Source organism: Yoonia ponticola, assembly GCF_014199395.1.
Lineage (GTDB): Bacteria > Pseudomonadota > Alphaproteobacteria > Rhodobacterales > Rhodobacteraceae > Yoonia > Yoonia ponticola.
Genome location: NZ_JACIJM010000003.1, coordinates 57,160 through 171,990 on the forward strand (window position 1 = coordinate 57,160; position 114,831 = coordinate 171,990).

The 114,831-nt window shown below is 55.9% G+C and carries 111 protein-coding genes and 2 tRNA genes (2 of these 113 cut by a window edge); 60 read left to right on the top strand and 53 right to left on the bottom strand.

Features of this window, described 5'->3' with window-relative positions; all coding sequences use genetic code 11:
- Window positions 1–1,486: the 5' portion of a helicase HerA-like domain-containing protein gene (locus tag FHS72_RS05325; RefSeq protein ID WP_183526723.1), read on the bottom strand. The gene continues 56 nt to the left of window position 1, outside the view; 1,486 of the gene's 1,542 nt are visible here — the first part of the coding sequence; the start codon lies at window positions 1,484–1,486; its stop codon lies beyond the left edge, outside the window.
- A gap of 435 nt (window positions 1,487–1,921) precedes the next feature.
- Here FHS72_RS05325 and FHS72_RS05330 point away from each other — a divergent pair, with 435 nt between their 5' ends.
- Entirely contained in the window at window positions 1,922–2,605 is a 684-nt protein-coding gene (locus FHS72_RS05330) for an invasion associated locus B family protein (protein WP_183526725.1), read from the top strand.
- 53 nt (window positions 2,606–2,658) lie between these two features.
- Here FHS72_RS05330 and FHS72_RS05335 read toward each other — a convergent pair whose 3' ends face one another.
- The 4 genes from FHS72_RS05335 to FHS72_RS05350 are packed head-to-tail and all read right to left on the bottom strand — an operon-like array spanning window position 2,659 to window position 6,906.
- Window positions 2,659–3,867, bottom strand: coding sequence for a beta-ketoacyl-[acyl-carrier-protein] synthase family protein (locus FHS72_RS05335; RefSeq protein WP_183526727.1), 1,209 nt, complete (start codon window positions 3,865–3,867; stop codon window positions 2,659–2,661).
- 4 nt (window positions 3,868–3,871) lie between these two features.
- A complete protein-coding gene (locus FHS72_RS05340) occupies window positions 3,872–4,129 on the bottom strand; it encodes an acyl carrier protein (protein WP_425511109.1) in 258 nt (85 codons plus the stop codon).
- Window positions 4,130–4,159: 30 nt separating this feature from the next.
- Window positions 4,160–5,242, bottom strand: coding sequence for a UDP-3-O-(3-hydroxymyristoyl)glucosamine N-acyltransferase (locus FHS72_RS05345; protein WP_183526731.1), 1,083 nt, complete (start codon window positions 5,240–5,242; stop codon window positions 4,160–4,162).
- A 47-nt stretch (window positions 5,243–5,289) separates the two neighbouring features.
- Window positions 5,290–6,906 (bottom strand): L,D-transpeptidase family protein, encoded by a 1,617-nt coding sequence (locus FHS72_RS05350; protein WP_183526732.1) that lies wholly within the window; start codon window positions 6,904–6,906, stop codon window positions 5,290–5,292.
- A 305-nt stretch (window positions 6,907–7,211) separates the two neighbouring features.
- Here FHS72_RS05350 and mepK point away from each other — a divergent pair, with 305 nt between their 5' ends.
- The 8 genes from mepK (at window position 7,212) to FHS72_RS05390 (ending at window position 15,117) form a co-directional block, all read left to right on the top strand.
- Entirely contained in the window at window positions 7,212–7,781 is a 570-nt protein-coding gene (mepK, locus tag FHS72_RS05355) for a peptidoglycan L,D-endopeptidase MepK (protein ID WP_183526734.1), read from the top strand.
- A gap of 157 nt (window positions 7,782–7,938) precedes the next feature.
- Complete coding sequence (locus FHS72_RS05360) at window positions 7,939–10,551, top strand: peroxidase family protein (protein ID WP_183526736.1); 2,613 nt, start codon at window positions 7,939–7,941, stop codon at window positions 10,549–10,551.
- Between the two features lie 38 nt (window positions 10,552–10,589).
- Window positions 10,590–11,240 carry a DUF1194 domain-containing protein gene (locus tag FHS72_RS05365; protein ID WP_183526738.1) on the top strand — a complete coding sequence of 217 codons (651 nt, stop codon included), beginning with the start codon at window positions 10,590–10,592 and terminating at the stop codon, window positions 11,238–11,240.
- A gap of 65 nt (window positions 11,241–11,305) precedes the next feature.
- Window positions 11,306–12,544, top strand: coding sequence for a chromate efflux transporter (chrA, locus tag FHS72_RS05370; RefSeq protein WP_183526741.1), 1,239 nt, complete (start codon window positions 11,306–11,308; stop codon window positions 12,542–12,544).
- A 127-nt stretch (window positions 12,545–12,671) separates the two neighbouring features.
- The gene (locus tag FHS72_RS05375) at window positions 12,672–13,151 is read left to right on the top strand and encodes an SspB family protein (protein WP_246414511.1); all 480 of its coding nucleotides are present in this window, start codon (window positions 12,672–12,674) and stop codon (window positions 13,149–13,151) included.
- A gap of 78 nt (window positions 13,152–13,229) precedes the next feature.
- Window positions 13,230–14,621, top strand: coding sequence for a class II fumarate hydratase (gene fumC, locus FHS72_RS05380; protein WP_183526745.1), 1,392 nt, complete (start codon window positions 13,230–13,232; stop codon window positions 14,619–14,621).
- 87 nt (window positions 14,622–14,708) lie between these two features.
- On the top strand, window positions 14,709–14,888 hold the full coding sequence (locus FHS72_RS05385; protein ID WP_183526747.1) for a DUF4169 family protein: 180 nt from the start codon (window positions 14,709–14,711) through the stop codon (window positions 14,886–14,888).
- Window positions 14,878–15,117, top strand: a complete 240-nt coding sequence (locus tag FHS72_RS05390; protein WP_183526749.1) for a ribbon-helix-helix domain-containing protein — start codon at window positions 14,878–14,880, stop codon at window positions 15,115–15,117. The genes FHS72_RS05385 and FHS72_RS05390 overlap by 11 nt, the downstream gene beginning before the upstream one ends.
- Here FHS72_RS05390 and FHS72_RS05395 read toward each other — a convergent pair.
- From FHS72_RS05395 to FHS72_RS05410, 4 genes are all read right to left on the bottom strand, one after another.
- On the bottom strand, window positions 15,096–15,335 hold the full coding sequence (locus FHS72_RS05395; protein WP_183526751.1) for a hypothetical protein: 240 nt from the start codon (window positions 15,333–15,335) through the stop codon (window positions 15,096–15,098). The two genes, FHS72_RS05390 and FHS72_RS05395, sit on opposite strands and share 22 nt — an antisense overlap.
- 141 nt (window positions 15,336–15,476) lie before the next feature.
- Window positions 15,477–16,841, bottom strand: a complete 1,365-nt coding sequence (locus tag FHS72_RS05400; RefSeq protein ID WP_183526767.1) for a cytochrome P450 — start codon at window positions 16,839–16,841, stop codon at window positions 15,477–15,479.
- Window positions 16,838–18,076 carry a hypothetical protein gene (locus FHS72_RS05405; RefSeq protein ID WP_183526770.1) on the bottom strand — a complete coding sequence of 413 codons (1,239 nt, stop codon included), beginning with the start codon at window positions 18,074–18,076 and terminating at the stop codon, window positions 16,838–16,840. Before FHS72_RS05405 ends, FHS72_RS05400 begins: the two co-directional genes overlap by 4 nt.
- 66 nt (window positions 18,077–18,142) lie before the next feature.
- Window positions 18,143–18,898, bottom strand: coding sequence for a cytochrome c biogenesis CcdA family protein (locus tag FHS72_RS05410; RefSeq protein WP_183526774.1), 756 nt, complete (start codon window positions 18,896–18,898; stop codon window positions 18,143–18,145).
- 109 nt (window positions 18,899–19,007) lie between these two features.
- On the opposite strand from FHS72_RS05410, the gene FHS72_RS05415 reads away from it, so the two are divergent.
- A complete protein-coding gene (locus tag FHS72_RS05415; RefSeq protein ID WP_183527598.1) occupies window positions 19,008–19,238 on the top strand; it encodes a sulfurtransferase TusA family protein in 231 nt (76 codons plus the stop codon).
- A 172-nt stretch (window positions 19,239–19,410) separates the two neighbouring features.
- Here FHS72_RS05415 and FHS72_RS05420 read toward each other — a convergent pair whose 3' ends face one another.
- Window positions 19,411–22,350 carry an Rne/Rng family ribonuclease gene (locus tag FHS72_RS05420; RefSeq protein ID WP_425511113.1) on the bottom strand — a complete coding sequence of 980 codons (2,940 nt, stop codon included), beginning with the start codon at window positions 22,348–22,350 and terminating at the stop codon, window positions 19,411–19,413.
- Window positions 22,351–22,790: 440 nt separating this feature from the next.
- Here FHS72_RS05420 and FHS72_RS05425 point away from each other — a divergent pair, with 440 nt between their 5' ends.
- Window positions 22,791–23,102, top strand: coding sequence for a hypothetical protein (locus tag FHS72_RS05425; RefSeq protein WP_183526780.1), 312 nt, complete (start codon window positions 22,791–22,793; stop codon window positions 23,100–23,102).
- Here FHS72_RS05425 and FHS72_RS05430 read toward each other — a convergent pair whose 3' ends face one another.
- The 5 genes from FHS72_RS05430 to purC are packed head-to-tail and all read right to left on the bottom strand — an operon-like array spanning window position 23,103 to window position 27,968.
- A complete protein-coding gene (locus tag FHS72_RS05430; protein ID WP_183526782.1) occupies window positions 23,103–24,440 on the bottom strand; it encodes a sigma-54-dependent transcriptional regulator in 1,338 nt (445 codons plus the stop codon).
- A gap of 11 nt (window positions 24,441–24,451) precedes the next feature.
- The gene (locus FHS72_RS05435) at window positions 24,452–26,206 is read right to left on the bottom strand and encodes a sensor histidine kinase (protein ID WP_183527600.1); all 1,755 of its coding nucleotides are present in this window, start codon (window positions 26,204–26,206) and stop codon (window positions 24,452–24,454) included.
- Window positions 26,207–26,254: 48 nt separating this feature from the next.
- On the bottom strand, window positions 26,255–26,923 hold the full coding sequence (gene purQ, locus FHS72_RS05440; RefSeq protein ID WP_183526785.1) for a phosphoribosylformylglycinamidine synthase subunit PurQ: 669 nt from the start codon (window positions 26,921–26,923) through the stop codon (window positions 26,255–26,257).
- Window positions 26,923–27,153 (bottom strand): phosphoribosylformylglycinamidine synthase subunit PurS, encoded by a 231-nt coding sequence (gene purS / locus FHS72_RS05445; RefSeq protein WP_183526788.1) that lies wholly within the window; start codon window positions 27,151–27,153, stop codon window positions 26,923–26,925. The genes purQ and purS overlap by 1 nt, the downstream gene beginning before the upstream one ends.
- Before the next feature lie 50 nt (window positions 27,154–27,203).
- Window positions 27,204–27,968: a phosphoribosylaminoimidazolesuccinocarboxamide synthase gene (purC, locus tag FHS72_RS05450; RefSeq protein WP_183527602.1), complete on the bottom strand. Its 765-nt coding sequence runs from the start codon at window positions 27,966–27,968 to the stop codon at window positions 27,204–27,206.
- A 134-nt stretch (window positions 27,969–28,102) separates the two neighbouring features.
- On the opposite strand from purC, the gene FHS72_RS05455 reads away from it, so the two are divergent.
- A complete protein-coding gene (locus FHS72_RS05455) occupies window positions 28,103–28,417 on the top strand; it encodes a DUF1476 domain-containing protein (protein ID WP_183526791.1) in 315 nt (104 codons plus the stop codon).
- A 216-nt stretch (window positions 28,418–28,633) separates the two neighbouring features.
- A complete protein-coding gene (bmt, locus tag FHS72_RS05460; RefSeq protein WP_183526794.1) occupies window positions 28,634–29,647 on the top strand; it encodes a betaine--homocysteine S-methyltransferase in 1,014 nt (337 codons plus the stop codon).
- Window positions 29,648–29,696: 49 nt separating this feature from the next.
- Here the strand turns inward: bmt and FHS72_RS05465 are convergent, their stop codons facing one another.
- Window positions 29,697–30,779, bottom strand: a complete 1,083-nt coding sequence (locus FHS72_RS05465) for a PA0069 family radical SAM protein (protein WP_183526797.1) — start codon at window positions 30,777–30,779, stop codon at window positions 29,697–29,699.
- Window positions 30,780–30,926: 147 nt separating this feature from the next.
- Here FHS72_RS05465 and FHS72_RS05470 point away from each other — a divergent pair, with 147 nt between their 5' ends.
- On the top strand, window positions 30,927–31,631 hold the full coding sequence (locus FHS72_RS05470) for a corrinoid protein (RefSeq protein ID WP_183526799.1): 705 nt from the start codon (window positions 30,927–30,929) through the stop codon (window positions 31,629–31,631).
- A gap of 209 nt (window positions 31,632–31,840) precedes the next feature.
- Window positions 31,841–32,455 carry a DUF1638 domain-containing protein gene (locus tag FHS72_RS05475; RefSeq protein WP_183526802.1) on the top strand — a complete coding sequence of 205 codons (615 nt, stop codon included), beginning with the start codon at window positions 31,841–31,843 and terminating at the stop codon, window positions 32,453–32,455.
- A 7-nt stretch (window positions 32,456–32,462) separates the two neighbouring features.
- Here FHS72_RS05475 and FHS72_RS05480 read toward each other — a convergent pair whose 3' ends face one another.
- The 4 genes from FHS72_RS05480 to purM form a co-directional block, all read right to left on the bottom strand.
- Complete coding sequence (locus FHS72_RS05480) at window positions 32,463–32,867, bottom strand: SufE family protein (protein WP_183526805.1); 405 nt, start codon at window positions 32,865–32,867, stop codon at window positions 32,463–32,465.
- Between the two features lie 62 nt (window positions 32,868–32,929).
- Window positions 32,930–34,087 (bottom strand): ribonuclease D, encoded by a 1,158-nt coding sequence (gene rnd, locus FHS72_RS05485; RefSeq protein ID WP_183526807.1) that lies wholly within the window; start codon window positions 34,085–34,087, stop codon window positions 32,930–32,932.
- An 85-nt stretch (window positions 34,088–34,172) separates the two neighbouring features.
- Entirely contained in the window at window positions 34,173–34,772 is a 600-nt protein-coding gene (gene purN, locus FHS72_RS05490; protein WP_183526809.1) for a phosphoribosylglycinamide formyltransferase, read from the bottom strand.
- Entirely contained in the window at window positions 34,769–35,812 is a 1,044-nt protein-coding gene (gene purM, locus FHS72_RS05495; protein WP_183526812.1) for a phosphoribosylformylglycinamidine cyclo-ligase, read from the bottom strand. Before purM ends, purN begins: the two co-directional genes overlap by 4 nt.
- A 126-nt stretch (window positions 35,813–35,938) precedes the next feature.
- On the opposite strand from purM, the gene FHS72_RS05500 reads away from it, so the two are divergent.
- A tRNA-Ile gene (locus FHS72_RS05500) sits at window positions 35,939–36,015 on the top strand.
- Between the two features lie 118 nt (window positions 36,016–36,133).
- Window positions 36,134–37,018: a DMT family transporter gene (locus FHS72_RS05505; RefSeq protein ID WP_183526815.1), complete on the top strand. Its 885-nt coding sequence runs from the start codon at window positions 36,134–36,136 to the stop codon at window positions 37,016–37,018.
- A gap of 40 nt (window positions 37,019–37,058) precedes the next feature.
- On the opposite strand, the gene FHS72_RS05510 is transcribed toward FHS72_RS05505, so the two are convergent.
- The gene (locus tag FHS72_RS05510; RefSeq protein ID WP_183526817.1) at window positions 37,059–37,481 is read right to left on the bottom strand and encodes an acyl-CoA thioesterase; all 423 of its coding nucleotides are present in this window, start codon (window positions 37,479–37,481) and stop codon (window positions 37,059–37,061) included.
- A 258-nt stretch (window positions 37,482–37,739) separates the two neighbouring features.
- On the opposite strand from FHS72_RS05510, the gene FHS72_RS05515 reads away from it, so the two are divergent.
- The 6 genes from FHS72_RS05515 (at window position 37,740) to FHS72_RS05540 (ending at window position 42,710) form a co-directional block, all read left to right on the top strand.
- Window positions 37,740–40,022: a bifunctional salicylyl-CoA 5-hydroxylase/oxidoreductase gene (locus tag FHS72_RS05515; protein ID WP_183526820.1), complete on the top strand. Its 2,283-nt coding sequence runs from the start codon at window positions 37,740–37,742 to the stop codon at window positions 40,020–40,022.
- Window positions 40,019–40,762 (top strand): SDR family NAD(P)-dependent oxidoreductase, encoded by a 744-nt coding sequence (locus tag FHS72_RS05520; RefSeq protein ID WP_183526823.1) that lies wholly within the window; start codon window positions 40,019–40,021, stop codon window positions 40,760–40,762. The genes FHS72_RS05515 and FHS72_RS05520 overlap by 4 nt, the downstream gene beginning before the upstream one ends.
- Window positions 40,759–41,202, top strand: a complete 444-nt coding sequence (locus tag FHS72_RS05525) for an acyl-CoA thioesterase (RefSeq protein ID WP_183526825.1) — start codon at window positions 40,759–40,761, stop codon at window positions 41,200–41,202. Before FHS72_RS05520 ends, FHS72_RS05525 begins: the two co-directional genes overlap by 4 nt.
- A complete protein-coding gene (locus FHS72_RS05530) occupies window positions 41,199–41,612 on the top strand; it encodes a RidA family protein (protein ID WP_183526828.1) in 414 nt (137 codons plus the stop codon). Before FHS72_RS05525 ends, FHS72_RS05530 begins: the two co-directional genes overlap by 4 nt.
- A complete protein-coding gene (locus tag FHS72_RS05535) occupies window positions 41,605–41,982 on the top strand; it encodes a hotdog domain-containing protein (RefSeq protein WP_183526831.1) in 378 nt (125 codons plus the stop codon). Before FHS72_RS05530 ends, FHS72_RS05535 begins: the two co-directional genes overlap by 8 nt.
- Before the next feature lie 263 nt (window positions 41,983–42,245).
- Window positions 42,246–42,710, top strand: a complete 465-nt coding sequence (locus tag FHS72_RS05540; RefSeq protein ID WP_183526833.1) for a MarR family winged helix-turn-helix transcriptional regulator — start codon at window positions 42,246–42,248, stop codon at window positions 42,708–42,710.
- Window positions 42,711–42,768: 58 nt separating this feature from the next.
- On the opposite strand, the gene FHS72_RS05545 is transcribed toward FHS72_RS05540, so the two are convergent.
- Genes FHS72_RS05545 through FHS72_RS05555 form a run of 3 tightly spaced genes read right to left on the bottom strand, consistent with a single transcriptional unit; the run spans window position 42,769 to window position 44,896 of the window.
- Window positions 42,769–43,578: an SDR family NAD(P)-dependent oxidoreductase gene (locus FHS72_RS05545; RefSeq protein WP_183526836.1), complete on the bottom strand. Its 810-nt coding sequence runs from the start codon at window positions 43,576–43,578 to the stop codon at window positions 42,769–42,771.
- Entirely contained in the window at window positions 43,575–44,417 is an 843-nt protein-coding gene (locus FHS72_RS05550) for a fumarylacetoacetate hydrolase family protein (RefSeq protein WP_183526839.1), read from the bottom strand. The genes FHS72_RS05545 and FHS72_RS05550 overlap by 4 nt, the downstream gene beginning before the upstream one ends.
- 53 nt (window positions 44,418–44,470) lie before the next feature.
- Entirely contained in the window at window positions 44,471–44,896 is a 426-nt protein-coding gene (locus FHS72_RS05555) for a cupin domain-containing protein (protein ID WP_183526842.1), read from the bottom strand.
- 306 nt (window positions 44,897–45,202) lie between these two features.
- Between FHS72_RS05555 and FHS72_RS05560 the strand changes: the two genes are divergently transcribed.
- The 12 genes from FHS72_RS05560 (at window position 45,203) to FHS72_RS05615 (ending at window position 58,890) form a co-directional block, all read left to right on the top strand.
- Entirely contained in the window at window positions 45,203–45,997 is a 795-nt protein-coding gene (locus FHS72_RS05560; protein ID WP_183526845.1) for a cyclase family protein, read from the top strand.
- 18 nt (window positions 45,998–46,015) lie between these two features.
- Entirely contained in the window at window positions 46,016–47,581 is a 1,566-nt protein-coding gene (locus FHS72_RS05565; protein WP_183526848.1) for a phytoene desaturase family protein, read from the top strand.
- Window positions 47,578–48,024, top strand: coding sequence for a MarR family winged helix-turn-helix transcriptional regulator (locus FHS72_RS05570; protein WP_183526850.1), 447 nt, complete (start codon window positions 47,578–47,580; stop codon window positions 48,022–48,024). The genes FHS72_RS05565 and FHS72_RS05570 overlap by 4 nt, the downstream gene beginning before the upstream one ends.
- A gap of 40 nt (window positions 48,025–48,064) precedes the next feature.
- On the top strand, window positions 48,065–48,298 hold the full coding sequence (locus FHS72_RS18395) for a hypothetical protein (RefSeq protein ID WP_221235354.1): 234 nt from the start codon (window positions 48,065–48,067) through the stop codon (window positions 48,296–48,298).
- Between the two features lie 21 nt (window positions 48,299–48,319).
- A complete protein-coding gene (locus tag FHS72_RS05580; protein ID WP_183526853.1) occupies window positions 48,320–50,464 on the top strand; it encodes a thiamine pyrophosphate-dependent enzyme in 2,145 nt (714 codons plus the stop codon).
- 11 nt (window positions 50,465–50,475) lie between these two features.
- Window positions 50,476–52,026, top strand: coding sequence for an indolepyruvate oxidoreductase subunit beta family protein (locus FHS72_RS05585; RefSeq protein WP_183526856.1), 1,551 nt, complete (start codon window positions 50,476–50,478; stop codon window positions 52,024–52,026).
- A gap of 4 nt (window positions 52,027–52,030) precedes the next feature.
- Window positions 52,031–53,575, top strand: coding sequence for a phytoene desaturase family protein (locus FHS72_RS05590; protein ID WP_183526859.1), 1,545 nt, complete (start codon window positions 52,031–52,033; stop codon window positions 53,573–53,575).
- Window positions 53,576–53,702: 127 nt separating this feature from the next.
- Window positions 53,703–55,241 (top strand): ABC transporter substrate-binding protein, encoded by a 1,539-nt coding sequence (locus tag FHS72_RS05595; RefSeq protein ID WP_183526862.1) that lies wholly within the window; start codon window positions 53,703–53,705, stop codon window positions 55,239–55,241.
- Window positions 55,242–55,306: 65 nt separating this feature from the next.
- Window positions 55,307–56,314: an ABC transporter permease gene (locus FHS72_RS05600; protein ID WP_183526865.1), complete on the top strand. Its 1,008-nt coding sequence runs from the start codon at window positions 55,307–55,309 to the stop codon at window positions 56,312–56,314.
- Entirely contained in the window at window positions 56,307–57,173 is an 867-nt protein-coding gene (locus FHS72_RS05605; RefSeq protein WP_246414514.1) for an ABC transporter permease, read from the top strand. The genes FHS72_RS05600 and FHS72_RS05605 overlap by 8 nt, the downstream gene beginning before the upstream one ends.
- Entirely contained in the window at window positions 57,170–58,066 is an 897-nt protein-coding gene (locus FHS72_RS05610; RefSeq protein WP_183526868.1) for an ABC transporter ATP-binding protein, read from the top strand. The genes FHS72_RS05605 and FHS72_RS05610 overlap by 4 nt, the downstream gene beginning before the upstream one ends.
- On the top strand, window positions 58,063–58,890 hold the full coding sequence (locus FHS72_RS05615; protein WP_183526871.1) for an ABC transporter ATP-binding protein: 828 nt from the start codon (window positions 58,063–58,065) through the stop codon (window positions 58,888–58,890). The genes FHS72_RS05610 and FHS72_RS05615 overlap by 4 nt, the downstream gene beginning before the upstream one ends.
- A gap of 86 nt (window positions 58,891–58,976) precedes the next feature.
- Here the strand turns inward: FHS72_RS05615 and FHS72_RS05620 are convergent, their stop codons facing one another.
- The 3 genes from FHS72_RS05620 to FHS72_RS05630 all read right to left on the bottom strand — a co-directional run bounded on the left by FHS72_RS05620 (window position 58,977) and on the right by FHS72_RS05630 (window position 61,736).
- Complete coding sequence (locus tag FHS72_RS05620; protein ID WP_183526874.1) at window positions 58,977–60,113, bottom strand: aminotransferase class V-fold PLP-dependent enzyme; 1,137 nt, start codon at window positions 60,111–60,113, stop codon at window positions 58,977–58,979.
- A gap of 42 nt (window positions 60,114–60,155) precedes the next feature.
- Window positions 60,156–60,827, bottom strand: coding sequence for an amino acid ABC transporter permease (locus tag FHS72_RS05625; protein ID WP_183526900.1), 672 nt, complete (start codon window positions 60,825–60,827; stop codon window positions 60,156–60,158).
- 99 nt (window positions 60,828–60,926) lie between these two features.
- Window positions 60,927–61,736, bottom strand: coding sequence for an ABC transporter substrate-binding protein (locus tag FHS72_RS05630; protein ID WP_183526903.1), 810 nt, complete (start codon window positions 61,734–61,736; stop codon window positions 60,927–60,929).
- Between the two features lie 178 nt (window positions 61,737–61,914).
- Here FHS72_RS05630 and FHS72_RS05635 point away from each other — a divergent pair, with 178 nt between their 5' ends.
- The 4 genes from FHS72_RS05635 (at window position 61,915) to FHS72_RS05650 (ending at window position 65,584) form a co-directional block, all read left to right on the top strand.
- Window positions 61,915–62,580, top strand: coding sequence for a GntR family transcriptional regulator (locus FHS72_RS05635; RefSeq protein ID WP_183526905.1), 666 nt, complete (start codon window positions 61,915–61,917; stop codon window positions 62,578–62,580).
- A 22-nt stretch (window positions 62,581–62,602) separates the two neighbouring features.
- Complete coding sequence (locus FHS72_RS05640) at window positions 62,603–63,370, top strand: amino acid ABC transporter ATP-binding protein (RefSeq protein ID WP_183526908.1); 768 nt, start codon at window positions 62,603–62,605, stop codon at window positions 63,368–63,370.
- Between the two features lie 229 nt (window positions 63,371–63,599).
- Complete coding sequence (locus tag FHS72_RS05645) at window positions 63,600–64,202, top strand: TRAP transporter small permease subunit (RefSeq protein ID WP_183526912.1); 603 nt, start codon at window positions 63,600–63,602, stop codon at window positions 64,200–64,202.
- Complete coding sequence (locus tag FHS72_RS05650; RefSeq protein WP_183526915.1) at window positions 64,202–65,584, top strand: TRAP transporter large permease; 1,383 nt, start codon at window positions 64,202–64,204, stop codon at window positions 65,582–65,584. The genes FHS72_RS05645 and FHS72_RS05650 overlap by 1 nt, the downstream gene beginning before the upstream one ends.
- 76 nt (window positions 65,585–65,660) lie before the next feature.
- Here the strand turns inward: FHS72_RS05650 and FHS72_RS05655 are convergent, their stop codons facing one another.
- The 3 genes from FHS72_RS05655 to uxuA form a co-directional block, all read right to left on the bottom strand.
- The gene (locus FHS72_RS05655) at window positions 65,661–66,749 is read right to left on the bottom strand and encodes a TRAP transporter substrate-binding protein (protein ID WP_183526918.1); all 1,089 of its coding nucleotides are present in this window, start codon (window positions 66,747–66,749) and stop codon (window positions 65,661–65,663) included.
- 273 nt (window positions 66,750–67,022) lie between these two features.
- Window positions 67,023–68,492: a mannitol dehydrogenase family protein gene (locus tag FHS72_RS05660; protein ID WP_246414516.1), complete on the bottom strand. Its 1,470-nt coding sequence runs from the start codon at window positions 68,490–68,492 to the stop codon at window positions 67,023–67,025.
- Window positions 68,489–69,706 (bottom strand): mannonate dehydratase, encoded by a 1,218-nt coding sequence (uxuA, locus tag FHS72_RS05665; protein ID WP_183526921.1) that lies wholly within the window; start codon window positions 69,704–69,706, stop codon window positions 68,489–68,491. Before uxuA ends, FHS72_RS05660 begins: the two co-directional genes overlap by 4 nt.
- A 114-nt stretch (window positions 69,707–69,820) precedes the next feature.
- On the opposite strand from uxuA, the gene FHS72_RS05670 reads away from it, so the two are divergent.
- The 7 genes from FHS72_RS05670 (at window position 69,821) to FHS72_RS05700 (ending at window position 78,112) form a co-directional block, all read left to right on the top strand.
- Window positions 69,821–70,522, top strand: coding sequence for a GntR family transcriptional regulator (locus FHS72_RS05670; protein ID WP_183526924.1), 702 nt, complete (start codon window positions 69,821–69,823; stop codon window positions 70,520–70,522).
- Window positions 70,522–71,922 (top strand): glucuronate isomerase, encoded by a 1,401-nt coding sequence (gene uxaC / locus FHS72_RS05675; RefSeq protein WP_183526927.1) that lies wholly within the window; start codon window positions 70,522–70,524, stop codon window positions 71,920–71,922. Before FHS72_RS05670 ends, uxaC begins: the two co-directional genes overlap by 1 nt.
- 86 nt (window positions 71,923–72,008) lie before the next feature.
- Complete coding sequence (locus tag FHS72_RS05680) at window positions 72,009–73,034, top strand: TRAP transporter substrate-binding protein (RefSeq protein WP_183526930.1); 1,026 nt, start codon at window positions 72,009–72,011, stop codon at window positions 73,032–73,034.
- Between the two features lie 60 nt (window positions 73,035–73,094).
- Entirely contained in the window at window positions 73,095–74,945 is a 1,851-nt protein-coding gene (locus tag FHS72_RS05685) for a TRAP transporter large permease (protein WP_221235355.1), read from the top strand.
- Window positions 74,946–74,954: 9 nt separating this feature from the next.
- On the top strand, window positions 74,955–75,992 hold the full coding sequence (locus tag FHS72_RS05690; protein WP_183526936.1) for a Gfo/Idh/MocA family protein: 1,038 nt from the start codon (window positions 74,955–74,957) through the stop codon (window positions 75,990–75,992).
- The gene (locus tag FHS72_RS05695) at window positions 75,992–77,005 is read left to right on the top strand and encodes a Gfo/Idh/MocA family protein (RefSeq protein WP_221235356.1); all 1,014 of its coding nucleotides are present in this window, start codon (window positions 75,992–75,994) and stop codon (window positions 77,003–77,005) included. Before FHS72_RS05690 ends, FHS72_RS05695 begins: the two co-directional genes overlap by 1 nt.
- Window positions 77,006–77,143: 138 nt before the next feature.
- The gene (locus tag FHS72_RS05700) at window positions 77,144–78,112 is read left to right on the top strand and encodes an NAD(P)-dependent oxidoreductase (RefSeq protein ID WP_183526939.1); all 969 of its coding nucleotides are present in this window, start codon (window positions 77,144–77,146) and stop codon (window positions 78,110–78,112) included.
- A 36-nt stretch (window positions 78,113–78,148) separates the two neighbouring features.
- Here the strand turns inward: FHS72_RS05700 and FHS72_RS05705 are convergent, their stop codons facing one another.
- Window positions 78,149–79,357: a mandelate racemase/muconate lactonizing enzyme family protein gene (locus tag FHS72_RS05705; RefSeq protein WP_183526941.1), complete on the bottom strand. Its 1,209-nt coding sequence runs from the start codon at window positions 79,355–79,357 to the stop codon at window positions 78,149–78,151.
- Window positions 79,354–80,973: a GMC family oxidoreductase gene (locus tag FHS72_RS05710; RefSeq protein ID WP_183526944.1), complete on the bottom strand. Its 1,620-nt coding sequence runs from the start codon at window positions 80,971–80,973 to the stop codon at window positions 79,354–79,356. Before FHS72_RS05710 ends, FHS72_RS05705 begins: the two co-directional genes overlap by 4 nt.
- A gap of 180 nt (window positions 80,974–81,153) precedes the next feature.
- On the opposite strand from FHS72_RS05710, the gene FHS72_RS05715 reads away from it, so the two are divergent.
- Window positions 81,154–82,011: a LysR family transcriptional regulator gene (locus FHS72_RS05715; protein ID WP_183526947.1), complete on the top strand. Its 858-nt coding sequence runs from the start codon at window positions 81,154–81,156 to the stop codon at window positions 82,009–82,011.
- A 20-nt stretch (window positions 82,012–82,031) separates the two neighbouring features.
- Here the strand turns inward: FHS72_RS05715 and FHS72_RS05720 are convergent, their stop codons facing one another.
- Window positions 82,032–82,505, bottom strand: a complete 474-nt coding sequence (locus tag FHS72_RS05720) for a MarR family winged helix-turn-helix transcriptional regulator (RefSeq protein WP_183526950.1) — start codon at window positions 82,503–82,505, stop codon at window positions 82,032–82,034.
- 84 nt (window positions 82,506–82,589) lie between these two features.
- Here FHS72_RS05720 and FHS72_RS05725 point away from each other — a divergent pair, with 84 nt between their 5' ends.
- The 3 genes from FHS72_RS05725 to FHS72_RS05735 all read left to right on the top strand — a co-directional run bounded on the left by FHS72_RS05725 (window position 82,590) and on the right by FHS72_RS05735 (window position 85,279).
- Window positions 82,590–83,363, top strand: coding sequence for a DUF1499 domain-containing protein (locus FHS72_RS05725; RefSeq protein WP_183526953.1), 774 nt, complete (start codon window positions 82,590–82,592; stop codon window positions 83,361–83,363).
- Window positions 83,364–83,487: 124 nt separating this feature from the next.
- Window positions 83,488–84,720 carry a multidrug effflux MFS transporter gene (locus tag FHS72_RS05730; RefSeq protein WP_183526956.1) on the top strand — a complete coding sequence of 411 codons (1,233 nt, stop codon included), beginning with the start codon at window positions 83,488–83,490 and terminating at the stop codon, window positions 84,718–84,720.
- A 100-nt stretch (window positions 84,721–84,820) separates the two neighbouring features.
- Window positions 84,821–85,279: a tRNA (cytidine(34)-2'-O)-methyltransferase gene (locus tag FHS72_RS05735; RefSeq protein WP_183526959.1), complete on the top strand. Its 459-nt coding sequence runs from the start codon at window positions 84,821–84,823 to the stop codon at window positions 85,277–85,279.
- A gap of 39 nt (window positions 85,280–85,318) precedes the next feature.
- On the opposite strand, the gene FHS72_RS05740 is transcribed toward FHS72_RS05735, so the two are convergent.
- The 8 genes from FHS72_RS05740 to FHS72_RS05775 all read right to left on the bottom strand — a co-directional run bounded on the left by FHS72_RS05740 (window position 85,319) and on the right by FHS72_RS05775 (window position 93,242).
- Window positions 85,319–86,791: a sodium:solute symporter family protein gene (locus FHS72_RS05740; protein ID WP_183526962.1), complete on the bottom strand. Its 1,473-nt coding sequence runs from the start codon at window positions 86,789–86,791 to the stop codon at window positions 85,319–85,321.
- A complete protein-coding gene (locus tag FHS72_RS05745) occupies window positions 86,788–86,973 on the bottom strand; it encodes a hypothetical protein (protein WP_183526965.1) in 186 nt (61 codons plus the stop codon). Before FHS72_RS05745 ends, FHS72_RS05740 begins: the two co-directional genes overlap by 4 nt.
- Before the next feature lie 262 nt (window positions 86,974–87,235).
- Entirely contained in the window at window positions 87,236–88,945 is a 1,710-nt protein-coding gene (locus FHS72_RS05750) for an ABC transporter substrate-binding protein (RefSeq protein WP_183526967.1), read from the bottom strand.
- A 66-nt stretch (window positions 88,946–89,011) separates the two neighbouring features.
- Window positions 89,012–89,287, bottom strand: a complete 276-nt coding sequence (locus FHS72_RS05755; protein WP_183526970.1) for a DUF2160 domain-containing protein — start codon at window positions 89,285–89,287, stop codon at window positions 89,012–89,014.
- A gap of 30 nt (window positions 89,288–89,317) precedes the next feature.
- Window positions 89,318–90,157 carry a carbohydrate ABC transporter permease gene (locus FHS72_RS05760; RefSeq protein ID WP_221235364.1) on the bottom strand — a complete coding sequence of 280 codons (840 nt, stop codon included), beginning with the start codon at window positions 90,155–90,157 and terminating at the stop codon, window positions 89,318–89,320.
- A gap of 48 nt (window positions 90,158–90,205) precedes the next feature.
- The gene (locus FHS72_RS05765; RefSeq protein WP_183526976.1) at window positions 90,206–91,078 is read right to left on the bottom strand and encodes a carbohydrate ABC transporter permease; all 873 of its coding nucleotides are present in this window, start codon (window positions 91,076–91,078) and stop codon (window positions 90,206–90,208) included.
- Window positions 91,075–92,160 carry an ABC transporter ATP-binding protein gene (locus FHS72_RS05770; protein WP_183526979.1) on the bottom strand — a complete coding sequence of 362 codons (1,086 nt, stop codon included), beginning with the start codon at window positions 92,158–92,160 and terminating at the stop codon, window positions 91,075–91,077. Before FHS72_RS05770 ends, FHS72_RS05765 begins: the two co-directional genes overlap by 4 nt.
- A complete protein-coding gene (locus tag FHS72_RS05775; protein WP_183526982.1) occupies window positions 92,160–93,242 on the bottom strand; it encodes an ABC transporter ATP-binding protein in 1,083 nt (360 codons plus the stop codon). Before FHS72_RS05775 ends, FHS72_RS05770 begins: the two co-directional genes overlap by 1 nt.
- Window positions 93,243–93,794: 552 nt before the next feature.
- On the opposite strand from FHS72_RS05775, the gene FHS72_RS05780 reads away from it, so the two are divergent.
- From FHS72_RS05780 to FHS72_RS05790, 3 genes are all read left to right on the top strand, one after another.
- Window positions 93,795–94,559, top strand: coding sequence for a DeoR/GlpR family DNA-binding transcription regulator (locus FHS72_RS05780; protein ID WP_183526985.1), 765 nt, complete (start codon window positions 93,795–93,797; stop codon window positions 94,557–94,559).
- Window positions 94,560–94,840: 281 nt separating this feature from the next.
- Complete coding sequence (gene rnk, locus FHS72_RS05785) at window positions 94,841–95,272, top strand: nucleoside diphosphate kinase regulator (protein WP_183526988.1); 432 nt, start codon at window positions 94,841–94,843, stop codon at window positions 95,270–95,272.
- 76 nt (window positions 95,273–95,348) lie between these two features.
- Window positions 95,349–95,963 (top strand): class I SAM-dependent methyltransferase, encoded by a 615-nt coding sequence (locus FHS72_RS05790; RefSeq protein WP_183526991.1) that lies wholly within the window; start codon window positions 95,349–95,351, stop codon window positions 95,961–95,963.
- Window positions 95,964–96,275: 312 nt separating this feature from the next.
- On the opposite strand, the gene FHS72_RS05795 is transcribed toward FHS72_RS05790, so the two are convergent.
- The 5 genes from FHS72_RS05795 to FHS72_RS05815 are packed head-to-tail and all read right to left on the bottom strand — an operon-like array spanning window position 96,276 to window position 100,298.
- The gene (locus tag FHS72_RS05795) at window positions 96,276–96,761 is read right to left on the bottom strand and encodes a GAF domain-containing protein (RefSeq protein WP_183526994.1); all 486 of its coding nucleotides are present in this window, start codon (window positions 96,759–96,761) and stop codon (window positions 96,276–96,278) included.
- A complete protein-coding gene (locus FHS72_RS05800; protein ID WP_183526997.1) occupies window positions 96,758–97,513 on the bottom strand; it encodes an ABC transporter ATP-binding protein in 756 nt (251 codons plus the stop codon). The genes FHS72_RS05795 and FHS72_RS05800 overlap by 4 nt, the downstream gene beginning before the upstream one ends.
- A complete protein-coding gene (locus FHS72_RS05805; RefSeq protein ID WP_183526999.1) occupies window positions 97,510–98,346 on the bottom strand; it encodes an ABC transporter ATP-binding protein in 837 nt (278 codons plus the stop codon). The genes FHS72_RS05800 and FHS72_RS05805 overlap by 4 nt, the downstream gene beginning before the upstream one ends.
- On the bottom strand, window positions 98,343–99,248 hold the full coding sequence (locus FHS72_RS05810) for an ABC transporter permease (RefSeq protein ID WP_183527002.1): 906 nt from the start codon (window positions 99,246–99,248) through the stop codon (window positions 98,343–98,345). Before FHS72_RS05810 ends, FHS72_RS05805 begins: the two co-directional genes overlap by 4 nt.
- A 12-nt stretch (window positions 99,249–99,260) precedes the next feature.
- Entirely contained in the window at window positions 99,261–100,298 is a 1,038-nt protein-coding gene (locus tag FHS72_RS05815; protein WP_221235365.1) for an ABC transporter permease, read from the bottom strand.
- Between the two features lie 289 nt (window positions 100,299–100,587).
- On the opposite strand from FHS72_RS05815, the gene FHS72_RS05820 reads away from it, so the two are divergent.
- From FHS72_RS05820 to FHS72_RS05845, 6 genes are all read left to right on the top strand, one after another.
- A complete protein-coding gene (locus FHS72_RS05820) occupies window positions 100,588–101,205 on the top strand; it encodes a helix-turn-helix domain-containing protein (RefSeq protein WP_183527008.1) in 618 nt (205 codons plus the stop codon).
- A gap of 36 nt (window positions 101,206–101,241) precedes the next feature.
- A complete protein-coding gene (locus FHS72_RS05825; protein WP_183527010.1) occupies window positions 101,242–102,831 on the top strand; it encodes an ABC transporter substrate-binding protein in 1,590 nt (529 codons plus the stop codon).
- A gap of 67 nt (window positions 102,832–102,898) precedes the next feature.
- Window positions 102,899–104,020 carry a M24 family metallopeptidase gene (locus FHS72_RS05830; protein WP_183527013.1) on the top strand — a complete coding sequence of 374 codons (1,122 nt, stop codon included), beginning with the start codon at window positions 102,899–102,901 and terminating at the stop codon, window positions 104,018–104,020.
- Window positions 104,021–104,231: 211 nt separating this feature from the next.
- Entirely contained in the window at window positions 104,232–104,375 is a 144-nt protein-coding gene (locus FHS72_RS05835; protein ID WP_183527015.1) for an entericidin A/B family lipoprotein, read from the top strand.
- Window positions 104,376–104,572: 197 nt separating this feature from the next.
- Window positions 104,573–105,583, top strand: a complete 1,011-nt coding sequence (locus tag FHS72_RS05840) for a ligase-associated DNA damage response exonuclease (protein WP_183527018.1) — start codon at window positions 104,573–104,575, stop codon at window positions 105,581–105,583.
- Entirely contained in the window at window positions 105,583–107,142 is a 1,560-nt protein-coding gene (locus FHS72_RS05845) for a cisplatin damage response ATP-dependent DNA ligase (protein WP_183527020.1), read from the top strand. Before FHS72_RS05840 ends, FHS72_RS05845 begins: the two co-directional genes overlap by 1 nt.
- Window positions 107,143–107,269: 127 nt before the next feature.
- Here FHS72_RS05845 and FHS72_RS05850 read toward each other — a convergent pair.
- Window positions 107,270–107,359: transfer RNA gene (locus FHS72_RS05850), tRNA-Ser, on the bottom strand.
- Between the two features lie 138 nt (window positions 107,360–107,497).
- On the opposite strand from FHS72_RS05850, the gene FHS72_RS05855 reads away from it, so the two are divergent.
- Window positions 107,498–108,652 (top strand): AI-2E family transporter, encoded by a 1,155-nt coding sequence (locus tag FHS72_RS05855; protein ID WP_183527022.1) that lies wholly within the window; start codon window positions 107,498–107,500, stop codon window positions 108,650–108,652.
- 9 nt (window positions 108,653–108,661) lie between these two features.
- Here the strand turns inward: FHS72_RS05855 and FHS72_RS05860 are convergent, their stop codons facing one another.
- The 6 genes in view from FHS72_RS05860 to FHS72_RS18600 are tightly spaced (at most 52 nt apart) and all read right to left on the bottom strand, a layout consistent with a single transcriptional unit that may run on beyond the window.
- Complete coding sequence (locus FHS72_RS05860) at window positions 108,662–109,030, bottom strand: hypothetical protein (RefSeq protein WP_183527024.1); 369 nt, start codon at window positions 109,028–109,030, stop codon at window positions 108,662–108,664.
- Window positions 109,027–109,635, bottom strand: coding sequence for a M35 family metallo-endopeptidase (locus FHS72_RS05865; protein WP_183527025.1), 609 nt, complete (start codon window positions 109,633–109,635; stop codon window positions 109,027–109,029). Before FHS72_RS05865 ends, FHS72_RS05860 begins: the two co-directional genes overlap by 4 nt.
- Complete coding sequence (locus FHS72_RS05870) at window positions 109,635–110,369, bottom strand: alanyl-tRNA editing protein (protein ID WP_183527027.1); 735 nt, start codon at window positions 110,367–110,369, stop codon at window positions 109,635–109,637. The genes FHS72_RS05865 and FHS72_RS05870 overlap by 1 nt, the downstream gene beginning before the upstream one ends.
- Window positions 110,366–112,870 carry a DUF3772 domain-containing protein gene (locus tag FHS72_RS05875; RefSeq protein ID WP_183527029.1) on the bottom strand — a complete coding sequence of 835 codons (2,505 nt, stop codon included), beginning with the start codon at window positions 112,868–112,870 and terminating at the stop codon, window positions 110,366–110,368. The genes FHS72_RS05870 and FHS72_RS05875 overlap by 4 nt, the downstream gene beginning before the upstream one ends.
- Entirely contained in the window at window positions 112,867–113,916 is a 1,050-nt protein-coding gene (locus FHS72_RS05880) for a cysteine synthase A (protein ID WP_183527031.1), read from the bottom strand. The genes FHS72_RS05875 and FHS72_RS05880 overlap by 4 nt, the downstream gene beginning before the upstream one ends.
- Window positions 113,917–113,968: 52 nt before the next feature.
- Window positions 113,969–114,831 carry the 3' portion of an NUDIX domain-containing protein gene (locus FHS72_RS18600; RefSeq protein ID WP_183527033.1) on the bottom strand. It continues 253 nt past the right edge of the window, so the window shows 863 of its 1,116 coding nt (coding positions 254–1,116); the start codon falls outside the window, past its right edge; its stop codon occupies window positions 113,969–113,971.

Genomic DNA, 114,831 nt, shown 5'->3' on the forward strand with positions numbered 1-114,831 from the left:
TGCCTTTGAGTTCCTTTGCCACCACGGATGCCAATGCCCCGCCAAAGCTGCTGTCTTTGCTGGACTTGCGCGATGTGGACCGGCCACTGGTGCCAGTGCCAGTGTAGCGGCGGGCCGCTTTGAATTCGCGGTCTTTTGCTTCGAGTTGGTCTTCTTCGGCTTCCGCTTTTTCAGCCGCTTTGGCGGCGTCATCGGCGCGTTTGGCCAGAATTTCATGCGCACTTTCGCGGTCGATTGTGGTGTCGTATTTGCCTGCCATTGGCGAGGCGGCCATGATTGCTGCGCGTGCGGTGGCGGTGATCGGGCCAAGGTGCGATGCTGGGGGACGGATCAGCGTGCGTTCCACGATTTGCGGGATGCCCTTGGCGTCCAGCATGGATGTAACAGCCTCGCCTGTGCCGACCTCTTGGATCGCGGCGGCAGTGTCGAAGGCCGGATTATCGCGGTAGGTTTGTGCCGCGAGTTTCAACTCTTTACGGTCTTTTGCTGTGAAGGCCCGCAGCGCATGTTGCACGCGGTTACCCAATTGCGAGAGCACGTCGTCAGGCACATCGGCCGGGTTTTGCGTGATGAAATAGACGCCCACGCCTTTTGAACGGATCAGACGGGCGACTTGTTCGACCTTGTCCACCAGTGCTTTGGGGGCGTCGTCAAACAGCAGGTGGGCCTCGTCAAAGAAGAACACCAGTTTGGGTTTATCGGGATTGCCGACTTCGGGCATGACTTCGAACAGTTCGGACAACAGCCAGAGCAGGAAGGTTGCATAAAGCCGCGGGCTACCCATGAGTTGGTCGGCCGCGAGGATGTTAATGATGCCGCGCCCGTCGGTGTCGGTCCGCATCAGGTCAGCGAGATCAAGTGCAGGTTCGCCGAACAGGGCTGTACCGCCTTGGTTCTCCAGCACGAGAAGCTGGCGTTGGATCGCACCTACAGACGATGTCGCCACATTGCCGTAGCGCAAGGACAGATCGGACGCATGTTGCCCGACCCAGACCAGCAGTGATTGCAGATCTTTCAGATCCAGCAGCGGCAAGCCTTCTTCATCGGCCACGCGAAAGGCGACGTTCATCACGCCCTCTTGCACATCCGTTAATTCCATCAGGCGCGACAACAGCAACGGCCCCATTTCAGCGACGGTCGCACGGATCGGGTGGCCTTGTTTGCCAAAGAGATCCCAAAATGTGACAGGGAATTTGTCGTATTGCAGGTCCAAGCCGATGGTGGCCGCCCGTTTCATAAAGGCGTCGTGCAGTTTGAAATCAACCGAACCAGCAGCCGCAAGGCCGGACAAATCACCCTTCACGTCCGATAGGAACACCGGCACGCCATTGGCGGAAAACCCTTCGGCCAAGATTTGCAGCGTCACCGTTTTACCAGTGCCCGTAGCCCCCGCGATTAGCCCATGCCTGTTGGATTTATCCAACAACAGCGATTGCGCCTCAGCGTAGTCTTGACCACCGCCACCAATGAAAATTCCGTCAGACATGCGCTGCGTGCTCCTTTTTCTGTCGCGTCAAAATACATTCTTAACGTCTTTGCGCTAGGTCTAATGCACACACTGTCATCTTACCCCTCCCACGATGTGCAGCGTCACCTCCCTGTCAGACTTGCCGTGCCTTCGGGTACGGCATTTTTGGCCCGCCTTCGTTTTACCATTCGGCTCACAAATCCGTCGTATTTCGCAAAGTAACCTGTTGACGTAGCACAAACCCTTCCCTAAATTTCGCTCAATAAGTCGGCAAAGTCCGACAGGGAGATAGCGAAAGAAGGGTCCTTGCGTGCAGGGGCCCTTTTCTTATGGGGTTTGCACAGTCTCGTTCAGCTAATCAGCAGTCCTTTGCCACCTGCGACAGATTTGACCCTGACAGTTGCGATTTCGCGTGTTAACTCGTGACAAACTACAAACAATGGACTGATTTTCATGTTGAAGACCGCTACACCGTTATTGATTGCCTTGATGTTGGCGACACCTGCTTTCGCACAGGAAACCGCCACAGATGACACCACAACCGAGCAAGCTGCGCCGGAAACACCGGAAACAGCAACCGAGGCTGAAGCCACACCAACAACCGACGCTGATCCAGCTGACGGTCTGTCGCTAGGCTCGCCGCTGGATAACGCCGAAGCACCGACCGTTGCTGATTTGGCGATTGGTCAGCCGTATGTGCGTGGCGAATCCGGTGATTGGTTGTTCCGTTGCCTGAAAGCCGAAGAAGGCACTGACGATCCTTGCCAGTTGTACCAACTTTTGAAGGACAGCAGCGGCAATTCCGTGGCCGAAATCAGCCTCTTCCCACTCGCAGGCTCTGGCCGTGCAGCAGCGGGCGCGACAATCGTAGCCCCGCTTGAAACACTGCTGACACAGCAATTGACTGTGGCTGTAGATGGCGGTGCGGCACGTCGCTACCCGTTCACATTCTGTAACACTGCAGGCTGCGTGGCGCGTGTTGGTTTTACGGCAGAAGAAGTGGCCCAGTTCAAACGGGGCAATGCCGCGACCATCACAATGGTTCCAGCAGCAGCACCAGACGAGACAGTTGAATTGGCTGTGTCCCTGTCCGGATTCACGGCTGGCTACGACGAATTGGCCGCTGCGGCACAATAAGATCACCTTGTAAGCTATTGAAAGCGCCTTCAGTTTTACTGAGGGCGCTTTTTTTATGCGGTGCGAAGTGCGATCACTGCGTTCAGCCCGCCGAAAGCAAAAGCGTTCGAAATCGCCACGTCCACCTTGGCCTCGCGGGCCGTGTTTGGCACCACGTCGAGCGCACATTCGGGGTCCGGTTGTTCGTAGTTGATCGTGGGCGCAATCACCCCGTCGCGCACTGCCATAATGCAAGCAAGCAGTTCCACAGCGCCGGTGCCGCCGATCAGATGGCCGTGCATCGATTTCGTGGACGAGATCATCAAATCATCCGCATGCGTCCCGAACACGTCCCTGACAGCCGCGCATTCCGTCTTGTCGTTGGCCGCCGTCGCTGTGCCGTGCGCGTTGATGTAGCCCACGGCATTGGTCGGGATTTGTGCATCTGCCACGGCGCCCGCAATCGCCCGCGCGGCACCCTCTTTGGACGGCATCACAATGTCAGAGGCGTCAGAACACATTGCAAAGCCTACAACTTCGCATAATATCTCAGCCCCCCGCGCCATGGCGTGATCGCGGTCTTCGAACACAAACACGCCCGCGCCTTCGCCCTGTACCATGCCGTTGCGGTTGGCCGAAAACGGGCGGCAGCCGTCCTTGGACATGACGCGCAGCCCTTCCCAGGCCTTTATCCCGCCAAAGCACAACATCGACTCTGATCCGCCTGTGACCATCGCCGTGGCCATGCCGCAGCGCACCATGTTGAAGGCTTGACCCATCGCGTGATTGCTTGACGCGCACGCCGTGGCAACCGTGAACGACGGGCCGCGCAGGTTCCATTCCATCGACACCTGCGACACCGCAGCATTGTTCATCAGTTTTGGCACGATGAACGGGTGAACGCGGTTCTTGCCTTCTTCGTAAACAGCGCGAAAGTTTTCGTCTTGGGTGGTCAGGCCACCGCCGGACGTTCCCAGAATTACGCCGGATTTATCGCCAAGCGCTCCGTCAAACTGCAAGCCTGATTGCCCAATCGCCTCACGTGCTGCGAGCAGTGCAAATTGCGTAAAGCGATCATAAAGCGTGATCTGTTGGCGGTTGAAATGTGCGGTTTCGTCGTAATCGCGCACTTGCCCGCCGATCTTGATCTGCAAGCGGTCCACGTCGCGAATATCCAACGGGCCAATGCCGCAACGCCCCTCGCGCATCGCCTCTAGCGTCGTGGCAACATCGTGCCCCAGCGGGTTGATCGTGCCGGCACCTGTGATGACAACGCGGCGCATCCGCTTAGGCCTGTGCGGCCACAAGGCGCTCGACTGCTTTGACGATGGCCGCCACTGACGAGATGTCGAAATCGCTCTCTGATGGTTCGTTCGCATTGAAAGGCACGATGATATCAAAGGCTTCTTCGATACCAAAGATACTCTCAACAAGCCCCATACTGTCGATCCCCAACATTTCCGGTGTGTCGGTCAGTTTGATATCGGAGGGGTCCATCAAGGCTTGTTCGGCAATGATTGCGACGACTTTGTCTTGGGTATTCACGGGCAAGTCCTCGGGTATTGGTGTTCGCTGTTATGTATCATCGTTCGGTTTGGAAACAAGTTTGCGACGGCCCGCATCTTTTGCCTCGTTACGTAAACTGCGTTGCTCCGCCCGAAAGGCCAGCATCGGTTTTGCGGGATAACCCATCATAAATTGACCACGAGGTGTATCACCCAGCACAATCGCGGCGCCACCGAGCAAGCAATCGGATCCAATAGTAATGTTGTCAGCAACACCAGATTTTCCTCCCAAAATAGAACGGTCACCAATCACAGCAGAGCCCGCCACAGCCGTTTGCGCGCAAAGCAAGCAATTCTCGCCGACGATCACGTTGTGCCCGACTTGGACCAGATTATCGATCTTGGTGCCGCTGCCGATGCGCGTCGGTCTGATTGTGCCAGCGTCAACGGTCGAATTTGCGCCGATCTCGACATGATCGCCCAGCACGACGGACCCAAGCGAATGAATGCGGTGCTGTGTGGCGTCATCAATAGCCTCAAACGGAGTTTTGCCAAGCGTCCGCCTGCCCGTTTCGGCAATAGACGGCATCGCTGTGACAAAGGAAAACCCGTCCGCACCGATCACCACATTTGGTTGCAAAATCACATGATCGCCAATGACAACATCGCGACCAATACGCACGCCGGGATGCAGGATGCCTTGCGCACCGATCTGCACACCTGCACCGATGCTCACGAGTTCAGCCAACAGCGTATCCTGCCCGATCACCGCATCCGCGCCAATCACGCAGAACGGTCCAATCGTCACGTTCGCGCCGATCTTGGCGGCAGGATCAATCACCGCCGAGGGGTGAATCCCCTGCCCGACCAATGGCTTATCCATCATTTGCGTGAGAACGGACATCGCCAACCGCGGGCGCGGCACAACAATCGCCGCCTGCAACCCCAAGGCTTGCCAATCCGCATCGGCCCAGACAACTGCCGCTTGTGCGGCACTGGCCGTCAATGCATCGGCGTAGCGTTTCGACATTGCCAGCGCCAGATCATCCGGTCCCGCCATGCTAGGCTCGGCCAACCCAGACACGACAACACCACCATCCCCAAGAACGTCAGCGCCCAATGCGCGCGCAATATCAGCTACGGTTTGTGTCATCTTGTCCTGCCCCTTGGCCCACCATGTAGCGGGCCGTTCAGACAGACTTAGCCTTGAACGCCGGGAACAGCCACCCCTTCGCGGGTCAGCGCGTTCCAGATTTTACGGTCGCGGTCATAGATATCGCGGCGGAATTCAAGCTGGCCGGAATTACTTGTGAACGCAGTCCGGTAGACCAGATGCACTGGCACAGGTTGCTCTAGGTTCAAGCGCGACTCGTTGCCGGACCGCAGAAGCCGTTGGAACAGACCTTCGGGATCATCCGTTTGCGGCGTCAAAAGCGCATATGCAAAATCAAACGGGTCATTCAAGCGGATACAACCGTGGCTAAAGGCGCGAACTTCGCGGCCAAACAGGCTTTTGGCGGGCGTGTCGTGCAGGTAAATATTGTATTGGTTCGGAAACATGAATTTCACGAGGCCAAGCGCATTCGAATTCGACGGAGGTTGCCGCATCGAGAACGGGAACGTCCGCGCCGTGTAGCGGTTGAAGTCGATGTTGGACCGGTTCACAGTGCGGCCATTGCGATCTGTAATCAGCAATTGACCCGCAGCGCCCGGATTGCGCTGCATCTGCGGCAAGTACTCTTTGGTGACGATTGAACGCGGAACGTACCAACTTGGATTGATGACCATATGGCTCATGACGTCGGAAAACTCTGGCGTCGCGCGGTCAGCCGGTGTGGCCCCAATTACGGAACGGGTCGTGAAAGTCACCTCGCCGAAATCCACAATCTGCGCGGAATAATCCGCTAGGTTCACCCAGATATGGCGGTCGCCTTTGTCTTGGTTGAACCAACGCTCACGCTCCATCGCGACAACGATAGACTGAAGCCGTTCACTGATCGGGCGGTTCAATTCTGCAATGGTGCTTGGGCCAGCGGTGCCGTCGACTTCTAGGCCGTGACCACGTTGAAACGCCTCTACGGCTGCTACGATCTGCGCATCATAAGACGCGGTGACAGAGCGATCCAGGTATCCCATCGCGACCAAACGGTTGCGCAATGCGATCACATCAGGTCCAGTTGATCCGACCTCAAGTTTCTCGGCATTGACGACTGGACCCCAACCGCCATTGGCTTGCAACGTCTCTAACCGCAGTTTCGCGGCGATCAAACGGGTGTATTCGGGTGAGCTGGGCGGCAATGACCGCAGGAATGTCGTCGGGTTGCTGTTGCGGAATTCGGCCAACAAATCGAGACGCGGGGTATAGACAACTTCACGCACGATCAGCGGGTCTACGGATTTGGGGCGTAGGACGCCGGATTGCACATCGCGGGCGTATTGCAGGAATGTCTTAGTCAACAAAACTTCGATAGCGCCGAGTTCAGCTGGCGTGCGAGCAGACTGCATTTGAGCAATCAACGCGTCCACATCATAGCGATTGGTTGGCAGCCCGTGGTGGCCCGCGTTTTCCAAGGCAGACAGCAACGCATTGCGGTGGCCAACAGCAGAATCGCCGCTCCAGATGCCTTCAAAACTGCGCGCACGGTAGAATGCGGCAACATCTTCATCACGCGCAGCGGTTTCCGCGACAGCCTGACGAAATGCAGTGACCTGTGCGTGCGCCATCGGGGCAGCAACTGTTCCCGCCATTAAAGCCAGACCAGCAACTAAACTAAAACTGCGCAATTTTGCGCCAGCCACATTGACCAAATGACCCATCGAATTCCCCAAAACGTTTATCAAAAGCAGTACCTTGCACGAGTAAACACAATATATAGTGGGTGTCTAATCACGCTTAGAACAGCACGGCACGCCCACCAATAGCCTGTGCCTCAACCGCAACAGTTCCATATTACCGTGTATAATTGGCCGATTTTCGCCGATTTTGGGTTTGTTAACCCTGTCTTGCTACAAAGCACTTGGTTGGGTGCCGGGATTGTGACATGTATTGCGAGCAACTGGGGGAACAGTGCATCGTTGGCGAAAAGCCAACACAGATCGAGCGACGGGACAGGCGCATAGATATGACTAAATTAACAACCTCGGGGATGACCCGGCGTGGCGTGTTAGGCGCATTTGCAGCAACAGCTGTAGCAGCGGCACCCACCTATTCCAATGCAGCAGGCTTTTTACGCGGTGGTGGCGATGTCCGCCGACTACGTATGTATTCAGGCCGTACCGGTGAACGTATGGATACGATTTACTGGATCGAAGGCCAGTACATCGGCGAAGCCCTTGCTGAAATTAACACGTTCATGCGTGATTGGCGGAATAACAAAACCATCAACATCGACGTGCGGAACGTAGACATCATGGCCGCGTCATTGCGTCTGTTGGATGTAAACGAACCCTACATGTTGTTGTCGGGCTACCGTTCACCAGAAACCAACGCGATGCTGCGCAGCCGTTCATCCGGCGTTGCGCGCAACTCACTTCACATTCAAGGCCAAGCGGCTGACCTGCGGTTGGAAAGCCGTTCAACCGCGCAAGTCTCTAACGCGGCACGGTCTTGTGCGGCTGGTGGCGTTGGCCGTTATTCCGGTTCAAACTTCGTCCACATGGATTGTGGTCCAGTCCGGTCTTGGGGCGGTTAACCTTTCTTAAGAAACAGACCGATTAAAATGGCCTGATTGTCCGCAAGATGCGCGATAATCGGGCCTTTTTTATGTTTTATCTACCTTTGAGCATTCACAGAATCGTGAGACTAAGGACAAGTGTTAACAAGTTGTGACCTGTCCCATGCCCTTTGTTGTGAATAAAGACCCGCTTATCCGCCTGACCGACCCGAACTACGCTGATGGTGTAGGCTCCGTGGTCCAAGGCACCGATCCCGTCGATATTTCGGCCACGCTGTTCGATCAGGACGGCGACATGCCGAACACTGCGGGGCTGAGCAATATGTTCGTCGCATGGGGTCAGTTTCTGGACCACGACATTACGCTCTCGCTGGAAAACCACGCCGAACTTCTGACGGCCGACGGGCTCGTCGCACCTTTGGAGAGGTCCGAATACGTCATCGGCGAGGATGGCGCACGGGTGCCGACAAATGCGTTGACGTGGCAGATTGATGGCAGCCAAATTTACGGGTCATCATCCGAGCGGACCAATGATCTACGTAGTTTCGAGGGCGGCAAATTGCGGATGTCGGACGACCCCACCTCTGACAAAGGGTTAATGCCGACAGCCGACCCTGACAGCTTTATGGCGGGCGACATCACCTCTGACGATCCGGTATTTTTGTCTGGCGACATTCGCGCCAACGAAAACCCAGCGCTTGCATCCGTGCACACCGTCATGGCCCGCGAACACAATTATTGGGCTGAACGGCTGGCCGAAGCGCATCCCGATTGGACCGACGACCAATTGTTCGACAGCGCCCGACAGATCGTTTCTTATGAAGTGCAATCAATCACTTATAACGAATGGCTGCCGCATCTGCTAGGCGACGCTGTGGGCGACGACACAGGCTACGATCCCGATGTGAACGGTCAAATATCGGTCGAATTTTCCACTGCCGCATTCCGGTTCGGCCACACGATGGTGTCCAGCACCCTGCCCCGTATCAACGACGATGGCAGCGATACCGACGAAGGCGATCTAGCGATCATGGATGCGTTCTTTAACGCTGAGCCACTAAAATCAGGTGATCTGGACGCGATTTTGCGCGGGCAATTAACTAGTTCTGCGCAAGAATTCGATACCAAGGTCGTGGATGATCTGAACTTTTTCCTCTCATCGCCCGCTGGCGTATCCGGCTTTAGCCTTGTCGCGTTGAACCTGTTGCGCGGCCAAGATCACGGTTTGCAAAGCTACGTGGACACGCGCGCCGCGCTGTTGGGCGATATTGATCCGGACACCCTAGACCCGCTTGATTTCTCGATCATCACCAGCGATCCCGCGCAGCAGGCAGCGCTCGCCGAAGTTTACGACACCGTGCATGACGTCGATCTTTGGGTTGGCGGTTTGGCCGAAGACCCGATTGGCGACACGCAATTCGGCCCGATGTTCACCTACATCGTGAGCGATCAATTCACGCGGATCAGGGCTGCCGACCCCGAATTCGGCCAGCTCGATCCGGCCATTGGCGCTGATATCATCGCCGAGGTGAAAAGCAGCGGATTGAACGACATCATCATGCGGACCACAGGTGTCGATGCGGTGCAGGACGACCCGTTTATAGCAACGCCGATGAACTTGGACGATGCCGACGCGCCCGAAAAGACGGTGTTCGACGACGACTTTGATCTGGTATCGCAACACATCGTTAGCGACGTGGAAACAGGTGCTGGGAATGACAGCATCACAATCCGCGGTGGCACGATTGTTGATGGTGACGTGCATCTTGGCAGCGGCGACGATGATTTCACGCAAACCAGCGGCACCGTCACAGGTGATGTGCGCTTGGGCAGCGGCGACGACACGGCTTATCTCGGTAGCGATGGCGAGATTCTGGGCGATCTGTTTGGCGGCAGCGGGAATGACACGATCACCGTTGACGACTTTGCCACTATCGCACGTATTCGCGCTGGCGCGGGGGACGATACGGTCGAGATTGGTGAAAATACCAGCACGCCGCATGTGCAATTGGGCAGTGGCGATGACGTTGTTACGGTGAACGCAGGCGCGGATATCGACATTATCAAAGGCGGCAGCGGCACCGATACGCTGGACGTCAAAGGCAGCCGTTTCCGTGTGGATTACAAAGACGGCAATCCTGACACGCATGACGGCGAGATCGTGTATCTAGATGCTAACGGCGTTGAGACTGGTGACAGCTTCGCCTTTCAAAGTGTTGAAAACGTGACATGTTTCACCGGTGGATCTTTGATCCTGACGCCCGATGGTGACAAACCTATCGAGACGTTACAGGTCGGTGATGCGGTCATCACACGCGATCATGGCGCACAAGCGATCCGCTGGATTGGCACCACGACTGTCGCGGCCCACGGCGATCTTGCCCCGATTTCATTCGCTGAAAATGCGCTTGGCACACATGCTGCTTTTGACGTGTCGCCGCAGCACCGGATGTTGCTGTCAGGCTGGCGTTGCGAATTGGCAAGCGGCACAAAAGAGGCGCTCGCGCCTGCGAAACACTTGATCAATGACACCACAATTCGCCAAATAGACCGCGACCGCGTGACCTATATCCATCTCGCGTTTGACCAGCACGAGGTTATTTGCGGCAACGGCGCATGGTCGGAAAGTTTCCACCCCGGATCAATGGCGCTCGACACGTTATCCGCCGCCACCCGCGCCGAATTGTTCCGATTGTTCCCGCAGGTCGCCGTGAACCCGATCAACTATGGCCCGTCTGCCCGCCCGCAAATGAAATTCCACGAAGCGCGGATGATCCTGCCGTCTTAAACTGTTGCCAAACAGGTCGCAGCTTTGCACGATGAGGCATGAAAATCCTTGGCCCTATCGCCGCATTTATGATCGCCGCAGCGCCTGCGTTTGCCTGTGATACGGCGTTGGTGCTGTCGATTGACGTATCAAATTCCGTCGATCCGGCAGAGTACCGATTGCAAGTGGACGGCATGGCGGACGCACTGCTGGACCCCGAAATCGTCGATGCAATGGTCGCAGGCTACGTGGCAATCGCGGTGATGCAATGGTCAGGCCAAGATCGCCAAGAGACCAGCATCGCGTGGCGACAAATTCGCTCGGCTCTGGACGCCGAACGCCTGTCAGTCGATGCCCGCCTTATTCCGCGCGCCTTTGTGTTGTCCGACACCGCCCCCGCCGAAGCGATGTATTACGCCGTTGACCTGTTCCACAGCGCCCCCGATTGCAAACGCCGCGTGATCGATATTTCGGGCGACGGTACGGCAAATGCTGGTGCTGACCCTGCCCGCGCCCGTCAATTCGCACAGCGCAACGGCATCACTATCAACGGCATCGCGATTGAATCGATGGGCGTCGCGATCACGTCCTTTTTCCAGCGTCAAATCATCACCCGCGACGGATTCGTGATCACGGCTCGCACGCACCGCGAATATCCTGATGCGATCCGGCGCAAGATCATCCGCGAATTGAGCCAAGCCCTAGGTTGACGCGATCAGCAGGACACGGCACTTATCCACCTAAATCTTTTGTTCACTGACATTTCAGGCCCGTGATGACCCCAACCTACACCGAGTTGACCCGCGTGTTTGGCCGCATCGGCCTGTTATCTTTTGGCGGTCCCGCCGCCCAGATCGCACTGATGCATAAATCATTGGTCGAAGAACGCGATTGGCTGACCGAAGACCAATTCCTACGCGCCTTGTCGTTCTGCATGCTACTACCCGGCCCCGAAGCGATGCAATTGGCGACCTACGCAGGTTGGCGTAAACGCGGCATCATCGGCGGGCTGCTCGGCGGCGGATTATTCGTGCTTCCCGGTGCGATTGTGATCATGGCGCTGGCCCTGCTTTACGGGGCATACGGGTCGCTGCCATTGGTCCAAGCCGTTTTCCTTGGCGTGAAAGCAACCGTCGTGATCATTGTGATTGAGGCCCTGATCAAGGTTTCAAAACGGGCGCTGAAAACGAAACTGTCAGGATGGCTCGCTGCGTTCGCCTTTGTCGCATTGTTCTTTTTCGCGCTGCCGTTTCCTCTGGTCATCGCTATCGCAGCGATCATCGGCGGGCTATCCACATCGGCCCAAACGACCCCGACCACCACAAAATTTCCATGGCGCAAAAGCACCAGCATCGTCGTGATCGGTTGCCTGCTTTGGGCGGCCCCCTTTGCATTTATCACCCATCCGATTCTTGCGGACATCGGCGCGTTTTTCGCGTGGCTTGCAGTGGTGACGTTCGGCGGTGCTTACGCGGTGCTGGCCTATATGACCCAAGCCGTCGTGGGTGATTTTGGCTGGCTGACCACGGCGCAAATGATGGACGCGCTTGGCCTCGCAGAAACCACCCCTGGCCCGCTGATCCTTGTCACGCAATTCGTCGGCATGATCGCGGCGGTGCAGGAAGGCGGCACCGCACTTGCGCTGATCGCGGGCGCGTTAACCTTGTGGGTCACGTTTGTCCCCTGCTTCATCTGGATTTTCGCGGGCGCGCCGTTGATCGACTGGCTAGAGCAACAACCAAGGCTGAACGCAGCACTCGCCGCGATCACCGCCGCTGTTGTTGGCGTCATTGCAAACCTATCGGTCTGGTTTGCCCTGCATGTATTTTTTCAAACCGTTACGCCATTTTCTGCCGGCCCGATAACCAGCCTTTTACCGGACCTGAGCACGGTGCAACCCGTGGCTGTGGCCCTTGCTATATTGGCTGGATATCTGCTTTTGATCCGTCACCTAAACCTACTTTGGGTGCTATTCATCTGTGCGACAATCAGTGCCGTGGTCGCAATGATCTGACTGGATCGCAGGCCACCCCTTTCATCCCACTTCGAATCCCGTATGCTGGATGCAACATTATGACACAAAGGACGCGACACCCGTGACCCGTACTCCTGCTTCACGCACCATTGACTATGGAAACCTGATGCACCGGGCCATGCGTGGCCTGATCCAACAAGTTCTGACTGACATTGCCGAAAACGGCCTGCCGGGGGACCACCACTTTTTCATCACCTTCGACACGATGCACCCCGATGTAGAAATCGCGGATTGGCTATCGGATCGTTATCCGGGTGAAATGACCGTCGTGATTCAGCATTGGTTCGACAACCTCGACGTCACCGACGAAGGCTTTAGCATCACCCTTAACTTTGGCGAAAATCCAGAGCCGCTGTATATTCCGTATGACAGCATCCAGACCTTTGTTGATCCATCCGTCGAATTTGGGCTGCGGTTTGAAACCCAGTCCGAAGAGGAAGATGATGACGACGATGCCGATGACACGGATAACATCGACACCATTCCAGAGGCCCCGATGCAAGAAATGGTCGAGCCCGAAAAAGATGATCCGGCCACCGAACGCAAAGACGCTGATGTCGTCAGCCTAGATCAATTCCGTAAATAATAGCTTTCAGGCTTGCCGAGGGTCGCTTTGCGGCCTAATCGGTATACAACCGCATACTTTACATTATTGGAGCGTCCCATGACTGCCACCCGTACTGAATCCGACAGCTTTGGCCCATTGGAGGTCCAAGCGGACCGGTATTGGGGCGCGCAAACACAGCGTTCGATCATGAACTTTCCGATTGGCTGGGAAAAACAGCCCGTCGCCATCGTCCGCGCATTGGGCGTGATCAAACAAGCCTGCGCCACTGCAAACAAAGCACGCGGCAAGCTCGATGCGAAAATCGCCGACGCGATTGTAGACGCCGCATCCGAAGTGGTCGCAGGCAAACTCGACGATCACTTCCCGCTGGTCGTCTGGCAAACAGGCTCTGGCACACAATCAAACATGAACGCCAACGAAGTCATCTCAAACCGCGCAATTGAAATGCTTGGCGGCACAATCGGCTCCAAAGATCCGGTGCACCCCAACGATCACTGCAACATGGGCCAGTCGTCAAACGACACATTCCCCACAGCAATGCACATCGCCGTCGCGACCACAGCGCACGACGTTTTGCTGCCAGGTTTGGCCAAATTGCACGCCGCACTTGAGCAAAAACAAAAAGAATTCGACCACATCATCAAGATCGGTCGGACCCACACAATGGACGCCACGCCGCTGACATTGGGCCAAGAATTCTCGGGCTACGTACATCAGGTCGCCATGGGCATCCGCCGGATTAAACAAGCGTTGCCAGCGATTTACGAACTCGCGCAAGGCGGTACAGCTGTCGGCACCGGCCTGAACACACCTGTTGGCTGGGGCGAAACTGTCGCGGCCGAAATGGCTGAAATCACCGGCCTGCCCTTTATCACAGCACCCAATAAGTTCGAGGCGCTTGCAGGTCACGATGCGCTTGTTGAAATGTCCGGCGCTTTGAAAACTGTCGCTGCCAGCCTCTACAAAATTGCCGCCGACATTCGCATGCTGGGGTCAGGCCCGCGCTGCGGCTTGGGCGAGTTGATGTTGCCAGAAAATGAGCCCGGTTCATCCATCATGCCCGGCAAAGTGAACCCGACACAGGTCGAAGCTATCACCCAAGTCTGCGCCCATGTCATGGGCAACGACGCGGCTGTCGGTTTCGCCGGATCGCAAGGTCACTTTGAATTGAACGTGATGAAGCCGATGATGGCCTATAACGTGTTGCAATCAATGCAGCTTATCGGTGACGCATCCAGCGCCTTTACCGATAACTGCGTGTTGGGTATCACTGCAAATGAAGAGCGGATCGAAAAACTGATGCGGGAATCGCTGATGTTGGTCACGGCATTGGCCCCGACTATCGGCTACGACAACGCAACAACGGTTGCGAAAACGGCGCACAAAAACGGGACCACGTTGAAGGAAGAAGCCATCGCGCTTGGTTTCGTCGATGAAGAAACCTTTGAAAAAGTCGTGCGCCCAGAAGATATGATCGGGCCGAAATAAACGGCTTGCGGCAATACGACCGCACTGTCATCTCTGAACGCGCGTCCCTGATTTTAGGGGCGCGCGTTCTTACTTTGGGGCACCATCATGACGATACCGATTAACCTGAACAAAGCTCGCAAGGCTAAAGCGCGTACCGGCGACAAAGCACAATCAGATGCCAATTCCACCAAATTTGGCCGGACGAAGGCGCAGCGTCTGTTGGAAGTTACCCAATCAAAACAGGCCTCTGCGCGGCTCGACGCGTTGAAATTCGATGACGACTGAATTGTTCAGCGGCAGACCCGTGAAACGGTCGCTCACGCTTGCGGGGCACCGTACCAGCGTGTCGCTAGAAGATATTTTCTGGAATGCCTTTCGCGACATTGCCACGCGGCGCAGTCAACCAATCAACGACCTCGCGCGCGAAATCGACGCGCAACGCGGCGATATCGGCTTGGCCTCAGCGATACGGGTATTCGTGGTGCGCGACCTTCAGGACCGCCTGCCAGAATGATGCCCCTGCAGGATCAAAGACGCGCTGTCCTGCTCTAAGCGCACGTGTGACAATTGGTAATCTCGCGCACTATTTGGCGTCGACATCACGGGGTCCGGTAAACGTTTCACATATGTCCGCGCATAAAGCGCCTGTTCCGACGTCGCCCCGATCAACCGAATACGCTGACTAATTCCAGTTAACTTGCCCAAAATACCCTCTGAACTACCTACTAACATACATATTCCTAAACGTCCGTGCGGCACCGAAGTGTCGCGGCTTTCACTAAACGCAGCTTTTTAGTTGCAGCTTAGTTTTAGCGCCCCGACTCTCAAAAATCGGTTAACGCAGCACCGAATTACAAAAATAAATAAACGACGCTAAAGCTCCTCAGACCGTGGCGTGATGCGTAGCCAAATCCCGTCTTTTGATCGCACCGTCAGATGCGCGACTGGCACTGGCACGCGTTCTTCAACGATTTCAAAGCGATACGCCCGCACCAATTGCGCCAGCAGCACCACACCTTCGATCATGGCAAAGCCCGCGCCCGTGCAAACCCGCGGCCCTGATGAGAATGGTAAATACGCCTCGCGTTGGCATTTCTTGCCGTTTTCCGTGGCCCATCGCGTCGGATCAAAGCCATCAGGGTTGTCCCAAAGCCGTGACTGTCGATGTAAATGCCAAGGCGAAACAACGACTTGCGCACCAACCTTAATGTTACGTCCTCTGAATTCTTCGGGCTTCGTAGACTCGCGTACCATCATTGGCACGGGCGGATACAAACGCAGCCCTTCGCGAAACACATCCCGCGTTTGCTTCAGCGTCGAGAGTTTTGAGAAATCTTGTGTTATTTCAGCGGCTTCTGCGGCGATCTTATTCTGCCATTCGGGATACATTGCTAGTAAATATAGCGTCCAAGCCAGTGCAGATGCGCTGGTTTCGTGTCCCGCCAAAAAGAAAATCGCGACCTGATCGACCATTTCCGGAACATCGAACTTCTCACCCGTTTCGGGATCAGCTGTTGTCATAATTTTCGTAGCAAGATCATCGGGTACTGGCCCGTTCTTAATCTGATTTAGGCGATCTTGGGTGAGCGTCGTGATCAGCGCACGGATAGATTTCGCGGCCTGTTTTGTGTCCTTACGGAAAAAGCGCGGCATCCATGATGGCCCCCTCACGAATGCAGCCAAATTCAAGATCGGTTGAGTCCGCTGATACGCTTTGAACTCGTGAAAAACCTTTGTTGCAGTCTCGTTTTCAATCGGAATGGAAAACAACGTCCGAAAGATAACATCGGCTGCAGCGTGGCTTGTTTCGGATTCAATTTCAAAAGGTTGCCCATCGGCGTGTGGAGCAAGACGCGCAACAGCCGCCTCGCCTGATGCCCAAATTGCAGGGAACGTGTCACGCAGGCGCCCGCCTTCGAATGCAGGATCAATGATGCGGCGTTGCCGTTTCCAAACGTCACCGTTGGTCAAAAACACCGAGTTGCCAAGCAAAGGACGCAGCCCCGCGCCGATGCGGTCTGATTTTGGGAAATCATCGGGGCGTTCGTGTAAAACCCGTTTGATCAACGTATGGTCATTGATCAAATAACTCTGGAAAAACGGGGTCTTAAACTCTGCCATCCATGCGCGGTACAGCTTTGCGGGTTGCGCTGAAAGGATGTCTGCGCGGAACAATTTTAGGTAGCGCCACAGTGACACGCGATCGGGCCGCGACGGGGGTTTTGGCGGGAGCGTCATTGAACTGACGTGAATTTTGACAAGGGTTGCGTGATCCGGCTTTGCGATGGCGCACGGTCGCGGTAGCGGTCTGCCAAGGTGATTGGGCCGCAGGTGATCTGGAAATAATCGAAGTCACCTGGATTATCAAAGGCGCATAAGTACTGGAAATGTAGGCGAAAATACCGCCAGCGTAATGCCTTCCATGTCTCGGGCTTGAGGGTCTGCGTAAAGGCCGCAGACACGACCAGTGGCCAGCGTTTGTCTGCAGGCGCGACGCCAGACACCGCCACGGGATCGCAAAGCGCAAACGCGCAGCCGTCGCCGGGGGCTGTTACGTCGACCCATGTCAGCGCGTCTTGCGTACTGAGGAACGCGAGGTCGCCGCGCAACCGCTTGGCTTCGGGTAGGAACGACACCATCGGGACGACTTGACCCAGCGATAGGAACCCGAGCGATGGACCGTTTGCAGGCACGCGGCCCGCGCGGATTAGATCGGCGAGGATCGACACGCTGAGGTGCGCGCCGGATGAATGGCCGACCACCAGTACTTCGTCCACATCCGTCTTGAATGCCGCTGCGATTTGATCGGCAAATACGCTCATCCGCTCTTCTAACAGAGGAGGATTCGCACCCTTCCAACGTGCAGAATAAGAATAGTCGTGCATCAGGTAATAGGCGAAAAACTTTCCGTCTTTGGCTTTGAACCAGCGCATGAGCCAGATGAATGCAACTAGTCCAAGCCCTAGCGCCGCCCACGAGACGACCTGCGTGGCAATCACTAATGATCCCAACCAGACAAACGCCTTGAAAACTAAAAGAGCGAATGCGATCGAAACGAGCAGTTGCAATAGCAACATACCAACCGGATAAAGTGCTGCAATCACAGGGCCTTTGCGCATTTTCATCAGCCGCCCCAAGGCACCTGTCGTGACATAGGTCCACGCGGTGCGGGTCAGTTGCCAGTAGGTCGCGGGGATCGAATTGGACATGCTGTCGCGCACGATATCGGACCAGAGCAGCACGTCGATATTAGCCTCGACAGACTGGTCATCAATCGTGGCCGCCGCGTTCCAGCCAAAGTTTTTCGCCTTCAACTTCGGCGTGATGCCTATTTCGTAGCCGCTGATTTGCGCTTGGGCTGCACCTTCTTTGCGGTATAGCTCGCGGTAGCGGCGCGGATGGATAGGGTCGTAGCCAGGAATATAGAAAACCTTGCGCCGTTTGACCTGTTGTGAACCTACATTACTCGTCATATTTTGCCTGTTATGCTGTCGGCGTTTTGCAAAGCATAGCGGGTAACTTCGGCAAAAATAAGCCTTTTAGCCGAAACTGGCGAGTGCGGGAAATGCTTCTAGCATCCAGTAGCTCATTGCTGCGAATTGTCCGGTGATCATCATCAAGCCGACGGTCCACAAGAGAAGGCCAGAGGTGCGTTCGATCCGTTCCATATGGCGTTTCATCCACGCCATCACGCCTTTGAGACGCGGGAAGAATGCGGCGACCAGCAGGAATGGAATGCCGAGCCCAAGCGCGTAGAACGCAAGCAGCACGGTGCCGCGTGTGACGTCTGCTTCTGATGCTGCAAGGCCAAGGATCGTGCCCAGGATTGGTCCCAAACATGGCGTCCAGCCAAAGGCAAACGCGAGGCCCAAGATATAGGCCCCCATCGCCGAGCCGCCTTTGTCACCGATGTCGACGCGGGCTTCGCGGTCGAGAAAACCGATGCGGAACACGCCGACAAAATGCGCCCCGAAGATCATCACGATCACGCCAGCGATCATCAAAAACCAGTCTTGGAATTGTAGAAACGTGCGGCCTAGTGCAGAGAATGCGAAGCCCAACAGCAGGAACACCGTGGACAGGCCAAGCACAAAGAACACCGCCGCCAGCAAAACGCGCCTACGCGCCGCGCTGTTGTGATCCATTTCGCCCATCGACACGCCGCCCATATACGCCAGATACGGTGGCACAATCGGTAACACGCAGGGCGACAGAAACGACAACAGACCTGCGGAAATTGCGATCAGGATCGCGGGTAACAGGGTCGCATCGAGGATAAGGGTGGCTTCTAACATGTGGCGTGGATCTCCTTGGCACATGCCTACGCGGCAAAAGCGGCGGCGTCACGATGTTGCTCGTCACAAGTCTGTGGACTTTTTGAAACATCAGACCTAATCCATGCGCATGACAACACCAGATCACACGCTCGACGCCCTTGGATTGCTCTGCCCCCTGCCCGTACTGAAGGCGCGCAAACGCCTGTCTGGCCTGACGTCTGGGCAGATTTTAGAGATGATCGCGGATGATCCGGCGGCCATAATTGACGTGCCGCATTTCTGTGCTGAGTCTGGGCATACGTTGTTGGAGCAATCCGAAAACAACGGTGTTTTAACCTTCACAATCCGCTGCAAGTAACGATTTTTCGCGAAAAATCGCGGGCTTGGCTAGGTATGTGATTCGTCGCCGAACTTAAGGAATGGGCGGTTGTTTCGGGCGTTGCGATTTTTCGCGAAAAATCGATGGGCTCACAATCGTCACCGTCCAAAGAAAAATGGCCAGCGCGTGATGCACTGGCCATTTTGATGTCTTAGCGGCCTAACGACCACCAACCTTTGCGTTTCGGCTTATCGGGATCGTCCGCTTCGGCCTCTGGCGCTGGTGTTGGCTCAGGTTGTGGAGCCGGCTCTGGCGCCTTTTCTGCGACCACTTCTGGTTCCGGTGCAGGAGTCTCAACCACTGGCGCAGCATCTACGGCTGGCGCTGGCGCTTCAACCGCGGGTGTTTCGGCAACAGGTGCTTCAGCCACTGGTGTCTCGACCGCTGGTGCCTCTTCGACAGGCGCTACCTTTTTCGCACGGCTGCGGCGTTTCGGCTTTGGCTTTTCCTCAGCTTCTGCCGCTTCGACTGGTGCAGATTCTTCCGCAGGTACAGCCTCTGTGCCTGCCTCAGCAGTCTCTTCTACAACCACAGGCTTTTTCGCCCGACTACGCCGCTTCGGCTTTGGTTTTTCCTCTGCTACGGGTTCGTCCGTCGCTGGGGCGTCTTGCGCAGGCGCATCAGCTGTCGTCGCATCCGTTTCAGCAGTCGCCGCATCAGTTTCAGCCGCGTCCACCTTTTTGCGCGAACGCCGTGTGCGTGTCCGCTTTGGCTTGTCTTCGGTCGCAGGCGCATCGGTCGCCGCGTCAGTCACAACTGCATCACCATCTAAGGACGCATCAGCTACGGCCGGAGCCTCGCTATTATCGCCATCAGTGTTTTGCGTATCAGCATTCTGACCTTCTGCGTTCTGGCTATCCTCGGACTGGTTTTCACCATTCTGAGCGTCGCCGTTACCGCCGCCACCCCGCCGCCGCCGACGCCGACGCCGCTTGCGCCGTGGTTGGTCTTCGGCAGAATCTTCGGAGGTCGCATCACCAACCGCTTCGGATTTGGTCGCTGTCGTTGCTTCTGTTTCTGCGTCATCCTCGTCGTCGGTCATACCCAACAATTCGACATCATCGTCGTCGTCCATCATCACAGACGACACCACTACTGGTGCGGCCTCTGGGACAACGCGCGTCGCCGTCTTGAACTTTTCAATCGCGAAGTCAGGTGACGTCAGCGACATGTCACATTCGATCCGCACGGACATGCCGTGGCGGGCTTCGATATCACCGATATGTTCGCGTTTGCCGTTCATCAAGAAGTTGGCGATGGCGATAGGTGCGCGCACCAGTACTTCTTTGGTGCGGCCGCGCGTGCCTTCTTCTTCGAGGGCGCGCAGGATCGACAATGCGACGTTATCGTCAGACCGCAGCAGACCCGTGCCGTGGCAATGCGAACACATCTGTGTTGTCGCCTCAAGCATACCCGGACGCAGACGTTGGCGCGACATTTCCATCAGGCCAAAGCCGGAAATCCGACCGACCTGAATACGGGCGCGATCCGTCTTGAGTTTGTCTTTCATCCGCTTTTCAACAGAGATGTTGTTGCGGCGTTCGTCCATGTCGATAAAGTCGATGACGATCAAGCCAGCCAAGTCACGCAAGCGCAACTGACGCGCGACTTCATCAGCGGCCTCAAGGTTGGTTTTCAACGCGGTTTGCTCGATCGAGCCTTCCTTCGTTGCACGACCAGAGTTCACGTCAATCGCGACAAGCGCCTCTGTGATCCCGATCACGATGTAGCCACCGGACGGCAATTGCACCGTCGGGTTGAACATCCCACCGAGGTAGGTTTCGACCTGATAGCGCGCATAAAGCGGCAGTTGCTCGCCGTAGTGTTTCACGTTTTTGGCGTGCGACGGCATGATCATTTTCATGAAGGTCTTGGCTGTTTTATAGCCCTCTTCACCAGCAACGATCACTTCGTCGATGTCTTTGTTATAGAGATCGCGGATCGAGCGTTTAATCAGATCGCCTTCCTCGTAAATCTTTGCAGGTGCAATAGATTTTAGGGTCAGTTCGCGGATTTGTTCCCACATCCGTTGCAGGTATTCGTAGTCGCGTTTGATCTCGGCTTTGGTCCGTTGGGAACCCGCAGTCCGGATGATCAGACCTGCGCCTTCTGGCACGGTCATGGAATTTGCGATTTCTTTCAGTTTCTTACGGTCAGCAGCGTTGGTGATCTTGCGGGAAATTCCGCCGCCACGTGCTGTGTTTGGCATCAGCACACAGTAGCGACCAGCCAGCGACAGATAAGTCGTCAGGGCAGCGCCTTTGTTACCGCGTTCTTCTTTCACAACCTGGATCAAAAGGATCTGGCGTACCTTGACCACTTCTTGGATTTTGTACCGCTTTGGACGTGGTTTACGCACAGGGCGGACTTCGTCGGTGTCGTCTTCTTCAGCAACGCTTTCGATGCTGTCGTCTTTGGAAGTGGCGTCTTTGCCCGTTTCCGCGTCGTCATCATCGTGGTCGTCGTCAGAATCGTCATCCTCGGATGCGTCTTCGTCTGATGAAGTGTCGTTAGAAGGCGCGTCTGCCACAACTGCATCATCCACAACCACCGCATCTTCTGCGTCATCATCATCAGCGGATGGTGTCTCTACTGGCGTTTCTGCGACCAATTCCATCGGAGAAGAGCCTTCTTCGCTCTCGTCGTTCTCGTCCAGATCAATCGTTTCCATCCCGCTGACTTCGGCAGTTGCTACCGCATCATCGGACACAGCATCAGCAGCCTTCGCACGACTCCGGCGGCGGCGTTTTGGTTTTGGCTTTTCGTCGTCCTGTTCTTCGGATTCAGCCTTGAGGCTTTCCGCATAGGCTTTTTCTTCAGCGAGCAATGCTTCGCGGTCAGCCACAGGGATTTGGTAATAGTCAGGGTGGATTTCGGAGAACGCGAGGAACCCGTGGCGATTGCCACCATAGTCCACAAACGCGGCCTGCAACGACGGTTCAACCCGTGTTACTTTGGCGAGATAGATGTTCCCAGCAAGCTGACGCTTGAACTGGCTCTCGAAATCAAACTCCTCTACTTTGTTTCCGTCTACGACAACGACGCGGGTTTCTTCCGCGTGCGTTGCATCGATTAGCATTTTCTTCATGATATCCATTCGCACATTGCAAAAGAGCGTCCCCCGGGGGGGCAAGCGTCCTTATGATGTGTCTGATGTTGGCGATGTGCGCGTAAGCGTCGACACGGCCCCTCGGGGCACACAGGTCGTTGCTTGTATATGGCGCGCTTTGCATCGCGTTGGTCTCCGGCATCGCGATTGTGCGACACCCGTTCAAGGCCCGTGCGGTTGATGTGATCTCTTGCCCAGGGCGTTATGTTGGCGTTTCCGCCAAATCAGCTGATCAGATATGGGGCGCATTGGCCCCGATCTACCTGTCAGAGAATCTCACCGGGGTCACAACGATCCATCTCGTGGCACTCCCGTATGCCATATATAGTGTGGCATCGTTACAAATTACAATCACAAAGTATACGAAGTCGTTACATCTGAACCGAACACGCACTTTTATCCACAGGACAGAGAGCTATAAAATGAAACGTATCTTAACGATTTTCGGTATTTGGCTGTTACCGAACGCGGCACAAGCGGGCTGTGCGAGCTTTCTTGAGAATCCCGATGACGCACCTGCGTATCAGATTTGCTATGGGGATGCCTGTGACCTGACGACGCTGGACTACGCCTGCCCTAATGTCACCGATTACCGCGCCCAATATGCGATTGGCTGGTCGGTGCGGTGCACCATCACCGCCGGTCAGGACGTCGGGGTGCGTCGGTATTTCTGGCAGGACCGGCCTATTGATCCTGCCAAATATGATTTCATCACGATAACCGAAGTCGACTAATCAAGCCGCCAGATAATCCGAACGCTGCAAGCCGTACTTGGCCATTTTCTCGTTCAAAGTCCGGCGTGGCAGGCACAATTCGTCCATCACAGCAACGATTGACCCTTTGTGGCGGCGCATTGTGTTGTCGATCAGCATCCGTTCAAACGCTTCGACAAATTCCTTGAGCGGTTTGCCTTCGGTTGTCATCGCGGGTTTCACCTCTTCGGTGTCCGACATCAACAGCGACGCGATTGACCCTGTGCCACGACGGTTCTGAAGCACCGCGCGTTCGGCCACGTTAATCAGTTGACGCACATTGCCCGGCCAAGGGGCCTGCAACAATTGTGCCGCTTCTTGTGCTGTGACTTCTGGCGCGTCACAGCCGTATTCATCCGCGAACTGCTCGCCCAGACGGGTAAACAAGGTCAGGATATCTTCGCCGCGCTGGCGCAATGGTGGGACCGTGATCCGCAAGGCTGCAAGGCGATAGAACAGGTCAGGACGCAGCACGCTTTCGCAGGTTTTGTCCTGCTCTTGCAGGTTACAAATCGCGACAATACGCGTTTCGGCTGGTGTGCCTTGCTCGTTGATCGCAGTCAGCAAACGGGCTTGAAGCTTGTCTGACAGAACCTCGACATCTTCCAACACAAGCGTGCCGCCACGTGCAGCTTCAATTGCGGGGATCGGCTCGCCTTCGTCAGCAGGGCCGAACAGACGGCGGCCAAGACTGTCCTCATCAAAGGCAGAACAGGACACGAGGTTGAACATCTTCGACGCCCGCGCCCCAACAGCATGCAGCGCGTGTGCCACAAGCGTTTTGCCCGTACCCGTTTCGCCCTCAATCAGCACATGACCATCAGCCTGACCCAGATCGAGAATGTCTTCTTTCAGACGTTCCATCACCGGCGACTGACCAATCAGTTTCTTGATGATCGCAGAGCCATCGGACAATTCACGACGCAGCACGCGGTTATCCAGCGTCAAACGCCGTGCGTTTGTGGCGCGTTTCGCTAGTTCCGTCATCCGGTCAGGGTTGAACGGCTTTTCAAGGAAATCAAACGCACCAACGCGCATCGCCTCAACAGCCATTGGCACATCGCCATGACCCGTGATCATGATGACAGGCAAAGAGCTGTCGACGCCTTTGAGTTTTTTCAGGAATTGCATCCCGTCCATACCCGGCATTTTGATGTCACTGACAACAATGCCCGGAAAATCGGGCGTCAGCGCCTTCAGCGCATCTTCGGCGCTGGCGTAAGTTTCCGTGTCGAACCCAGACAGTGCCAACCACTGGGAAATCGACTGCCGCATATCTTTTTCATCATCAACAATGGCGATCTTCATGGCCTTGCTCATCGGATTATTCCTTATTCTGCCGCAGCTATCTGTTCTTCATAGATAGGGAGCTGCACCTCAAAAACAGCCCCCCCCGCCACTGCATTTCGCGCAGTCAGGCGTCCGCCAAGGTCGTTTACGATCCCGGATGAAATCGCAAGCCCTAGGCCAACGCCATCGCCGGGCTCTTTGGTGGTGTAAAATGGTTCGAATAACTCGTCGAGATTATCAATCCCCTGCCCGTTATCGCGGACCGTCAGACTGACTGTGTCGCCGGCCGCGAGGATGATCTCAATCGCAGGGTCATCGGACAATTTTGTGGCGTCCAATGCATTGCGCAACAGGTTGATAATCACCTGCTCTAGCCGTAGCCGGTCCCCCATGATCATCACAGGTCCGGACGGCAATGTGCGGGTGATATCGACGTCGCGGGTTTTCAACTGAGGCTCCATCATCATCAAGGCAGACGACACCGCAGCCCTTGTATCCACAGGTTCAAACGCATCACCGCCTTTGCGGGCGTATGATTTCAACTGACGGGTAATCGCCCCCATGCGGTCGATCAGATCATCGATGCGTTGGAAGGATGACAGGGCCTCATCGGGGCGTTTGCGTTGCAGCAACAACCGCGCCCCCGCGAGATAGGTTTTCATCGCAGCGAGCGGCTGGTTCAGCTCGTGACTAACCGCCGCTGACATCTCGCCCAAGGCCGCCAATTTTGACGATTGCGCCAGCGTTAATTCCGCGACCTCAAGCGTCTTTTCAACCTTCTCGCGTTCGGCAATTTCCCGCTGCAGTCGTGCGTTTAATGCGCGCAACTCTGCCGACTCGCGTTGAAAAAAGATCAGGCGCGACGTGGTTTTGCGGTTGGACAGCCAGAACATCAGCGCCAGCAAGATCGCGAATCCCATCACCTCGATGGCGAGAACGCCGTTCACCTTTTCGCGGACCGAACTGTAGGTCGTGAAACTGACCATACGCCAGCCTTGGAAAGGCACACGGATTTCGCGGCGCAGCACGGCCTCGCCGCCCAAGTAGATATCAATCGGCGGATCAGCCCATTCTTGGGTCGCCTGCAGCGCTCGTTCAATTGCGGATGGCGCAGATTGACGCGACAAGGCATCAGCCTCTTGCAAGCCACGCCAGCGCGGCTCTGTTGCCAGAATGATGTCGCCCTGACTGGTGGTCACGAAGACAGCGTCCGACACCCCTGCCCAGCCGCGTTCCAACTTGGCCATGTCGACCTCGACGGTGATGACACCCAGTACCACGCCGCTGGCTTCGATCTTGCGGGAATAGACAAAGACGTAGCCGCCCGCCTCGCGTGCGGCCACCGTGAACGTCGTGGCATTACTGCGCAAAGCATTCACAAAATAAGGTTCTGATTTGTGGATTTCAGCAATCTTGTTGCGATCAGTCGCCGCGACCGTACGCCCATCGCGATCCAGCAACATCAAAGACGCCGCCCCGATTTCGTCCACAAACGACAACAACCGCTGCGTGGACAACGAATAGTTGCGATCCTGCAAAGCGGTGATCAGTTCAGGGTCACGCGCCAACAACTGCGGGACAATGGAATTGCGCTGCAACTCGCTCATCAAGCTGGCCACATAAAGCGTCAACCGCACCTCAGCCCGCGTGTTTGTGCTGGCCGTAAAGCGCTGCGTCAGCAGATTATTCGTGACGGAAATCACGACAATCGCCATCACACACACCGCCACAACAGCGATGCGAAACAGCCAACGGTCCGGACGTTTGGGTTTAGAAGAGGCAGCAGCTTGCGTCATAAGCGCAAGTCTAGGACGGGTCATGATTTCCTACAAGCGACCACGCGATCACGCGGCGGTCAATTGCCCAAGCAGGCCCGCGAACAGCGCTTTACCGTCAGTCCCACCGTGACCTGCGTCGACGGCACGTTCCGGATGCGGCATCATACCCAGCACGCGACGGTTCTCGGACAACACACCTGCGATATCCGCAACAGAGCCATTCGGGTTCTGCGCATAGGTAAACGCAATCCGGTCCTCGCCTTGCAGCACAGCCAGCGTTTCGGGATCAGCAGTGTAATTGCCGTCGTGATGGGCAACAGGATAGTTCACCACATCCCCTTTGGCGTAGCCTTCGGTAAAGGCGGACGCTGTTGTCGCAACCTTCAAGCCAACGGTTTTGCACAGAAATTTCAGACCTGCATTGCGCATCAACGCACCCGGCAGCAGGCCCGTTTCGGTCAACACCTGAAACCCGTTACATACACCAAGCGCATAGCCGCCGCGCTCAACATGCGCGACAATTGCCTGTGAGACAGGGCTTTGCGCCGCAATCGCACCACAGCGCAGGTAATCGCCAAACGAAAACCCACCGGGCACCGCAACCAGATCCACACCTTCCGGCAACGTGGCATCTTTATGCCAAACCATGCTCACATCCGCACCCGCAGCCTTCAGGGCCACGGCCATATCCCGATCACAGTTGGAACCAGGAAAGACGATAATGGCGGCGCGCATCACAGCACCTCGACGCGGTAGCTTTCGATCACCGTGTTCGCGAGCAGCTTTTCGCACATCTCGCCAATCGTGGCCTCAGTTGTGCCTTCGGCCAATTCCAGCTCGATCACTTTACCCTGACGCACATCTTCAACACCAGCAAACCCCAACGTGCCTAGCGCGTGCTTTACAGCAGCCCCCTGCGGGTCCAACACACCGTTTTTCAACATCACATGCACACGGGCTTTCATCGGCAGGTCCTCATCTTCATTTCGCTATAACAACTCAAACGGCGCACCGCTTAATTGATCAAAGTAGGCTTCGTTGGCGCGTGGGTCACGTTGGTCGGCAGAACGCCGAGACGCTTTGCGACTTCGGTATAGGCATCAGCCAAATCGCCCAAATCCTGACGGAATACGTCTTTATCCAGCTTTTTGCCCGTCTCGATGTCCCACAAACGGCAGCTATCCGGGCTGATCTCGTCGGCCACAACCAAACGTGGGAACTCGTTATCCCAGACACGGCCGATCTCGATTTTAAAGTCGATCAGTTTGATACCAACACCGTACATCACACCGGACATGAAATCATTCACCCGCAGCGCCATGCTGACGATATCGTCCATTTCCTGCTGGGTCGCCCAACCGAAAGCTGCGATATATTCTTCTGGCACCAGCGGATCACCCAGCGCGTCGTCTTTGTATGAAAACTCAACGATCGGACGCGGCAATGCCATGCCTTCGGCAAGACCCAGACGTTTCGCCATCGATCCTGCTGCAAAGTTGCGCACGATGACTTCCAGCGGAATAATCTCGACCTGACGGATCAACTGCTCGCGCATGTTCAACCGTTTGATAAAATGTGTGGGGACGCCGATTTGGGTCAACCCGTTCATGAAATACTCGGACAGACGGTTGTTCAACACGCCTTTGCCTTCGATCACCGCCTTCTTTTCGGCATTGAATGCGGTCGCATCATCCTTAAAATACTGGACATAGGTGCCTGGTTCAGGACCTTCGTACAGAATTTTCGCTTTGCCTTCGTAGACCAGTTTGCGACGTGCCATGCCAACATTCCCCGTGTCACACCGCGCAGCGCGATGCGTCATAGCGCGCCTCATAATCCAAGCACCCCTTGCGAGCAAGCCCGCGTGACGTCATATCAATGACAACGACAGTATAACCGATCAGAGGAATTGCCATGTCTACCTTTAAAGACCGTGAAAATGCATTTGAAAACAAATTCGCCCATGACGCAGAAATGCAGTTCAAAGCCGAAGCCCGCGCCAACAAGCTGTTGGGCCTTTGGGCGGCTGACCTGATGGGCAAATCCGGTGACGATGCGGCGGAATATGCAAAAGAAGTCATCAAATCCGATTTCGAAGAAGCAGGCCACGAAGACGTCTACCGCAAAGTCTCCGGCGATCTGGGTTCAAAGGCAGACGAGGCCACAATCCGCGCGAAAATGGCGGAATGCCTGATCGAAGCCAAAGCGCAGTTGATCGACGAACTTTAAGCCTCGCTTTCAGTCTCAAACATCTTAAATGGCGCAGCCCGACATGGATGCGCCATTTTTTTTTTTTGTGGCCTGTACGCGGCGGCCCCTTCATGCGCATTGATACAGCACCTCATAATGTTCAGTACAAAATTTCAGTTGATCCAATCTGTCGCCCGTGACATGCCCCGCTGACATTTCGCGCAGCCGCGCCACAAACCCAAGGCGGAGACCATCATGAACAACGCATTCGCAACATTGCTCGCTGAACGTGATTGGCTGCTCGCCGACGGCGCCACCGGCACTAACCTTTTCAACATGGGTTTGGAAGCAGGCGAGCCTCCAGAAATGTGGAACGTCGACCACCCCGACCGGATCAAAGCCCTGTATGAAGGTGCGGCACACGCCGGATCCGACATTTTCCTGACCAACACCTTTGGCGGCAACGCGTCACGCCTGAAGCTGCACAATTATCAGGACCGCGTGTTCGAATTGAACAAAGTCGGCGCTGAGATTGGCCGCGAGGTCGCAGATGCAATGGACCGCAAAGTGATCGTTGCGGGCTCTGTTGGCCCGACAGGCGACATCATGGACCACATGGGCGGCACGCTGGCCCACGCATTGGCCGTTGAGATGTTCCACGCCCAAGCCGAAGGCCTGAAAGCAGGCGGCGCGGATGTGCTGTGGGTTGAAACGATTTCAGCTGCCGAAGAATACAAAGCGGCCGCCGAAGCTTTTGCGCTGGCCGATATGCCGTGGTGTGGCACGATGAGTTTTGACACCGCTGGCCGCACCATGATGGGTGTGACGTCTAAAGAAATGACCAAAATGGTCGGCAAGATCGACCACGCACCGCTCGCTTTTGGCGCAAACTGTGGCGTTGGCGCGTCCGATCTGCTGCGCACCGTGCTTGGCCTCGCCTCTGGTGCGCCCTTCCCGTTGATTGCCAAAGGCAACGCAGGCATTCCGAAATTCCACGACGGTCATATCCACTATGATGGCACGCCGGAATTGATGGCCGATTACGCGATCCTTGCCCGTGATTGCGGCGCGAAAATCATTGGCGGTTGCTGCGGGACAACACCAGACCACCTACGCAGCATGCGTGCGGCACTGGAAACTCAACCGCGCAAAGAGACGCCAACCTTGGAGACGATCACCCAAGCGATGGGTGCGTTTTCGTCCGAATCAGACGGCACAGACGGCGCAGGTCCGGTGCGGGCAGCACGGCGCGGTCGTCGCAAAGGGTAATCCCAAAATTTCGCGAAATTTTGTACGATTTTTCTAGAAAAATCGGCCCCTAGAACAATTGCAGTTGATCGCCCGCTTTGGGCGGCACTGCGAATAAATCCGTCCGAAGCTGCGGCAAACTGCGGTCCAGCCCCAGTTTCCGCGTGATCAGTTGAAACCGTTGTTTCATCAAAGCGGCCCATTCACCCTGCCCCGTCATGCGCGTGCCAAAAGCCGGATCGTAATCCTTACCGCCATGTAATTCACGCACCCGCGCCATAATCCGCGCAGCGCGGTCTGGATATGTCTCAGCCACCCAATCACGAAATAGCCCTGCGACCTCTTGCGGCAAGCGCAACATGATCGACGACGCAGCCACAGCACCCGCTTTGGCGCAGGCGGTCACAATCGCTTCTAGTTCGTGGTCGGTCAGCGCGGGGATCACAGGCGACACCATCGCGCGGACGGGTATCCCTGCCTCTGACAGCCGTTGGATCGTGCGCAATCGTGTGGCGGGCAGTGGCACACGCGGTTCCATCGCGCGCGACGTCGCATTGTCCAAAGTCGTCACCGAAATCCCCACTCGCAACAGGCCGTTAGCGGCCATTGGTGCGAGAATATCAATGTCGCGTTCGATCAACGTGCCTTTTGTGATGATCGCAACCGGATGGTTGAACGCCGACAACACCTTGAGAATCTCGCGCATGATTTTGCGGTCCCGTTCGATTGGCTGATACGGATCGGTGTTCGAGCCGATCGCGATGGTGTCGGGCACGTAAGACTTCTTGGACAATTCCGCCCGCAGCACCTCTGGCGCGTCAGGGCGGGCAATGAGTTGCGTCTCAAAATCTAGCCCCGGTGACAGGCCTAGATACGCATGGCTCGGGCGGGCAAAGCAGTAGATACAGCCATGTTCGCAGCCGCGATAAGGGTTAATCGTGCGGTCAAACGACAGATCGGGCGACGTGTTTCGGGTGATCACCTTGCGCGGGCGTTCATCCGTGACTGTGGTGCGCAGAACCGGCAATTCCTCGTCACGCGGCCAGCCGTCATCCACCGCCTCACCGCTGTAACGGTCATAGCGATTGTCAGGATTCGTCAGTGCCGCCCTGCCAAGGGCGCGGTGTTTGGGTTGGACCGGATGCTCTGCCATGCCTGTCACTAGAACATTAAGGGAACGTTAGCAAGAAAAGGTCGGGATTGTTCATAATCATGTCGCGAAATGTTCAATGGAATTTAGTATCTTAGCGCATTAGTAAGACGTATAGGGCATTGTGCCAGATATTACCGGAGACCTCCCATGTCCGACGAAGACGAAATCATCCTGTCAGAACTCAACGACGAAGACCTTGTCGCGCAGATGTTTGACGATCTGTATGACGGCATGAAGGAAGAGATCGAGGAATCGGTTAACATCCTGCTGTCGCGCGATTGGGCGCCCTACCGCATCCTGACCGAAGCGCTGGTTGGTGGTATGACTATCGTGGGCCACGATTTTCGCGACGGTATTTTGTTTGTGCCAGAGGTGCTTTTGGCCGCGAACGCGATGAAAGGTGGGATGTTCATCCTGAAACCTTTGCTCGCGGAAACAGGCGCACCACAGGTCGGCAAGATGGTTATCGGCACGGTCAAAGGCGACATTCACGACATCGGCAAGAACCTTGTTGGTATGATGATGGAAGGCGCTGGTTTCGAAGTCATCGACCTTGGTATTAACAACGCCGTGGAAAGCTACCTTGAGGCGTTAGAAGCAGAATCGGCTGACATTTTGGGCATGTCCGCCCTGCTCACCACCACCATGCCTTACATGAAAGTCGTGATCGACACGCTGATCGAAAAAGGCATTCGTGACGATTACATCGTGCTGGTCGGCGGCGCACCGCTGAACGAGGAATTTGGTAAAGCCATCGGCGCAGACGCCTATTGCCGAGATGCGGCTGTGGCTGTTGAGACGGCTAAAACCTTCGTCGCGCGCAAACATAATCAAAGCGGGGCAACGGCTTGATTGAATCCCCCTCAATCTGACTTCATAGTTAAAGAGTCCTGGGGGGGACATATCATGCCAACAACACTCTTTGCTATTATCCTCATTTCAGTACTGATCGCGGGGGGCATCACAGCCTTTGCGATTAGTCTCGCACCAGCATCCACGGTGATTCCGATTGCGCTGGTCGCGGCTTTTGGCGTCAGAATGATTCTACGCCACAGACTACGATGATACCGGCGGCGGATCCTAAAGCGGGGCGCATTCTGCTGCTCGCTTGTGGGGCGCTTGCGCGTGAAATACTCGCGGTAAACCAAGCCAACGGTCTCGACCATCTCGACCTGCAATGTCTGCCCGCGATCTATCACAATCACCCCGAAAAGATCGTCCCAGCGGTGCGTGACGCTGTTGCAAAATATCGCGGGTCTTACGCTAAAATATTTGTGGTTTACGCAGACTGCGGCACTGGCGGACAGCTGGAAACAGCCTGCCGCGATCTCGGCGTCGAGATGCTGGCAGGACCACATTGCTATTCGTTTTTTGAAGGCAACGCCGCATTCGCAGCAAACGACGAGATCACGGCGTTTTACCTCACGGATTTTCTGGTCCGGCAATTCGATTCGTTTGTCTGGGAACCACTGGGTTTTGCCAAATATCCGGCGAAGTTCGACGTGCTACGGGACATGTATTTTGGGCATTACACCAAGCTTGTGTATCAAGCCCAAACCGATGACCCGTCCCTGACGCAGCTTGCGGAAACGTATGCTGGGCGCCTACAGCTACCGTTTGAACGACGCTTCACAGGCTATGGCGATCTGGAAACAGAGTTAACGGGCCTGACCTAAAGGGTCTCTAACCAGCCGCAACCAGTTGAATACGCTCAACCATTGCCCGCACGCCATTCGAGCGTTGCGCTGACAAGTGGTCATTCAATCCCAAGCGGCCCAATTCGGCATTCGCATCAATCTTGGCCACATCGCCAACCGGAACACCGGTATACAGCGCCTGCAAAACCGCTATTAGACCTTTCACGATCATCGCGTCGCTATCACCGTCAAAGTAGAATTTGCCGTCAGCGATCCGTGGCTGCAACCACACTTGGCTGGCACATCCATCGACCTTGGTTGCGGGCACTTTCAACGCGTCGTCCATCGCGGGCATCGCTTTGCCCATGTCGATCACATGGCGATACCGGTCTTCCCAATCGTCGAGAAATTCGAAGGTTTCTGCAATGTCTTCAAAGGCTTCCGTCGCCATGTTCATGTTCCTTCTGCAGCCTTTGGTCTAGGCCGCATCTGCCTGTTCGTCCAGCCTTTGCGTTATAACTCAACCGGAACAACCTTTTGCCCGTCAACTTTGAGCCCGATTTTGCCTTCGCATAGCATGATCGCGTCGCGGCCAAACACCTCTTTGCGCCATCCGCTTAATGCGCTCACGTCGCGTTGACCTGCAGCCAGAGCATCCAGATCAGCCGCTGTTGCTATTAATTTTGGCGCGACACCTTCGCCTTCGGACTTGGATTTCAGCAGAACGCGCAGCATGTCTGCGATTGCCGGGTTCACTTGCAGCTTTGTCCGGCTCGCATCCGGCTTTGGCAATGCGTCGTTTGGCAATTCCAAACCGACCTTCACAGCCGTCAAAATGCCCTTTGCGATCTCGCCTTTACGGGCATCACGCAACAACAGACGTGAACGCCCAAGGTCTTGTTCTGATTGCGGTTTTGTTGATGCAAGCTCGACCAGCGCGTCGTCTTTGTAGACACGACTACGCGGAATATTCCGTTCTTGTGCAAAAGTCTCGCGGAACCGCGCCAATTCGCGCACGATACCAAGAAAACGACCCGCGTTGTTGCGTGTTTTCACACGCTGCCACGCATCATCAGGGTTCGCTTCGTAGGTCGCCGGATCTTGCAAAATGCCCAATTCTTCTTGGACCCACTTTGCACGGCCCGATTTGGCCAATTGAGCGGACAGAAATTCGTAAATATCACGTAAATGCGTCACATCAGCGACAGCATATTGCGCCTGCGCATCCGTCAAAGGACGGCGTGACCAGTCGGTAAAGCGTGATGATTTATCCAAATCCGCCTTCGCGATTTTACGCACAAGCGTCTCGTAACCAACCTGTTCACCAAAGCCGCACACCATCGCAGCGACTTGCGTGTCAAACAGCGGTTCTGGAATAACGCCTTGATCCACATAGAAGATTTCGAGATCCTGCCGCGCTGCATGGAATACTTTAACTACGCCGTGGTCGCGGAACAAATCATAAAGCGGCTCTAGCGATAATTCGCCAGCCAACGGATCGACCAGAACGGCGTCGTTGCCCGCCTCGTCTTGATAGGCCAATTGCACCAAACACAGCTTGGAATAATAGGTCCGTTCGCGCAAAAACTCTGTATCAACAGTCACATAAGCCCGCTTGGCGGCCTCTTTACAAAACGCAGCAAGATCGTCGGTTGTCGTGATTGTCTTCATGTGAGCTGATCTCTTCTTTGTCAGTCTTTGGGTGCCGCCCAGGATGGGTGCCTTGTACTACGCGATCATGGAACGGTTGAAAAGGTCAACCCCCACCGAGCATCACAGGCGTCGCGTCACCCGATGCAAACCGTTTTAAAACAGCGGGATAGAGCTGGTGTTCAAAGGGTAGAACCCGTGCGGCCAGATCGTCTGGCGTGTCGCCTGCCAGTACAGGCACGCGGGCTTGACCCAGAACGCGGCCACCGTCCAATTCACCTGTGACCTCGTGTACTGAACAGCCGTGCTGCGCATCGCCAGCCTCTAGGGCGCGGGCGTGGGTGTGCAAACCTTTGTACTTTGGCAGCAACGACGGATGAATGTTCAGCATCTTTCCGGCCCAGCCAGCGGTGAATTCCGGTGTCAAAATCCGCATGAAACCAGCGAGACAGATGATGTCCGGCTTTGCGGCCTCAAGCGCCTTTTGTACTTCTAATTCAAAGCCATGCCGGTCGTTCTTAAAGTTACGGTGATCGACCACAGCCGTCGCAATGCCCATATCGCGGGCCGTGTCCAAGCCACCCGCATCGGGCCTGTTCGACAACACCAGACAAGGCCGCGCCGGATAGTCGTCCGTCATAGCACGCGCCAGCGCCACCATGTTCGAGCCGCCCCCCGAAATCAGGATCGCGACCCGTTTTGTCACAGCAGCGACCCAGTGTAGCGCACGCCCTCGCCTGCGGTCACGGCGCCGATCACGGACACTGTTTCACCAGCCGCCGTCAGCGTGGCCTTGGCGGTCTCGACTTGATCCGCCGGACAGATCACAACCATGCCCAGACCAGAGTTAAATGTCTTGAGCAACTCGGCCTCGGCCATGCCGCCTTCCGCTGCCAACCAATTGAAAACAGGCGGCAATTCCCATGCGCCCAGATCAATATCGGCGCCCAATCCTTCGGGCAGAACACGTGGTAGGTTTTCCGTCAAACCACCGCCTGTGATATGGGCCAGACCGTGAATAGAGCCCTCTTTCACAGCCGCCAGCGTCGATTTCACGTATAGACGCGTCGGCGCAAGCAGCGCCTCGCCCAGTGTCCCATCACCCCATGGGCAATCGTCGGACCATGCCAACCCGCTTTTTTCCACGATCCGGCGCACCAGTGAATAGCCGTTCGAATGCACACCGTCAGAGGCCAACCCCAACAGCACATCGCCCGCGCCCACACCGCGCGGCAGATCGCGGCCTCGTTCCATCGCACCGACTGCAAAGCCCGCGAGATCAAAGTCGCCATCGTGATACATGCCCGGCATTTCCGCCGTCTCACCGCCGATCAACGCGCAACCGGATGCTTCGCAGCCTGCCGCAATACCGTTAATAATCCGTGTCGCCGCGTCGAGCTCCAACTTGCCCGTCGCGAAATAATCAAGGAAAAACAGCGGCTCTGCCCCCTGACAAACCAGATCGTTCACACACATCGCGACCAGATCAATCCCGATCGTGTCCACATTGCCCGTATCAATCGCGATCCGCAGCTTGGTGCCAACGCCGTCTGTGGCCGCTACCAGAACCGGATCAACATAGCCCGCGTCCTTTAGGTCGAACAACGCGCCAAAGCCACCAAGGCCGGCCATCACGCCGCTGCGTTTGGTCCGTTTGGCTGCTGGTTTAATCCGCTCAACCAATGTGTTGCCCGCGTCGATGTCAACGCCCGCGTCCGCATATGTCAGGCCGTTTTTGCTGGTCATGTGTCGTCCCCCAAGGATTTGCGCCTGCGATAGCCCAACATCGGACAAGGCGCAAACATTTCTAGGATCGGGTGTGCCGTTTTCCATCTTGACCCTTGCGGCCTGTCTGATACCTCAAGCGTCGGGGGGCCTGTAGCTCAACTGGTTAGAGCAGAGCGCTCATAACGCTTTGGTTGCGGGTTCAAGTCCTGCCGGGCCTACCATTTCCCTATTGCTGACGGCGCGTTAGACGTTCGTTGACAGACCGCGTCGCGTATCGAATAACTTGGCGTAGCGATGCTGTCGGATGTCGCCCACGTTGGCGCATACATAGGAAATCGCATGACCACACAAATTGCTACTGATCGCGGCGCGAACCTGCTTGGCAGCATGTGGATGATCTGCGCGATGGCGCTTTTTGCCGTTGAGGACTCGTTTCTTAAGATTGCGTCAACGGTCCTGCCTGTCGGTCAGATCTTGGTTATCTTTGGTCTTGGTGGTACTATCGTGTTTGCTGGTTTGGCGCGCCTGAACCACGAGCCGTTGTTTGTCCGCGATGTTGTGTCCCGCCCGATGCGTATCCGCGTCGTGTTCGAGATCGCAGGTCGGTTGTTTTACGTCCTCGCTATCGCGTTAACCCCGTTGTCAGCCGCAACTGTGATCTTACAGGCTACGCCGCTGGTCGTGGTCGCGGGTGCTGCGTTGGTGTTTGGCGAAAAGGTTGGATGGCGCAGGTGGACTGCGATCTTTATCGGGTTAATTGGCGTTGTCGTCATTATCCAGCCGGGCACCGATAGTTTTTCCGCGTTGTCGATTTTGGCGATTATCGGGATGATCGGCTTTGCCGGCCGCGATCTTGCCAGCCGCGCAGCCCCTGCGACGCTGAGCACATCCATCCTCGGGCTATACGGATTTCTGGCGGTTATGGTCGCGGGCGGCCTGTTTTCGATCTGGCAAGGTGCCGCGTATATCTACCCCAACGTGTCGACGATGCTGCATATGTTGGGGTCAGTCATCGCGGGCGTCGCCGCTTATTCTTGCCTGATGAAAGCGATGCGTACTGGCGAAGTGTCCGCCGTGACGCCGTTTCGATATACAAGATTGCTGTTCGGAATCACATTGGGCGTGGTGCTATTTGGCGAAAAACTCAGCCCTGCGATGATCTTTGGCTCTGGCTTGATCGTGTTTTCCGGCCTGTTCATTCTCTGGCGCGGCAAGCGGCGGTAACGAGAGGCCACCTCCCGAAACCGACCGCTACATCTGTTTGTTATTCAGGCGCCATTTCAGGGTGGAGATACCGTTCCAGCCCTGCACGGCAATCATCTGGCCACGGGTGGGATTTATGGTCGGTTGTCGAGGTCATCACAATCAACTGCTCAATCGTCCAAATCACGTCTTCACCGACTTTGACCACGGTATAAAGGTCCAGCGATGCCCGTCCGATTTTGCGCACATGAACGTTAAAGTCCAAAATATCGCCGTAAACCGCAGGTTTTTTAAACTCGATGTTCATTTTTACACTAGGCAAACCCAGCTTGCGGTCGAACATCAGTTCTTTCCACGTCACACCAAACGACGCGAACATGGCTTCGTTTACGTCAACGAGATATGACAGATAGGCAGGATGGTACGCGATCCCGGTCAGATCGCAGTCCCCAAATCGCATTGGCTTAGAAATTGTAAAAGGCATTGGCGTTCCTCTTTGTGCAACCGAAATCAGCTGAGTTGGTGTAAAGTTAAAATTGTTTATGCTTAAAGCGAAACACCATGTCAAACTCTAACCGGTCCGACCACCCTGCCCTTATGCATCAGGAATATGTGACAAAAGGGCTTAGATCACATTTCGGCACTGTTGAGCATTGACAGATCACAGGCTCCAATTTAACTTCATATTTAAAGTAAATGGCAGCCCCAAGGGTGGAGGCCATCCAGCAAAAAGGTGACGGCAATGAAAATAGCAATTCTTGGTGGCGGCCCCGCGGGTCTGTACTTCGCGATTTCAATGAAGCTGCGCAACAAAGACCACGACATCACCGTCTTTGAACGCAACCGCTTTGACGACACCTTTGGGTGGGGAGTGGTTCTGTCGGACGAAACAATGTCCAACTTTGAAGTGAACGATCCGATCAGCGAAAAGATGATCCGCGATAACTTTGCCTATTGGGATGACGTCAAGACAGTGCGTGGCGACGAGGAAATCACCTCTGGCGGGCATGGTTTCTGCGGCATTGGCCGTAAGAAATTGTTGTTAGTGCTGCAAGAGCGGGCGCGTGAACTGGACATTACGCTGTCTTTTGAAACCAACATGACCGAAGAGTCGATCGCAGAGCTGAAGGTATCGCATGACTTGGTTGTTGCGGCCGATGGCCTGAATTCCAAGGTACGGTCGGTCTATGCCGATCAATTCAAACCTGAAATCGACATGCGTGAAAATCACTTTGTCTGGCTTGGCACACATCAAAAATTCGACGACGCTTTCACCTTTATCTTTGAAGAAACCGAGCACGGTTGGGTTTGGGCGCACGCCTATCAATTCGACGACGACACAGCGACGTTCATCGTGGAATGCGGCCCAGAGACCTACAAAGCGTTTGGGTTCGACACCTTAGATCAACACGACAGCATCGCTCTGTGCGAAAAGATTTTCGCGAAACACCTCGGCGGCCACCCGTTGATGACCAACGCGAACCACATTCGCGGCTCTGCTTGGATCCAATTTCCACGAGTGACCTGCGAAAACTGGTATTTTGAAAATGTCGTGCTATTGGGCGATGCGTCTGCGACGGCGCACTTCTCAATCGGGTCTGGCTCAAAGCTGGGCATGGAAAGTGCTATTGCGCTGGCCGACGAGTTGGATTCCGACAAGCCCGTTCAAGAGGCCCTGCAGACATACCAAGACGAACGCAAATTGCAGGTGTTGCGCGTGACCTCCGCCGCACGGAACTCCACCACGTGGTTTGAAGAAGTTGAACGCTACCTGACGCTCGACATGATGCAATTCAGCTATTCTTTGCTGACCCGCTCTCAGCGGATTAGCCACGAAAACCTGCGCCTGCGCGATCCCGAATGGATGGCCGAAGCCGAAAGCTGGTTCCAGAAAAAAGCAGGCAGCACCTCTGGTCGTAGCCCGATGTTTGCGCCGTTCACGCTGCGCGATATGACGTTAGAGAACCGCGTCGTCGTATCCCCGATGGCCCAGTACAAAGCCGAGGACGGCAACCCAACCGATTGGCATTTTGTGCATTACGCCGAACGCGCCAAAGGTGGTGCGGGTCTGGTCTTCACAGAAATGCTATGCGTCTCAAAACAAGGCCGGATCACGCCCGGTTGCCCATGTATCAGCGAAAACCAAGTACCAGCATGGTCACGCTTGACCGACTTTGTTCACGCGGAAACCCCTGCGAAAATCTGTGCCCAGATCGGCCACGCAGGCCGCAAAGGGTCCACACGTTTGGCATGGGACGGGATCGATCAGCCGTTGGAAAGCGGCAACTGGGACTTGTTATCCGCCTCTGCGCTGCCATTGATGGATGGCAACCCTGTTCCCAAAGCAATGGATCGCGCGGATATGGATTTGGTCAAAGACCAATTCATCGCATCCGTCAAAGCCGCAGACGCCGCAGGTTTCGACATGATCGAAATGCACGCGGCACACGGGTATCTTTTGGCGTCGTTCATCTCGCCCGTCACGAACAAACGCAGCGATGAATACGGCGGCACGTTAGAAAACCGGATGCGGTTCCCGTTGGAAATCTTTGCCGCGATGCGCGCCCATTGGCCAGAATCCAAGCCGATGACAGTGCGTATTTCGGCGCACGATTGGATGGGCGACGACGGTATCCACCCCGAAGAAGCCGTTGATATCGCACAGATGTTCAGTGATGCGGGCGCGGATGCGATCAACGTGTCGTCTGGTCAGACCGACAAAGCGGAACAGCCTGTCTACGGACGCATGTTCCAAGTGCCGTTCTCGGACCGTGTGCGTAACGATGTTGGCGCCCCTACTCTGGTTGCGGGTAACATCTACGAGCCAGATCACGTCAACTCGATCTTGATGGCTGGTCGTGCGGATCTTGTGTTGCTGGCGCGACCGCATTTAGCGGACCCTTACTGGACGCTGCATGCGGCTGTTGAACTTGGTGACACGGATCAGACGTGGCCTGCCCCATATGAAGGCGGTCGTCGTCAGGCGAACTCTTTGGCCGAACGCGCCAAGGCGATGTCATCATGAGCCTGAAAGGAAAAACAGCCTTTGTCACAGGCGGTGGATCGGGCGTCGGCGCGGTCATCGCACTAGAGCTTGCCAATGCTGGTGCTAAGGTCACGATCTGTGGTCGCCGCATCGCACCGCTAGAGGCCGTTGCAGCAAAGCATTCAAATATCTCAGCAGTCGTCGCGGACATCACGGATGAAGTGGCGATTTCAACCGCCATCGCAACCGTGTCCCCAGATATCGTGATCGCCAATGCGGGCGCATCGGAAAGCGCGCCGTTTGTGAAAACCGAGTTGGACGCCTTTGAACGGATGATGAAAGTCAACGTAACAGGCACCTTTTTGACTCTGCGCGAAGGGGCAAAAGCGATGAAGGGCAAGCCGTGGGGCCGTCTGATCGCGATTGCCTCAACCGCTGGCCTGAAAGGCTATCCATACGTGGCCCCCTATGCGGCGGCGAAACATGGCGTCGTGGGCATGGTGAAATCTGTGGCCCTTGAGTTGGCACGCAAGAACATCACCGTGAACGCGATCTGCCCCGGCTTTCTGGACACGGAAATGACCGAACGGTCCATCGCCAACATCGTGGAGAAAACCGGACGTAGCGTGGAAGCGGCCCGCGCATCGCTGGAAGAAACTAACCCGATGCACCGCCTTGTACCGCCCGAAGACGTCGCCAAAACGGTGCTTTGGCTCTGCTCTGACGGCTCTGATATGGTCACAGGCCAAAGTATTTCAGTGTCTGGAGGTGAAACATGAACGACGTCTTCACGATCCGCCGTCAGGTCGAATTCAACCATTGCGACCCCGCAGGTATCGTCTTTTATCCGCGCTATTTCGAAATGATTTCGTCCGCGACCGAACGCTTTTTCTCGGATGCGTTGGACTTTAGCTGGGCCACTATGGGTCTCGTTGATGGTTTTGGCACGCCGATGGGCAATATCGAGACGCGGTTTTATGCACCGTCCCGCCTTGAAGACTGGCTCACGATTTCGATCACGGCCAAACGTGTTGGAACGTCGTCGCTGACGCTTCAGATCGAGTGCCATTGCGAAGACGAACGCAGGTTCGCCTGCAAAGCAACGCTGGTCCACGCAAACATCCAAACCGGAACATCGCACCCGTGGCCTGACGCGCCACGCGCCGCGATGACCCGCTATCTTCTATCCGTTAATTCTAATCAGGAAGACCTCTCATGACCGCTTTAACACCACATATGTTTCTACAGCCAGACGGCTGGGCCCCTGCAAAAGGCTATTCAAATGGCGTGATGGCAGAGGGAAAGCTGATTTTCACTGGCGGACTTGTCGGTTGGAGCGCGCAGCAAACGTGGGAACACCTCGATATGGTGGGCCAGTTCCGCCAGACCTTAGAGAATATCGTGGCTGTTCTGGAAAGCGCTGGCGCTGGCCCTGAACATCTGGTGCGTCTGACGTGGTACATCACGGACAAGCAGGAATATAACGAAAACCTGCGTGCTTTTGGTGCTGCATATCGCGATGTGATTGGTCGCCACTTTCCCGCGATGGCCGTTGTGCAGGTCATCGCCTTGATGGAAGACGAAGCCAAAATCGAAATCGAAGCCACTGCGGTCATTCCGCATGACTGACCCAGTTCAGCGGCCAGACAGCGCGCCGGTTCTCATCACGATGAGTTCATTTGAATCCGTGACGCCGCGTGGCGCTGTCACGGGCGCGTGGATTATGGGCCAGCTTGATCGTGCGGCGGGCCTTGCTGGCATGAAAATATCGGGCGGCGATGCGTTGATCTTGTCGATCAAAGAGCTGACGTTTCTTGCAGTTCTGCCAGCGGGCGTAGAGTTCGCAATCCATAGCGAGTTGACGCGCAAAGGGAATTCGTCGTTTACGGTTGCCCTGTCGGGATGGGCTGACGTTAAAGGCGAGTCCATCGGCATTTTCCGCGCCGATGTTGTACTCGTTGCTGTCGATGACAATGGTCGTCCGCGCAAGCTGGCTTAGGTCACGGGCGCTCTCGCCACAGGCGCACAACCGCTTGAAGGTTCAACCTCGTCACCGGCGGATAACCTGTGCAGTTCGCAGCGTTGAGACTACAGCGATATTGAAATACCGTCATTAGGTCAGTCCTGATGGCGGTATTTGCATTTGGCGAGTCAACACGCACAAAAAGCGACCTCTATCTAAATCCACCTTTGGTCTTTATCTTCAGTATGAAAAATTGATATATAAAGTAAATTTTATTGCGCATACCCAGAGGCATTTCGATGAACACTGACTCAAAAACCGAAATCACCGATGATAATCTTGCACGCCAACGGCTACGCCTCTGGTTGCAAATGCTCAAAGCGACGCGCCACGTCGAAGGTGTGCTGCGCGATGAATTGCGGTCTGGCTATGATACAACATTGCCGCGTTTTGATGTTCTTGCCACACTACACGCAACGCCTGAAGGCATGAAGATGAGCGAACTTTCCACGCATCTTGTTGTCTCGAACGGTAACGTCACTGGCGTCGTGGATCGTTTGGTGAGCGAAGGTTTGGCCGAACGCACAAATATGGAAAGCGACCGCAGAGCGTTCTTGGTACGGATCACTGAAAAGGGCCGTGTTTTGATGGACGAAATGACAGCTAACCATCTGGAATGGATCGATAAACTGTTTGCGGATGTGACCGAAACCGACGCGGCGCGTGGTATTTCGATTATGCTAGATATCCGCCGGAAATCTTAAGCGCATAAAAAAGCCCCCCGTTCATCAAAACGGAGGGCTTTGGTTTTAGGTTAGCGCATTAAAGCAGCCCTGTTTCCTTCGCGACGCGACGGTATCCTGCCCCCGCCGTAAAGCCGCCGTCGATCACAAAATCTTCGCCTGTGATAAACTTGGACCCGTCGGCTGCGAGGAACAGCACGAGTTGCGCCACTTCGTCTGCTTCGCCCGCGCGTTGCGCCGGCGTCATGCTGATCATCGGACCCAGATGCGGGGACGCGCGGTTCAGATCGGTCACGATCAAGCCTGGGCAGATCGCGTTCACGCGAATACCATCGTCCGCAAATTCCATCGCCGCTGTGCGGGTCAAGCCACGGATCGCCCATTTCGACGAGGTATAAGCAGGATCGTAATGGCCGGAAAACGCGCTGTTTGAGGAAATGTTAACGATACTTCCCCCACCGGTTTCCGCCATCAATGGTGCCGATAATTTGGTCCCGATAAACGTTCCGGTTGCGTTCACATCCATCACCATGCGCCATTCCGCGACGGTCATATCGCGAATGATTTTACGGTTAATAATGCCCGCGTTGTTCACCAACACGTCCAAACGGCCAGTCCATGCGCGGACGGTGGCAAGTGCTGCGACCCATTCGTCTTCGGATGTGACGTCCAACTTGAAGAACTGCACGGATTTTCCGTCGCTCTGCAGGCGTTCGGCTAGTGCTTTGCCTTCGTCTTCCAGCACATCGCAGATCAGAACTGATGCGCCAGCCGTCGCCAAAAGCTCGACCTCAACCGCACCTTGTCCACGCGCACCGCCCGTAACAATCGCGGTTTTACCTGCCAGATCGGTCAATGCTGCTTTGGTTTTTTCAAAATCGACGCTCATGCTTGCACCATCAATTGACGCTGTTCGCCCAAACCACTGGCCCCAAGCGTGACAACTTGGCCTTCTTTCAAGAAGGTCGGCGGTTTCATCCCAAGACCAACACCCGGAGGTGTGCCCGTCGCGATGATGTCACCTGCTTCAAGTGTCATGAATTGCGAGATGTAGTGGACCAGATGTGCAACGCCAAAGATCATCGTTTTGGTGTTGCCCGTCTGGCGACGCTCGCCGTCTACATCAAGCCACAGGTCGATGTTTTGCACGTCCGCGATTTCGTCTTTCGACACCATCCACGGACCAACCGGACCAAACGTGTCGTGGCTTTTGCCTTTGACCCACTGGCCACCACGTTCGGATTGGAAGCGACGTTCAGAGACGTCGTTAATCAGCGTGTAGCCCGCCACATAGTCAAGCGCGTCGTCTTCGCTGACGTATTTCGCACGTGAACCAATCACGATTCCCAGCTCGATCTCCCAATCGGTCCGGTCTGATCCGCGCGGGATTTCCACGTCGTCATTTGGGCCGCAAAGCGCTGTTGTTGCTTTGGAAAACAACACAGGTTCGGCGGGTGGTTCTTTACCAGTTTCGCGGGCGTGGTCGGCGTAATTCAAGCCCACGCACAGGAATTTGCCGGGCCGCGCCACAGCGGACCCGATGCGCGGTGTGCCGTCTACTTTTGGCAGGCTCTCGACATCAAGTGCCGCAAGTTTAGCCATCATATCAGGCGCAAGCGTCGTCCTATCAATGTCCGCGACGACCCCGGACAGGTCACGCATCTGGCCGGACCCATCAAGAATGGCAGGACGTTCAGAGCCCGCAGGCCCGTAGCGAAGAAGCTTCATCAAATCTACTTTCGTATGGCTTCCGACGCTGGTGCATCGGAAGCGCGTTAAAATCAGGGGCGACGGTAACCTTCGAGGGCTTCGTCCGGCACATCAGGCAAGTTGGTGACAAAGTTGTCAGGCGTGCGGCAGGTCAGCCAAACCAATTCGTCCGTGATGCTCATGTTCACTTCGACATGCGGCATGAAGGGCGGCACAAAAACAAAATCGCCTTCGAACAGGTCGATAAATTCTTTGTAGTCATCGCCAAAGTAGATGCGACCATGGCCTTTGAGAACGTAGCCACCGGTTTCGGCTTCGTCATGGTGGTGTGGCGGCGAACGGTGGCCCGGCTCATTGCTCACACGACCGAACCACAGTTTTGTCGCTGGGGTGTGTTGCGGGCTAACACCCGATTTACGCACGCATTCGCCTGACTGCAAAGTGCTGTCATCAAGCTCTTGAGAGCGCGTTACTACCGGTACAACTTTATCGGACATCATATATCTCCCTGAATTTCGACGCAGCACCTCTGCCGCTATACGGCAACATAGCCAGAATATACTTTAAACCTCAACTTATTTATTTTCACCTCAGCCGACGCGGGCAAGCGGACTTCCCAAGAGTCTTTAAAATATCAACAAACTTGCCTGTTATTTGTGCTGATATGCAAAAATTATATGCATTTGCAGTCAGTTTGAGGCTTGGCGTACTACAAATTAACTTTGTACTTGAAGAATATTTATATATGTATTTGCATATAACTAAGACTCAGTCACTAAAAAATGAGATCAGGGAGCCTCAATATGACCAGCCAAACAACACTCGCAAACCTTGCCACCAGCCTCTTGGATGGCTCGATCAAAGTGGTCGATTGCAGCGGCCCGCTTGGCCCTGACACACCATTGCTAAAGCTGCCGCCAGAGATCGCAGACGACACGCCAAAAATCGAAATTCACGAGATTTCCAGATACGGTGATCGTGGTCCATTCTGGGCGTGGAACTGGCTCAAGTTGGGCGAACACTCTGGCACGCACTACGATGCACCACACCATTGGGTCACAGGTAAAGACTACCCAGACGGCTCTGTGGACACCATCGCACCACAGAACTTTGTAGCGCCTGCCAACGTCATTGATTGCTCGAAAGAAGCAGCCGCTGATCCCGATTTCCTACTGACAGTAGACCACGTCAAAGCATGGGAAGCAGAACACGGCGAGATCAAAGAAGGTGAATGGGTCCTGATGCGGACGGACTGGGATCAATACAACGACGACGAAGTCAAATACCTGAACGCAGATGAAACAGGTCCACACACACCTGGCCCGAACGCCGAAGTCATCACCTATTTGATGGAAGAGAAAAAAGCGCTGGGTTGGGGTACACAATGTATCGGTACAGACGCGGGTGCGGCTGGTGGATTTGAAATCCCGTTCCCTGCCCACAACCTTTTGCACAAGCACAACCGCTACGGCCTCGCGTCCCTGACGAACCTGAGCGAACTGCCTGCTAAAGGCGCGATCCTGATCACTGCACCGCTTAAGATCGTCAAAGGCACCGGATCACCGATCCGCGCTCTTGCACTGATCCCCGCGTCCTAAAGTTCGGAGACACAGATCATGACCGCACCCATCGATATCGCCATTATCGGCAGTGGCATTAACGCGCTGACGGCTGGGGCTATGCTTGCTAAATCCGGCAAGAAAGTCGCGCTGTTCGAACGCGAAGCTGTCGCGGGTGGTTGTATGCGGTCAGAAACACTGGCCGAGGGGGTCACTTACGATCCCCTCGCCACCACCTTTGTTCTATGGGTGACGGGTGCAGCGCATGGCGCATTGGCAGACGACCTTGCACGGCACGGCGTCGAATTCTGTGCGACTGACACGCCCACGGGTGTGCTGCTGCCGGACGGGCGTGCGCTGACATACACAACGGATCGCGCAGCTAATGTTGCGGCGTTTGATGCGGTTGAAGCCGGAGACGGCGCGCAGCTTGCCCGTGATCTTGATAATTTCGGAGCCGATGCAGAGTTACTTTTCGGCCTGATGGGCGGCGATCCTTGGTCGAAATCAACCACAAAACTGCTGGCGAAAGAAACGTGGAAACGCAAACCACGCGGTCTGGCCACAACGATGGGCGGCGCATTGCAATCGATGCGCGGCTGGCTTGAGACGTCGTTTGAAAATGACCTGACCCGTGCGCTTTGGGCGCCGTGGTGTCTACATGCGGGCCTCGGACCAGAGGCCGCGTTTTCGGGTCAAATGGGTCAAGTCATTGGATTTGCTCTAGAAGCCGCAAGCGCCCCGATCGTCAAAGGGGGCGCTGCCAATATGGTCCGCGCTTTGTCCGCGATTATCACGGAAAACGGTGGTGAAATTCACACGTCGTCCGAAGTGGCAGAAATCACGATCATCAACGGCGTGGCCAAAGGTCTGAAACTGTCCAACGGCAAAGAAATCGCAGCGGGCGAAGTGCTGGCCTCTGTCACGCCAAACCAACTGTACGAGACGCTCGCGCCCACACCAGCCAAGCAAGAGGACTTGCGCAAATACCGCTACGGCAAAGGTAATTTCCAACTGCACTACCATCTTGATGGTCCCGTAAACTGGAAGACCGCTGGCCTAGACGCGGTGCAACTGCTGCACATCACACCGGGTTTGGATGGCGTATCAAAGGCTGGCAACGAGGCCGAACGCGGGTTCTTGCCGGATGTGCCAACGATCTGCGTCGGCCAACCAAGTGCTGCCGATCCAAGCCGCGCACCCGAGGGCCAAAGCGTACTTTGGTTGCAGATGCCCGAAGCCCCGCGTCACGTCAAAGGCGACGCACGTGGCACATTGGACATCCCCGAAGACGGCCAATGGACTGAAGCCCTGCGCGAAGCATATGCAGACCGCGTCGAGGCCATCTTGGCCGATCATATCGACGGCTTTGCAGATCAAATCCTGACGCGCCGGGCCATATCGCCTGCCGACCTGCAGGGCTACAATATGAACCTTGTCGGCGGCGATCCTTATGGTGGCGCATGCACGATTGAGCAATTTTTCCTCTGGCGCCCGTTTGCAGACACGGTCCGCCACGCAACTGGCATCAAAAACCTCTACCACATCGGCGCATCCACACATCCGGGTCCGGGATTGTCTGGTGGCTCGGGCTATCTGACCGCAAAGGAATTGGGCGCATGAGCGTTGGTCCCGAAGAGTTAGAAGCCTTTACCCCCTACCTCATGAACCGGATCATGGCGCGGTATAACAAAGGCGTTGAATCCGAACTCAAAACCGCTGGCGTATCGGTCGCACAGATGCGTGCGCTTGTGGTCTTGGCGGATAATAGCCCCTGCTCGATTTCCGAACTTTCGGTGCTGACAGTGATCAAACAATCCACCCTGTCGCGCACATTGGACACGATGGAAAACGCAGGGCTGATCAAACGCGAAGCCCAAGACGACGACAGCCGCATCCGCATGATCAGTCTCAGCGACGCTGGCCGCGCGGCCTACGCCACAGCATGGCCCGCAATGGTGGGCATGCGCGAAACCATGCTCGCCAGCCTGTCGGATAAGGAACGCGAAACGCTTAACCAACTGTTGTTACGTATCTTTTACGACATTCGGCACCACGACTTCTAATTCCGAAAATTCAAAAATCACCCTCAGCAAGGACACTGCAATGACACAGATTTCATTCCTAGCAGCACTCTCCCTTTCCGCACTTCTACCCGTCCTTGCACAGGCAGAGCCACTGCGCGGCGTCGATGATATCGACCTGACAGCTGGGCAATCCATCACCTATTTCTCGACGCCTTGGGGCCTTCAAATGGAAGCGATCAGCTATCCCGAAGGCATGGCCTACCAGGCCACAGCACAGACCACGCTGTGGACCAATCGCGCCACGTCGCAATAACCCGCTTTAAGGAGACCACAGATGGCCGAAAGATCATTTGCGAAAGAAGTTCAGAAACTCAAACAGGGTCAAGGTGATACCTTTTCCGGCGAGGGCATCCTTGCGATCACCAAGGCGCTGTTGGAAAATGGCGTCGGGTATGTTGGCGGCTACCAAGGCTCGCCGATTTCACACCTGATGGACGTATTGGCCGACGCCGAAGAAATCTTAAGCGAGCTTGGCGTCCACTTTGAAGCGTCCGCAAGCGAAGCAACCGCGACAGCGATGCTGGCCGCCTCCGTCCACTACCCAATTCGCGGCGCTGTCACGTATAAATCCGTGGTCGGCACAAACGTGGCCTCTGACGCTTTGTCGAACCTTGCGTCTGGCGGTGTCACTGGCGGTGCATTGATCATCGTCGGCGAAGACTACGGCGAAGGCTCGTCGATCATGCAAGAGCGCACCTACGCCTTTGCGATGAAGTCTCAGGTCTGGATGCTAGACCCGCGCCCAAACCTGCCCGCGATTGTCAAAGCGGTTGGTGATGGGTTCGAGCTGTCCGAAATATCGAACACACCAGTGATGCTGCAAGTCGGCATCCGGTCTTGCCACGTCCACGGTAACTTTGAGGCCGCTGACAACAAACGCCCACCGATGACCGTGTCGGATGCGTTGGAAAAGCCAGCCCGCCAACTTGACCGCATCGTGTTGCCGCCAGCCACATACCTGCACGAAGAAGAAAAGCTGACCAAACGCCTGCCTGCTGCCAAGAAATTCATCATTGAGAAAGAGATCAACGAACGCTTTGGCAAGCCCGACGCCAAAGTTGGCCTGATCCTACAAGGCGGCACCTATAACACCGTCATTCGTGCGCTGAACCGTCTGGGACTTGCTGATCTTTACGGCGACACCGACATGGACATGCTGGTGCTGAACTGCATTTATCCGCTCGTCGACAGTCAAATCATGGACTTCTGCGAAGGCAAAGACGCGATCCTTGTCATTGAGGAAGGTCACCCGAACTACGTCGAACAGCAGATTGCCCACATGCTATACAAAGGCGGAAAATCCGTCACGCTGGAAGGCAAAGGCAAGTTGCCGATGGGCGGCGAATATACCGGACAAGTGATGGTCGACGGGATCGGCGCATTCCTGACTGAACACGCCCCGTCCCTGTTACCTGTCGCAAAAGTCGTCACCAACGAAGAACCAGTGGCGATCCCTGATCTGTCGAAAACATTGCCTGCACGGCCACCTGGTTTCTGCACAGGCTGCCCTGAACGCCCGATCTTTGCGGCCACAAAGTTGGTTGAAGAAGAATTGGGCGAACACCACATCTCGTCCGACATCGGCTGCCACTTGTTTTCGATCATGCCTCCATTTGATCTTGGGGCGACCACGATGGGCTACGGGCTTGGGCCTGCGTCTGCTGCGGCGTTCCATAACGAGAACCCCAACGGACGACGCTCGATTTCCTTCGTGGGCGATGGTGGTTTTTGGCACAACGGTCTGACAAGTTCTGTCGGCAACGCTGTGTTCAACAAATCCGACAACGTTATTGTTATCGTTGATAACTTTTATTCGGCAGCAACGGGCGGCCAAGACATTCTGTCGTCCCGCGCCACCAACAAAACCAAACAAACCCAAAGCTCTATCGTGGATGCCTGTAAAGGTATGGGCGTCAAATGGATCCGCCAGATTGATCACACCTATGACGTGACCAAGGTCCGCGATACGCTGAAAGAAGCCCTGACAACCGAAGAACGCGGTCCCAAAGTCATCGTGGCCTCGTCCGAGTGCATGTTGAATAAACAACGCCGCGTGAAACCGGAATTGGCCAAAGCCGCCAAAGACGGCAAACGGGTTGTGCGCCCACGGTTCGGCGTCGACGAAGACATCTGCACGGGCGACCACGCCTGCATGCGCCTGTCCGGTTGCCCATCATTGTCGGTGAAAGACACCGGCGACCCGTTGCGCGATGATCCGGTCGCGGCAATCGACCAGACATGTGTTGGCTGCGGAAACTGCGGCGAAGTGGCCGATGCGGCCGTTCTTTGTCCGTCATTCTTCCAAGCCGAAATCGTGTCGAACCCAAGCACGGGTGAGCGTCGTCGCGCCAAGCGTAATCAAAAAATCATCTCTTGGCTGCAAGGCCGACGAGACGCCAAGCGCGTCGCCTTTGCATAAGGAATAGCCACATGAACGTTCAGAACAAACCTATCATCGCACGTCGATCAGCTGGACCAGACGGCGAGAAAATCATCACGCTCGCAGCTCTGGCTGTGGGCGGCCAAGGCGGCGGTGTGCTGACCAATTGGATCGTGGCCGTGGCCGAAGCCAACGGTTTCCGTGCGCAATCGACGTCGGTTGCGGGCGTGGCCCAACGGACTGGTGCGACGATCTACTACGTTGAGATGTGCCGCGATACGGGCCGCGCACCGATCTTCTCGTTGTCGCCCTCCATCGGTGACGTCGATATTCTGATGGCATCGGAATTGATGGAAGGCGGACGCGCGATCATGCGCGGGTTCGTGACACCGGGCCGAACGACCTTGATCGCATCGACGCACCGCATCGCGGCCATTTCAGAAAAAACCACACCCGGTGACGGGCGCATCGACGGGGCCGAAGTGATCGCCGCTATGGGAATCGCCGCTGATAAAGTGGTGGCGTTTGACATGGAAACCGTCGCCAAAGAAGCGGGTTCGGTGATTTCATCATCCTTGCTTGGGGCGCTTGCGGGATCAGGTTCCCTGCCCTTTTCGCGCGAAAGTTTTGAAGACATTATCCGCAAGTCAGGTCGCGGCGTAGAGGCCAGCTTGCGGGCCTTTGGCGATGCCTATGAGATCGCAAAAGGCACCAAAGCAGCGCCGCTTCCCAAGGAAACGACCACGGTGGAATTGCCGACGCTGCACATTCCCGAAAAATTGAAATCCAAATGGTCCGCACTCGAAAGCCGTGTTCAGGCGTTGCCCGAGGCGGTGCAAGAGATGACCGCTTTGGGTGTCCGCAAAGTCGTGGACTACCAAGACGTTGACTACGGGGCCGACTACCTGACGATGGTCGAAAAGGTCGCAGCATTGGACACAGCCCCTTATGATCTAAGCATCGCCGCTGCCAAATATTGCTCGCGTGCGTTGTGCTATGACGACATCCTGCGCGTGGCCGATATCAAGACACGGGCGTCACGGCTTGAGCGGGTCAAAAACGAAGTCGTCGTCAAAGACGATCAGGTTTTGATGGTCACTGAATACTTCCACCCACGCTTTGAAGAGTTCGCAACGACCTTGCCGCGTCCGTTGGGCAAATGGCTGCAAAACCGCAAAAGCCTTGAGACGCTTTATTCCAAGTATTTTGACAAGGGTCGCCGTGTACGGACGGATAGTCTTGGCGGGTTCCTGACGCTTTGGGCTGTGTCGTCGCTGCGTCCTTATCGTCGCGGGCTTTTGCGGCACGCGAGCGAAATGGCCCATGTCGATGCGTGGTTTAAAACCGTGCTCGACGTGGCACAAAATGATCCCGAACTGGCTGCGGAAGTTCTGACAAATTACCGCCTGATCAAAGGGTATTCCGACACGCACGTCCGCGGCATGTCGAAATTCGCACGGGTCATGGGCGCATTGGACTTGCTGCAAGGCCGCAAAGATGCCGCCGATTGGATGCGCCGTTTGCGGGTCGCCGCACTTGATGACGTGAAAGGTGACGCTCTTGATGGCGCACTGGCCACCGTCAAAAGCTTTGCAGGGTAACACCATGACCACACCTATCATTATCATCGGATCAGGCATTAACGGACTTGTCGCGGCGGCCGATCTTGCGGCACGCGGCAAATCCGTGCGCGTGTTGGAGCAAGGACCAACACCCGGCGGAGCCGTCCGCACCGAAGACTTAACCTTGGACGGTTTCCGCCACGACGTCGCGGCGATGAACCTGTCGATGTTTGCTGGATCAGGGTTCATGGCCCGCCATGGCGCAGAGATGGCCAAACACGGGTTAGAGTTTGTTCCCATTGACCGCCCCTTCGCCCAAGCGCTAGAGCCGGGCGATCATGTCGGTGTGACGATGGACGTCGATGAAACGCTTAGCAGCTTTCACAGCGACGCGGACAAAGCGACTTGGCGTACCTTGATGGCGGCCTTTCCCGAACGCGCAGGCGTCGTTGGCGGATTGCTATCCACACCAATGCGCCGCTTGCCGCTGGCTAAATTTTTGTGGAAAACATGGCGGGAGCAAGGGACTGCCAAATGCCTTGAGATCGGGCAGTTCCTATTGAGCTCACCGCGCAATTGGCTTGATGAAACTTTTGAAGACCCGCGCCTGCGCACGGCCCTCTCAACATGGGGTATGCACCTCGATTTTGCACCAGACATCGCGGGCGGCGCGATCTTCCCCTACCTCGAAGCAATGGCCGGTCAGGCGATGGGCATGGTTATCGGCAAAGGTGGCGCTGATACTGTGACCCGCGCGCTGGTCGCTATGATTGAAGCACATGGCGGAACGGTCGAATGCAACGCCGATGTCACGCGCATCATTCACAAAGACGGCAACGTCACTGGTGTCGAAGTCAACGAGAAAATCATCGACGCGTCCTTGGTTTTGGCAGGACTTGCACCGAAACACCTAACCCGTTTGACAGGCCCCACAGCGCAGCCGCGTTTTGACAAGGGCATGGAAAACTTCAAACACGCACCGGGCACGATGATGATCCATCTTGCTCTCGACAAACAGGTGCCTTGGATCGCAACCGCGCTCGAAAAATTCGCCTACGTGCATATCAGCTCAACCATCGACACGGCAGCAAAGACGTATGCGCAGGCTGTTGCAGGGCTTTTGCCCGAAACGCCGTTGTTGGTTGTCGGCCAGCCAACCGTGTTTGACCCTTCTCGTGCGCCAGATGGTCAGCACACGCTTTGGGTGCAGGTCCGCGTGGTTCCTGCCGACATCAAAGGCGATGCAAAAGGCGAAATCAGAGCCCTTGATTGGGGCGATGCCAAAGTGGCCATGGCGGAACGCGCCCTCAATATCATTGAGCAGCAAGCCCCCGGTTTCAAGGACACCATTCTCGCCAAACACGTCGTGTCGCCGCTGGACCTAGAGGCGGGAAATCCGAATCTTGTGGGTGGCGACCAGATTTGTGGCTCGCATCATCTAACCCAGAACTTCTTGTTCCGGCCATTGCGCGGGTTCGCGGATGGGCACACGCCGATAAAAGGGCTGCACATGATTGGTGCCGCTTGTTGGCCAGGTGCTGGAACGGGTGCAGCATCCGGATTCTTTGCTGCACAAAACATCAAATGACAAAAATGCCCAACTAAATGCGTTCTCATAGCTATTTTTGCTTTAGTTATGAAATTTTATACTTAAACTAAAAATCACAAACAGAGCCCACAATCGGGCCATTAGATCACCAACGGGAGTATCACGTATGACCAAGACCACTGACTTCACACGACGCGGGTTTCTGGGAACCTCTGCCGCCGTCACCGCATTTTTTGCGAGCGGTGTGCCGCTATCGGCACAAAGTGCGGGCGACCTGACCATCGCCTACAACGTCCCCGTGCAAAGCTGGGACCCGACAACCGGACCAGCGGCCGTAAACCCTGCCCTGCAGTCCGTTTACCTCGCCGTTTTTGACCGCTACGTCGGTCAAGCACCTGACTTGTCATTCACACCTAGCCTGCTGACCGAATGGGGCTTTAACGACGACAAAACCAAGATTTCGCTGACCGTCCGCGAAGGCGTCAAATGGCACAATGGCGACGATTTCACACCAGAAGACGTGGTTTGGTCGTTAGAGCGTGCAAGCAACCCTGACACCGGCAATCCGATGCAGTTCGTCTGGTCCAAAATCGGCAACTTTACGATTGATGGCAACGTCATCACGGGCGACGTTCTGGAATTTGAACCCGCTTTGTTCAAATGGATGGCGTTCCTGACGGGTCACATTTTGCCTAAGAAATACTACGAAGAAGTCGGTTCCGAAGGGTTCGAAAAAGCCCCAATCGGCACAGGCCCGTATATGGTCGATGCGTTCGAGCAAGGTGCGTATGTCCGCCTGAAAGCCTTCCCCGACTACTGGGGTGACGCGCCAGCCTTTGAAACCGTCACAATCAAATTCGTATCGGATTCCGCATCACGGGTCGCCGAAATCGAGTCTGGCAACTCTGACGTCACATCCAACATTCCTTATGAAGAATATGACCGCTTGATCGCCAAAGACGGCCTATCAGGTCAGGCTGTGCCCGTCACAGACATCGGTATGATTTTCCTTAACGATATCGACGTCATGTTGGACAAAAACGTCCGCCTTGCAGCACATCACGCCATCGACAAAAAGCTGATCATTGATCGGTTGTTGCGCGGATACGGCGTGCCATTGGCCACGCTCGAAGCACCGGGATACGCGGCTTACGACGACAGCATCACGTTCGAATATGATCCTGAAAAAGCGGTCGAGCTGTTGGCAGCGTCCGGCTTCTCTGTCGAGAACCCAGTGACGTTCAAAATCCAGACAACACGCGGTTTCAAGCCTAAAGACTATGAGATGATCCAAGCGATTGTTGGTCTGTGGCGCAAAGTCGGAATCGAAGCCGAAATCGAAGTCTACGAGATCGCAAAGCACTACGAATTGCGCGCGGCAGATACGCTTGCACCCGCCGCATTCTACAACTGGGGCAACTCGATTGGTGATCCATCCACATCAACCGGATTTGCAATGTTTGGACCATCGCCGCATGCGGTTTGGGACAGTGCTGATTTGATGGACAAAATCGGACCCCTCTTTGTGGAAGCGGATGAAAACGCACGCATCCAAGGCTACAAAGACGTGTCGCGCTACATCGCAGAAGAAGGCTACGTCATCCCGCTTTTGCAATACGTAATGCCGATTGTTTACAATTCCTCACTTGATCTCACGCCATACACATCTGGCGACTTGCTGCCCCAGGCGATCTCGAAAGCCTGATCTGCACGCAGTTAACCTTCGGACCGCTTGGGTGCGGTCCGAAGCCCTATTTGAATGAGAAATCAATGCTCCTCAAAAACGTCTTAGTGCGTCTTATCACGACTGCGATCACGCTTTTCGGTGTGGCTGTTGTTGTGTTCGTCCTTGTGCGTGTGGCCCCCGGCAATCCGATTGCGATGATGCTGCCCCCCGGTGCCACCCCCGAAGATATCGCCAATCTGTCAGCACTCTATGGCTTTGACAAAAGTATCTTTGAGCAATTCGTGATCTGGCTCGGCGGTGTGCTGCGCGGCGATTTTGGGACGTCAATCACGCTGCGCCAACCCGTCGCTGAATTGGTCCTTGGCCGCCTACCCGCCACGCTAGAGCTGTCCACGATGGCGCTGTTCATCGCCTTGGGCCTTGGCGGGACCGTGGCTGTCATCGGCGCACGTAAACGCGATACGGCCACCGAAGTCGGCTTGGACTTAACCAGCGGCGCTGTGCTGTCGATACCCGATTTTCTATGGGGTTTGATATTCGTGCTGCTATTCGGCGTCCTCTGGCCAATCCTGTCGATTTCGGGCCGCATAGATCCACGCATCGAATTTGATTTCACCACCAACTTTTACATTTTCGAAGGGCTGATCCGTGGTCGCTTTGACGTCGTGATGTCCACCCTTTCACATATGTTAATGCCTGCCATGTCACTGGCCCTGCCGCTAGCAGCAATGATCGCGCAACTGCTGAAACAGAACCTGAAAGAAGTGTTGAACCAAGACTACACCACCCTTGCCCGTGTGCGTGGTTTCTCGGAAACCAGCGTGATCTTACGCGAGGCCTTGCGCAATGCAGCCTTGCCCACATTGGCTCTGGTCGGCGTGCAGTTCACGTTCCTGATCGGTGGCACCGTGATCGTCGAGCGCCTTTTTGCCTTCGAAGGCTTGGGCAATATGGCCATCGACGCGGTGATCAATCGCGACCTGCCGCTGATCCAAGGGATCGTGCTGCTGTTCGCCGCACTGTTCACCGTGATCAACTTGCTTGTTGATCTGTCCTACACACTTTTGAACCCGAGGTTGCGCCATGGTTGATGCGACAATGCCCCTTCGCCGCCGACGGTTTCGCGTACGAAACCTGCGGTTCTGGATACCGTTAACGTGGATTATGATGCTGGTGCTTGCGGCACTTTGTGCGCCTCTGATCGCACCGCATGATCCACTGGCCCAAGATCTGTTTCTCGAACGCCTGCCCCCGTTTTTCATGGATGGCGCAGAGCCGGGCTATTGGCTTGGCACCGACAGCTTGGGTCGCGATGTGCTGTCTCGGATGATTTACGGCGCACGTATCGCCCTGTTCGTCAGCGTGATTGCTGCCGTGAGCACGGGCATCTTCGGCTCGACCCTCGGCTTGCTGGCTGGCTACTATGGTGGCTGGTGGGATCGCGTGATTTCACGGCTTGTCGATATCTGGATGGCTTTTCCGCCCGTTCTATTCGCCGTGCTTTTGGTCGCCGTGATGGGCACAGGATTGACGTCGGTGATTGCGGCGATTGCCCTGATCGACTGGACCCGCTTCGCCCGCGTGATCCGCGCCGAAACGATGGTTCAGGCGCATATGGACTACGTCGACAGCGCCCGCATCGGCGGTGCACGGCGTTTCACGACGCTTGTTAGCGAAATCCTGCCCAACGTCATGCCGTCGATCATCGCGCTATTGATGCTGGAAATGGGGATCGCCGTGATCGTCGAGGCAATCCTGAGCTTTGTGAACCTGTCGATCTCGTCCGACGATCCGACATGGGGATCCATGATCGCCGAAGGACGCGGCGCCATTCATTTCGCATGGTGGGTGCTTTTGTTCCCGCTGATCACATTGTTCCTCACCGTCCTTAGCTTTTCGACGCTTGGCGAGGGCATTAAGAAGAAATTTGATCCGGTGCTCAGCTCATGACAACACAACCCCATGAAAACACGCTGGAAATCCGGCAACTGAACGCGACGCTGCCTAACGGGATGCGACTGCTGCGCGATGTGTCGTTAACCTTGGAGCCGGGTGAAGTCCGCGCCCTTGTCGGCGAAAGTGGTGCGGGAAAATCGATGATTGGTAGGGCCGTTTTGGGCATTCTGCCAAGTGCGGTTGTCCATAGCAGCGGTGACATCCTACTCGAAGGTCAGTCGTTGAACGCGATGCGCCCCAAGACGCGCCGCAGCATCGTCGCCAAGATGTCGGCGCTAATCCCGCAAGACCCGCTGACGGCGCTGAATCCCGTCCGTAAAATCGGGCCACAAATCACCGATCCATTGGTTCGCATCCATCGTTGGAGCCGCGACCGTGCGTTAAAACGGGCGCTGGAATTGCTGGAACGGGTTCATATCCGCAATCCTGAACGGGTGATGAACAGCTACCCGCACGAATTATCCGGTGGGATGCGGCAACGTATTTTGATCGCGGCGGCATTTGCGCCCTCGCCCCGCTTGATCGTCGCGGACGAGCCGACAACTGCACTTGATGTGACGGTGCAAAAACAAATCCTAAAGCTCATCCGCGAGCTGCAACGCGAAACCGGCACGGCCGTTTTGTTCGTCACACACGACATGGGTGTGGTGGCCAAGATTAGCCAGAAGGTCACCGTTCTGTTTGCGGGACGCGTTCTAGAAGATGCGCCCACAGAGGCGATTTTCAACGACGCGGCGCATCTTTATACGCGCGGATTGATCGCAGCAACGCCAACGCCAAATGCCACAGCAGAGCCGTTTCGTCCCGTGCCACAAGACCTGATCGCGCAGCTTCAGCGTGACACACAGGCAGAGGACGTGCGATTTTACCAAGGGGGCCGCAAATGACCTATTCACCGAAGCCTCCCAAACCGCCCCTGTTTTCGGTGCGCAATCTGCGTCTGTCGTTTCCCGATCACGCGCATAAACCGCTATTCGGTGCGGCACCGCGTATCGAAGTGTTGAAGGGTCTTGATCTCGACATTCCCGAAGGGCGCATCACCGGTATTGTTGGCGAAAGCGGCTCGGGTAAATCCACCTTTGGCCGCGTATTGGTGCGGCTGCTTGAACCTGACGCTGGTGAAGTGCTTTTTGACGGTCAAGACATCAGCACCATGGACGAAAATGCGCTGCGCCCTTTGCGTCGCAATCTGCAAATGATCTTTCAAGACCCGATGTCGTCGCTCAACCCACGTCACAAAGTCTGGCGCATCATCGCCCAGCCGATGAAACGCTACAAATGCGGCGGCACCCGTAAAGATGCGGAGAACGCATTGGAAAAGGTTGGCTTGCCTGCTGATTTTGCCGACCGTTATCCGCACGAATTGTCAGGTGGCCAGCGCCAGCGCGTCGGCATCGCCCGCGCGATTGCGCTGCAACCACGATTTATTCTGGCGGATGAAATCGTGTCTGGCCTTGATGTGTCCAGCCAAGCGCAGGTGCTGTCACTGCTGCAAAACCTCGCGCGGGAAATGGGTCTGACGATTGCCTTTATCAGCCACGATCTGTCGGTGATCCGGCATTTGTGCGACGAAGTTATCGTCCTCAATCACGGTGAAATCGTCGATTGCGGCCCCGTCGAAGAGGTGTTCAGCAACCCTCAATCCGACATTACGAAATCATTGCTCTCGGCCATTCCGCGCCCTGAGATTGATGAAAGCTGGTTTGACTAGCTTTACGACACGACCACTCACCACTCACGAAAAAAGCGAGCCTTGCAGTTAGCAAGGCTCGCTTTACTTTTTGCGATCCGCGAGGATTAACGCAGTATGTCTGCCAGCGCCGCCAAGGTGCGTTTCACACCATCAACGGTCGTAATCGGACCCGGTGACATGCGCAGCGTTTGGCCACGGCAATCCATGTAAATCTGCTGCTCGCGCAATTTCTGCACAACCTCTGCAGCCACGATATGGTCCGGCAGCGACAGCATCAGGCTACCACCACGGCGATCAACCTCGCGTGGTGTGGCAAGCGTCAGACCAAGGGCTTCGAGCCCTTCAAGCAACATCGCACAAAGGTTTTGGTTATGCGCAATAAAGGCGTTCGTGTCCTGCTTCATCCGCCATTCAAGAGCCGGAAGGCTGGCAATTGCGGACAGCGTGGACGGTGTGCCGTTGTCAAAGCGCCGCGCATCAGGTGCAAACGCAAACTTGTCCAGATCCCACGAGAACGGGTTGTCTTGTGAAAACCACCCGCGCAGGTCCGGCTCGCAAATCGGCATCAGTTTTTCGGCCACGTAAAGGATACCCGCGCCCGGTGTGCCGCAGAGCCATTTCAGGCTTGTCGAGATCACAAAATCGACCTCTGGCGCGCTGACGTCATACGGCAAAAGCCCCGCGCCTTGCGTGATATCAACACCGATCAAGCTGCCCATTTTGCGGCCATGTTCCACAAGACGTGGCAGGTCGCTGCGGTGCGAGGTGGTCGAGCTGATCCATGTCAAAAGCGCCAGTGCAACATCTTCGTCCCATTCCGCGATCATGTCGTCTTCTTCGATCCAATGCGCACCTTGGCGCAACGGCACGGTTTGCAAGGTAAAGCCGTAGCGGTCCGCCAAACCTGTCAGCAGGAAATGGATCGATGGGAAACCATCCTCGGCGACAAGGACTTTTTTACCGACAAGCATCTCGCGTGGCAGCGATCCAATCAGTGTCATCATCGCGGATGTGACGTTCTCGGCGGTGGTAAGCGTGCCTTTGGGTGCGCAAATCAACTCGGCCCAAAGGTCGATGAATTTTTGTCGTTTCGTTAAGATATCGTTCCACTGCCCGTCGTTATTCGCAGACCAGCTTGTTGCGAAGGACGTGAGCTCTTTCGCCAAATCCGCTTCTTTATCAGGATAATGGCCGATGGAATGGTATAGTAGATAGGCGTCGCCACCGTTAAGTGCGGACATATTCTTTCTCCGTAAAACTAGATGTAGAGGGGGCGCTGGACCTTAGCGGTAGCCGCGCCTGTAATGCTGTTCGAGCCAACTGGTGAACCGCACCATCGGCCAAAGGATCGCGATATAGATCAACGCGGCCAGCAGCAGCGGTGTCGGGTTCGCGAACAACGCTTGCGCGTCGGTTGCTTGCTTTAACAAATCACCCATGGTCACTACGGACGCGAGCGACGTGTCCTTCATGATCGCCACGCAATAAGACGCGAGCGGCGGGATCATCATCCGCAAGGCTTGCGGCAAAATCACTTTGCGCATCATCGTAAAGAACGACAGCCCAAGAGCTTCAGAGGCTTCGAATTGGCCTTTTGGCACGGCTTCGATCCCTGCCCGCACAACTTCGGCGGTATAAGCCGCGAGCACCAGCGAGAGTGCAATTGTTGCGGCGAGGAATGGTGGGAACACGATCCCAGCAAACGGCAGCGCGTAATAAACGAGGATCAGCACGACCAATACCGGAATGGCCCGCATGATATCAACGAAAAGGATCGCGAGCAGCTGAAAAGGTCTTGGCGCATAAAGCCGAACAAGACACACCAGCACCCCTAGAATACCGCCACACACAGAGGCCGCACCGCCCAGAAGCAAGGTGTTTACAAGACCGCGCATCAAGATCGGAAAAGCCCGCTTCATGACATCGAGGTTGAAGAAAATTTCAAAGATTTCCATTGACTGCACGAATGCCTTTCCTGCTATCTTCGGTGGTTTTGAGGTGGTGTGGGGCCGATTGACACGTGACTAAACGCATCGCCCCCACACCGTTTTGGATCAGTTAGCCGATGTCGGGATCGGAAGTGGTGTCACGGTCAGGCTGTCAGCCGCAGGTGCAACGCCGAACCATTTTTCGTAGATCGTAGCCATCGTGCCGTCCGTTTTCATCTCGGTCAGCGCATCGTTGAACGCTTCGAGTTTTTCGGAATCTTTCGGCATCATGATCGCAAAACGGTCGCCGGTTGCGACTTCGAGAGCGACTTCAAGGTTGCTCAGCTGTGGCTGTGTGAAGGCGTAGCGCAGGCTGACGATGTCGTTTACAGCGACGTCAATGCGGCCATTGCGCAGGTCTGTCAGCATGTTGGCGGTGCTGTCATAGCTGCCGTAGGACGCGTAACCGATTTCGTCTTCGCGCTCTTTCAGCCAACCTTCTGGGAAGGATGTCGCGATTGAGCCAACTTTGAGGCCGGCCAGATCGACAAGGCTGTCGATCTCGGATCCTTCTTTGGTGCCAAAGCCTAGCGCGCCTGAGAAGTAAGGCTGTGTGAACGATTGTGCTTCAAGACGTTCATCGGTGATGGTCAGCGACGAGACAACAGCGTCCACACGGCGCGATGCGGTTGCAACGAAAAGTGCGCGGAAATCGAGACCGCTGATTTCGAGGTCTGCATCAAGGCGGGACGCGATTTCGGTGATGATGTCGATTTCAAAACCTTCAAACTCGCCCGCTTCGTTTTTGAATTCCCAAGGCGGGTTTGCGGGGTAAGAGCCGATTTTCAATGTCTCTTGCGCGCTCGCGCTCAAGCCAGAGAAAACAGTCATGATTGCAGCGGTAAAGCCGATGAGGTGGCGTGTTTTAAATGTCATGGGTCGTTCCCTGTTGATGGGTTGGCGGCGCGATTTGAGGTTTTGCGCTCTCCATGATGATACGCACGTTGCGTATACGATTTCAAACATTTTATTTAAGGTTAAAGCTTTTTACTGGATATTTTTGCAGAAACGATTAATCTAACAGCATAAACAGTATACGAATTTAAGGTCATTCATGTCCAATCAGCCGAAACGCCACATCAAAGACGTCATATATGATGAATACTTGGGCCGCATTCAGCGCGGAGAGTTGACGCATGAAGACCGACTCGTCGACACAACTGTCGCTTCCGAATTCAACGTCTCTAGGATGCCCGTGCGCGACGCTTTTATGCGGCTCGCCCATGAAGGGTATCTTGCCAGTTCTACGCGCGGCTTCACCCTGCCCGAACTGACGCACCGCCAGATCCTAGAGATTTTCGAATTGCGCAGATTGCTGGAACCTCGCGCGGCGGCGCTTGCGGCTTATGCATTGACGGATGAAAACCTTGCAAGCTTGGAACACGCCGTTGATCTGTCGGAAAGCACCATCGCGTCCGGTGACATTGCACTATTGTTTAATGCCTCGGAAATGATCCGCCGCACGTGGCTGTCTGCCGTTCCCAACATCGAACTTCGCGACACCATCTTGCGATATATGGCGCAAATTCAAGCAGTTCGCATGGCGACCCTGCATGACACCGCCTCGCAACGCACGCTTGTCAGCCTTCACCGTCAAATGCTGACCGTGTTCAGCAGCCGCAAAGGCGTTGACGTCGAATTGCTAATCCTGCGCTTCGTGCTTGCTGGCGAAGAAAGCTACCTACGCGCCCACAGCACACGCGCCGAAACCGCCCCTTAACCTCTCCTTAAAGGCCCCGCCCATGACCAAACAAACGACAAATATCATCAGCGACGACGCGGCGATCCGCATCACGAACCTTAACAAATGGTACGGCGACTTTCACGTCCTGAAAGACGTCAACCTGACCGTTAAACAAGGTGAACGGATCGTGATCGCAGGCCCATCAGGGTCAGGCAAATCAACGCTGATCCGCTGCATTAACCGTCTTGAGGTTCACCAAAAGGGCGAGATTTTCGTGGACGGGATCGAGCTTACGTCGGATGTGAAGAATATCAGCAAAATCAGGTCAGAAGTTGGCATGTGCTTTCAAAGCTTCAACCTTTTTCCGCATCTGACCATTCTTGAGAACTGCACGCTCGCGCCAATGTCAGTTCGCGGCCTATCACAAACTGAAGCCGAAGAGATCGCCATGCACTTCCTTGAAAAGGTGCGGATCAGCGATCAGGCGATGAAACATCCCGGACAGCTATCGGGCGGCCAACAACAGCGCGTCGCGATTGCGCGGGCTTTGTGTATGAAACCCCGCGCGATGCTGTTTGATGAACCGACATCCGCGCTTGATCCAGAAACGATCAAGGAAGTCCTCGACACGATGATCACGCTCGCCGAAGACGGCATGACGATGGTTTGCGTCACACACGAAATGGGCTTTGCCCGCCAAGTGGCTGACCGCGTGATCTTTATGGACAAGGGCACGATTGTTGAAGAAAACACGCCAGACGAGTTCTTTGACAACCCGCAACACGAGCGGACACAACTATTCCTGAGCCAGATTTTCGGACACTAGGATTTAAAGCAAATGCGGCGGGCATTCTAGCTAGCCGCATTTAGCCCCCACCTCGCATACCGCCCCCTATCGTAAAGTTCGGAATGTCAGGCCAGCCACCGCATCGCGGCCACACATTATATTCTCCGCCAAAACGCCTGCGCCATCTGCTAAGTGTTTCCGATATGAATATTGTTAATCTCAAAAATATGTGAAAATAAAAACCGATTGAGGTCTGGGGGAGGTATCGATGCAGGCTATAGCGACGATAGTGCTTATTATCAGCACTTTGAATACGGTGATCGGGCGCGTTATGTCCTGGATTGCCCTTGGCATCGTGATTGCCTGCTTTACCGTTGTGGTGCAGCGCTATCTTTTCGGTGTCAGTTATTTGTGGCTGCGCGATCTGTATATCTGGTTGAACGGCGCGATGTTTACCGGTGTTGCAGGCTACGCACTCGCACGCGGCGATCATGTCCGCGTTGATATTTTCTACCGCCCCGCGAGCATTCGCCGCAAAGCGATGATTGATCTGTTCGGCGTGGTGGTGTTCCTCGTCCCGTTTATGGTGATCGTCGCGCTTTACTCTTGGCCATTCGTCACGCGGTCGTGGTCCTACTGGGAAGGATCATCAAACGTCGGCGGCATGCCGGGCCTCTATGTCTTGAAATCCTTTATCATCGTGTTTGCCGTGCTGGTCCTGTTGCAAGGGGTCGCAATGGCCCTGCGCGCCGTATTGGTATTGGCCGATCGCGAACATCTGCTGCCCGAACACCTGCGCTATCCGGCGAATGTTGATGTCGCTGTACACACCGCTTCCCCTAACAAAACCGATCACGAAGGAACGCTGTGATGGATCCTGTTCTGCTTGGTGAGCTGCTCGCCAGTCTCATGTTCTTTGGCATCATCGGATTCCTGATGCTGGGCTTTCCGGTGGCATTCTCGCTTGCCGGTGTATCGCTATTGTTTGGTCTCTTGGGTTGGTCGCTTGGTGTTTTTGATCCGTCGAACTTTGGGAGTTTGCCCAACCGTTACATCGGATTTATGTCGAACGAAGTGCTGGTGGCCGTGCCGCTGTTCATCTTTATGGGCGTGATGCTGGAAAAATCCGGCATCGCTGAACAACTGCTGCTGACGATGTCCAAACTGTTCGGCAATCTGCGCGGCGGACTTGGCCTGTCGGTGGTTCTGGTGGGCGCGATGCTTGCCGCGTCAACGGGCGTGGTTGGTGCTACGGTTGTGACGATGGGTCTGATTTCACTGCCTGCGATGCTACGCGCAGGCTATGATCCCAAACTTGCCACAGGCGTGATCTGCGCATCCGGCACATTGGGCCAGATCATTCCGCCATCGACTGTTCTGATCTTCATGGGCGACATGTTGTCCGGCATTAACGCGCAAGTGCAGATGGAAAAGGGTAACTTTGCCCCCGTTCCGGTGTCTGTCGGCGATCTGTTTGCGGGCGCATTGCTGCCCGGCGTGCTGCTTGTCAGCCTTTATGCTGGTTACGTTATCTTCAAAGCGATCACCGATCCGGCAAGCTGTCCTGCGACGCCAGTGCCACCCGAAGAACGCAGCGGCCTGCTGCGCGAAGTCATCGTAGCCTTGATCCCGCCGCTGTTGCTGATCCTTGCCGTTCTCGGGTCTATCCTCGGCGGTATCGCCACCCCGACAGAGGCCGCATCCGTGGGCGCTGTTGGTGCGATGCTTCTCGCGTTTTTGCGGTGGCGCATGTCTTTTGCGATCCTGACCCAAACGGTGGTGGCGACGGCGACGATCACGTCGATGGTGTTCATCATCTTGTTCGGCGCGAGCGTGTTCTCGATCGTGTTCCGTCTGATGGGCGGCGACAATTTGGTGCATTCCGTACTGACTGGCCTGCCCGGTGGTGCGATGACGGCGATGATCGTGGTTATGATTATCATGTTCGTGCTCGGGTTCATCCTCGACACGTTTGAGATCATCTTCATCGTGATCCCGATCACAGCACCTGTTCTGCTGGCGCTGGATATCGACCCGATCTGGCTTGGTGTGATGGTTGGTGTGAACCTGCAGACGTCGTTCCTGACGCCACCTTTCGGGTTCGCGCTGTTCTATCTGCGCGGCGTCGCCCCAGACAGCCTGCCGACAAGTGCCATCTATCGCGGCATCATTCCGTTTGTGATCTTGCAGCTGATCGCGATCTCGTTGCTGTTCGCGTTCCCGCAGATTGTTCTGTGGTTGCCACGGGGATAAACGTTGCATCCTAAGCGACAAACAAAAAAGGGGCGGCCAATTCATTGGCCGCCCCTTTCGACATCCAGAGACTGGATTAGATGGTAAAGTACTTGCGACGTGCTTCAACAAACGCACCATCAGTGCCTTCAGTACGTACACGCATGATGTTGAGCGCTTCGATAAAGCTCTCGGCGGTACGCTGTGTCAGTGTATCGCTCGACTCGCGCAGGCCAGTCAGAACTTCTTTCGCAGCTTCAGCACCTGCCTGAATGATTTCTTCAGGGAACTGACGCACGTTTACGCCGTGATCTTCGACCAGCGTTTTCAAAGCGCGTGGATCGTTGGCCGCAAAGTCGGACGCAACCTGATCGTATTCCGCCTGAGAAATATCGCGGATCAATGCCTGAAGGTCTTCTGGCAGCGCCTGATACTTGGCTTTGTCCACAACCAGCTCCGTTGCCAGACCCGGCTCAACGAAAGATGGGAAGTAGTAGTTTTTAGCAACCTGATGGAAACCAAGTGCGAGGTCGTTGTATGGCCCCACAAATTCCGCAGCATCAAGCGTACCTGATTGCAGCGCTTGGAAAATCTCGCCAGCCGCCATGTTCGTTACACTTGCGCCAAGCTTCTCCCAAACTTGACCACCCAGACCAGGTGTACGGAAGCGCAAGCCCTGCACGTCATCCACACCCGTCAGCTCGTTGCGGAACCAACCGCCAGCTTGTGTGCCCGTATCACCGGACAAGAAACCCTGCACGCCGAACTGGTCATAGATTTCGTCCCACAGCTGTTGGCCGCCCATGTGGCGCACCCAACCTGTCAATTCACGTGATGTCATGCCGAATGGCACACCCGTGAAGAACGACAGCGCTGTGGATTTGTTCTGCCAATAATATGCAGCACCGTGGCTCATTTCAGCAGAGCCGTCGATCACAGCGTCAAGCGACTGCAATGGCGGAACGAGTTCACCAGCAGAGTAGACTTGAATAGTCAGGCGACCGCCTGATGCTGCCGTGATCCGGTCGGCCAGACGTTGTGCGCCAACACCCAGACCCGGGAAATTCTTTGGCCATGTGGTCACCATGCGCCATGTAATGTTGCCCTGTGCCACGGCTGGCGCGGCAAGTGCGGCAATCCCTGTGCCTGCCAATGCTGATCGAGTAATAAATTTACGTCTGTCCATGTGTCGCCTCCTCGCGATTTATCTGTCTGTAGGTATAATTTACCTCCCAGAATAGAGCCCACAACAAACCCGCAAAGCATTCAAAAGTCCAGACAGTTTGGCGGTGTTTAGCGGCCTAAATGGGCGATTTTGATACAGGCCAAAACACGCACTTGCGAACTGGTTTCAGACGCGCGCAATCGACATACGTTTTGGGCGCGAGCACGCCTTTTTCGCGCCGTTCAATCGGCAGGTACGAACGTAAATCGCGAGCCTATTCTTAGCTAAACCCGTTCAAATGTCGCTTTCAGCCAGAATGACCGCACCAATACCCTTATCCAGAATGTCGCCCAAAATGGCAGCGACGGTCTCGCGCCACTCTGCATGCTCAACCAAGGATCTTGGTACAAATTGAAGGTGTTCATGCAAAGCCGCCGAGATACGTTCACCATCGCGTGGCACATCAGCCAGCACGGTCTTGATTTCAGCCTCACGCGGATCACGTAAATCGTAAGATTTGCCCGCCTCATCCACACCAAGTGCATACCGCATCCAAGCGGCAGTGGCCAAAGCAAACGGACGCAAGCTTTGTCCCGCAGCTATCGCATCCATCGCTGGGGCGAAAATCCGTTGCGGCAGTTTTTGCGTACCGTCCATTGCGATCTGATAGGTCTCATGGGCAATCGCAGGGTTCCGGAACCGCGCTTCTAGATCATGCGCATAGGTTTCAAAATCAATCATCGGTAACGGCTCTAGCGTCTGTGCCGCCGCTTGCAAATGACGCTGCACCACCTTGGCAAGCGCCGCGTTCGCCATGACGTCCCGCACATAGCGATGCCCCGACAGGAACCCCGCATAGGCCAACATCGAATGCGCACCGTTGAGCATCCGCAGTTTCATCCGCTCGAACTTATCGACATCATCCACAAAGATAGCGCCGCCATGTTCCCACGCAGGACGCCCTTGCGGGAAATTGTCTTCGATCACCCATTGGGTGAACGGCTCGGTTTCAATGGCGCACAGGTCGCTGCATCCCGTCAACTTTTGCGCGTCCAACAGCGTCGCATCGCTTGCCGCGGGTGTAATGCGGTCCACCATGCTTGACGGAAATGCGACGTTTCCGTCGATCCAGTCAGCGAGGCCAGCATCATAAAGACGCGCGAAGCCGACGATGCCACCTTTCAGAAATTTCCCGTTGTCGGGCAAATTATCGCAGCACAAAACGGTGAACGGATCGCAGCCCCGCGCCCGCCGTTCAGACAGCGCCACAGTCAGCAGCCCAAGCACGCCGCTGGGCGCGTCAAGATTGGCCAAATCTGCGGCAATCACTGGATTATCAGTATCCGGACCGCCCGTCGCACGATCAATCCCGTAGCCTTTTTCAGTGACGGTCAACGTGACAATCCGCGTCTCTGGCGCACAAAGGACTGCGAGCGTCGCCGCCGGATCAGCCGCAATCGCCTTTGCGATAGACCCGATCACGCGGCCTGTCACACCTGCCTCGTCGCGTTCTAGCAGCGTGTAAAGACAGTTCTGTTCCTCTAGCGCATCAACCACCGTGCGGCTGCGCAGACCGACACCCGTGATGCGCCAATCGCCACCGTCGGCTGCCAACGCGGCGTCGGTCATTGCCGCCTGATGGGCGCGGTGAAATGCGCCTAACCCCAAGTGGACAATCCCGCATCCATGCGCGGCAGGATCATACGCAGGTGGTACAGCAGCACCAGAAATGTCGTCCAAATGCGCAAGTCGTTTCATACTCATAGCCCGCCCCTTACATCAGTATGCGTTAACGCCGTAATGATCCCGCGCAATTCCGCCAAGCCCTTGAGCCGCCCAATCGCGGGATAGCCCGGTTGTGCTTTGCGGCCCAGATCATCAAGAATATCTTGCCCGTGATCTGGCCGGAACGGAATAGACGCATCACCCCGCCCGTCAGCGCGACGCTTGGCTTCTTGTTTCAGCACGGCAGCGATCAACGTCACCATATCGGTATCACCTTCCAAATGTCCGGCCTCATAAAAACTGGTCTGCACGGCATCGCTTTCGCGCTTCACGTTACGCAAATGCAGGAAATGCACGCGGTCGCCCAAGCGCTCCATCATTCCCGTCAGATCATTCTCAGGCCGCGCACCCAGCGAGCCAGAGCACAGCGTCACACCGTTCGCCATCACATCCACAGCATTCAACACGTGGGTATAGTCCGCCTCGGTTGACATAATCCTCGGCAAGCCGAGCAACGTCGTCGGTGGATCGTCGGGATGGCAGCACAACCGCATGCCAAGTGACTGGGCGACGGGGGCAACTTCGGATAGGAAATCAACGAGATTGGCGCGCAAGCCGTCTTCGCTTAGGTGGGCATATGCGGCTAGATGATAACGCAGATCATCGAGCGAAAAATTCTCGGCAGCACCGGGTAGACCAAAGACGACATTGCGCACCAGACCTTCGATCTGGCTTGCGTCCATCTTTGCAAAAACGTCTTTCGCAGTGGCCACAACATCATCAGGATAGTCATCCGCGGCACCGTCGCGGCCAAGGATATGAATATCAAAAGCCGCAAAAACGGGCAGTTCAAACCGCATACAGGTCGCCCCGTTTGGCAGCGCATAGGCCAGATCCGTGCGGGTCCAATCCAAGACTGGCATGAAATTATAACAGACGACTTCGATACCTGCCGCATGAAGGTTATGCAGTGATTGCTTCCACGCCGCGAGGTGTTCGCGCCAGTTGCCGGTCTGCCGTTTGATGTCTTCCGAGACTGGCAGGCTTTCAACAACATCCCACGCCAGACCAGACGGTCCACCCGCAGATGTCGTTGCAATTTCACGCTGACGCTGCGCGATTTCTGCGGGCGACCACGCAGTTCCGGTGGGTATGTGATGCAGCGCAGAGACGACGCCTTGGACGCCAGCTTGCAACATAGAATCAATGGAAACGAGGTCCTTGGGACCAAACCAACGCCAAGTTTGCTTCATCTGCATCCCCTTTTCAGACTGTGACTGCGCGTCAAAACTTGCTGCATGACTACCATACAAGTTTGCTGTTGACTAGTATGGTGCATATCTTGCACGATTACCTGGGGGGATAAAATGAACCAAAGCTTGACGACCAAACCCACTGCGATTGATCCAACCCGCGCCGTGAGCCCGCAGCTGTTCACCTGCCTGCGCGACCGTATTGTGCGCAGTGAACTTGAGCCGGGCACCCGCCTGTCCGAAGTGGACGTGGCTACATTTTACAACACCAGCCGCCAGCCCGTGCGCGAAGCATTCATCAAGCTTTCCGAAGCAGGACTGATCGACATTCGCCCCCAGCGCGGCAGCTTTGTCAGCCGTATTGATATGGACTCGGTTCTGGCGGCGCAGTTTGTACGTGAAGCCGTCGAAGCCGATATCGCGCGGGTCGCCGCAGATTGCGTGACGGACGACATGCTGGCCGATTTGGACGCCAATCTGATCTTGCAACGCGACTGCGCCGACGGCGACGCACCCGCGTTCATGGCGCTGGACGAAGCGTTTCACCTGATGATTGCGGTCATCGCGGGACAAGGCGCGGGCTGGGCTTTCTTGGACGGGTTGCGCACACAAATGGACCGCGTCAGGCATCTGACCGCCAGTCAATTCCCGCTCGAAATCCTGGTCGAACAACACACACAGATCGTCGACGCGATCAGAGCCCGCGATGCTGATGCGGCCGAGCAGAAGATGCGCCAACACCTGCGCCGCGTGCTGAATGACATTCCCACTGTCGCCGCCGCTAAACCAGACTTTTTTATTGCGAAGGACACGTAATGGACGCCGGAATTTTACATCCAGACAGACTTTTTCCAGCCGATCCTGCGACACGGACTCTCGCACGGGACCTGTACAAATCAGTCGAAACCCTGCCCATCGTGTCGCCGCATGGACACACCGATCCGCGTTGGTGGGGCGAGAACCCCGCGTTCAGCGATCCAGCCGCTTTGTTTGTGACACCAGACCATTATGTGACACGGATGATGATCAGTCAGGGCGTCAGCTTTGAGGCGCTTGGCATTGGCGCAGATCGCGAAAAAGATCCGCGTAAAATTTGGCAGACATTCGCAGATCACTACTACCTGTTTGCAGGCACGCCCTCTCGCATTTGGGTAGACGACGCATTAGCCCGCTTGTTTGGTGTCACTCAGCGGCTTGGCCCTGACACCGCCAACGACATCTACGACGCAATAGCAGAGCGTTTGCCCAACCCCGACAACAGCCCACGTGCGCTTTATGACCGCTTTGGAATCGAAGTGATCGCGACGACAGACAGCGCGCTGGACGATCTGGCATGGCACGCAGCCGCGCGAGATAGCGACTGGACCGGACGCGTGGTGCCGACCTACCGCCCCGATGCCGTCATTGATCCAGACACACCGAATTTCGCGCAGAACTTGGAACGGTTGACCGAAGTGTCCGGTTGCGACACATCCACATACGCGGGCTACCTTGATGCCCACCGCGCACGTCGCGCCGCCTTTATCGCGATGGGGGCCACGGCAACCGATCACGGCCACCCGACGCCACTGACCGCCGACCTACCGCAATCGGATGCGAACGCGCTGTATAACCGTGTGCGGATTGGCAAGATGGTGGCAGGCGACGCCGAATTGTTCCGTGCGCAGATGTTGACTGAAATGGCACGAATGTCGCTCGACGACGGGCTTGTCATGCAGCTTCATGCGGGTTCGATGCGCAACCATGCGGCGCAGGTCCGCCAAGACTACGGCCCTGATCGCGGCTTCGACATTCCAATTCCCGTCAGCTTTCCTGTGGCCCTACAACCGCTGCTGAATGCGGTGGGCATGGATCCACGTTTGACGCTGATATTGTTCACCTTGGACGAGACAACTTACGCCCGCGAACTTGCCCCGCTGGCAGGTGTCTGGCCGTGTTTGCGGCTGGGGCCGCCTTGGTGGTTCCACGACAGCTTTGAGGGCATGCGCAGGTTCCGTGAGACGGCGATGGAGACGGCAGGCATCTATAATACGGTCGGGTTCAACGACGACACCCGCGCCTTGTGCTCCATCCCCGCACGCCATGATGTGGCGCGGCGAGTGGATAGCGGCTGGCTTGCCGAGATGATCGTCACACACCGCCTAGACGAAAACGAAGCCTTTGATATCGCAAAACTTTTGGCACACGATCTTGCGATCAAGGCCTACCGCTTATGAGGGATTAACGACTTCGTTCGGCGCAAGTTGAACGTCAATTCTGATGCAGGGGGTTCCGTGCTCAGAGAAAACCGAGGGAGAGAGACATGACCATTAAAAAATCTACGTTTGCACGCCGCAGTGTGTTGCAGTTGGGGGCTGCTGCACTTGCGACGCCAGCACTGACACGTGCTGCTTGGGCGCAAGAAAAATTCGTTTGTAAAATCGCGCACTCAGAAGCGATCGGGTCGCCGTTTACCAATGCGTTCGACAAATGGACGACGATGCTGAACGAGCGCAGCGATGGCCGCATCGACGCGCAGCATTTCCCAGCGAGCCAACTTGGAGGTTTGGCGCAACTGTTGGAAATGAGCCGTATCGGTACGATCCAAGTCACCGCAGCCGGTCCCGACAGCGAAGAAGCCATCGCGCCAGAAATCGCCGCAACCGCAGGTGCACCGGGCTTTATCTACAAAAACGAAGCCCACGTTGACGCCGTTCTGCAAGGCGACATCGGCCAAGAGATCAGCCAGATCGCACGCGAGAAAACTGGCGTTGAATTCATCGCTTACGGCGAGGTTGGCTTCCGCCACCTGTTGACCAAAGAACCGGTCACGGATTTGGCAAGCCTGCAAGGTGTGAAGCTACGCGTACCCGAAGTCCGCATCTGGGTGGATTTCTGGAAAACGCTTGGCGCGAACCCGACACCCCTTCCCTATTCCGAGCAATATTCAGCCCTGTCCACGGGCGTGATCGACGGGTTGGACTCGGATTACTTCTCGGTTCTTGGGTTCAAGTGGCACGAGCAGGCGAAATACATTTTGCCGACGTACCACTGGTTCCTGCCAAAAGCGATCCGCATGAACGCGGCTTGGCTCGATAGCCTGCCAGACGACCTGCAAGAGCTGTGCCGCACATCGGCTAAAGAAGCCTTTGAAGAGCAGCGCACAATCAACCGCGCAGGCGCCGATCAAGCCTTGGAAGACCTCAAAGCCGCAGGCTGTATCGTCAGCCCGTTCCCTGCTGAAGAAAAGGCCAAATGGGAAGCAAAATCCGCTGGCCTCTTCGAAGAGTTCGGCGCGACGAGCCCTGAAACCGCTGCGATGATCGCGAAGATCCGCGCGCTCGGCTAAATCAAATCGTGACTGCCCCACGGCACCGCCATGGGGCAGACCACGCTGAGGAGAGAATTTTTGGACCACGTATCCCAGACAGATAATGCGCCTGCGCTGCCTTACCGTTTGCTTGCCAAACTGTTGGAAAACACGGCTGTTGTGCTCATGTTAGGCGCGACTGGCGTTGTCGTTTTGCAGGTGTTTTGCCGCTATGTTTTGAATGCCTCGCTGCCATGGCCCGAAGAAGCCGCGCAGTTCTTTTTCGTCTGGGCCGTGTTCCTTGGCATGGCAGTTCTGACCTTTCGCAACCGCCACATCGCTATTTCGCTATTCGTGCCGCAATTGTCGGCAAAATCACAAGCCATGCACCACGCCTTCGTTAAAGTGGCGACTGCGGTTGGCTGTATCGTTCTGGTGGTCCACGGCATCGACTTTATGAACCGCGCGATGCAGGTCATGCCTGCCCTGCGCGTGCCTTTGCGCTACTTGTTTATGGCCGTGCCCTTTGGCAGTGCGTTGACGCTGCTGTTCCTCACCGCCCCCATTCCGAGTTATCGCTGGTGGAGCGGGCTTGCATCGCTCATAGCTGGCCTCGTGCTGTATTACGCCCTGCGTGAAGGCGGCAGCATGTTGTTTGGGGGTTCCAGCAGCACCACGATTTTGATGATCGTCACGATGCTGTTGATCTTCGCCGAAGTCCCGATTGTTTACGCCTTGGTCATCGGATCGTTTGCGGGTCTCACCCCGATGCCGCCCTTGATGCTGGTCACTGTCACGCAAAACATGTCGGGCGCGTTGAATTCCTTTACCTTGCTGGCAATTCCATTCTTCATTCTGGCCGCTGCCGTGATGAACGTGGGCGGCATCACTGTGCGTATCGTTGACTTGGCCTATCATCTGGTTGGCCATTTCCGTGGCGGTTTGGCGCAGGCCAATATCGTGACAAACGTTATGCTCGCAGGCGTTTCGGGATCATCCACTGCGGACGCATCTGCCACCGCAAAACTGCTTGTGCCGGAAATGGTCAAGCATGGGTACGGTCGGTCGTTTAGCTGCGCATTGACCGCCGCCTCATCAACCTTGGCCAACATGATCCCGCCGGGATTGGGCCTGATTATCTACGCTGCATTGGCCTCTGTGTCGGTTGGTGCATTGTTTGTCGGCACGATTGTTCCGGGCATCATGGTCGCCCTCGCGCTGTCGTTTGTGGCGTGGGTCATTTCGGTGCGCAAAGGCTACGGCGGCACCAAAGATCGCTCTAGCCGCTCCGACAGATGGAAGTCGTTCTGGCTGGCAACCCCTGCACTATGTCTGCCCGTGATGATCGTGGGCGGTGTGCGTTTCGGGATATTTACCGCGACCGAGGCCGGTGCGATGGCGTTTGTCTTTGCCCTGTTCTGTGGCGCGTTCATCTATCGCGGCCTGTCTGCCAAGAACCTATCAGAGGCCTTCCGCGAAGCCGTGGAAGACACCGTGGCCGTCGCCGTCATCATCGCCGCTGCCTCGCCTTTCGCATGGATTTTGACGTTTGAGCAAACACCGCAAAAAATCGCGGAATGGCTTGCAGCACTGACAGGCAACAAAATCTTCTTGCTCTTGCTAATCAATCTCCTGCTGATCTTCGTGGGGCTGTTTATCGAGATGATCGCCGCGATGGTGATCCTAGTGCCGATCCTTGTTCCCGTCGTCGTCGCCGCAGGTGTGGACCCGCTGCAATTCGGGATTATCATCGTCATGAACCTCGTGATCGGCGCATTGACCCCACCGCTTGGCGTGCTGGTGTTCACCACAGCCCGCGTCGGGGGGGCTCCGTCAACCTCGGTGTTCCGCGCTATCTTGCCCTTCATCGGGGCGCAGGTTGTCGTGCTGCTGCTGGTCACTATGATCCCACAAATCACACTTCTGCCGATCCAGTTGTTCGGGCCTTAAGGAACCAATATGACAGATAAACCAATCGCCAACCTCGCCGTCATCGGCCTTGGCATGGCTACCAAACCGCATCTGGATGCACTGGCTGAACTGCGTGGCAAAGTGAACGTATCCGGCGTCTTCAACCGGACCCGCGCCAAAGCAGAGGCCGTCAGCGAGAGTTTCGGTTTTCCGGTCTTCGACAGTATCGATGCAATCGCTGCCGACCCGCACACCGACGGCGTTATCATCGCGACCCCGCCCAACCAAAGGGCAGACATCGTGACCAAAATGGCCGCAGCGGGCAAACATATCTTGATGGAAAAACCCATTGAGCGCACGTTGCAAGCGGCCAAAGACATCGTCACCGAATGCGAATCCCACGACATCACCTTGGGGATCGTGTTCCAACACAGATTGCGCCAAGCATCCCTGCGGTTACGTGCATTGATCGAACAAGGCGCGCTTGGCGATCTGGGGCTCGTCCGCGCCGAGATTCCGTGGTGGCGCGATCAGGCCTATTATGACGTTGCAGGCCGCGGCACCTATGCACGCGACGGCGGCGGCGTTTTGATATCGCAAGCAATCCACGTGATGGACCTGATGCTCAGCCTCACTGGCCCCGCTATATCGGTACAAGCCCTGACCGCCACGACACGTCTGCACGACATGGAATCCGAAGATTTCGCCACGGCGGGCATCGTCTTTGCCAACGGCGCGGTCGGCTCGGTTGTGGCCACCACCGCCACCTACCCCGGCGAGCAAGAGCGACTGGTGCTCGACGGCACCAAAGGCACGGCAATACTCAACGGCGGCCAGCTCACGGTGACATGGCGCGACGGTCGCACGGAATCCGTAGGCGACATGTCAGGCACAGGCGGCGGCGCTGATCCGATGGCCTTTCCGTGCGATTGGCACCGCGATGTCATCGAGGATTTCGCCCGCGCAATCCACGACAAACGCCAATCCAGCATCACAGGCCGCGAAGCATTGCGCGTGCATGCTCTGATCGAGGCGATGACCCGTTCAAGCGCCACCAAAACAACCGTAGAGGTCGAAAACGTCTGATGGAGAATGTTCGCTTTGCCGCTCTCGGGATGGACCACCGCCATATTTACGGCATGTCGCAAGGCATGATCGACGTCGGCGCACAGCTTGCGGGCTGGTGGACTGACGGCGATCCGCAGCCCGTTGCGGGGTTCATAAAGCGGTTCCCCGACGCGCCGCGTGCGGACAATTTGGACGACATCTTGGATGATCCAAGCATCACGCTGGTTCTGATCGCGTGCCGTCCCGATCTTCGCGCAGATTTGGCGATCAAAGCGATGCGCGCGGGCAAAGACGTGATGGTCGATAAACCGGGCTGCATTTCACTGGACGAAGTGCAGCGTTTGCGCGCGGCTGTGCGTGAGACAGGCCGTATCTGGTCGGTCAATTTCTCGGAACGGTTCGAAGTGCCCGCCGTGACCGTCGCCACCGACCTCGTGCGCAGCGGTGCCATCGGCGAAGTCATCCACACCACGGGTCTCGGCCCCCACCGCCTGAATGCACCTAGCCGCCCCGACTGGTTTTTCGACGCTGCGACCTACGGCGGCATCCTCACCGATATCGCTTCGCATCAGATCGAACAATTCCTGCATTTCACAGGCCACGAAGACGCCGAAATCACCATGGCGACCGTCGGAAACCACGCCAACCCCGCGCACCCAAAATTCGAGGACTTCGGCACTTTGGCGCTACGGTCCGGCAACGCACAAGCCTTCATCCGTGTCGATTGGTACACGGCCGACGCGCTACCCAACTGGGGCGACGGGCGCTTGTTCATCACAGGCACCGAAGGCAGCATCGAGCTGCGCAAATACGTGGACGTCGATGGACGGCCTGGCGACAACCATTTGTTTTTAGTCAACAAAGACGCATGCAAGCACATCGATTGCGCGAATGCCGAGCTGCCGTATTTCAAAAATCTGCTGAACGATATGCGTGACCGCACCCATACCGCCTGCCCGCAAGAACGCACCTTCCGCGTATGTGAACTGGCGATTGAAGCACAGGCAATGGCGCTAGATGTAAAGCGTTGACGCCAAAACAGCATTACGACGCCCTTCAAGCCCTAGGAAAACCACCCCTCAGGGTCAAAATAAATTGATTTATATGAACCACCTGTTCCAGCATTTTTGCATGTAACCAAGGCATGTAATGTGATGGAGCGTGATCGTATGAAAATCGGATTTGTAGGGCTTGGCAACGTTGGTGGGAAACTCGCGGGTAGCCTGTTGCGCAATGGCTATGATCTGACTGTGGTTGATCTTAATCCCGACCTCGTGGCGGGCATGGTCGCCAAAGGCGCAAAATCTGCGGAAAACCCTGCCGCATTGATGCGTGATTGCGATGCTGTGATCACCTGCCTGCCGTCTCCAGCCGCCTGCGCTGTTGTTCTCAATGACATGTTGCCCTTCGTCACAGACGGCAAAATCTGGATGGAAATGTCCACGACAGAAGCCTCCGAAGTCAAAAGGCTTGCTGATCTTGTGATCGAAAAAGGTGGTTCTGCGATTGAATGTCCTGTCTCGGGTGGTTGTCACCGCGCGGATACCGGCAATATTTCAATCTTTGCAGGCTCTGACCGCGCCACGTTTGAGCGCATGTTGCCGATGCTCACGACCTTGGGCCGTCGCGTTTTACATACCGGCGAAATCGGCACCGCATCGACCTTGAAGGTCATGACGAACTATCTGGCGACCGCAAATTTACTGACCTGTTGCGAGGCGCTGGTCACGATGAAGGCCGCTGGCATCGACATGAATACGACGTATGAAGCAATGAAAATCAGCTCGGGCACGTCATTTGTGCATGAAACGGAAAGCCAGTTGATCTTGAACGGATCTCGGGATGTGTCGTTCACGATGGATCTGGTCAAAAAGGATATCGGCCTGTTTCAAAAGATCGCAGAAGCCGCCAACATCCCGCTTGAGATCAGCCCGCTGATGGTCGCGATTTTCGACGACGGGATCGCGAAATACGGCGAACGGGAACTTTCGCCCAACATCATTCGCCGACTTGAAGATGCGACTGGATTGGACGTGACCGCCCCCGGCTTTCCTGCCGAATTGATCGACGACGAGCCAGAAGAACAAGGCTATGAGGTCATTCCAACAGGCCTGACAAAACCCGTGCTTGCGGGCTGACCCGATCTCAGCCCGACGCATTTCCCGCACCGTGCCCTATGGCGTCACCGGATATTGCGCCATTTCGAGATGCAACGCGTCGTCGGTATAGGGCATTTGCGCGATTGCGTCGTCGTCCAATTCCAGTCCTAATCCGGGGGCTGTTGGTGGGATGATGTACCCTTGGTCCCATGTGATTTCGCCCTTCACAGCGTTCATGTAGGGGCCTTCAAATGTGCCGATACTTTCGAGGATCAAAAAGTTCGGGCTGCATGTGGCGATCTGAATATTGGCTGCTGCCACGACAGGCCCGCAGTAAAGATGCGGTGCGATTTGCGCGGATCGCGTTTCGGCCATCGACGCGATTTTCTTGGCTTCAAGTAGCCCGCCAACCCGCCCGAGATTGATCTGCAGGATCGAGGCCGCGCTGACCTCTAACATCCGCGCAAATTCGTGCTTGGTGCAAAGCCGCTCGCCTGCCGCGATAGGGATCGAGGTGAAATGTGCAACTTGCGCCATATCAGACGGGTTTTCTGGCGGGATAGGTTCTTCGAACCACAACGGGTCAAATTCTTCGAGGGCACGCGCCAGCCGCTTTGCCCCAGAGACCGTGAATTGGCCGTGTGTGCCGAATAAAAGATCAGCACGGTCCCCGACAGCGGCGCGGATATCTTTGCAGAATGCGACGCTGCGGGTGATATCCTCAAGGCGCGGTTGGCGGCCATCGTAGATCGAAAACGGCCCTGCCGGATCGAATTTCACGGCTGTGAACCCTTGTTCCACCATACCTGCCGCCACCTCTGCGGCGATTGTGGAATCGTTATAGGCGTTGGGGGTATTGGGGTCAGGATAGACGTCGCCGGACGGTGGGTAGACGTAGGAATAGCTGCGCAAGCGGTCATGCACACGCCCGCCGAGCAATTCGTAAACAGGTAGGTCAGCGGCCTTGCCGATGATATCCCAGCACGCCATTTCAAGCCCGCTAAAGACGCCCATCACGCTGACATCGGGCCGCTGGGTGAATCCCGCACCGTAGGATTTGCGGAACAGGGATTCGATGTGATGCGGATCGGCCCCGTCAAAATGACGACCAAACATGTCGCGTGCCATGGCGCAGCAAACTTGGGGGCCAAAGGTCGCGTTGTAGATTTCGCCAACCCCAGTGATCCCGCAGGCCGTGGTCACGCGCACAAAGATGAAATACCGCCCGCCATGGCGCGGTGGTGGGTTGCCGACCACAAAGGTTTCTAATTTCTCCAGGTTCATCGCGCGTCCTCTAATATCAGATCAGCAGCACGCATCGCCAACATCATCGTGGGCGCGTTCGTGTTGCCTGAGGTAATGTTCGGGAAGGCAGACGCATCTGCAACCCGTAACCCAGAAACCCCATGCACACGCAACTTTGCGTCTAACACGGAGTCGTGTTTGCTATGCCCCATCCGACAAGTGCAGCACGGATGATAAACGGTCGAGGCCCTTTGCCGAAAATCGTCGAGCAAGGCCGCATCATCCATGACCCGCAAGTCCGGTGCTTTTGCCGCTGCCGTCACTGCTTGCAAACTGGCAGTTTGGGCAAAGCGTTGCAGCGTCCTGCCAGCCCGCACGGCCGCTACGCGGTCCTCAGCTGTTGATAACGATTGCGGCGTAATACAGGGCGCATCTTGGGGCATGGTCGAGGTGATCTCTATTGATCCTGTGCTGTTCGGGCGACACGGTTGGGCGGAAATTTGATAACCTGCAGTATGGTCCACCACTGCGGCACCGGTTTTGGAAATCGTATAGGACACAGGGTTAAAATAAAGCTGCAGGTCTGGCACGTTGCCACGTGGATCAGACCGGACAAAACCCCCAACTTGATTCACAGGAACGGCAAGCGGGCCAGTGCGGGTCAACAGGTAACGCAAGCCCGCCAGCAAACGCCCAGCCCTGCGGCCAAATATAGTGTTCAATGTCGCCTGATTGGCAAGGAATTGATAGGACACCGCGAGGTGGTCTTGCAGGCCCTGCCCGACCTGCGGCAGGTCTTGCTGCACAGATATGCCGTGACTGCGCAAAAGGTCGGCGGGGCCAAAGCCGGACAGTTGCAGTAACTTTGGCGAGTTGACAGCTCCCGCGCAGAGGATCACTTCCCTTCGCGCTGTTGCCTGTCGCTGTTGACCGCCGCGATGGAACAAAACGCCAGTGACGGTGCCGTCCTCGCATGTCACGCGGTCGACGTCGGCATTGCACATGACATGCAGGTTTGCCCGACGCTGGGCTGGTCGCAGAAAGGCGTCGGCAGACGACCACCGTAACCCGTTGCGCACGGTACTGCGGTAGTAGCTGATCCCGCCTTCAACATCGTTGTTCATATCGGGAATAACGGGATGACCAGCATCACGCGCAGCATCGAGAAAATGCTTTGAGAACGGGGACATCTGGTCTGATAAATCCGACACGACGACGGGGCCATCGCCCCGCATCTGTAGACCTTGCGGGGTGCAATCCGCATGGCTCTCGCATCGGTCATAAACGGCACGCACAGCATCCCAATCCCAACCCTGCGCACCTGCACTGGCCCAATCATTAAAGTCATGCGGCAACCCGCGCACATAGGCCATCGCGTTGATCGAACTGGACCCACCAACGACCCTGCCTCTGGGCCAGGACATCACACGCGCGTTCAACCCCGGATCAGGTGCCGTGTGATATCCCCAATTCAGCAGGGGATTTGTGACGTTGATCGCGTAGCCAAGCGGTACTTTGACCCAGAACCGTGCATCGCTGCCACCACTTTCCAACACAAGAACCGTGTACTTTCCGCTCTCGCTGAGACGGTTGGCAAGAACACAGCCTGCGGACCCTGCCCCGACAATCACGTAATCAAATTCCAAGACTTGCATCACACTGGCCCGTGTTCGTTTGGCTCTCAACTTGGCGCGCCAAGCGGGTGCATTACAAACAACAATAACTGCCCCTAAGGGGTGCAAATAATTACCCATCACCGATTGATAGGTAAAAGAAATGCGGGCATCATTGACGTTGAAAACCAAAGGACGCACACCATTCGACCTCTTCCGCATATGAATTGGCTGCGCACCTTCGAGGCTGCAGCACGTCATAGTTCGTTCGCAGCAGCGGCGGATGAACTTAACCTCACGTCCGCCGCCGTGAGCCAGCAGATCAAATTGCTCGAAGAAACGTTGGAAGTTAAGCTATTCAAACGGCTGCCCAAAGGGGTCGAACTGACTGATATCGGACAAGCCTACGCCCAGCCTGTGCGCACGTCATTCCTTGATCTGCAAACCGCAACAAACGGTTTATTCGCGTCAAAACAGAAAACGACATTACGCATTCGCGCCTCGATTTCGTTTGGCGTGCTGGTTCTTGCACCGCGTCTTAACGAATTTCGCGCGTTGCACCCTGAAATCGAGATTATCCTGTCAACGACAATCTGGTCAGATCGCATGAGCGACACCACGATTGACGTCGATATCCGGTACGGCACCGGCGACTGGGCCGAGCAGGATATTTGGCCGCTGCCCCAAGGCGACGCAACGCTTGTTTGCAACCCAAAGGACGCGGCACTGTTGCAACGTGACCCGTCACGTTTGAAAGACGCGGATATTGTACCGATCATTGGTTCTGAAAATGATTGGCCTGCGATGTTTCAAAAGCTGGGATTGGACGGTCAGCCACCGCACCCTTGGATGCTGGTCGATTCATCGCTGTTGGCACTGGAAACCATCGCGCGCGGCCGCGGCATCGCGATCGTGAACCAGATGTTTTCAATGGCGCATATCGAACGCGGCAATCTGGTCGAACCCTTGAGACAGGCTCTCAAACCCCAGAACAATTTCTATACCGTCGCTCAGCCAAACCCGAAAAAGCGGCAACAAATCACGCTTTTCCATGATTGGCTTAAGACGATCACCGGATAGGTGCCGCGCATATGGCTCGATTACGTGATCCCACCACCATCGCTGGATTGATCAAGCGTTTTCGCTGGCGGTTCCCCACCCAGCCCGTCGCGCAGTTGCTGCGTCAGGTCGGTCAGCAGCGCAGCATTTTCCGCGCCTAACCTATCTTCGATCAAGCGATCAATATCGCGCCACGCGGTGTGGATATCCGACAATAACCCCTGCCCGCGTGCGCTTAATCTCAGGATGTTGCTGCGCGTTTCGTTTGGATCGACCTCGCGCGAAATCAGGCCCGCGTCGATCAAGCGCGTCGTCATCGTGCTCATGCTGGCGGGTTTGATGTTGAACGCCCGCGCCAAATCCGCCTGCGATGCAGTACCCGCCCGCCCCAGTGCATCCAGCATACGCGCCTGACGCGGTGGAATCCCCACGTCAGCAAGACGTTGGCGTAACCGGTCTTCGATCAAGGCCGCCGAATGGAGCAGGAAATGCATGTTGAAATCGCGTGTTGTCATGGCGATAGTTAGTATGCTAACTCAAACCTCAAGTCAATCGACGACAACAGCGATGGCACGCAGTTCAACAATCAAGAGAATGACATGACACACACACAGGGCAATGGCCCGCAGCAAAAAAGCACGTCGATTTTCGCTCATGTTGGCAAGCTGGCGCTAGTCGTCGCGATCTTAGCGGTCGCGGCCAACCTCTTGATCCTGTTCGGTGCAAAGCTCGGTCTGTGGGCCCCGATTAAAGGCTTCGGCTATTATCGCACCTACTTTAACCTGATCGCATTCATCGCTGTCGGCGTGGGCCTTGCGGGCTTGGTACTCCATCTTATTCGAAAAGAGCGCAGCGGCACCGTCTTCTCCGTGATCGCGAGCCTGTTGGGGGCCATAATGCTTGCGCCGCTGGTCTGGGCCACGCTCGACCCGCCCGTGCGTGCGCCCCCAATTCATGACATCACGACTGACACAGAAAACCCGCCGGAATTCCTTGTGCTGGATGACACCCGCGCCGGAGCGTCGAACACGCTCGTGTACAGCGGCGATGAAACCGCAGCCATGCAACAGGCCGCATACCCATTGATTGCCCCAATCATATCGGACCTGACGGCTGCGGACGCATTCACCCGCGCCCTCAGCATTGCTGAAAACATGGGTTGGAATGTCGTCTCATCCACGCCCGACGCCCTGAGGTTCGAAGCAACCGCGCGCACCAAAATCTTTCATTTTGCAGATGACGTTGTGGTCGTTGTCACGCCGCTTTCTGATGGTAGCCGCATTGACATGCGCAGTGTGTCGCGTGTCGGACGCAGTGATCAAGGCGTCAACGCCAAACGTATCCTCGCCTTTGCAGATGCATTCAACCAATAATCACTGGCTCGCAACGCGCCGCTTTTCCTGCTCGCAGTTAGATTAAGAATACGTCACAAGCCACTGACAGATAACAACTATACCAAACGTCGCACCCTCAAGCGTGTCAGACAGGACAGAAACGATGAATGTCGAACAACCCGTTCTTGGCCGTAAAGGCACGCTATTTCTACTGATCGTACTCGGAGCATTTCCGCCCCTGACGATGGACCTGTACCTGCCCGCGCTGCCTCAAATGACCGAGACGTTTTCGACCAGCCACAGCCGGATCAACTTAACGCTTGGCGCTTACATGATCGCCTTTGCCGTTGGGATGCTGTTCTGGGGACCGCTCAGCGAACGGACTGGCCGCAAGCCCGTGTTATTCGCCGCTTTGGCTCTTTATATCGTCGCGAGCCTGTTGTGCGCGGCGTCGTTCGACGTCGAAGCACTGATCGCTGCCCGCATCATCCAAGGCTTTGCCGGTGGCGGCGTCACCGTTATCGGAACTTCGATTGTTAAAGATCTCTTTGACGGACGAGAGCGTGAACGTGTCATGGCAACCGTCATGTCCTTGGTGCTTATCGCGCCGATGGCTGCACCGATCTTGGGGGCGTTCCTACTCAAAGTTGCGTCTTGGCACATGATGTTTGTGTTCTTGGCCATTTTTGGCAGCTGCGTTTTGCTGTTTGTCACGCAGTACCGCGAGACCCTTGCCGAGAAATCAACAGGTCACTTCCTAAGATCATGGAACCGCCTCGGCGTCGTATTGGTGAACCCAAGGTTCGCATATCTGCTCGTTATCTTTTCGCTCGCCCCTATGTCGCTGATGGCGTTCATCGGCATCTCGTCTTACGTCTATGTCGACGGGTTCGGCATGTCAGAGCAGACGTTCAGCTTTATCTTTGCGTTCAACGCAGGTTGCGCGATGATCGGACCAACACTTTACTTACGACTAACGCGCGTATTTTCCGTGCAGAACGTCATTCTGGCCTGCTTCGCGATCATCTTGCTTGGCGGAGTCGCAATGCTGCTCTGGGGTGGCCTGTCGCCGATCATCTTCGCGGCCATCGCTGCATTCATGACAATCGCTGTGATCGTCGTTCGCGTCCCCGGGGCGAATTTGCTGCTCGACCAACAACAACGCGACACCGGATCGGCGGCAGCACTGATCCAGTTCAGCGTCACGCTCATGGGTGCCGCCGGCATCCAGATCGTGACGCTCAACGCGCAGAACCTCGTTCATAACTACGGGGTCTTGTTGGTTTCAGTCGGTACGGGCTGCACGGTGCTGTGGCTGTTGGTCAAAAACAGGCCTTTCGTCGCGGACAAAGTCTCGCAGCCGTTTAAAACGGAAGCTGTGTTAGAACGCGCCTAATTTCCGCACAAAATGAAGTGGTTGCGTTGGGCGCGTTGATGCACCAGTTTGCGGGACTGTCCGCAATTAAGAAAGTCTACGTATCTATGGCTGGTCGAGCATGAAAATTGTGTTGGTAACCCCCGAAATCCCGTTCAATACAGGCGCAATCGGGCGGACCTGTGTTGCGCTGAATTTGGAACTTATCCTGATTAAGCCTTACGGGTTTTCCTTGGATGAAAAATCGGTGCGGCGGGCCGGAACGGATTACTGGCAATACGTAAATCTGACCGAATATGACAGTTGGCAGTGTTTTCTGGACGGCGAGAAACCTGATCCGGACAATCTGTTCTTCTTTGAAGAACACGGCTCACAGACAGTCTACGATCCCGACTATCCATTGGATTCATTTTTAGTATTCGGCTGCGAATCCAAAGGTTTGCCACCGGAAATACTCGACGGGATGGATAACCGGATATTCAGCCTGCCGATGCTTGATACACGTGTGCGATCGCTCAACCTTGCAAATGTGGCGACAGCCGTTGTCTATCAGGCGATGCGCAGCCATTTGGGTGGATGACACGGTATCCAGCACCTTTCCTTGGTACGCTCACTGAGATCAACTCGACCGCTTCGAAATCACCGCTGAAGCGACCTGCATAAATTCATCCGCGTGGGCGGTGTCTGCTTTGGTCGCCAGACTAACCCCGATGAACAGTAGCGTTGCGACAGGTAGCCCGACGATGCCTGCGCTTAAACCGAACAGAGAATTGCCTGTGAGATACATGGTGACGACCACGATCACGCTGCCGACAATGGACGCAAGCGCGCCTGCCCCAGTGCCTCGCCGCCAGAAGAACGCGCCGACTGTTGCTGGGACCGTTAAGACAAGGCCAACCGACGCACCGACGGCCAGTATCGCGATCATACTGAACTCCATCCACGCGAACGCCAGCGCCAGTAACGAGATCACTGGGATAACCAACTTGCTGATCCCAAGCTGGCGCAGATCATTTTGAGTGCCGCCCAGATTGCCAAAGACGTCGCGTGCGAAAATAGACGACAGCGTCAACAGGATGGAATCGATGGTCGACACCGCAGCGGCAAGGATACCGACCATGACAATCACACCCAATACCGGCGGCACCATGTCGGACGACAACAGCGCCGAGGTCGCCAGATCGGGTCGCTCAAGGTCTGGGAACGCCACCACAGCAGCAAAGCCCCACAGCACCGAAACCAACGTGTAAACGAGGCCAAAGCATAAGAATATCAGCAACATCCGCCGCATCGCGCCTAGCGACGAGGGCATGAATAACCGCTGGCTGACTTGCGGATTCGAGATCGAGAAAAAGACCCACGGCAGCGATAACCCTAGAAAAGTGGTAAAGCTAAAAAATCCCGGTCCAGGCACGCTGAGCATCTCGGGTCGCGTCTCTGACAGGCTGGCAAACATGCCGCTAAAACCACCGAGCTTGGACACCACCAACACCGTCACCAAGACAGCCGCGATAATCATCACCACGGCCTGTAGGCTGTCGGTCCACATCACCGACCGGATACCAGCGACATATGAGAATACAATAGCAAGCAGTGTGGCCACGAGAATACCAATTCCAAAGGGTATCTCGCCGCCCGTCATGCCCGACAGCAGATATCCGACACCCGCAAGCTGAACAGCCGAGTAAGGAATAAGAAAAACAAGGCTCACTAGGCCCGCCGCCACCGCAACCCAGCGGTTCGCATAGCGCGCGCCCAGCATCTCATAGGGGGATACAAACCCGTATTTGCGCCCCACCGACCAAAAACGCGGCCCGAAAATAGCAACCAGCGAAACGCCAGCGAAATAGATGATCTCGAACCCCAGTGCGCCGACACCGCCGCGATACGTGAGCCCCGCAAGCCCCACCATCATGAACGCCGAATAGGTCGTGGCAGAGTAGGACAAGGCGGACACAACGCCGCCCATCTTACGGCCACCCAGAAAGTAGTCCGTCATCGATGATGACGTCTCAACACGCGATAGATAGGCGACAAAAAGGGATAGCGCGACGTAGATCACCACGCCCCAAATCACGAGCGACAGCGTCATTGATCGTCATCCTTAAATCCGGCTGTTGCCAGCATGTTCAGCACGATCACGGACACGCCGACAAGGGTCCAGAACAAAAAGCTGCCGTGCCATGTCTCGACCGATTGCAGCAAAAGATAAGGCACCGCGAAACAGGACACGATCAGCACCCCGATGAGCGTGAACGAGATTTTGCGCAGCATAAGGACGGTCCAGTTCTGTCATTCCGTGTGGCGTGCAACATCAGTGGTTAACCCGCATTCCACAAGAGAAATGTGTTTGTCTGCACCTGCGATGGCAGCAATTTTTACGTCGCAATCAATCTTGATGACCCGTCCCGACGTCGCGCTCTGCGCAATTCCGAGGCTGCAGGTCGTCACAAATGCCCCGCCGTTTAGACAAAAAATCGGGGCGCATCACTGCGCCCCGACCCGTTTCATCCCATAGTAGGACTATTTTAGTCCCTTACTGGGACCAAGAAGATACGAGTTCGTCGTAGCCGATTGTTTCCGGCGCTTCGTTCTCGTCAGCAAGTGCTGGCTTCGGTGCGCCCGGCTGTTCAAGCCAGTAAGACGCATCCTGCTCTTCGTTCATGACTGGACCCAGATCACCTTGGATACCCGCACGCTCTAGACGTTCCATCACGCTTTCCATGTCGAGGCACAGCTGGTCCAACGCCTCTTGCGAGGTTTTTGCACCAGACATCGCATCGCCGATGTTCTGCCACCACAATTGCGCCAGCTTAGGATAGTCAGGCACGTTGGTGCCGGTTGGCGACCATTGTGTCCGCGCTGGCGAGCGGTAGAATTCAACCAGTCCGCCCAAGTTTGGCGCACGATCTGTGAAGTGATCGGAATTGATCGTTGAATTGCGGATAAAGGTCAGACCTACATCCGACTTCACAACGTCAACGGTCATCGACGTGACAAACTGGGCATAGAGCCAAGCTGCCTGCGCACGATCCACAGGTGTGGATTCCATCAGCGTCCAAGACCCAACGTCCTGATAACCGACTTTCATGCCCTCTTCCCAATATACGCCATGCGGGCTTGGGGCGAGGCGCCATTTTGGCGTGCCGTCTTCGTTCATCACAGCATCAGACGCCACGAGTGGTGCCACAAATGTCGTATACATAAACATCTGCTGGGCAATGTTACCCTGCGCAGGCACTGGACCTGCCTCAGAGAAGGTCATGCCCATCGCCGAAGGTGGCGAATATTTCTGCAACCAATTGATCGCACTATCAACGGCGTAAACCGCAGCAGGCGAATTTGTGGCCCCGCCGCGCGCCATACACGCACCGACAGGCTGGGAATTTTCGTTCACACGAATACCCCATTCATCAACGGGAAGCCCGTTTGGTTCACCAACGTCGCCCATACCCGCCATGGACATCCACGCATCAGTATAGCGCCAGCCAAGCGATGGGTCTTTTTTGCCGTAATCCATGTTGCCGTAAACTTCGACACCATCAATCTCGCGACCTGTGAAGAATTCAGCGATGTCCTCGTAAGCGGACCAGTTGACCGGAACACCCAGCTCGTAGCCGTAAGCGTCTTGGAAATCGGCCATGATCTGTGGATCTGTGAACCAATCATACCGGAACCAATAGAGGTTCGCGAACTGCTGTGTCGGCAGTTGATACAATTTGCCATCCGGCGACGTCGTGAACTCGGTCCCGATGAAATCATCGAGGTTCAGCGTCGGTGAAGTCACGTCAGCGCCTTCGCCAGTCATCCAGTCTGTCAGGTTGCGCACTTGGCCATAACGGATGTGCGTCCCGATCAGATCACTGTCGTTGACGTAGGCGTCGTAGATGTTTTCGCCGGACTGCATTTGCGTTTGCAGCTTTTCGACCACGTCGCCTTCACCGATCAAGTCATGCGTGACTTGGATACCGGTGATCGCTGTGAACGCTGGTGCCAGAACCTGCGATTCATACTCGTGCGTGGTGATTGTCTCGGAGACCACGTTGATCGACATGCCCTGATACGGTGCGGCCGCATCGACAAACCACTGCATTTCGGCTTCTTGATCTTCGCGCGTCAGTGTGGACACGCCCTTGATTTCGTCATCAAGGAATTGCATCGCGGCGTCCATATCGGCAAATGCCGGACCCGCAAGCAATCCGAGGCTAAGCCCCAGTGCCGTGGATGATTTCATTAAGACGTTCATTAGATTTCCTCCCATGGATTGAACGTTTCGTAGTCCCGCCAAGTATGCGGGGTCGTGCAGGCTTGGCTAAACCCAGCGGAAAACCGCAGCGGCGTAGCCAAGACAAACGAGTAGCGCGTAGGGTTGCGGACCAAAGCCCAGTCCCAACCACGCAAGATTGATAAACGCGGAGCCGAGCAGCGTGATGAACAACCGATCACCGCGCGTCGTCTCGATCCGTAGAACCCCGACACGCGGGGTTTCTGGGAACTTGATCGCCAAGACCGTAAAGGTGATCAGCAACACCGCGATAAAACCGAAAAACGTCGCCGTCGGCCATGTCCATGCCATCCAGTCAAACATCTTGTGTTCCTTTCAAGATAAGCCCGCGCATTAAACCCGTCCCAGGGCAAAGCCCTTGGCGATGTAATTTCGCACGAAGTAGATCACCAACGCACCCGGAACGATTGTCAGCATGCCAGCAGCCGCCAGCACCCCCCAATCGACGCCAGCCGCACCAACAGTCCGTGTCATTGTGGCCGCGATTGGTTTGGCATCAACCGAGGTCAGCGTGCGTGACAAGAGCAGTTCGACCCACGAAAACATGAAGCAGAAGAATGCAGCCACGCCGATACCTGACGCAATCAGAGGCGTGAAAATCTTGATGAAGAACCGCGGGAACGAATAGCCGTCGATATAGGCGGTCTCGTCGATTTCCTTGGGCACACCGCGCATGAACCCCTCTAGGATCCAAACAGCAAGCGGCACGTTGAACAGACAATGCGCTAAGGCCACAGCGATATGCGTGTCGAACAGGCCGATGCTGCTATAAAGCTGAAAGAACGGCAGCGCGAAAACGGCGGGCGGTGCCATACGGTTGGTCAGCAGCCAGAAGAACAGATGCTTGTCACCCATAAAGCTGTAGCGGCTGAACGCGTAGGCCGCCGGCAACGCCACCGCGAGGCTTATGGCCGTGTTCAACACCACGTAAATCAGCGAGTTTACGTAGCCCATATACCAACTCGGATCGGTCAAAATCTTGGTATAATTCGCAAGTGTGAAATCACGCGGCCAGAACGAAAACGTCCCAAGGATTTCCGCGTTTGTCTTCAAGCTCATGTTCAACAGCCAGTAGATCGGCAGCATCAAAAAGATGAGATAAAGCGCCATAACCACCATCGACCCCGAAGGCCTGATGCGGCGCACAACTTTACGCGGGCGCTCAATGGTCATTTTGCGAGGCTCAACGCCACCTACGTCAGAGATTGTCGTGTTGGCCATCTACTTGCCCTCTCTTTTGTCGATCGTCGTCATCACGGTGTAGAACACCCATGAAATCGCCATGATCGTCAGGAAATACATCAAGCTGAACGCGGCAGCAGGTCCAAGGTCAAACTGCCCCAACGCCATTTTCACGAGGTCAATCGACAGGAACGTCGTCGCATTGCCCGGTCCACCGCCCGTGACCACAAAAGGTTCGGTGTAGATCATAAAGCTGTCCATGAACCGCAGCAGAATAGCGATCATCAAAACGCCCGCGATTTTGGGCAATTCAATAAACCGGAACACGGCCCAGCGGCTGGCTTGGTCAATTTTGGCGGCCTGATAATACGCATCAGGGATCGAGCGCAGACCAGCAAACGCCAGCAATGCAACAAGCGACGTCCAATGCCAGACATCCATCACAATAACCGTGATCCAAGCCGCAAGCGTGTTTTGCGTATAGTTGTAGTCAATCCCGATCGCATCCAGCGTATAGCCCAACAGGCCGATATCCACGCGGCCAAAGATCTGCCAGATCGTGCCCACGACGTTCCACGGGATCAACAATGGCAGCGACATCACAACCAGACAAAACGAAGACCAGAACCCTTTTTTGGGCATGTTCAGCGCCACAAAAATACCAAGCGGAATCTGGATCGCCAGAATGATGCCAGAGAACATCAGCTGTCGGCCAAGCGCATTCCACATCCGCTCAGAGTGCAGCATGTCATCGAACCAATCCAGACCAGCCCAGAAAAACTGGTTGTTGCCGAACGTGTCCTGCACCGAATAGTTCACCACCGTCATCAGCGGGATCACAGCCGAAAAGGCGACCAGCACCAGAACTGGTAAAATCAGGAACCATGCTTTTTGATTGACTGTCTTGTTCATGATGCGCCCTCTCCCGATGCTGCGATCCGCCAGTCGTTGACGTAGACGTTGACCCCTTCGGGCGCGAAAGTGATGCAGTTTGTATCGCTCGCGACGGCTTCGCCTTCGGCTGCAATCGCGCTGATCTCGGTGCCTGCCACATCAAGACGCACAATGCGGTGCCGCCCCACGTCCTCGATACGCTTGATCGTGGCGGGGATACCTGCGCCGTTCGACCCAAGGCGGATAAATTCAGGACGCACACCAATCTGCGTCTTGCCCGCCGCGACATAGGCCCCGCCCAAATCCACAGTCGTTCCAGCAATCTTTGCCTGCGTGCCGTCGATTTCGGCATCAAACAAGTTCATCCCCGGCGATCCGATGAAATACCCCACAAATGTATGCGCTGGGCGTTCAAACAACTCTTGTGGCGTCCCGATCTGCACCACGCGCCCGTCGTGCATGACCACCACTTTGTCGGCAAACGTCAACGCTTCGGTCTGGTCGTGGGTCACGTAGATCATCGTGTGCCCGAAATCGCTGTGCAGCTTTTTCAACTGCGTGCGCAATTCCCATTTCATATGCGGGTCGATGACTGTCAGCGGTTCATCAAACAGCAGCGCGTTCACGTCTTCACGCACCATGCCACGGCCCAGCGAAATCTTCTGCTTGGCGTCCGCCGTCAGACCGCGCGCCTTGCGGTCCAGTTGGGATTCCATGTCGATCATCGCCCCGACCTTTTGGACCAAGCGTTTGATTTCAGCCGCATCCATGCCGCGGTTTTTCAACGGAAACGCCAGATTTTCACGCACGGTCATGGTGTCGTAAACCACCGGAAACTGGAAAACCTGCGCAATATTGCGATCTGCTGTAGGCGCTGTCGTGACGTCCTTGTCATCAAACAGCACACGGCCTTGCGACGGGATCAACAGGCCGGAAATGATATTCAGCAACGTCGATTTACCGCAGCCAGACGCGCCCAGCAACGCGTAAGCTTCACCGTCGGTCCAGTCGTGGTTTAACTCTTTGAGCGCAAAATCGTCTTCGGTTTTGGGTGCCGGCAGATACGAATGTGCAAGGTTATCAAGTGTAATTTTGGCCATTACGCGGCCTCCGCATATGGTGCGCCCGCGACAAGCTTGCCGTCCTGCGCAAACAGATAGATGCGCGTAGGATCAAGATAGACGGTCAAATCACGCCCAAGTTCCAGATCACGAACGCCGTGAATAAGTCCGACCCAGCGATCATTTCCATGCTGAAGATGAACAAAGGTTTCTGATCCGGTGATCTCTGTGACATTCAACGATGTCTCAAACTGGATCGCCGATGGTGCGTTTTCCAACGACAAATGACTTGGCCGGAAACCAGCCTGATACGACCCGTCCGGCAGGCCCTGCCCGATACCCTTCGCGCTAAATTCGCCGCCCGCATGGCGCATGACGTCGCCCTGTTTCTCGACCTGCAGGAAATTCATCGGCGGATCGGAAAACACACGTGCTGTCGTCGTGTCGCGGGGCTGGCGGTAAACTTGGGCGGTTGGACCAAACTGCGTCACGCGGCCTTCCCAAAGGGTCGCGCAATTACCACCCAACAGCAATGCCTCTTCGGGTTCAGTTGTCGCATAGACAAAAATACTGCCGGATTTCTCGAAAATACGCGGGATTTCAGCACGAAGTTCCTCGCGCAGTTTGTAGTCGAGATTTGCCAGCGGTTCGTCAAGCAGGACAAGCCCCGCGTTCTTGACCAGCGCACGCGCCAGCGCGCAGCGTTGTTGCTGTCCACCCGACAACTCAAGCGGCTTGCGATCCAACATCGGTGACAACTGCATCAGATCAGCCGCTTCACGCACACGGGCGTCGATTTCGGCCTTGTCCAATCCCATCAGCTTTAGCGGCGACGCGATATTGTCGTAGACCGTCATTGACGGGTAATTAATGAATTGCTGGTAGACCATCGCAATCTTGCGATCCTGAACACGTTGACCAGTCACGTTTTCACCGTTCCAGATGATTTGCCCCTTGGTTGGGTGATCCAGCCCCGCCATCAATCGCATCAATGATGTTTTGCCCGATGACGTCGGCCCCAAAAGCACGTTCATTGTGCCTTTTTCCAGCGTCAGATCGGTCTCGTGAATATGGGTTTGTCCATTCACGACATGGGTAACGCCCTTTAATTGAAGTGCCATGGGTCGTTCTCCTGCTATCGCTATTGCATCAGTGGTGCGCGGTGCATGTCGCACGCAGTGTCGTCATCTCGTCGCGGTGCACAGTTGAAACGTAACCACGGCATGACTTTGTTCAAAACCCTAAACCTAGGCGTGTTATTTTCAAACCGTATTTCTGCACCGTATGACGTGACAGATCGGTTCGGCCCCGAAATATGAGGGATTTCCACGAATGGTGCATTGCGCCTCTGCCCTGCGGCATCGACAGCAAAGCCGCCATCGTAGACGCCATGATTGACGATCAACGCATCTATGATGCCCTCCCTGTGCGACACGACGAATCCTCCCAAATGCGCGTAGTGACACCCTAGGCAAAGAGGCTAAAAAAGAACAAGGATAATGTTCGTTTTATTTCGTTTTCAAAAATTATAATACAAAACTCAGGGTTCAGCTTGGATTTCAGCCCTATTTCGCCGTTTTTTTATCAACGAAAGCCCATTCTCGGCCTCTTTGGAATGAATTGACGAAATTCCGAAAATATAGAATTATGATGATCACCAATGAAGGGCCGACATGTCACAAACGATCCGCCACCCCGAAATACTCGAAATTACCCGCAAAGTTGGTAAGGTCACAGTCGAAGGGTTGGCCGCGCATTTTGACGTCACGCTACAGACCATCAGGCGCGATCTCAAGGATTTGGCAGAGGCGGGCCGCTTGGAACGGGTTCACGGCGGTGCGGTGCTGCCATCAGCCACCACGAACATCGGCTACGAAGACCGCAGGCGATTGAATGCAAACGCGAAAACGGCAATGGCCCGCGCTTGTGCCGCGCAAATCCCCGAGAATTGCACGATTTTCCTGAACATCGGCACCAGTACCGAAGCCGTTGCACATGAATTGTGCCATCACCGCGACCTTCTGGTTGTCACCAACAACATGAATGTCGCCAATATTCTGTCGCAGAACCGCGATTGCGACGTGATCGTAACGGGTGGCACATTACGCAAGTCCGACGGTGGGTTGATCGGCGACGTCACAACAAACATGATCCGCCAGTTCAAATTCGATATCGGCGTCATCGGGTGTTCGGCGCTTGATCTGGACGGCGATATTCTGGACTTTGACCTTCAGGAAGTTGGGGTCAGCCGGACAATTCTCGAACAATCTCGCAAGACGATCCTGATTGCGGACCACTCCAAATTCAAACGGGCGGCGCCTGCACGGATCGCATCGCTGGCCAAAATCGATACATTTGTGACTGACCGTCCAGTGAACGACATTTTGGATAAACGGTGCGCACAGTGGGAAACCGAAATTCTGGTTGCTGGCGCATAAGCCGGACCCCGCGCGTTCATTGGTGTAACGATTGACTAATACTGGGTGGATGCCTAGCGTTATCACCATGATGGTTCATACAGATCAGTTCCGGTTTCCACTGCTCAACCGCCCGCGTCCCCGGGTGGTCTAGGGCTAGACGCGCCTGCCTGACCTTCTGGGGTTTCCTTACAATTTAAAACTTGGGTCACGCGATATCCGCGAGGGGCCAAACTTACGTTCAACACCCTGCCCTTGGCGGTGTTCCGCAATCCAATCATTCAACATAAAGAGTTCATGCCATGTCGACACCTTCTGAGACCAGCAAAAAACTAACCAAGCTGAACCCCAAAGTTGTGATCAGCAGCGCTGACCTGACCCACCTCGAAGACTTGGCGGACAGCATGATGCGGCGCCAGCCAGCCCTTGCGGATCGCCTGCTCACGGAAATCAGCCGCGCCCGTATCGTAGACGCCACCAAAGTGCGCGGCGACGTGGTCACGATGGGCAGCACCGTCACCTACCGCGACGAAACAACCGCGCAGGAAAAAACCGTCACGCTGGTCTACCCCGAAGATGCGGATATCGCGCAACTGCGCGTCTCGGTTATGACACCCATCGGGGTCGCCTTGCTGGGGCTATCCGAAGGTGCCAGTTTTGACTGGGACACGCTGAACGACCAACGCCGGATTCTAACGATCCTGAAAGTCGCACAGCCCGCGATAAACACCTAATGACAGCGCACATGCCACGTGCACTCAAACGGCGCATGACCTACAAGGCAGACTTTAACATGGCAAAAATCAGAATATGAAACAGGTTGCTCGGGAACTGCGCATTGATTTCGCAGGCGGCGCGGTTGCGCATCGGTTGCGTTTTGGTGGCGGGCGCGGACAACCGCTGGCCAAAGCGATGGGATTGCGCGACGGCAAGACGCCAACGATCGTTGATGCGACGGCGGGCCTTGGTCGCGATTCATTTCTGCTGGCGTCGCTCGGTGCGCAAGTCACGCTGATCGAGCGGTCAGAGAAAATGCATGCATTGTTGGCTGATGCCATGGACCGCGCTGCAAAAGAAGGCGGCGAGCTTGGTGAAATTATCGGACGCATGACACTGCTGCTGGGCGACGCAAAGGACCTGTTGCCCCAACTCACCACAGATGCGGTCCTCATCGACCCAATGCATCCCGTGCGCAAAAGTTCGGCCCTCGTAAAGCTAGAATTACGCCAAGTCCGCGACATTGTCGGTACGGACGACGACGCGCCAGAACTGATGCGCCTAGCACTAAAAACGGCAGGGTCCAGAGTCGTGCTGAAATGGCCTGCAAAGGCCGATCCCATCGCGGATATCGAAAAATGCTCTTACCAGATATTCGGAAAAACCACGCGCTATGATGTTTGGACCGTGGGACAGAATAAACAATAGCGACGCCGATAAAACCTTATTCAAGCAGCGCCAATTTACCCCGCAGACAATCTCTCGTCATCAATGATGAAGTCTCACGCCACGACCTCATGGTCTGGATCACTGCAAGTCTCTGCCGCGCGGCATATGATCGACGATGAACCGAAACCACGCTTTTCGTGACGTGTCCGGTGGCAGCAGTCATTCATTTGACTCGCGACGTCGTTCGCTCGGCTTTGACGTTAAAAAATATATCCCAGCCCGAACGCCCTCGCCCAAACAACCACACTCAAAAGCGCAGCTATTTGGGCAAGTCACTCGCTGGATTAACGGTCAGTCTGCTTGCGCAAATCGAAGTGCGGCCTTGGCTGGTCCCGACAGGATATCTTGGGTTTGTGTGACGCGCTCGGGGGTGTAGTAGCCTTCTTCGTGCAAAATATTGACCGTTGCTGCGAGTTCACCGTCGATCAGGATTGGAAGGTTAATGACCGAACCGCAACCCAATTTCCCGATCAGTTCGGAATCTGGAAATACCTTAGCAATGTCTTCCAAGGTATTGGCGACGAAGGTTTCTTTGCGCTCGTGAACCTGTTCAAACCAGCTGTTGATCGTGATCGGTTTTGTGCCGGATGTCGGATAATTCTCGGCGTCATCCGTATAGGCGCGGCGGGCCAGCATTGCGTCCATGTCGACGGTCATCACTGTGAACAGTTTCGCGCCGACGGTGGCTTTGGCCAAAACGCACAGCGCCTCAAAAGCTTCGGTTTCTGTTTTGGCTGAGGACAGTGCAGTCTCAAAATTGGTCAGAGCGGCGTTCATAAGGTTTCCTTGTATTTCGGGTTTCCGCCGGATGCGGCGTAAAGCGTTTGTGTGTAGGGATCGGTGAAACTGCCATCGTGCAAGGCCGTGGCTGGTGCGATTTCCACCACCCGACCCTTGTTCATCACGGCCATGCGGTCGCACATGAAACTGACCACGGGCAGATTGTGCGTCACCATCAGATAGGTCAGCCCTTGCTCGCGGCGCAAGCGTTTGAGCAGGTTCAGAATTTCAGCTTGCACCGACACGTCTAGCGCAGATGTTGGCTCGTCGAGCAGCATCACTTTGGGTTCCAACATCAGCGCCCGCGCGATTGCGACCCGTTGGCGTTGGCCGCCTGACATCTGGTGCGGGAACCGGAACCGGAACCGTTGATCCAGACCAACAGCCGCCAGCATGTCGATCACGCGGGCATTGCGGTTGCCCAATCCGTGGATCATCAAAGGTTCTGACAACACCGTATCAACTGATTTGCGGGGATGCAGTGACCCGTAAGGGTCTTGGAACACCATCTGGCAACGGGTTGCGAAATCGTGGTCTACTTTGTGGCCTCGGGGCGCCCCGAGCAGCGAAATCTCACCAGTCCAATCAGGGGCAAGCCCTGCAATCGCCTTGAGGACGGTGGATTTACCAGAGCCACTCTCGCCAACCAGCGCAAAGCTCTCGCCCTCGGCCACCTCGATATTCACGCCTTGCACAACCTTGGTCGTGCCATAGGAAATATCGAGGTTCTTAAGTGAAATCGCGCTCATGTGCCGCTCCATGCTGTGCGATCCAACACCGGAAGTTCGTCGCGGGTTTCTTCCATCTGGGGAACCGCTGCCAATAGACCGCGGGTGTAGGGATGCGTGGCTTTGTGCAGGTCGCGTGCATCGCAGCTTTCGACAACTTCGCCAGCGTGCATCACTAAAATTCGGTCGCAATAGCGCGCAACGAGGTTCAGGTCGTGGGAGATCAGGATCAATCCCATCCCCTTATTTTTGACGAGCTCGTCAATTAAATCAAGCACTTGGGCTTGTACAGAGACATCCAGCGCCGATGTCGGCTCGTCTGCGATCAAAAGATCGGGCTGCGGGATCAGCATCATCGCGATCATGATCCGTTGGCCCATGCCACCCGACACCTCGTGAGGATACATTTTGACGACACGCGCGGGGTCATTGATCCGCACGGCCTCAAGCATCTCGATCACCCGTGCTGCAATATCTTTACGGGCAATGCGTTCATGCGTCTTCAGCGCCTCAGCGATCTGATCACCAATGGTCATCACAGGATTAAGCGAAAATTTCGGGTCCTGCATAATCATCGAAATCCGTGCGCCGCGCACCTTGCGCATGGCGCGTTCGGACAACGCCTGCAGATCATCCCCGTCGAACATCAGCTTATCGGCAACCTGCCGGCCCGGACTACGGATCAACCGCAAAATCGCCCGTCCGGTCATGGATTTGCCAGAGCCACTTTCGCCGACAATCCCCAGACGTTCGCGGCCCAGCGTGAACGTCAGCCCTTTGACGACATCAACGCGCCCAGCGGGGGTCGGGAAACTGACCCGCAGATTCTCCACATCAAGCAAAGTGTCGGTCATGATTTGCCCTCCTGTTTAGGGTCCAGCACATCGCGCAGACCATCACCGAGAAAACAAAACCCAAGAGACACAAGGATAATGGCAATACCGGGCATCGTCGCCACCCACCATTGATCAAGGATGAACGTGCGACCACGCGAAATCATCGCACCCCATTCTGGCAACGGCGGCTGTGCGCCCAGCCCCAGAAACCCAAGGCCAGCAGCTGTCAGAATGATCCCCGCCATATCAAGCGTGACGCGCACAATCATCGACGAGGTACACAGCGGCAGCACATGGCGCATGATGATCCGTGTGTGCGACGCACCCACAAGCCGTGTCGCGGCGATGAATTCCGAATTGCGAAAGGTCAGCGTTTCAGCCCGTGCGATACGGGCATAGGCAGGCCAAGACGTAATAGCGATCGCGATAATCGCGTTCTCAATTCCAGGCCCGAGGGCTGCAACAAAGGCGAGTGCCAAGATCAGTTTGGGCATCGACAGAAACACATCGGTCACGCCCATCAGCACCTTATCGGTCCAGCCGCCAAAGTAGCCTGATACGGCCCCGATGATCAGGCCCAAAGGCGCAGAAATTATCGCAACCAACGCGACAATCATCAGCGTAATGCGTGCGCCATAAATCACGCGGCTCAGAATATCGCGGCCCAACTCGTCGGTGCCCATCCAATGCGCGGCAGAGGGTGGCAACAGCCGTGCGCCCAAATCCTGCCCTAGCGGCGAATGCGGCGCGATCCATGGTGCGAACAATGCCGCAAAGACCAGCACCAACAGGATGATCGCCCCAACAACGGCCAGCGGGTTGCGCAGCAACGCTCGCAGCATCCGGTAGCTGTTGCCGAGGTTGGCCTGCATCCGCGACTGCGGTGAATCGTCAAGTAACCAGCTTTGCATGTTTGTCATGTCGCAGATCTCCTAGCGGCTACGCGGGTCAAGGATGCGGTACAGAACATCCGACATCTTGTTGATCAGAATGAACACGGACCCGATGACCAACGTGGCCCCCAGCACGGCATTCATGTCGGCATTCAGCAGGGCCACGGTCAGATAATTGCCAATACCGGGCCAGCTGAACACGGTTTCAATCATCACCGACCCTTCGAGCAGCGCCGCATATGACAGACCGATCACCGTGATCAACTGCACACGGATCGGGCGAAAGCCATGCACCCAAATGACACGCCATTCGGACACGCCTTTGACGCGGGCGGTGGTGATATATTCCTGCCCCAACTGATCCAACATAAAGCTACGGGTCATTCGCGCGATATAGGCCAGTGAAAAGAACCCGAGGATCGTCGCAGGTAAAATCAAATGGTCCAACGCATTCCAGAACACGTCCCAATCGCCGGACAATGCGGAATCTACCAGCATCAGACCTGTGCGCTGTTCCACCAGCCCCTCGTAAAAAATATCAACGCGCCCCGGCCCCGACACCCAACCGAGCGTCGCGTAGAACAGGACAAGTCCCACAAGACCCAGCCAAAACGCAGGCACCGAATAGCCCAGCAATGCAAAAACACGGATAATTTGATCCACCCACGTTCCCTTGCGTGCGGCAGCCCAGACGCCCAGTGGCACGCCCAACCCTACGCCAATCGCAATCCCCAGCGTCGCCATTTCCAGCGTCGCAGGGAACACCCGCGCAAGGTCGCTTGCAACAGGGCGGTTCGTCGAGACAGACCGCCCCAAATCACCTTGGAACACGTCACCGACGTAGTTTACAAATTGTATGATCAGCGGGCGATCCAGTCCCATCGCAATCTTGGCGATATCGTATTGCTCTTGCGTGGCACGGTCGCCGACAACAGACAGCACCGGATCAATCGGGATGACGCGACCAATGAAAAACGTGATCGCCAGCAGCCCGACAAACGTGAGCAAGGTGACAATGACAAATTCGACCGTCGCGCGCAGGATTGCCCAGAACCGTCTGCTGGTGATCATCTGCATACTCATGGGCGCGGCCTTTCGTGATAGTTGGCAAGCCTCAGATGGCCGGCGCCACCGGTTTATGGGTTTCTCACATCATTTTTCACCCCGTTCTGACACGCCAAAGCGCACAACAGGGATCGAGATTCCTGCGCACAGTTGGAAACATTTTTTATCTGAATGCAAATAATTTTTTGTGTTGCACAATAATTTTTTTTCTACAAAGCTGAGATCAGCACTGTGACACCCCCCTCGGATTCTTGATCCCATGGGTGCGCGCTAGACGGCTAACATTGACGACAGGACCACAATGAGCACGACACCAGACAAAACCGGACATCAACTCGGCGCGAAAATCCGCAAGCGCCGCAAGAAGCAAAACCTGACATTACAGGCTTTGTGTGATGCCTCCGGTGTTTCTGTGGGATACCTGAGCCAAGTGGAACGTGACAATGCGACACCGTCTTTAGGAACCTTGGCACAAATTGCCGACGCATTGGGTGTGCGGCTGGAATACTTCATCGCTTCTCACAAGCCGACAGATGGACTGACCCGTGAAGATCACCGCCCGCGATTTGCTTTGGCGAATTCGTCACTGACTTACGAAGCTCTTGCCACAGATTTTGCAGGCTCTGAATTGTCGAGCTACCTGCTTCATGTGCCCGTCGGATATACTTCCGAGGCCGTCAGCCACGAAGGCGAAGAAATCATCTACGTCCTTGAGGGCGAGATCCAACAGACACTTGGCGATCAGGTTTTTCTCATGAAAACAGGAGATTGCCTGCACTATAGCGGCGAGACGCCCCACACGTGGAGCAATCCGTCAGACATACCGGCGCGTATTCTTTGGACCGGAACGCTTACGGTGCTTAGCCGCATTGGTGCGGCCAAACACCCGAAATTACCCGATGAACCAGAGGCGGTTTAACCGTCCATTTAGCTAAAACCCAACAAGGAGATTTCCGTGAAACACCTAAAATCCACCCTCATGGCAAGCGCGCTGATCCTGCCGCTCGCGGCACCTGCCGCGTTTGCCGAAACGCCCGACGGCATGCTCGTCGTCGCCCAGAACATCGACGACATCGTCGCCATTGATCCGGCACAAGCCTACGAATTCACGTCCGGCGAACTTGTCACCAACCTGTATGATCGCCTGATCCAATACGACGCTGAAGACACAACCGTTCTGGCCGCGGGCCTTGCGTCAAGCTGGGAAGCAGACGACGACGCCAAGACCATCACATTCACACTACGTGACGGCGCAACTTTTGCGTCCGGCAATGCGGTCACACCCGGCGACGTGATCTATTCCTTGGGTCGTGTGATCAAGCTGAACCTGACACCTGCGTTCATCCTGACGCAGCTTGGTTGGACGCCTGAAAACGTCGACACCATGATCACAGCCGAAGGCAACACCGTCACTGTCAAATACGAGGGCGATTTTTCGTCTGCATTCGTGTTGAACGTGTTGGCATCGCGCCCTGCCTCTATCGTTGATAGTGTTTTGGTCGCAGAAAATGCCGTCGATGGCGACTGGGGCAACGCATGGCTGAACGAAAATGCTGCGGGTTCCGGCCCGTTTGTGCTTGATAACTACTCCCCTGCCCAGTTGATCCGCCTGAGCGCCAATGAAACATATTTCAACGGCGAACCGGCCATCGAAAGCGTCATCATTCGCCATGTTGCAGAAGCCGCGACACAGCAATTGCTGCTGGAACAAGGCGACGTTGATCTGGCACGCAACCTGACACCTGATCAGATCGCGTCCCTTGATGATGACGGCATCAAAGTCGAAACCTTCCCGCAAGCCGCCGTGCATTTCCTGTCGTTCAACCAAAAGACAGACAGCCTGACTGACCCCGCGATCTGGGAGGCTGCGCGTTACCTTGTTGATTACAAAGGCATGACCGACACGATCATCAACGGTCAAATGGAAATCCATCAGGCGTTCTGGCCAAAAGGCTTCCCAGGGTCCTACGACGAAACGCCGTTCACCTATGATCCGGAAAAAGCCAAGCAAATCCTTGCGGATGCTGGCATCGAGACCCCGATCACTGTGACGCTTGACGTGATCAACGCCCCACCCTTCACCGATATGGCGCAATCGTTGCAGGCTAGCTTTGCCGATTCAGGGATCAACTTTGAAATCCTGCCCGGCACTGGTGCGCAAGTAATCACCAAATACCGCGAACGGACCCATCAGGCGATGTTGCTGTATTGGGGCCCAGACTTCATGGACCCGCACTCAAACGCCAAAGCGTTTGCGTATAATTCCGACAACTCTGACGAGAACTATGCCGCGACAACAACATGGCGCAACGCATGGGCCGTTCCTGACGAAATGAACGCCCGCACAATGGCTGCTTTGTCAGAGGCTGATCCGGAAACACGTCTGGAAATGTACCGCGAGCTGCAACAAGACGTGCAGGAATCCTCGCCGATCGTCATCATGTTCCAAGCGGCCTATCAGGTTGCAATGGACGAAGACGTCACAGGTTACGTGAACGGCGCGACATCTGATTATGTCTACTACCGCCTTGTAAACAAAAACTAAACAAACTCAGGTCGCCGCAATCGTGGCGGCCTGAACACCCTTTTTCCTATATTTTCCGGAGCCTATCGTGAACACGCCTGCCCTGACCCAATCCCGCCTGTCCAAACTCCGCACGCGGATGGCCGAGACACAAACCGATCTTGTGGCGTTAGGTCCGTCCAGCCATATGGCGTGGCTGTCAGGTGTACATCCGCATGGCGACGAACGCCCTGTGATGCTACTGGTAGCCCAAGACTATGCCGGTTTCTTGATGCCTTCTCTGAACGGTGCCGCCGCACGCGACGCTACAGATTTGCCGTTCCACGAATGGCGCGATGATGAAGGCCCCGAAGCCGCCCTGACCGATCTGCTCAAAGCCGCGTCAGCCACAGGGTCCGGGCTGTCCGTTGTGCTGGATGAAACCATGCGGACCGATTTCGCCTTGCGGCTTCTGGATGCGATGGACGCGCCCAAGCGTCGCTTTACCGATGATACCGTCGCCCTGTTACGCGCCGCAAAAGACGACGCCGAATATGACGCGATCAAAGCCGCGCATGTCTTGAACGACGGCGCGGTGCAAGCGGCCTTTGCCGCCTTACGCGAAGGCATCACAGAGCGCGAAATCGAAGGCGTGATCAACGCGCATTACAAAGAAAACGGCGCAACGCTGGAATTCTGTTCGGTCTGTTTCGGCGCATCAGGTGCGTTCCCGCATCACTACTCGGGCGACACCAAGCTGACCGCCAACACCGCGATCTTGCTCGACACGGGCTGCCGGCTGAACGGCTACCCGTCCGATATGACCCGCTGCGGGTTCTTTGGTACACCCGACGACACCTACACCGAGGTTTTCAACGTCGTTGAGCAAGCCGTGCAAGCCGCGCTCGCAATCGCCAAACCCGGCGTCTTGGCCCGCGATATCGACAAGGCCGCGCGTGACGTCATCACAGCGGCTGGTTACGGCGACAAATTCCTGCATCGCACGGGCCACGGCCTCGGCATTGATATCCACGAGCCACCCTATATCGCTGCAAATTCCGACGTCGTCCTGAACGAAGGTAACGTCTTTTCAATCGAGCCGGGCATCTACCTGTCAGGTGAATTCGGCGTGCGGCTGGAAGAAATCGTGATCCTGCGCGAAGGCGGCCCCGAAATCTTTTCGGACATGCCGCGCAAGCTCGTGCAGGTAAACACGGACGGGGCCAGCTAAGGTTTGGACCGCCGCCCCTTGGATATCAGCGGTCACTTGCATGATTTCTTGGGAACGGCAGAGCGCCTTCCCTAAAATCATCCAATCAACTGGGGCACGGCTTCAAAACAGTCGTGCCCCAACTCCGTTGCCCAAGCGATATACGCCAAAAGCGGAACTGAATCGGGTGCTGTGACGTTAGTAAGTTGTAACTTCCAAAAGGAACGCAACCATGACTATCGTCCGTATCTCAGCATTCGTTTTTAGTTTAGTCACACTTGTCGCCTGCGAGACCATTGAAGGCGCGGGACAAAACCTGTCATCTGCAGGCAGTGCCATCAGCGATGCAAGCAACGAGGTTCAGCAGGACCTCTAGGCCCAACCACGTTGCAGTCACGATCCTGCTCGCCCGTGTCGATGATGCAAAAGCCTCTGACCGATATTCGCGTATGATTAGGGCTGTGACAGTGATCGCCCGACAAATCGCATCCGACCACGGGATGAGATTTTTGAAATATGCGTGTGGCTCACCCCTTAGAGAAAACGCACGATTGACCAAGGTACAATGCCCTCATGAGCACCGCATCCGATCTTTTAGAAATCAGACCTGAAGGGCTATATTGCCCGCCGGGCGGTTTCTACATTGATCCGGTCAAACCCGTGGACAAAGCACTGATCACCCATGGCCATGCGGACCACGCGCGGGCGGGCCATGGCGCGGTCATGGCGACGTCCCAAACGCTTGATATCATGGCGATCCGCTACGGCGAGGACTTCACAGGCAGTCGCCAAATCGCCAACGGGGCGCAAGTGGTGAATGACGTCAGCGTGTCCTTTCATCCGGCAGGACACGTGCTTGGTTCAGCGCAGATCAAGATCACCCATAAATCAACCGGAACGGCTGTGATAACCGGCGATTATTCAAGGCAGCCCAATCCGGCGTGCGCCCCGTTTGAGCCCATACCCTGCGACATACTCGTGACCGAAGCGACCTTTGCCCTGCCCGTGTTTCGTCACCCCGACCCGTTGGGTGAAATCGCGCGGGTTCTCGCCTCAATCGAGGCGTTTCCTGACCGTGCCCACTTGATCGGGGCCTACGCGCTCGGCAAGGCACAGCGCGTCATCATGCTGTTGCGCATGGCGGGATGGGACGGTCCGATTTTCATCCACGGTGCGTTGCAACGGCTTTGTGATTACCACATCAGCCAAGGCGTACCTTTGGGCGATCTACGCCCCGCAACGATTGATCGCGGCAAGAAATCGGATTTCGCAGGTCAGATCATCCTCGGGCCACCCTCCGCATTCGCGGCAACTTGGGCGCAACGGTTTCCCGATCCGGTGATCTGCTTTGCAAGCGGTTGGATGCAAGTCCGCGCACGCGCGCGTCAACGCGGCGTCGAGCTGCCGCTTATTATCTCCGATCACGTCGATTGGCCGGACCTGACCCAAACGATAACCGAACTGAACCCCGCAGAAACATGGGTTACTCACGGACGAGAAGACGCGCTTTTGCGCTGGTGCGAACTGCAAGGACGCAAGGCCCGCCCGCTTCGGCTGTTAGGGTACGAAGAGGAGCAGGACTGATGCGTGCTTTTGCAACTCTTCTAGAACGGCTGGCCTTTACCCCTCAGCGCAATGGTAAGATTATCCATCTCAAGCAGTATTTCGCCGCAACCCCCGATCCGGCACGCGGACTGGCACTGGCCGCGATCACGGGCGATCTGGGACTGAAGGCAGTGACGCCGTCGCTATTGCGTGGCTTGGCGGCAGAGCGGGTCGATCCGGAACTATTCGCGATGAGCTATGACTTTGTCGGCGATCTGGCCGAAACGATTGCGCTGATCTGGCAACCTGCGTCGACCACCACCGATGTACCACTACCCGAATTAGTCGACGAATTATCGAACACACCGAAATCCCAACTGCCCGCACGCATTGCAAATCGGCTCGATACGATGTCCGCGAATGACCGCTACGCCTACCTTAAACTCGCCACAGGTGGTTTGCGCGTTGGCGTATCAGGTCGTTTGGCGCGGATGGCTTTGGCGGATTTTGGCAGTTTGCCGCTCGCCGAAGTTGAAGAAATCTGGCACGGGCTGACACCTCCTTACGCAAATCTGTTCGCATGGGCTGAAGGCGGCGAAAAACCCGAGGCAGCGGCGCACGCCCCGTTTCGCCCTGTCATGTTATCCACCCCCACCGACCTTGCGGCCCTCAACGGGTATGACCGCGCAGAATACGTCGCAGAATGGAAATGGGATGGCATCCGCGTGCAAGCTGTCAGTGACCAAGGCACCCGCCGCCTTTACACCCGAACAGGCGACGACATCTCGGCGGCATTTCCCGATATCATAGATGCGCTCGACTTCGACGGCACGCTGGACGGCGAATTACTGATTAAGCGCGACGATATCATCGCACCTTTTGGCGATCTGCAAAAACGGCTCGGGCGCAAAACCGTAAGCCGCAAGATGCAGGAAAGCCACCCTGCCCACATGCGCGTCTATGACGTTCTGATGTGGGAAGGCCATGATTTACGCGCGCTTCCGTTCGCAGAGCGGCGCGGGCAAATGGACCAGATCATCAAAACCATCAACCAACCGCGCATAGATCTATCGCCCCTGCTCGATTTTGCCACATGGGACGATTTGGCCGCATTACGTGCGGACCCGCCCGACGCCGTCATAGAAGGTGTGATGATTAAACGCCGCGACAGCCCGTACCTTGGCGGGCGCATGAAGGGTCCGTGGTTCAAGTGGAAACGCGACCCAATGCTCATTGATGCCGTTCTGATGTACGCGCAACGCGGGCACGGCAAACGGTCCGGTTTCTATTCGGATTTCACATTCGGTGTCTGGGACGCCGACGCCCTTGTGCCAGTGGGCAAGGCGTATTTTGGATTTACTGACGATGAACTCAAAGAACTGGACCGCTTTGTCCGCAACAACACCACCGAGACCTTCGGACCCGTCCGTGCATTGAAACCTTTGAAAGTGGTAGAAGTCGCCTTCGAAGGGCTCAACCGCTCGCCGCGTCATAAGTCGGGCGTTGCCATGCGCTTTCCACGCATATCGCGCATCCGAGACGACAAACCCGCAGCCGAGGCCGACCAAATCCAGACTTTGCGTGATATGCTCAACTGATGCGCGGCCAAGGCAAACCCCGGTTCAATGTCCGCCCAGAACCCCGTGAAGACGCAATCGACCGGAATACAGACAAACGGAAAAAGCCGCGCAAAGCGGAATCAATCACATCATACAAAAGGGGTAATGGCGGACAGACAGGGATTCGAACCCTGGAGACGGTCTCCCGCCTACACACTTTCCAGGCGTGCGCCTTCGACCACTCGGCCACCTGTCCGTTGCGCGGGGTTTATCGCCAAGCGGGGGCGCTTTGCAAGACCCAAAGACGTAGTTTTTCACCTTTCGTGAAACTGATAACGATCGGACACATCACGGCGTTATTGCGCAAACGGCTCGCACCCACTATGCCGTTGAAATGCACGACAAACACGATCATACCCCACCGCCCTCTGGCTCTGTTGATCTGGCACGGGTACAAACCGTAGCCCTTGTAATTATTGCCTTCGCGGTGGTGTTGTTTTTGCTGGTCCAAGCCCGCTTTATGCTGGTGTCACTGGCCACGGCGATCGTGTTGTTCAGCCTGACCAGTGCGGTGATCGACTTTATCGCTCGCCAGCGGCTCGGCCCGTTTCGTGTGCCTGATTTTGTAGCCAGTATCGCGGCGTTGGTGATGATTGCGGCGGCTTTGATGGCCGCCTCCGGCTTTATGCTGACCCAAATCAACAACGTGCTGATCACCACGCTTAGCTTTGCGGAACAAGCCCCGTCGGCTGTCGCGTCCCTGTTCGGCTTCATGGGCGAATCCACCGAAGCGTCAATCCTTAGCGCCCTGCAATCCATCAACGTTGGCAGCTATGCCCGCACCGCCGCCACCCGCGCCAGCGACGTGACGCAGGCCGCAGTTTTGGTGATCTTGTTCGTGGGTTTCTTGTTCGCGGAACGGATTTGGTTCGACATCAAGCTGGTGAACCTGATCGGCGATCAAAAGCGGGCCGAGCGGATCAGCAAGATTGTCTCTTCGATCATCTGGAAGGTGAACTATTACCTCTGGGTGAAAACCGTGGTCAGCGCGTTGACGGGCCTGATGACCTACGCGCTTGCGGTCAGCTTTGATATTGAACTTGCGGTGGCGATTGGCCTAATCACGTTTATCCTGAACTTTATCCCTAATGTCGGCTCGATCATCGCCACGGGTATGGTGGCCTTGATCGCGCATATTCAACTTCATGATCCGGCTCTGACCGTTGTTATCGTCAGCATCGCGGGCGGTATTCAATTCATCAACGGCAACATCATTGATCCCATGATGATGGGCCGTGCGTTGCGTCTGTCGTCGTTCGGTATCATCATTTCACTGGCCTTCTGGGGCGCGGTCTGGGGCATCCCCGGCATGTTCCTATCGGTGCCAATCATGGTGATGCTGCTGGTCGTGTGTAGTCACGTCCCTGCCCTGCGCCCGCTCGCCATTCTGCTATCACGCGAAGGACTGCCCGAAGACGAAACCGCCCTCTACCAAACGCCAGACAGGCCGCAGCGCACGCAACCTCCGATCAATCGGGCGGCACGTTAATTCACTTCATCACGTCTTGGGGCAAAGCCAATAAAACACCGCAGCAGCCGCCGCGTCGAGCAGCGCAATGACCGCAACCCTACCCGATGCAGTGCCGTCAAAATACGCCCAAAAGCCCGTGACCGCGATGCCCCCGAAAACTGCAATCGCGCTATAACAAACAGCGCGTTGCACCTGAACGTCACCGTGATCTCGCAAAAGCCACAACAGCATCGCCAAGCCTAGGAACGCCGGTGATGCGCGACGCCCCAAGAAATCACCGCCAACGCCAGAAAAAACGCCATATCGACCAGCGTAGCTTTGTGCGGACACCAACATGATGACAAACAACCCCGCGAGCAACACCGCAGCCGCAGTACAGGCGATCCGGAACGTCATTCGCCCTTCACTCCAAAATAAGTCACGTCCTCGACGAAATACTGATAGCTATCGGCATTCATCAATGCATCTTGCGGGACTTCAACGGCCATATCCGTGCAAACTTCGCGGGAATAACAAATGTCGTCGGTGCCAGCCACAATCGTGAAATGTGTGATCTCGTGGATGATCGTACCTGCGCGTGTGCCGTTTCCTTCGGCGGCAGAGGCGTCATTGAGGTCCTTCATCGTGTCCATCACAAAGAAGCGCGGGCACAGTTTGACCTCGTAGGCATTGTCGGGATCGACAAACGCATAGGTATCCGCGTCACACATCCCGTAGCCTGTGTTCACGCATTCGGTTTTGACCTGTCCGGTCCGAATGGCGGCGACCACAGATTTCAAATTGCGGCGCACTACTTCGCCGGTCGATGGGCTATATTTGCCAAACCAGCGCGTATAAACAGGCGTCGGACCAATCGCCGTGGCAGCGGTCAACGCAAGCCGTTCTGAACGCTCCAGCGATGCTTCGATCACACCGCGTTCAGCCTTGGTGCAGCCTGCAAACTGTTGCGCTATCGCAGGTTGCGCAGTGACCGTCACAACGGCAGTAGCAAGCCAGCGCATCACGTCTCAAGGTGCAAATAAACCCGCCGGTTCTGCTTGCCCTTTTTTTCGATCTTACCAAGCCGTACTTTGCCAATTTCAGAGGTCCGCGCCACATGCGTCCCCCCGCAAGGTTGCAGATCAGCCGTGTCATCACCCACGCCAATACGGACCAAACGCACGCGGCCTGTGCCGCGCGGCGGCTTTACCCGTAGCGTTTTCACCAGCCCCGGATTAGCGTCCATGTCCGCATCGGTGATCCATTCCTCGTTCACCGCAAAATCGCAATCGATCAGCATGTTCAGCGTTTTTTCGATCTCGTCACGATCCTCTGGCGCCTCGGGCATATCGAAATCAAGCCGCCCTTTGTCAGGCGAAATCGACCCACCCGTCACAGGCAGCGGGATCACGACCGACAACAGATGCAACGCGGTATGCACCCGCATGTGTTTATGGCGACGGTCCCATGCGATCTCTTGGCGGACCAGCGATCCTTCCGGCGGCAGGGCGGACGGCTCTGCGGGGACAAGTACGATCTGGCCGCCTGCCCCTTTGACGGTTGTGGCGATCTCGATGGACTTTTCGTTCTCGGCCATGCCCCACCGCACCCAGCCGCTATCGCCCGGTTGCCCGCCCGATGTCGGGTAAAACAACGACGCATCCAAAACGATGCCGCCCTCGTCCGTAATCTGAAGCACGCGGGTTGCGGCCTCGCGGCGGTAAGCGTCGTCTAGGTATAATGGTGTCGTCGTCATGTCGTATCTCCGCCGTCCGGATCCGAGATATCATCGGCCCTGCGCGTCTGATGGAATTCAGGCGCGGCGGGTCGCGTCTCAGCATCGTTATCCGTGTCAGAGTGGCGCAAAACCTCTGGATTACGCAACCAGATGTCGCGCTGTGCAAACGGAATTTCGATATTTTCTTCAGAGAACCTACGCGAGATCTGGAAGTTCAGCTCGGATTGAACCGACATGATGAAATTCACATCGCGCAAGATCGCCCGAATTTCAAATTCCAACGCATCTGCGCCAAAGTTCATAAAGTAGATGCTCGGCGGCGGCGTCATAACGACCATCGGATGCGCTTCTGCGATCTCGCGCAGAATGCCCGCGACGCGGTCCACGTCCGTGCCATAGGCGACACCGATTTTCAGGATCAAGCGTCCCGCAAGGTTGCCGCGCGTCCAGTTAATCACTTGGTTACTGATCAGATCGGCGTTCGGCACAATGACATCTGTGCGGTCAAACGTCTCAATCCGCGTTGCACGCACCGAAATATCACGCACATACCCCATGCGGTCGCCGACCTCGATCCAGTCGCCTTGGCTGACGGGCCGTTCAATCAACAAAATGATGCCAGAAACAAAGTTCGACACAATCGTTTGCAACCCGAAACCGATACCAACCGACAACGCACCAGCCACAATGGCCAAGCTCGATAAATCAATCCCCGCGCTAGTGATCGCAATCACCGCCGCCAAGAATATCCCGACGTAGCCAAAGCCCGCGACAATCGCGTCCTGCGCACCCAGATCAAGCGATGTGCGCGGCAGAACAGATGACCGCAGTGACGTTTTGATAAAGCCCGTCAGCAAATACCCGATGCTAAAGATCGCAACAAACGTCAGGAAATCAGACGGCGAAATCTTGGTCTGGCCCCATGTGTATCCGGCGGTAAAGCGGGCCCATGCGGACAACAAATCCGTGACCTGCGCGCCCCAGATCAACGCGAACAATGGTGCGGCCAGCACAAACAGCGCAAAGCCCACCATCATCGGTGCCAATGCTTTTTTGCGGCCATCTTCGACGTCGTAAAGCAGGTCGTAGATACGGAAACTCAGCGTTTGCAGATAGATGATAACGCCAATCAGGCCCAGCGACAGGCTGGTCGGAAACACAATCGCCCGCGCCGCCGCGTCATAGCCAAGCGCGGCAAGGATCGGTGCGGCAATCGCCACCAACTGCACAACCCGCCCGATAAACGACCGCGTGCGTCCAGCGCTCACATCAGGCCCTGCGTTTTCATCAGGAGCATGGCGCAGCAACGTCGCAAAGCGGAACAGCGAGACCGAAACGACAACAATAAACGGAAAAAACAGCACCGATGCATTGTCGGTCTGATCAGTGCCAGACTCCAGAAACGCCGCAAACGGTAACCGCAACGCCACGACCCACGCCAAGATCACACCATTTCGCCGCAACTGGTCGCGGATCGCTTTGACATGGTTCAACGGGCCATACCGGTCGCCTTCGGGAAAGAACTGCTTGCTCAGCCACGACGCCACGATGATGACAAAGCCCGCACGCGGCACCTGCTCTAACACCGCTTCGCCACGCACGCCGAACACATCAAGCCCGTGCAACCCGTAAGCCAATGCGATCAGCCCCAGCAACGGCAAAACGCCTTCCAACACCGCACCGATGGACTCGGCGATTACGCTTCCCGCTTTGGTTTTCGGATGTGGCATCAGGTTGTGAACCAACATCGGGCTGCGAATAAAAAGGTAAATCGCGACAAGAACCGAAACAGCAGCCCATAACATGCGCAACTGATTGTAAGACGTCCAGTCGCGGCTCGTGATGCCAGCTTTGATCTCGGCAGCCATGGTCGTGATACCGCTGACCACTTGGGTCACGGCATCCGGCCATAGTGTCGGGTTCAACGGCGACACACTGCGTTCCATCAACGCGGCTGTCTGCTTGGCCCGTAATTTCACTTCGATTTCCGTGATGATGCCGTCCGCACGCGCGTATGCTTCGGCGGCCAACAAGCCCGGTGCCGCCAGATCATCGCGCATCGTGATTAGCGTTTCCCGGCGGGTGGTCACAGTCTCGGCTTCGGTTTCGCCCTCGGCTGGCACCGCGCCAAGCGCCGTAATCTGCGCATTCACCGTCGCCAATCGCGCGTCATTTTCTGACATCGCAGACGAGAATTCGTCGCGCCACGTGCTCAATTCGGTTCTGGTGCGCTCTAGCCGGAAGGACGACGTGCTATCGCTGAGCAGCACCTTTTCGACACGCAACGCGGTCCTGTCCCACGTCGCATAATCGATGCCCAGCAAATCGCCGATCACCGCGTCGTTCACCGCCTCTTTGGTCGATGGGACGTCGGACGATATGACGGCTTCTTCTGATATGACGGCTTCTTCGCTCTCGACAGTTTGAGCAAAACTCGCCGATCCGATCCAGACACTGATGATAAATGCAGTAATCGCCCAAATCAGGCGCGTGTTCGACTGCTTGGACGGCTGGTTCATTCTTCTGCAAAAACCGATGGAATGTCAGCAGGCGCACGGTCCAGCCACGCCGGAACAGGCAGTCCTTTTTCCTTTAGGAACGCGGGGTTATACAGTTTCGACTGGTAGCGCGTGCCGTAATCGCACAGCACCGTCACAATCGTATGGCCCGGCCCCATATCGCGGGCCATGCGCATCGCACCCGCAACATTCACGCCCGACGATCCACCAAGGCACAGCCCCTCGTGTTCCATGATATCAAAAATCACCGGAAGCGCCTCTGAATCGTGAATATTATAGCTAAAATCGGGCGTCAGCCCTTCGATGTTCTTGGTGATGCGGACCTGACCAATGCCTTCATTGATCGACGAGCCTTCGGTCATCGTCAGTTCGCCTTTGGTGTAATAATTGAACAATGCGGCCCCATCAGGGTCGGCCAAACCGATCTTGACGCCCTTCGGCTGCAAGGCTGCGGCAACACCGGCAAGCGTCCCACCAGAGCCCACAGCGCAGATGAAACCATCAACGCCGCCATCCGTCTGCGCCCAGATTTCGGGCCCTGTCGTTTCGATATGCGCCTGACGGTTTGCGACGTTATCGAATTGATTGGCCCAAATCACACCTTCATTTGTGGTCCGCGACAATGCCTTGGCCAGACGTTCGGAATAGCGGATAAAGTTGTTGGGGTTGCGGTACGGTGCGGCAGGTACTTCGATCAACTCTGCGCCCGCAAGCCGCAACATGTCCTTCTTTTCCTGCGATTGCGTCTCGGGGATCACGATCACGGTTTTGAACCCCATCGAGGCCCCTACCAGCGCAAGGCCGATGCCCGTGTTGCCAGCCGTGCCTTCGACAATCGTGCCGCCCGGTTTCAAGTCACCCTTGGCGATCGCGTCTTTGATGATGAACAACGCCGCGCGGTCCTTGACTGACTGGCCGGGGTTCATGAATTCGGCCTTGCCCAAAATCGTGCAACCCGTGGCCTCTGACGCGCCGCGCAACTTGATTAACGGCGTGTTACCAACGGCGGCGGCAAGGTCGGATTTAATCGGCGCGGATAAGGACATGATCAGGGCTTTCTTTAGTGTTAATCCTAAGTAGAACCCCGCGCCCTCAAACTCAAGCGGTGCCGCGCAACCGAGCGCGATTCTGCGACAGCCAAAATAACATCGACACCAGCGCGGCATTATTCGCCTCGCCCGTCGCTATCAGCGCAAAGGCCGCATCAAACGGCAGGATATGCAGGCGCAAATCCTCGGATTCGCTTTCCAGACCGCCCGTATAAGTCATAGGCTCTGGCAGGTCGCAAATCCCCGCGAAACAAAAGAAGTAATCAGTCGAGCTGCCCGTGGACGGATAATAGGAAAACATCTTTTCCAAGGCGATGCCCGTCAATCCGGCTTCTTCTTCGCTTTCGCGCAAGGCAGCTTGTTCCGGCGTTTCGCCCTCATCAACCATGCCCGCGATAGGCTCCAACGCCCAAGGGTTTGAATTACCACGCATAATCGGCGCCATGCGGATTTGCTCCACCAGCAACACGCGGTCGGTTTTCGGATCATAGGGCAGCACAAGCGCCGCATCAGTGCCTAAAAACACCTCGCGCTGTAATGCCGCTGATCGTGATCCGGTAAAGGTTTTATGCTCTACCTGAAACGCGGCCAAGCGAAAGAAATCACCCGACAGCGTCGGCGCATTCACCGAAAAATCGTCCGGCGCTGGCTGATATCGCACATCGGCTGGCATCGCTTCGACCTTTGCCCGCAAACGATTTGACGCGCGTTTCGCGATCATATGCCACTGCGCACGCAACGCATCGCCAGCCAAAGGTGGATCAAACGACCCGATTTCAACAGCCATTTCACGGCTCAATGAACCAGATTGATCTTGCCACCGCGCCAGCGACCACGGCCTATCGGACACATCAACAGACGGTCCAGGCAGATAAGTTTGCGTGCTGACAACGTCGCTATCCACATCAACTT

Coding starts and splice junctions, on each gene's coding strand:
- FHS72_RS05620 (WP_183526874.1), bottom strand. CDS start 60,113: ATGTCCGCACTTAACGGTGGCGACGCCTATCTACTATACCATTCCATC.
- FHS72_RS05750 (WP_183526967.1), bottom strand. CDS start 88,945: ATGAACGTCTTAATGAAATCATCCACGGCACTGGGGCTTAGCCTCGGA.
- FHS72_RS05565 (WP_183526848.1), top strand. CDS start 46,016: ATGACCGCACCCATCGATATCGCCATTATCGGCAGTGGCATTAACGCG.
- FHS72_RS05735 (WP_183526959.1), top strand. CDS start 84,821: ATGAAAATTGTGTTGGTAACCCCCGAAATCCCGTTCAATACAGGCGCA.
- FHS72_RS05710 (WP_183526944.1), bottom strand. CDS start 80,973: ATGCAAGTCTTGGAATTTGATTACGTGATTGTCGGGGCAGGGTCCGCA.
- FHS72_RS05635 (WP_183526905.1), top strand. CDS start 61,915: ATGTCCAATCAGCCGAAACGCCACATCAAAGACGTCATATATGATGAA.
- uxuA (WP_183526921.1), bottom strand. CDS start 69,706: ATGAAGCAAACTTGGCGTTGGTTTGGTCCCAAGGACCTCGTTTCCATT.
- FHS72_RS18395 (WP_221235354.1), top strand. CDS start 48,065: ATGACACAGATTTCATTCCTAGCAGCACTCTCCCTTTCCGCACTTCTA.
- FHS72_RS05875 (WP_183527029.1), bottom strand. CDS start 112,870: ATGAACCAGCCGTCCAAGCAGTCGAACACGCGCCTGATTTGGGCGATT.
- FHS72_RS05820 (WP_183527008.1), top strand. CDS start 100,588: ATGAGCACGACACCAGACAAAACCGGACATCAACTCGGCGCGAAAATC.
- FHS72_RS05745 (WP_183526965.1), bottom strand. CDS start 86,973: ATGCTGCGCAAAATCTCGTTCACGCTCATCGGGGTGCTGATCGTGTCC.
- FHS72_RS05560 (WP_183526845.1), top strand. CDS start 45,203: ATGACCAGCCAAACAACACTCGCAAACCTTGCCACCAGCCTCTTGGAT.
- FHS72_RS05385 (WP_183526747.1), top strand. CDS start 14,709: ATGACGATACCGATTAACCTGAACAAAGCTCGCAAGGCTAAAGCGCGT.
- FHS72_RS05625 (WP_183526900.1), bottom strand. CDS start 60,827: ATGGAAATCTTTGAAATTTTCTTCAACCTCGATGTCATGAAGCGGGCT.
- FHS72_RS05845 (WP_183527020.1), top strand. CDS start 105,583: ATGCGTGCTTTTGCAACTCTTCTAGAACGGCTGGCCTTTACCCCTCAG.
- purQ (WP_183526785.1), bottom strand. CDS start 26,923: ATGCGCGCCGCCATTATCGTCTTTCCTGGTTCCAACTGTGATCGGGAT.
- FHS72_RS05335 (WP_183526727.1), bottom strand. CDS start 3,867: ATGCGCCGCGTTGTCATCACAGGTGCCGGCACGATCAACCCGCTGGGG.
- fumC (WP_183526745.1), top strand. CDS start 13,230: ATGACTGCCACCCGTACTGAATCCGACAGCTTTGGCCCATTGGAGGTC.
- FHS72_RS05510 (WP_183526817.1), bottom strand. CDS start 37,481: ATGCCTTTTACAATTTCTAAGCCAATGCGATTTGGGGACTGCGATCTG.
- FHS72_RS05780 (WP_183526985.1), top strand. CDS start 93,795: ATGTCACAAACGATCCGCCACCCCGAAATACTCGAAATTACCCGCAAA.
- FHS72_RS05375 (WP_246414511.1), top strand. CDS start 12,672: ATGCACCGGGCCATGCGTGGCCTGATCCAACAAGTTCTGACTGACATT.
- FHS72_RS05645 (WP_183526912.1), top strand. CDS start 63,600: ATGCAGGCTATAGCGACGATAGTGCTTATTATCAGCACTTTGAATACG.
- FHS72_RS05435 (WP_183527600.1), bottom strand. CDS start 26,206: ATGACGCAAGCTGCTGCCTCTTCTAAACCCAAACGTCCGGACCGTTGG.
- FHS72_RS05505 (WP_183526815.1), top strand. CDS start 36,134: ATGACCACACAAATTGCTACTGATCGCGGCGCGAACCTGCTTGGCAGC.
- FHS72_RS05650 (WP_183526915.1), top strand. CDS start 64,202: ATGGATCCTGTTCTGCTTGGTGAGCTGCTCGCCAGTCTCATGTTCTTT.
- FHS72_RS05580 (WP_183526853.1), top strand. CDS start 48,320: ATGGCCGAAAGATCATTTGCGAAAGAAGTTCAGAAACTCAAACAGGGT.
- rnd (WP_183526807.1), bottom strand. CDS start 34,087: ATGAAGACAATCACGACAACCGACGATCTTGCTGCGTTTTGTAAAGAG.
- FHS72_RS05715 (WP_183526947.1), top strand. CDS start 81,154: ATGAATTGGCTGCGCACCTTCGAGGCTGCAGCACGTCATAGTTCGTTC.
- FHS72_RS05455 (WP_183526791.1), top strand. CDS start 28,103: ATGTCTACCTTTAAAGACCGTGAAAATGCATTTGAAAACAAATTCGCC.
- FHS72_RS05730 (WP_183526956.1), top strand. CDS start 83,488: ATGAATGTCGAACAACCCGTTCTTGGCCGTAAAGGCACGCTATTTCTA.
- FHS72_RS05345 (WP_183526731.1), bottom strand. CDS start 5,242: ATGACACAAACCGTAGCTGATATTGCGCGCGCATTGGGCGCTGACGTT.
- FHS72_RS05740 (WP_183526962.1), bottom strand. CDS start 86,791: ATGACGCTGTCGCTCGTGATTTGGGGCGTGGTGATCTACGTCGCGCTA.
- FHS72_RS05805 (WP_183526999.1), bottom strand. CDS start 98,346: ATGACCGACACTTTGCTTGATGTGGAGAATCTGCGGGTCAGTTTCCCG.
- FHS72_RS05410 (WP_183526774.1), bottom strand. CDS start 18,898: ATGTTAGAAGCCACCCTTATCCTCGATGCGACCCTGTTACCCGCGATC.
- FHS72_RS05795 (WP_183526994.1), bottom strand. CDS start 96,761: ATGAACGCCGCTCTGACCAATTTTGAGACTGCACTGTCCTCAGCCAAA.
- uxaC (WP_183526927.1), top strand. CDS start 70,522: ATGGACGCCGGAATTTTACATCCAGACAGACTTTTTCCAGCCGATCCT.
- FHS72_RS05475 (WP_183526802.1), top strand. CDS start 31,841: ATGATACCGGCGGCGGATCCTAAAGCGGGGCGCATTCTGCTGCTCGCT.
- FHS72_RS05585 (WP_183526856.1), top strand. CDS start 50,476: ATGAACGTTCAGAACAAACCTATCATCGCACGTCGATCAGCTGGACCA.
- FHS72_RS05480 (WP_183526805.1), bottom strand. CDS start 32,867: ATGGCGACGGAAGCCTTTGAAGACATTGCAGAAACCTTCGAATTTCTC.
- FHS72_RS05770 (WP_183526979.1), bottom strand. CDS start 92,160: ATGGCCAAAATTACACTTGATAACCTTGCACATTCGTATCTGCCGGCA.
- FHS72_RS05790 (WP_183526991.1), top strand. CDS start 95,349: ATGAAACAGGTTGCTCGGGAACTGCGCATTGATTTCGCAGGCGGCGCG.
- chrA (WP_183526741.1), top strand. CDS start 11,306: ATGACCCCAACCTACACCGAGTTGACCCGCGTGTTTGGCCGCATCGGC.
- FHS72_RS05390 (WP_183526749.1), top strand. CDS start 14,878: ATGACGACTGAATTGTTCAGCGGCAGACCCGTGAAACGGTCGCTCACG.
- FHS72_RS05610 (WP_183526868.1), top strand. CDS start 57,170: ATGACAACACAACCCCATGAAAACACGCTGGAAATCCGGCAACTGAAC.
- FHS72_RS05400 (WP_183526767.1), bottom strand. CDS start 16,841: ATGACGCTCCCGCCAAAACCCCCGTCGCGGCCCGATCGCGTGTCACTG.
- FHS72_RS05705 (WP_183526941.1), bottom strand. CDS start 79,357: ATGAACCTGGAGAAATTAGAAACCTTTGTGGTCGGCAACCCACCACCG.
- FHS72_RS05760 (WP_221235364.1), bottom strand. CDS start 90,157: ATGACCATTGAGCGCCCGCGTAAAGTTGTGCGCCGCATCAGGCCTTCG.
- FHS72_RS05515 (WP_183526820.1), top strand. CDS start 37,740: ATGAAAATAGCAATTCTTGGTGGCGGCCCCGCGGGTCTGTACTTCGCG.
- purM (WP_183526812.1), bottom strand. CDS start 35,812: ATGACCAGCAAAAACGGCCTGACATATGCGGACGCGGGCGTTGACATC.
- FHS72_RS05755 (WP_183526970.1), bottom strand. CDS start 89,287: ATGTTTGACTGGATGGCATGGACATGGCCGACGGCGACGTTTTTCGGT.
- FHS72_RS05595 (WP_183526862.1), top strand. CDS start 53,703: ATGACCAAGACCACTGACTTCACACGACGCGGGTTTCTGGGAACCTCT.
- FHS72_RS05855 (WP_183527022.1), top strand. CDS start 107,498: ATGCACGACAAACACGATCATACCCCACCGCCCTCTGGCTCTGTTGAT.
- FHS72_RS05555 (WP_183526842.1), bottom strand. CDS start 44,896: ATGTCCGATAAAGTTGTACCGGTAGTAACGCGCTCTCAAGAGCTTGAT.
- FHS72_RS05865 (WP_183527025.1), bottom strand. CDS start 109,635: ATGCGCTGGCTTGCTACTGCCGTTGTGACGGTCACTGCGCAACCTGCG.
- FHS72_RS05695 (WP_221235356.1), top strand. CDS start 75,992: ATGGAGAATGTTCGCTTTGCCGCTCTCGGGATGGACCACCGCCATATT.
- FHS72_RS05815 (WP_221235365.1), bottom strand. CDS start 100,298: ATGCAGATGATCACCAGCAGACGGTTCTGGGCAATCCTGCGCGCGACG.
- FHS72_RS05835 (WP_183527015.1), top strand. CDS start 104,232: ATGACTATCGTCCGTATCTCAGCATTCGTTTTTAGTTTAGTCACACTT.
- FHS72_RS05725 (WP_183526953.1), top strand. CDS start 82,590: ATGACACACACACAGGGCAATGGCCCGCAGCAAAAAAGCACGTCGATT.
- FHS72_RS05525 (WP_183526825.1), top strand. CDS start 40,759: ATGAACGACGTCTTCACGATCCGCCGTCAGGTCGAATTCAACCATTGC.
- FHS72_RS05535 (WP_183526831.1), top strand. CDS start 41,605: ATGACTGACCCAGTTCAGCGGCCAGACAGCGCGCCGGTTCTCATCACG.
- purS (WP_183526788.1), bottom strand. CDS start 27,153: ATGAAAGCCCGTGTGCATGTGATGTTGAAAAACGGTGTGTTGGACCCG.
- FHS72_RS05765 (WP_183526976.1), bottom strand. CDS start 91,078: ATGAACAAGACAGTCAATCAAAAAGCATGGTTCCTGATTTTACCAGTT.
- FHS72_RS05720 (WP_183526950.1), bottom strand. CDS start 82,505: ATGACAACACGCGATTTCAACATGCATTTCCTGCTCCATTCGGCGGCC.
- FHS72_RS05680 (WP_183526930.1), top strand. CDS start 72,009: ATGACCATTAAAAAATCTACGTTTGCACGCCGCAGTGTGTTGCAGTTG.
- FHS72_RS05600 (WP_183526865.1), top strand. CDS start 55,307: ATGCTCCTCAAAAACGTCTTAGTGCGTCTTATCACGACTGCGATCACG.
- FHS72_RS05840 (WP_183527018.1), top strand. CDS start 104,573: ATGAGCACCGCATCCGATCTTTTAGAAATCAGACCTGAAGGGCTATAT.
- FHS72_RS05860 (WP_183527024.1), bottom strand. CDS start 109,030: ATGACGTTCCGGATCGCCTGTACTGCGGCTGCGGTGTTGCTCGCGGGG.
- FHS72_RS05615 (WP_183526871.1), top strand. CDS start 58,063: ATGACCTATTCACCGAAGCCTCCCAAACCGCCCCTGTTTTCGGTGCGC.
- mepK (WP_183526734.1), top strand. CDS start 7,212: ATGACTAAATTAACAACCTCGGGGATGACCCGGCGTGGCGTGTTAGGC.
- FHS72_RS05870 (WP_183527027.1), bottom strand. CDS start 110,369: ATGACGACGACACCATTATACCTAGACGACGCTTACCGCCGCGAGGCC.
- FHS72_RS05590 (WP_183526859.1), top strand. CDS start 52,031: ATGACCACACCTATCATTATCATCGGATCAGGCATTAACGGACTTGTC.
- FHS72_RS05640 (WP_183526908.1), top strand. CDS start 62,603: ATGACCAAACAAACGACAAATATCATCAGCGACGACGCGGCGATCCGC.
- FHS72_RS05520 (WP_183526823.1), top strand. CDS start 40,019: ATGAGCCTGAAAGGAAAAACAGCCTTTGTCACAGGCGGTGGATCGGGC.
- FHS72_RS05700 (WP_183526939.1), top strand. CDS start 77,144: ATGAAAATCGGATTTGTAGGGCTTGGCAACGTTGGTGGGAAACTCGCG.
- purC (WP_183527602.1), bottom strand. CDS start 27,968: ATGGCACGTCGCAAACTGGTCTACGAAGGCAAAGCGAAAATTCTGTAC.
- FHS72_RS05570 (WP_183526850.1), top strand. CDS start 47,578: ATGAGCGTTGGTCCCGAAGAGTTAGAAGCCTTTACCCCCTACCTCATG.
- FHS72_RS05800 (WP_183526997.1), bottom strand. CDS start 97,513: ATGAGCGCGATTTCACTTAAGAACCTCGATATTTCCTATGGCACGACC.
- FHS72_RS05430 (WP_183526782.1), bottom strand. CDS start 24,440: ATGAGCAAGGCCATGAAGATCGCCATTGTTGATGATGAAAAAGATATG.
- FHS72_RS05330 (WP_183526725.1), top strand. CDS start 1,922: ATGTTGAAGACCGCTACACCGTTATTGATTGCCTTGATGTTGGCGACA.
- FHS72_RS05810 (WP_183527002.1), bottom strand. CDS start 99,248: ATGACAAACATGCAAAGCTGGTTACTTGACGATTCACCGCAGTCGCGG.
- FHS72_RS05545 (WP_183526836.1), bottom strand. CDS start 43,578: ATGAGCGTCGATTTTGAAAAAACCAAAGCAGCATTGACCGATCTGGCA.
- FHS72_RS05470 (WP_183526799.1), top strand. CDS start 30,927: ATGTCCGACGAAGACGAAATCATCCTGTCAGAACTCAACGACGAAGAC.
- FHS72_RS05660 (WP_246414516.1), bottom strand. CDS start 68,492: ATGAGTATGAAACGACTTGCGCATTTGGACGACATTTCTGGTGCTGCT.
- FHS72_RS05655 (WP_183526918.1), bottom strand. CDS start 66,749: ATGGACAGACGTAAATTTATTACTCGATCAGCATTGGCAGGCACAGGG.
- FHS72_RS05690 (WP_183526936.1), top strand. CDS start 74,955: ATGACAGATAAACCAATCGCCAACCTCGCCGTCATCGGCCTTGGCATG.
- FHS72_RS05630 (WP_183526903.1), bottom strand. CDS start 61,736: ATGACATTTAAAACACGCCACCTCATCGGCTTTACCGCTGCAATCATG.
- FHS72_RS05530 (WP_183526828.1), top strand. CDS start 41,199: ATGACCGCTTTAACACCACATATGTTTCTACAGCCAGACGGCTGGGCC.
- FHS72_RS05465 (WP_183526797.1), bottom strand. CDS start 30,779: ATGGCAGAGCATCCGGTCCAACCCAAACACCGCGCCCTTGGCAGGGCG.
- rnk (WP_183526988.1), top strand. CDS start 94,841: ATGTCGACACCTTCTGAGACCAGCAAAAAACTAACCAAGCTGAACCCC.
- FHS72_RS05670 (WP_183526924.1), top strand. CDS start 69,821: ATGAACCAAAGCTTGACGACCAAACCCACTGCGATTGATCCAACCCGC.
- bmt (WP_183526794.1), top strand. CDS start 28,634: ATGAACAACGCATTCGCAACATTGCTCGCTGAACGTGATTGGCTGCTC.
- FHS72_RS05775 (WP_183526982.1), bottom strand. CDS start 93,242: ATGGCACTTCAATTAAAGGGCGTTACCCATGTCGTGAATGGACAAACC.
- FHS72_RS05550 (WP_183526839.1), bottom strand. CDS start 44,417: ATGAAGCTTCTTCGCTACGGGCCTGCGGGCTCTGAACGTCCTGCCATT.
- FHS72_RS05605 (WP_246414514.1), top strand. CDS start 56,307: ATGGTTGATGCGACAATGCCCCTTCGCCGCCGACGGTTTCGCGTACGA.
- FHS72_RS05350 (WP_183526732.1), bottom strand. CDS start 6,906: ATGGGTCATTTGGTCAATGTGGCTGGCGCAAAATTGCGCAGTTTTAGT.
- FHS72_RS05415 (WP_183527598.1), top strand. CDS start 19,008: ATGACAACACCAGATCACACGCTCGACGCCCTTGGATTGCTCTGCCCC.
- FHS72_RS05395 (WP_183526751.1), bottom strand. CDS start 15,335: ATGTTAGTAGGTAGTTCAGAGGGTATTTTGGGCAAGTTAACTGGAATT.
- FHS72_RS05540 (WP_183526833.1), top strand. CDS start 42,246: ATGAACACTGACTCAAAAACCGAAATCACCGATGATAATCTTGCACGC.
- FHS72_RS05405 (WP_183526770.1), bottom strand. CDS start 18,076: ATGACGAGTAATGTAGGTTCACAACAGGTCAAACGGCGCAAGGTTTTC.
- FHS72_RS05425 (WP_183526780.1), top strand. CDS start 22,791: ATGAAACGTATCTTAACGATTTTCGGTATTTGGCTGTTACCGAACGCG.
- FHS72_RS05365 (WP_183526738.1), top strand. CDS start 10,590: ATGAAAATCCTTGGCCCTATCGCCGCATTTATGATCGCCGCAGCGCCT.
- FHS72_RS05880 (WP_183527031.1), bottom strand. CDS start 113,916: ATGTCCTTATCCGCGCCGATTAAATCCGACCTTGCCGCCGCCGTTGGT.